This window comes from Shinella sp. R2-11, assembly GCF_055330205.1.
The window spans coordinates 1-109,873 of the sequence record NZ_JBVAPC010000006.1 but is presented as its reverse complement, the minus strand read 5'-3'; the positions used below and the strand labels follow the sequence as shown (position 1 = coordinate 109,873).

Sequence of the window (109,873 nt, the reverse complement as noted above, 5' to 3'; positions counted from 1 at the left end):
CTTCAATGTCGTCGTGTCGCTCATGGCGTCCTCCTGTCGAGCCATAGATAAGACGGCGATTGTGGCAAGACAATTGGCGCGCGTGGTTGAAATTCACCGCGTTTCCTCCTATCCTCCATATTATTAATGATGGAGGAAATTATGCCTCTCAATATCAAGGACAACGAGGCGCACAGCCTCGCTCGCCAGCTCGCCGCGGCGACCGGCGAGAGCCTGACGCAGGCTGTCAAGATTTCCATCGAGGAGCGCTTGGCGCGTGTGCGCCATGCCCATGCGCCCCGGCTTGCCGACCAGCTCGACCGCATCGCTCTCGATTGCGCGAGCCTGCCGGTGCTGGATCCACGCACGCCCGACGAGATTCTCGGCTACGATGAAAGCGGCTTGCCGCGATGATCGTGCTCGACACCTCCGCACTCTTCGCCATCCTGACGGACGAACCGGAGCGACGGGTTTTCAACGAGGCGATCGAGCGCGCTCCCGCGCGCCTCCTCAGCGCGGCGACGCTGCTGGAAACGAAGATGGTGCTCTTCGCCCGCTACGGCGCGCCGGGCGTCAATGCGCTCGATGCGTTCCTGCTGCGGGCGGGCATTCGCGTCGCGCCGGTGACGGCCGAACAGGCCGAGATCGCCTTCGACGCCTTCCGGCGCTTCGGGCGCGGCACGGGACATGCGGCGCATCTGAACTATGGAGACTGCTTCTCCTATGCATTGGCGCGTGAAAACGCCGCGCCCTTGCTGTTCAAGGGTGGCGATTTCATTCATACCGACGTAGAAACGGCACTCTGATGCTTTGAGGGATAACGACGGGCGAAGCCCGCGGATGGGGAGAGGGATGACGCCGGACACGATGGGCCTGACTCTCGCTGCCTTCTGTCTGCCGTTTCTCGGCGCGCTGATCGCGCCCGCCCTCACGCGGCTTCTCGGCCACAATGCCGCCTGGCCGCTGGCGCTCGTCCCGCTCGCCGTCTTCCTGCATTTCCTCGGCTTCAACGCGGAGGTCTCGCATGGCGAGGTCATCACCGGCGGCTATGCCTGGGTGCCGTCCTACAATGTCAGCTTCTCCTGGCTGATCGACGGCCTGTCGCTTGCCTTCCTGCTCCTGATCTCCGGCATCGGCACGCTGATCGTGCTCTATGCCGGCGGCTACCTGAAGGGGCATCCGCACCAGGGGCGGTTCTTCTCCTTCATCCTGATGTTCATGGGCTCGATGCTCGGGCTCGTCGCCTCCGACAGCTTCCTGATGCTCTTCGTCTTCTGGGAGCTGACCTCGATCACCTCCTTCCTGCTGATCGGCTTCGACCATACGCGCGCGGCCGCGCGCCGCGCGGCGCTGCAGGCGCTGGTCGTCACCGGCGGGGGCGGGCTCTTCCTGCTCGCCGGCCTGCTGTTGCTCTGGGACGTCACCGACGTCACGCAGCTCTCGCTGCTGATGTCCTTCGGCGATGAGGTGCGGGCGAGCCCCTTCTATCTGCCGCTGTTCTTCCTCATTCTCGGCGGCGCCTTCACCAAGTCGGCGCAGTTCCCGTTCCATTTCTGGCTGCCGAACGCCATGGAGGCGCCGACGCCGGTTTCCGCCTACCTGCATTCGGCGACCATGGTGAAGGCCGGCATCTATCTCCTGATGCGGCTCAACCCGGTGCTCGGCGACACGCTGGCCTGGGAGACGATCCTGCCGGCCTTCGGCGGCCTGACGCTGCTCGTCGGCAGCGTGCTCGCCATCCGCCAGAGCGACCTCAAACTGATGCTCGCCTATACGACGGTCGCCTCGCTCGGCCTCCTCGTGCTGCTGACCGGCTTCGGCTCGGAATATGCGGCGGCGGCCGCAGCCCTCTATCTCGTCGCCCATTCGCTCTTCAAGGGCGCGCTCTTCATGGTCGCCGGCATCGTCGATCACGAGACCGGCACGCGCGACATCACGAAACTGCGCGGGCTCGCCCGCGCCATGCCCGTCACCTATCTCGCCGCGCTCATCGCCGCGCTCTCCATGGGCGGCTTGCCGCCCTTTTTCGGCTTCCTCGCCAAGGAGGAGATCTATGTCGCGCTTTCCGGCGGGAGCCTCCGCGCCATCGCCTTCACGCTGGCGGCCATTATCGGCAACGGCCTGATGTTCGCCGTCGCCTTCGCCGTGGCGCTGAAACCCTTCCTCGGCGCGCCCGTCGAAACGCCGAAGAAGCCGCATGAAGGCCCCTTGCTGCTCTGGGCCGGCCCGATGTTGCTGGCGATCAAGGGGCTGACCATCGGCGTCTTCTCCGCCACCGCCCATGCGCTGCTGACCTCGCCGCTCACCTCTGCCATCGCCGGCAAGCCGGAGGTCGTCACGATCTCGGCCGTGCCGCATTTCGGCATGCCGCTTCTCCTCTCCGCCGTCACGGTCGCCTTCGGCGTCGTCGTCTTCCTGTCGCTCGACAAGGCCCGCGCCGCCGCGGACCGGCTGGTCGAGGATATCGGCTGGGGGCCGGACAGGGGCTTCGACCAGGTGATGGCCGGGCTGGTGCGCGGCGCGTCACTCGTCACGCGCCTCACCCAGCCGGGCCGGATGGAAATCTACATGACCGCGACCTTCGCGGCGGTCGCGCTGGCGCTCCTCGTGCCGCCCGCCGTCTATGGCGAATGGCCGCGCCTGCCGGTCTGGCCGGCCGGCATGCCGTTCCACGAGCTTGCGGTCGTCGTGCTCGCCGTCGTCGGCATCGGCGCGGTGCTGACGGCGAAGAGCCGGCTTACCGCCATCGTCGCGCTCGGCATCCAGGGTTTCTGCGTCGCGCTGCTCTTCCTGCTCTTCGGCGCGCCGGACCTTGCCTTCACCCAGTTCATGATCGAGACGCTCTCCGTCGTCATCCTCGCCCTCGTCATGACGCGCCTGCACCTGACGCCGCGCGACCACCGGCCGCTGAGGGAAAAGATCCCGGACGCCGCCATCGCCATCGCCTGCGGCCTCGGCTTCGCGCTCTATCTCCTCAAGGTCACGCAGGGCCGCTTCGACACGGCGCTCACCGATTTCTTCAACCTCTATTCGAAAACCATCGCCCACGGCGCCAATGTGGTGAACGTCATCATCGTCGATTTCCGCGGCACGGACACGCTCGGCGAGATCGCCGTCGTCATGGTGACGGGCCTTGCGATCCTGTCGATCATCCGCATCCGCAAGGGCGGCAGGGCGAGGGGGGACGTATGATGGTGCGTCTGCACGTTCCAATGGCCCCCCGGTCATCTTCCCTGCAAAGCGGGGAGAAGGGGCTGGGCGCGGAGTTTTCCGTTCCCGGGCGACGCTCCTGTCTGGGCGGGAAGGCGTTCGGGCACGCCGCCCCCGGAGGCGTCCGCCCATGAACACCCTCATCTTCCGCACCGTCGCGCCATTCCTCACCGCCCTCATGGTGCTCTTCTCGATCTTCGTGTTGCTGCGCGGCCACAACGAGCCGGGCGGCGGCTTCATCGGCGGGCTGATCGCGGTGTCGGCGTTGGCGATCTTCGGCATCGCCAACGGCATTGCGGCCGTGCGCAGCGCGCTGTGGTTCCATCCGATGGCGATCTCGGCTTTCGGCCTCTTCATCGCCTGCATCGCCGGCCTGATGTCCATCCTCTTTGCCGTGCCCTTCATGACGGGGCTGTGGATCTATCCCTCGGTGCTCGGCGTCGAGATCCCGCTGTCCAGCGTCATGCTGTTCGATACCGGCGTCTATCTCGTGGTGGTAGGGTCGATCACCTCCATCGCGCTGGCGCTCGAGGCGGAGGACGACGTCTGATGGAAGTGCCCTTCATCCTCCTCGTCGGCCTGTTCTTCGCCGCCGCCGTCTACCTGATGCTGTCGAAGTTCCTGGTGCGCGTGCTGCTCGGCGTCGTGCTGCTCGGCAATGCGGTGAACCTCCTGCTCTTCACCAATGGCCGCATCCTGCGCGAGGTACCGCCGATCATCCCGGCCGGGCGCGACGTGCCGGCGACGCTCACCGCCAATCCGCTGCCGCAGGCGCTCATCCTGACGGCCATCGTCATCTCCTTCTCCTTCTTCGCCTTCCTGCTGGTGCTCGTCTACCGCGCCTACCAGGACCTCGGCACCGACAACGGCAACGAGATGCGCCTGGCGGAGCCGGAGGACGAGCCCCTCCCGCCGACCGGCTACTGACAGGAACCGACCCGCCAATGGCCGTGAACCCGCAAGACCTTTCCGTAGCCCTCGTCACGACGCCGGTCGCGACCGCCGACTGGCTGGTCGTGCTGCCGCCCGCCTGGTGCATCCTTATCGGCGCGGTGCTGCTGATGCTGCGCAAGTCGCTGCATGTGCAGGGCTGGATCGCCGTGCCGGCGCTCGCCGTGCTCGTCGCGCTCGATGGGCTGCTGCTCGCCCATGTCGCGGCGAACGGGCCGGTCACCATGGTCATGGGCCGCTGGCTGCCGCCCTTCGGCATCGCCTTCACGGCGGACCTGACGGGCGTGCTCTTCGCGCTTTCCGGCGCGGTGGTGGCGCTGGCGGGCGGCGTCCATGCGCTCGCCGATATCGACGGCAGCGGCCGGCGCTACGGCTTCTACCCGTTCCTGCTGCTCCTGATGGCCGGCGTTTCCGGCGCCTTCCTGACGGGCGACATCTTCAACCTCTATGTCTGGTTCGAGGTGCTGCTGATCTCGTCCTTCGGCCTCATCACGCTCGGCTCCGAGCCGCGCCAGATCGACGGCGCGATCAAATATGCCTTCCTCAACCTCATCGCGACGACGCTCTTCCTCATCGCCACCGGCTATCTCTACGGCGTCTTCGGCACGCTCAACATGGCCGACATCGCCGCCAAGGCGGCGGCCGGGCGTGAAAACCTGCCGCTGATGACGCTCGCCACGCTCTACCTCCTCGCCTTCGCCATGAAGGCGGCGGCCTTCCCGGTGAATTTCTGGCTGCCGGCCTCCTACCACACGCCGAAGGTCGTCGTCTCCGCGCTCTTCGCCGGCCTTCTCACCAAGGTCGGCATCTATGCGCTGCTGCGCACGCTGGTCATGCTCTTTCCCGTCGAGCGCGAGGCGCTGAGCTTCGTCATCGCGCTTGCCGGCGTCGCCACCATGCTCGTCGGGGCGCTCGGCGCGCTCGGGCAGAGCGATATCCGCCGGCTGCTTGGCTATGTCGTCATTTCCGGCATCGGCGTCATGCTGGCGGGCCTGTCGCTCGGCAGCCCCGGCGGCATCGGCGGGGCGATCTTCTATGCGCTGCATTCCATGGTGGTCATGACCGCGCTCTACATGGCGGCGGGGCTGGCGGGACGGCTCGCCGGCTCGTTCGACCTCAACCGGCTCGGCGGGCTTTATACCCGTTCGGCGCTCTTTTCCGCCCTGTCGCTGGTGCTGTTCTTCGCCGTCTCCGGCCTGCCGCCGTTCTCCGGCTTCTGGCCCAAGGTCATGGTGGCAAAGGCCGCCATCGACATCGGCGCCTGGTGGCTGACGGCGGCCGTCTTCCTCACCGGCTTCCTGACCACCATCGCGCTCGGCCGCGTCTTCCTCCTCGCCTACTGGCGCCCCGCCGGGGAGGCCCTGCCGGCCGAAGCGATCCCTATAAGCGCGCTCCTGCCGCTGGCAGCGCTGACGGCGCTCACCGTCGTCTTCGGCCTCTTCCCGGAGGCGCTGCTCTCGACCGTCCAGCACGCCGCCGAGGGGCTTTCCGATCCGCGGGCCTATCTCGGCTCGGTCTTTCCGGGGGTGAACTGACCATGCGGCCGACCGTCACCATCGCGCTCTTCGCCCTCGTCTGGCTCGCCGTCTCCGGCAGCTTCACCGTGCCGAACCTCCTGCTCGGCATCGCCGCCGGCGCCCTGTCGCTGGCGCTGATCCGCGGCCACATCCAGCGGGACGGCCGACGCCTGCGGCCGCTGAAGATCCTCTCGCTGCTGGCGCTCTTCATCAAGGAACTGGCGCTCTCGGCCTTCAAGGTCGCGGTGCTGGTGGCGAGCCCGAAAATGGCGCTGAAGCCCGGCATCTTCGCCTTCCCGCTGACGGTCGACCGGGATTTCGAGATCACGCTGCTCGCCAACCTCATCACGCTGACGCCGGGTACGCTCTCCGTCGACGTCTCGGCGGATCGCATGGTGCTCTACGTGCATGCCATCGACTGCTCCGACCCGGCCGGCGCGCGGCGCGACATCGCGAACGGCTTCGAGAGGAAGATCCTGGAGGCTTTCCGCTGATGGACGCGCAAACGATCATCTCCGCCGCTGCCGCGATCGCACTTCTCCTGATGTGCGCGGCCTTCTTCCTGACGGCCTTCCGCGTCGTCCGGGGGCCGACGCTGCCGGACCGCATCGTCGCGCTCGACATGCTGGTCGCCATCGCCATCGGCTTCATCGCGCTCGTGGCGATCCGCACGGGCTTCAACCTCTATATCGATATCGCCATCGCGCTCGGCCTCGTCGGCTTCCTGGCGACCGTCGCCTTCGCGCGCTTCGTCATGCGGCAGGGCATGGAGGCGGGCGAGGAGAGCGAGGCACTTGCGGAAGGGCGCAAGCGGGAAAAGGCGGGCAAGCGGAGGAAACGCCGATGACGGAGATGATCCTGGCGCTCGTCGTCGCCGTCATGCTGGTGGCGGGCGGCATCTTCACCTTCCTCGCCGCCGTCGGCCTCGTGCGCCTGCCGGACGTCTATACGCGCATGCACGCGGCCTCCAAGGCCGGCACCGTGGGCTCGGGCCTGATGCTGCTTGCGGCAGGCATCCACGCCTTCGACATCGCGATCCTCACCCGGGCGCTCGCCGGCTTCGTCTTCTTCGTGCTGACGGCGCCGGTCGCCGCCCACCTCGTCGCCAAGGCCGCCCATGGCGCGGGCTATCGCCTCGCGCGCGCGACCGTGATGGACGATATGCGCGAGGCAGAGAAGCGCAACGCCAAGAAGCGTTGACATTTGGTTTATAGATCATGGCCGGAATTTGAGTATCCACTGAATTTCAGCGGATAGATTGAAGGCGTGAAAGCTCTTTCTGTGCTTTGTCAAAATAATACTGGACAATCAAACCGGGAATGATATTTCAGGCGAAGTAAAGCATTCCGGTTGATTTAGCGCCTGCATCGATTTCCTGTCTAAGTTGAGTTCCTGCCGTAGTCGCGCGAATGCGGTATTGATGACGGCAAGAGAATCGCTGAAAACAGCGGCCGCTGTAGTGAAAAGTTATATTGGCGTAAAATGCCGCTGTTTCGAACGTCATCGTTCGCGCGAGCATCGTTTTGCCACATAATCAGCTCGAAGTAAGGCTTTATCCGGAATTCAGGAACGCGGTCGTCAGCAGCGCTTTCGACTACAACGATATCCGACAGGAGAAAGAAATGACAGAAACAACCCTTGGCGCCGGCTCCAATCTTCTCGTCGAGCTTACTGCCGATATCGTTGCGGCCTATGTCGGCAACCATGTCGTGCCGGTCTCGGAGCTGCCGGGCCTGATCGCCGACGTGCATGCGGCGCTCAACAACACCACGCAGCCCGTCGCCACCGTCGAGGCGCCCGTCGCCGCCGAGAAGCCGAAGCCGCCGGTGCCGGTGAAGAAGTCCGTGCAGAACGACTACATCATCTGCCTCGAGGACGGCCAGAAGTTCAAGTCGCTGAAGCGCCACCTCATGACCCACTACGGCATGACCCCGGAAGAATACCGCGAGAAGTGGGACCTGCCGGCCGATTACCCGATGGTCGCTCCCGCCTATGCCGAGGCCCGCTCGCGCCTCGCCAAGGAAATGGGCCTTGGCCAGCGCCGCAAGGCCGGCAAGTAATCCAGCGCGACCTGCTGCCAATTTAAAGGCCGGTGCCGTGAGGCGCCGGCCTGATGCTGCCAGCAAAGTCCCGAAACCTCTCCCTGGTCATGCTCGGGCTTGACCCGAGCATCCACAAGCCTCGGGACCAGCGACGGGAACGAGGGTGCCGATAATCCAAGGCCGGAGCCGCAAGGCTCCGGCCTTTTGCGTTGCGGAGAAGCCGGCAAGGCCGTGTCTTTCGCGCAAAGCTCTGCAAGGGAAAAGGAATATAAGCCTATATCGGGGACGCCTGTCACAAATATATGAAGAAATTCAACGGATGATTGCGCCAGGGTGCTTCATTCATCCTCGCCCATCCTCTAGGGTGTATGAATAAATTCCTATCAACGGAGTGGCCAGTCATGCACCAGTTCATCGTTTCCCAGAGACGGTCGTCCCGAGCGGTTCCACCTTGCGCCGGCCCCGCGCCGGAAGTCAAGGGCGCCGGATCTGGCATGGAGCCGGGCGAGGGGACGCGTGCCGCCCGCCGGACGATGGCCGTGCAGGAGCCGCCGACGGTGCCGGCGCCCGTCGCCTGCCGCATCGTGCGCCAGCTCGTTCTGGAGATGACGGCCCTTGCGGGCGAGCGCCCGCTCTGGCGCCGCGACAGCCGCCGCACCACCTGCCATGTGCGCCAGATCGCCATGTATGTCTGCCATGTCGTGCTGCGGCTCTCGCTGTCGGAGATCGGCATGGCCTTCGGCCGCGACCGCACCACGGTCGGCCATGCCTGTAACGTGGTGGAGGATCGCCGCGACGATGCCGCCTTCGACGCCTTCGTCTCGGCCATCGAGCGCGTCGTCCTTTCGGTGTTCGGCCCGGCGGGGATCGGCAGCCATGAGTGACGCGACCGCACGGAAGAATGCCGCCGACCTTGCGAAACTCCTGCGCTTCCTGCTGGCGGCCGGCGAAGCGCGCCTTGAGGGCGAGGGCACGCTCGCCGCCCCCGGCGGCAGGGCGCAGTCCGTCTCCCCCGAGATCCTCGGGGAGGCCCTCAGCCTCGGCCTCGTCCGCCGCGACGGGAACCTGCTGGCGGCGACGCCGGAGGCGCGCGCGCATCTGCGCCGCCGGCTCTGCGAGGCGGAAACACCCTTCGCCGGCCAGCACCGGGATGTCGGGGAGGTCGTCGTGCTGCGTGACGGCGTGCGCGAAAAGGCGCTCGCCAACCGCCTCGAATCGCCGCTGGCCGGCCTTTCACGGTTGAAGGAGAAGTCGGGCGACGCCTATCTTCCGGAAAGCGCGCTCGCCGCCGGTGAGCGGCTGCACGCCGATTTCACCCGCGGCGGCCTCCAGCCGCGCATGACCATGTCCTGGGAGCCGCGCATCGCCGGCCGCCAGAAGGGCGAGGCCGGCGCGTCGCGCGACCTTACCGACACGGCGCTCGCCGCGCGCCTGCGCGTCGCCCGCGCCATCGAGGCGATGGGCCCGGAACTCTCCGGCGTCGCCCTCGACGTCTGCTGCTTCATGAAGGGGCTGGAAACCGTGGAACGCGAACGCCAATGGCCCGCCCGCTCCGCAAAACTCCTCCTGCGCGCCTCCCTGATGGCGCTCGCCCGACACTACGCCCCGTGCGAGCACCGGAGGAATCGGATGAGCGCATGGAAAGGGGAGGATTAAGAAAATTGGATTCGTAGCTTTTTGTGCTTGGGTGGGAAATGAAGTTTGTTTCTTCTTATAAGAAAAATTTGGGCCCTTCAGTATTGAATTGTAATATAAATTAACTTGGCACGAATGGCGGGCATCTGCAATTAATGCTGGAGTTTTCTGATGCCGTAATCTATGGGAGGTTGTTGTAATCGGCATCAAGAACGGAGTTCGGTGTGGGGTGGCGTTGGGTCACGCACGGGGTCTTGCCCCTTGCGATAATTTTCTTCTTGGTGGCTTGGCGAGAATACACCTTCGGCGGCTTCTTGGCCGTATTTTTCATGCTATGTACCGTTGCACTGCCATTGATGGCGTTAACGGGGCGGATCATCACCGCCTCTTCGGTCATGGGTAGCGCCCTCGTAATGCTGGACATTGCCGACCGAATTAAGCACAAGCAATTGCGGCAGCATTTACATCATCAGGATATCAATATAATCCTGCAGTTCGTGCACGACGGGAATATCGGATTTTTCGTTCAATATTTTTCCATTGCCGTTCCAGTGTTTATTGTCATTTCTTTTTCAATTTTCTTCATAATATTTTTCTGGCGTTACGAGTGTAGGAATTCGGAGAGGGTGGAATTCCCTTACATTTATACTATTATTCTGGCGGCCGGATCTGTTTTTTCCATGAATGCATTCATGAATAGTAATTACATGGCGGCCGTCCGGCAGCAATCGCCTCCCCGTGTAATGGCCGACAGGTCCGCAGTTCGGGCCTCCGGGCTGCTTGCCGCGTGGTCGGAGAGCCGTGCGCTCTCAAGGACCCTCAATGCGGATCGCGCGGCATTCGTGGGAAGGGAGGCGAAGGAAGAGAAACGTTTCTGCGAAAACTGTCCCGATATTGTTATCATTCATCTGGAGTCCGTGTACGATCCAAAGGTCGAGAAGGCCTATGAGGACGTTCCACCGCTTCTCGACCTTGTTGGCGACAAAATTGAAAAATGGGGAACGTCGATCAGGGTGAACACGTGGGGCGGAAATAGTGTCGTTACCGAATTCGAAGTGGTCTGTTCGATCAATCACGAGCTGTTTTCTTGGGGCGGGCTTCAGCCGCACATAAATGTATCTCCCTTCTTCAAGGGGTGTCTCGGAAACGAACTGAAGAGGTTGGGATATAAGAGCAGTGTGCTCTATTCGTTGAACGGCAGCTTTTCCAACGTACGTGCTGCCTTCTCTCGATATGGATTTGACGATTTTCGCGATTTTGAAGCGCTGGGGTTGCCAGAAAAATGGAGCGAGCTCCGTGATCGCCTAGTCTATGAGCGGCTTATGAGTGATCTGGGCAAGGCGAGGAAGTTCCCGCGTGCATATTTCGTATCGACCAACTGGAATCACGGGCCGCACGGATTTCAAAATCTGCCGGAGAAGCTTGCCGGGTCGAAGGAAAGGTTTGCCGGGCCCTATGATCCCGCACAAGCGGATTCGCCCGCGCTGGCCGACTATGTCAACCGCCTGAATGACAGTGTAACCGCCCTCAACGCTCTTCTCGTTTATGTGCAGTCAGCGCCATTTCCAATCGTTGTCATGGCCTATGGAGACCATCATCCGTCGTTCGACAAGAATTACTCGGCGCAGAGCCTCAGGGTGCTGAACGATCCGGATTACTACACACCATTGATGATGTTTCGTAATTTCCGGGCAGAGATGCCGGAGGCGATGGTGACTCTTCCTGTAGAGGAGAGCGCCTATCAACTCGCGCGGTTTGCCGGCATAGCACCGCTCTCAAGCCTGGAACTGATCCACCAGATTCAGTCGAGATGTGAGAACGACCAGAGAAAATGCTCAGAGGCGGATAAAAGCAGGTTGCGGGCGATTCATCTGGAGAAATAGGCAGAAGTGGGCTGTTCGGATGCCCGCTCGAGCACGATGCTTGTAGCGAGCTTGCGGTTTGTCAGGGTCAGCCTGTTTATGGGATCGCCTTCTCCAGCAACCGCATAGGCCCGTTTCTGGCCATTAGTGGTGAAAGTTCCGCAATTTACACCACAGATGCCGTCTCCAATAATACCGTCAATTCTGCCCCTGCCGGTTTTCAGATAGCCACTCCCATCAATGCTGACCGGTGTACCTTTGCGCATACTGAAGCGGGCAAGTTCGTTATCCTTGCTTGAAACATCGACAACCACCCACTCCCCTTTCAGGGAATGAACGGCCTCATTGGAGAAATGCCAGACTCCCAACGTGGCCAGAAGACCCGCTGAAAGAGCGCCGAGGTTCCATCCCGCATATTTTTTCGAAACAGCCATGTTGTTTTCGTTGATCTTGAATTGCCGTCGTTCGGCAACCATTTGGCCGCCTGCCATCTAGGCGTTCATGGCGGTTGCAAGATCAACTGTCAATTGGCGTTGTCATGGAATTGTCAAAAGGCAATGCACCCTGCGAACACTTCTTGTTCTTTCGCTCGCCGTATGAAGGTGTGTATCGACGCCTCCTACGCCGCCACCCGCATCGCCGCTTCCTCGCGGATGCGGCGCACCATCGAGCGCAGGCCATTGGCGCGCTGGGAGGAGAGGTGTTCGACGAGGCCGATCGTGTTGAAGGTGTCGATGGCGTCGAGGGCGGCGATGTCGGAGGCGTGCCTGCCGGAATAGATGGCGAGCACGATGGCGACGAGGCCGCGCACGATATGGGCGTCCGAATCGCCCTCGAAGGTCATCACCGGGTCGGCGCCGCCCGCGCTGTGGCTGACGAGCCAGACCTGGCTGGCGCAACCCTGCACCTTGTTGGCCGCGGTGCGCTGGTCTTCCGGCAGGTCCGGCAGCGCCTTGCCGAGCTCGATGACATAGCGGTAGCGGTCCTCCCATTCGTCGAGGAAGGCGAAGTCGTCGATGATCTCTTGCAGCGTGGCCATGTTCCGTTCCGTCCGGGCTATCGCTTTCATATAGGCGAGCCGGCCGGCCATTTGAACCGGAAACCGCCGCGCGCAAAAAGAAACGCCGCAGGGAACGGGTCCATGCGGCGGTTGCTAGGCAACGAGTGAGGCAGGCAGAAACTTGGATGGCAATGCCGCAGAGGCTGCGGGATCGCGTCTTGGAAGAAGGGCGGCGTCAGCCCTTGTGGTCGGGGCGGCGGGTCGGCACGGCGATGGTGCCGGTGATGACCTCGTCGTCGGCGTCGATCCCGGCGACGGCCGGAAGCGGCTGGTTCAGCGCTTCCTTCTTTGCCGGCTCGGCCGTGGCGACATCCTCGTCGGCGAACTGCGTGTCGAGGAACTGGTAGGCGATGCGGGCGCCTTCACGGGCCCGGTGACCGAGGGCGACGAAGGTCTCGCTGCCCTTCTGGCAGACATCCGGCTTTTCGGCGCACATGCCGGTCACATAGTTGAGCGCCTCGCTGGCGGCGCTGAACGTGTCGCCGATCTCGACGGTCGGCCCCCTGTTCAGCTTGTCGGAGGATTCCGGGTCCAGGAAGGGGAGCAGGACCAGAACCAGTGAGAACCAGAACGTTCCCTTGATCAGAAACCACATCGCTTGCCATCCTCGTTGGTGCCCCGGCTCTTTGCGGCCGTCGGCTCGTTTGGTCCTTGGCGAACCGTTGATGCGAGAATAGGGGCCGGAAGGAAATTCCCCTTTGCTGGAAAAGCTCGGGTTTTGCCCAGTTTTGATTAAAATGCGATCTATTTCGCACTTTACCGGCATTTGCGGCAGATTTTAGCGATCCGCGTTAAGGATGATGGCGCGCCATCGGGGCCCAAGCTGCCGGAATGCCGGGAAGGGGGCTGGAGGCCCCTTGCCCCAAAAGTTAATATGAACAGAAAAATGCCGCAAAATGAGGCGCTTACGCCCCGTTAACCACGCCGGACGAATGGCCGTTGGATTGCCCCGAAATGGGACCTTTGGGCCTTTTTCGCCCGCTTCCGGCCCCTGCCGTTTATCCTTTCCTTAAGTCGCCGATGCGATTTTGGCCTCACAGAAAAGAACATGAACGGCAGGGTTTTGCGTTGCGCCAATTGACCATCATCGCGGACAGAATGGCAGCCCGTCTGGGCGCCGTTGCTGGCGTTGCTGGCGCGGGCGCCGCCGATGCGCGCCCCTCCGCCTCGCTGCGTGCGACGACGCTGGCGCTGCTTGCCGCCGTGCCCGGTCTGCCGCTGGCGCTCTCCGCCGTCCTGCCCGCTTCCGCCGCGCTCCCGGCAGGCGTCGCGCTTGCCGGCGCCGGCGCGCTGCTTTCGGCCGCCGTCACCTCGGTGCGCCGCCCGAAGCCGCTCCCGCACAAGAGCTTTACCGAGACGATGGCGGAAGCCGCGCCGAGCGACGTCTCGCCCTACGATCTTTTCGCCGGCCTCGTCACGCTGCACGATGCGCGCGGCTTCGTCACCGCCGTGCACGGCCGCGACCGCGCCGACATGCTCTCCTGGATGCGCGATCCGGCAGGCCGCGGCTATCTCGACCAGATCCATGTTTCCGACCGCATCGCCTTCCTCGCCGCCATCGACCGGCTGCGCCAGGGCGGCGCCCGCGAGACGGTGGATATCCGCATCGACCGCCCGCGCATCGAGGCCGATGCCGAGCAGTTCATGCACATGCGCGTGGAGATGACGGCGCTTGCCGGCCCCGACGGCGCGCTCGCCGCCGTCGTCGCCCAGTCGCGCGACATGTCCGACGAGGCGCGGCTGCGCAACGAGAATGCGCGCAAGGCCGAGGAGGCCGAATCGGCCAACGACGCCAAGACGCGCTTCCTCGCCGCCGTCAGCCACGAGCTGCGCACGCCGCTCAACGCCATCCTCGGCTTTTCCGACATTCTCGCCGGCGAGTATTTCGGCCGGCTGGAGAACGATCGCCAGCGCGAATACGTCGCGCTGATCCACCAGTCGGGCTCCCATCTCCTGTCGGTGGTCAACACCATGCTGGACGTCTCGAAGATCGAGGCGGGCCGCTACGAGCTTCTGACGGAGCCTTTCCTCGTCGCCGACAGCGTCAAGGCCTGCGAGCAGATGCTCGGCCTCCAGGCGCGCGAGAAGGGCATCAAACTGACGAGCCGCGTGCCGCGCGCCATCGGCGAGGCCGTCGCCGACCAGCGGGCGATCCAGCAGATCCTCATCAACCTTGTCGGCAACGCCATCAAGTTCACCGACCGCGGCGGCATCGTCACCATCGATGCGGCGCGGGAAGGCCGCGACCTCTTGCTGACGGTCAGCGACACTGGCATCGGCATTCCCACCGACAAGCTGGCGTCGATCGGCCAGCCCTTCATGCAGGTGCAGAACGAATATACCCGCAAATACGAGGGCACCGGCCTCGGCCTGTCGCTGGTCAAGGGCCTCGTCGCGCTGCATGGCGGCAGCTTCGTCGTCGAGAGCCGGCCGGGCGAGGGCACCGTCATCACCATCCGCATTCCGGCGGACGGGTCGGGCGTGGCGCGCGAGGGGGACCCTCGTCCCGCGGCGGCGTCCACCGTCGATTTCCCGCCGCGCCTTGCAGCGGGGGCCGAGACCGTTTACCAGCCGTCGGACGATGGCAAGGACACGCAAGATGAACGCGCACGTCAGAAGACAGCCTGAGCGGCGGCCCCAGGGTCAGGCCCGCAAGGGCGGGTCTCGCGGGCGCAGCCAGCCGCAACGCCGGCCGAATATCGTGATCGCCGGGCTTTCCGCCCTCGGCGGGCTCGCCGCGCGCCATCCGGGCGTGATCGGCGGCGTCTCGGCCTTCGTCGTCGTCTTCTCATTCGTGGCGGCCAATGCGCTCTGGTACCAGCCGGGCGGCCACCCGTCTCCGTTCCTGAAGACCCGCTCGGCCGACAATTCCCTCGGCTTCACCGCCACCCGGCCGGAGCCGCACGACCAGACGACCTTCGTCATCGAGCGACTGGAGGAGGGCGAGGCTCTGCCGGAAGTGACCGATGTGACCCCCGCCGAGCGCCCCTTCGACGAGGTGGCGAGCCTCATCGAGAAGCAGCCTGCGGCAGCGGGCACGCAGGCGAGCGCCAAGGACGAGGCGGACCCTGTCGCCGCTGCCATCCTGCGCGCCGAGGCCGATCCCGGCGTCACCTCGGCAGTCGCAAGGCCCGTGCCGAGCGAACTGGTGATGCAGATCCAGAAGGGCCTCAGCAACATCGCCTATACGGACATCGCCGTCGACGGCCTGATCGGCGAGAAGACGCGCACCGCGATCCGCCATTTCGAGAAGCATTACCGCCTTCCGGTCACCGGCGAGCCGAACGAGCAGGTCCTCGCCAAGCTCAAGGACATCGGCGCGCTGTAGCGCCCGCCGCGTGGGGCCCCGGACATGCGCCTTCGCACCGATATCTTCGTCTCCGCCCTGATGCGCCGGGTCTTCGCTCGCGGCGATTTCGCCGCCGTGGAGGCCAAGGGCGCGGAGGAGGCGGGGGCGGTCTTCGTGCGCCAGGTCTTCCGCGACGGCGCGGAAAGCCTCCACGCACCCGCCCCGCAAAGCTTTTTCGACGAGGACGACAGCGGCACGCGGCTCTTCGAGACGCGGCTCGCCCGGGTGGAGGCGGCCACGGTCACTGAAGCCGTGGCGCGCGAACGCCGCTTCGACGGCGATCTCTGGGTGGTCTCCATCGAGACGGACGATCTCGGCGATCTCATCGCGTTTGCCGGGGCGGAGCCGAAGGACGACGGGTTCTTCCGGCGATAGACGGGAGCGCCTCATCCGGTATTGGCGAAGCGCCCCGCATCCCGCTGCCGCGACCTTCTCCCCGCAGGCGGGGAGAAGGGGTTGTGCCGCGCCGTTTTCCCCAACCAAGGAGCTGTCGTGGGGCATGTCCTCTCTGCCTGCGGCAGGGCCATCGCACTTGAAGGAAACCGTTCCTCCATCTCCCTCCTTCCCAGCGGGGAGAAGGGAGACGCCGCACTGTTTTTCCGATCTCCGGCACTGCGTGGGCACGTCCTTTTTCCCGGCTTGTGGGGAGAGGATTAGGGTGAGGTAGCGGCACCGCCGAGGCGATCTCATCGATCTCGCTGGGATCAAGCCGAAGGGCGATGGATTTTTCAGGTTAAAGGAAAGCCCTCATCCGGCATTGGCGATGCGCCCCTCATCCGGCCTGCCGGCCACCTTCTCCCCGCAGGCGGGGAGAAGGGGATATGCCGAACCGGCTTCCCAAATAACTACCGCGCGTGGGGCACGTCTGCTCTCCCCGCTTGCGGGGAGAGGGTTAGGGTGAGGGGCAGGCCTCCGCATGACGCCCTGTTCCGCCGGGAACAGCAGCCCACCTCCGGTCATGGCAAAAGGAAGACACACAGGCAGCGGCCTGTGCGAACCCCTGGAGAGACCCATGCTGATCGTGCTGCCTGCCCTCGCTCTGCTGATTTCAGGAATGTTCGTGCTGACGACGCTGGCCGCGCTTTCGGCCTCACAGGACGAGGGCTCGGTCCGCGCGCCGGTGCGGCGCAGGGTGTTTTGAGAGTGCGTCAGCCGGCGGCGCTTTGCCGGCCGGGTCCTGGGAATGCGTCCCGATGCGCCTGCGCCCTGGCCGGGGCATCGTCGCCATTGGCGGCCTTCGGCAGGCCGTCGCCGTTGGTGTAGCGGTCCGCCCTCTGCCAGCTCTCGACCCGGCGGGTCGCCTCGGCGGGATCGAGCGAGGCGACGAGCGTCTCGGCCCCGCCTTCGGCCAGATGCGGATAGATCGTCCGTAGCACGAAGAGGCCGTCGGCCTCCGCCACGCCGAGCGCCAGCAGCGTCTCGCCGAGCTGCCGGCCCGAGACATCGAGAAGGATGCGTTCGGAAAGCCACTGGCTGGACGCGAGCGCATCGGCGAGCGTCACCGCGATCATGCCGACATCGCCCGAGCGCGCGAAGCGCACGAACAGCGCCTGATGGATCTCGCTCGCCGGCACCAGCCGGACGGGCGCCTCGGCGGCGGGCGTCGCCGCGCGCACGAGCGCGCGCAATTCCGCACGGATCTCCTCTTCCCGCTCCAGCCGCGCGGCCTCGCGAAGGGCCTGCGCGCGGTCCTCGCCGGTCCTGCGGCTGGCATGGTCCTGATGGGTGCCGACCAGCGCCTCGATGACGGCGGGGGAAAGATCGTCGCGCCGGCCGATGGCGCGGGCGTGGTCCGGGCCGGTGGCGCGCAGGATGTCGAGCAGCGTGCCGTCGGTTATCGCCTTCGAGCCCATCAGGAAGATGGCGGCGATGCCGATCGGCTGGCGCGCGATGAACAAGGCGGTCTCCTGCGGCACCTGCGGGCAGCGCGAAAGGGCGGCGACGGCCTGCCGGCGCGCTTCATCGCTGGAAGCGGCATAGAGCTGCTCGAAAAGTTCGCCGAACTGGGCGAGATCCGACCGCGACGGAAAACGCAGGCTCTCGAAGCTGGAGACCGTGGCCATCAATACGATGTCCTTCGGCCGCCCGGCTTGCGGTCTCTCCAGTTCGCGAAACCTGTCCGCCACGAAACACCTGTCATCCCCGGACCGGCAGCCCCCTGCCGATCCCCATGTCACTCATGAAAAGTAGAGGAAAATCCTTAGCGAGCCGTTAACCTTGCCTGTTCGTAAACGATAGCGAATACAAGGAACTATACTGTCCGGTTCCGGGATTTTCCCTGTGTGGCGGCAGGTTGCGGCGGCCTTGCCCAGGGCGCCGTTCGTCGTTGCCATGCTTCATGCTAGAGTGGCGAAACGACGTTGCCGTGCGTGCTGTGGTTTCCGGGGAAAACGGGGATATTCACGGCTTTCACGTATTTTAGGCCACACTAATGCCCAACTTGCCCGTTTTTTCCCGGTCTTGCGCGCACCGCTTTGTCCCGCGTTTTACCCACGGCCGTTTTCCGTGCGGTATCGGAGTAGCGCTTGAAGAAAGGCCGGCCTTTGCCGGTCCCCTTTCCACCGGGCGCGCATTCAGCGCTACATCTTAACGGGAATTTTAGGAATGTCTGATAGACGTCTCGTAAACGGAGACACTCTCATGAAGCCGATCGCCAGCACTGTCCGCATCGTTTCCATCGCCCTCGTCGCGCTTGCGACGACGGCTGCCACGGCGATGGCCGTGTCGGGGACGGGGGCCTTCTACACGGTCGGCAACGATCATGGCGGCATGATCGTCGATTACGCACTCAAGGCGGCACAGCTCGAGCAGACGGGACAGCCGGTGAAATTCAGCGGCCGCTGCGATTCCGCCTGCACCATCTATCTCGGCCTTGCCGAGGATCAGCTCTGCGTCACGCCCGCCGCGCGCTTCGGCTTCCACCTGCCGTTCGGAAGCTCCTCGCAGGGCAACAGGGTCGCCGCGACCTATCTGCTGAAGAAATATCCGCGCTGGGTTCTCGGCTGGCTGAGGGACAATGGCGGGCTGAACCGCAATCTCAAGGTCATGCCCTACGAATATGTCAGCCAGCATATCAGGCCCTGCGAAACGCAGGTCACGGATTTGTAAAACGGTTGATGCCCGGGTGCGAGAACACTCTAGACCGGGCGGTTGACATGGAACGAACAATATAAAGAGGCCAAGGGAACGCGTGTCCCCTTGGCCTTTTTCGTTGCGATGTTCAGGCAGTGACCGCTGCTGCGGTTCCTTGCTTAGTGATGGCCGCCGCTGCCGCCACCGCCGCCGCCGCCACCGCTGCCGCCACCGCCGCCGTTGCCACCATTGCCGCCGCTACCGCCGTTGCCGCCGTTACCGCCGCCCTGGTTGCCACCGTTGCCGCCGCCGCCACCGCCGCCGCCGCCGCCGCCGCCGTTGCCGTTACCGCCATTGCCGCCGCCGCCGCCATTGCCGCCGTTGCCGCCGCCCTGGTTGCCACCATTGCCGCCGCCGCCGCCATTGCCGCCGTTACCGCCGCCCTGGTTGCCACCATTGCCGCCGCCGCCGCCATTGCCGCCGTTACCGCCACCCTGGTTGCCGCCATTGCCGCCGCCGCCGCCATTGCCGCCGTTACCGCCGCCCTGGTTGCCACCATTGCCGCCACCGCCGCCATTGCCGCCGTTGCCGCCGTGGTTGTTGCCACCATTGCCGCCGCCGCCGCCATTGCCGCCGTTGCCGCCATGGTTGTTGCCACCATTGCCACCGCCGCCGCCATTGCCGCCGTCACCGCCATGGTTGTTGCCACCATTGCCGCCGCCGCCGCCATTGCCGCCGTTGCCGCCATGGTTGTTGCCACCATTGCCGCCGCCGCCGCCATTGCCGCCGTTGCCGCCATGGTTGTTGCCACCATTGCCGCCGCCGCCGCCATTGCCGCCGTTGCCGCCATGGTGGTTTCCACCATTGCCGCCACCGCCGCCGTTGCCGCCGTCACCGCCGCCGCCACCACCGTGGCCATGACCGTGCCCATGTCCATGACCGTGGCCATGCCCATGACCGTGCCCATGTCCGCGACCGGGGCGCCAATCGTCGTAATCACCATTTCCGCCGCGGTCGGCGACGCGTACGAAGCCGCTGCCGCTCGTGTCGGTTCCGGGAGAAAGGACGACAGCGGTCGATGCAAGAGCCGTGCAGGCAGTCAGCTCGTTCTTGAAGCGCCGTTGTACATCCTTGAGCGCAGCCATGTCGCCGGAGGCGAGGGCTGCTTCGCAGGCGCTTTCCGCGCGAGCTTGTCGGGATGTTTGTGCGTCAGCATATGTAGCAAAAAAGCCAACGCAGGCCGCAACTGTAGTTGCGGAGAATAGGATTCTACGCGAAAACATGACTAATCCTCTCAGTGTTGCTTAGTAATGAAGAACGCCACCTTCTATTTCGTGTGGCGTTAACGATACATTAGCCACCTTTGATGGAAATTTCAATTTCTTAATCAGGGGTTGCTAAAAAGGAAATGGAATTTTTACTTCAAAAATACTCCTAAATATATCCCGGATTATCTTTTTTACTATTAATATTAGAGATCGCTTTTTTGTGTCTATTTTTGCGCCCGGCATGCATTATTCCACGTATTTTCTCACAATATATTAAATTAGAAATATATAATATGCGACAATGTTAAGCGATGGAAGGCCGATCCGGCCCGTCCGCTCCCGAAAAGCTGCGAAGGGCTTCCCATCAATGTATATCTAAATTAGTTTATTGTAATATTTTGGGATGGAGGACCGGATGCAGATGGAAGCCGTGCGGGAGTCTCAAGCGAAGGAGGGCGGCTTTCCCGACTCACTTGCGGCCTCGGGCGGGGCCGGGAAGAGGGGCCCTGGCGGGGTCCTGTTCCCTGCGAAACAGCGCGAAGATGCGTTCCTGCTTATTCTTAACAGGCTGTTAACCCGATCACCGTTATTTCTGGGGACATGGATCGGCTCGTCACTCTTGAAAGACGTGCTATGATTCGACCAGGAAGCGGGGTCCGCCCTCGGGCGCGCCGCTTCGGCAGGGAAAGGTGCGATGTTCCGGATACCGGACGGCCGCCAGACACATTCCCGTGAAAGGGAAACTTCTGGTCCCGTATCGCCGTTTTCCACCCGTATGCGACAGGGATGACGATGCGCTCCTGCCGCGTCCGGGTGACGGAACCGGAGGCACCGGCCCGTTCGAGCGGGCAGGGTGAGATTTGTAGGGGTACTTCATCCGTCTCGATTCTTCTCTTGGAGGCGAGAATGGCAGACGTGGTACGAATGAGCGAATGGCGCACGCGAATGCCGCGGCGCGAGGCCGGCCGCCCGGAGGCGCCGGCGAAGATCCTTCTCTTTACCGGCGTGCGCTACGAGCGCCTGACGCCGGCCATGATCGCGCCCCGCGGCAAGACGGCAAAGCGCGGCGCCCAGGATACGGCCCGCCGGCCCTGAAGCGGCCTTGGCTGTCGACCCTTGCCCGCGCCTACTGGTCGGGCGTGAAGGGCTCGCAGCTTGCGTCCGCAAGAAAGCCGTCGGCGGCTTTCCGCCGGCTCTCCGTCGGCACGAAGGTGCGCAGCACCGCATAGCCTTCCTCTCCCCGCATCTCCACGAGGATCGACTGCTCCAGTTCCGGCGGCACCGCCTTGCGGATGCCGATGAGTTGGATGGGCGTTGCGATCAGCGTGTCGAGTGCGCCCGAGACCGACGTGCGGTCGTTCATGCTGAAGACCTCGTTGGAGGCCTCGTCATAGACGGCGAGCGACCAGAAGGGCACGTCGCCTTCCGCATAGAGGCGGATCGGGCCGTTCTCGACCGAGAAGGTGCAGACGGAGGTCTCCATCGCCGGGTCGTCGTTGATCGGCGCCAGCGTGTCGCCGGGCTTTTCCGCCAGCTTGTAGAAGCGGTTCGCCTCGCCGAGGCTCTGCACGCGTGTATAGGCGTCGCGGCCGGTGAAGCTCGGCAGGGAAAGGATGATGACGATATGCAGCAGCGCCGCGCCGATCAGGCCGATGGCGATGGCGTAGAGGAAGCTACGCATCGGCGCAGTCCAGCCGCTTGATGCCGGGCATGGCAAGGTCGATGACGCCGGAGCTGCCGGCCGTCGGCGTGTCGAGGAGCGTCATGACGAGCAGGAACGAGGCCCGGCCCTCCGGCACGGCGAGCCAGTTGCCCGGCATGGCGGAGGAGGCGATGTCGATCGAGAAGTCGCCGTCGGCGCCGCGCAGCACCGACCAGGCGTTGATGCCCGTCGGCAGGTCCGGCCGCGCGCCGGCGAGCGGATTGCCGCGTGCGTCCGTCGCATGCAGCGTCCACAGGCGGGCCGGCGGGGTGATGCCGGTAATCTCGTAGCGGCAGTTCTCGACCAGCGTGCGGCGATCGCTGTCCGTCGCGGCGGTGAAGACGAGGCCTTCCGCCCCGCCGAGCAGCAGCTTTCCATCGCGCGCGCGGTGCGCCTTGGCATAGGGGTCGGCATCCACGGTCTGCGCTGCCGGGAAGGCCGTCCACGGCCCAAGCGTGATGGCGCCGAAGCCGACTGTCGCCCTCAAGGCATAGATCGAGCTCAGGATGCCGAGGCCGAAGGCGACGGCGAGCGCTGTGGCGATGACGAGGGGCGTGCGGAACAAGACGATCGGACCGTTGGAATCAGCTGGAGTTTGTCAGGGAAAGTGGACCCCGGTTTTCCCGACAAGACAAACGAAAACAAAAAGCAATTCCGGCAGAAGTGCGAAGCGGTCTTGCGTCCGGAACTGCGTCGAAACGAAGAGATAGAGCGTTTTTGCGATTCGGAGAAACGCGGAAACGCTCTATCCGTCACTCTGTCCGCTTCACGGAAGCCCCGTCAAGCGCGGCCACGCGGCCATCGGCCTTCAGGGGCGTTGCCTCGCCGAGCTGCCGGGCGATGTCCTTCAGGAGCCGGGTGACCTCGGAGGAGAGCGAACGGGGACGAACGAGCGCGGGCAGCGGATTGTCGTCGCTCGGCGCCTTGGCGGTCTCGGTGGCCTTCTTGCCGTCCGGCAGCGGGTTCTCGATGCCGGGGATGGGGCGAAGCTCGATGCCCTGGTGGGCATAGTCCATCAGCCGCTTGAAGGTCATGGCCGGCAGCGAGCCGCCCGTCATGTTGTTGGTCGAGGTATAGTCGTCGTTGCCGAACCAGACGGCGGCCGTGTAGTTGCCGGTGAAGCCGACATACCAGGCATCGCGATAGGCCTGCGTCGTGCCCGTCTTGCCGCCCGAGACGATGCCGCGGTCGAGCGCGCCGCGCCGCGCCGTGCCGTTGACCGGGATGGTGACGAAGATGCGGTTCATCGAGCTGTTCGCCTCCTCGGAGAGCACCCGCCTTGCCGGCGGCGCGTCGCGGCCGAAATCGTAGAGGATCTTGCCGTCGTAGTTGAGGATCTGGCTGATGCCGTGGCGGCGCGACTGCATGCCGTCGGCGGGAAAGACGCCATAGGCCGTCGCCTGGTCGAGCACGGTCAGCTCCGAGGTACCGAGCGGCATGGTCTTGTCGGTGCGCAGCGGCGTTTCCACGCCCATTTCCTTGGCCATCTCCGCGATGCGCTTGGTGCCGAGCTTGTCCTTGGCGAGGCGCACCGGCACGGTGTTGATGGACTTCGCCATGGCGGTCATCAGCGTGATGCGGCCGGCATAGCTGCGGCCGTAGTTCTGCGGCGACCAGCCGCCCCAGCTGATCGGCGCGTCGACGATGGTCGTCTCCGGCTTCATGCCGGATTCCATGGCGGCGGCATAGGTATAGGCCTTGAAGGAGGAGCCCGGCTGGCGCAGCGCCCGGGTGGCGCGGTTGAACTGGCTTTCGCCATAGTCGCGCCCGCCGACCATGGCGCGCACCGCCCCGCCGTTCTCCATCATCACCAGCGCGCCCTGCTTGACGCGGTAGCTCTCGCCATACTGGCGAAGGCCGCTCTCGACGGCCTCCTCGGCGGCGGCCTGAAGGCCCATGTCGATGGTCGTGCGCACGATGAGCGAATGCTGCGCGAAGGGCCTTGCGATGCGCTGCACCTCGTCGAAGGCCCAGTCGAGGAAGAAGTCCGGCGCGGTCTTCTCGTTGCGGTCGATGACGCTCGCCGGGTTGCGCCGCGCGGCGATCACCTGGCCCTCGGTCATCAGGCCGCCCTGCACGAGGTTGCTCAGCACCTCGTTGGCGCGGGCGCGCGCCGCCGGCAGGTTGACATGCGGGGCATAGCGGGCGGGCGCCTTGAAGAGGCCGGCCAGCATGGCGGATTCGGCAAGGTTCACATCCGTCACGTTCTTGCCGAAATAGAACTGCGCCGCCGCCGCCACCCCGAAGGTGCCGCCGCCCATATAGGCGCGGTCGAGATAGAGCCGCAGGATCTCCTTCTTGGAAAGGTTCGCCTCCAGCCACAGCGCCAGGAACGCCTCCTTGATCTTGCGCTCGATGGTGCGCTCGTTGGAGAGGAACAGGTTCTTGGCGAGCTGCTGGGTAAGCGTGGAGCCGCCCTGCACGACGCCGCCGGCGCGCGCGTTCTCGTTCATGGCGCGGGCAAGGCCGAGGAAGTCGATGCCGAAATGGGTGAAGAAGCGGCGGTCCTCCGTCGCCAGCACCGCCTTGATCAGGTGGTCCGGCAATTCGTCGATGGGAACGGAATCCTCGTGGATGATGCCGCGATGGCCGATCTCGTTGCCGTAGCGGTCGAGGAAGGTGACGGCGAAGTCGCTCTGGTTGCGCCAGTCGCCCTTGGTCTCCTCGAAGGCGGGCAGCGCCAGCGCCAGAAGCAGCACGAAGCCGGCGCTGCCGAGGTTCATGCCCTCGCCGGCGACCTCGAAGGCGGCCTTCTTCCAGCCTTTGACGTGGAAGCGCCGGGAGAAGATGGTGATCTCCTCCCAGATCTCCGCCGCGCGGAAGCCGGCGTTCCAGACCGTGGAGTCGATCCAGGAATCGATGCGCAGGAAGATATGCCGCTTGCGGCGGCGGGGTTTTTCGGGCTTCTGGCTGTCGTCTTCCACGATCGCATACCTTGTGACGGGATGGGTGACGGGACGGCCCGCAGCCTGCCCGGGTCTGGTTAACGTCCTGTCACCAGCGGTTTATTCGGCCACGATATCAGCCTTTTGAAGACAACAGAACGGATTTTGCGGGGAAGGGCGCGGGGGCAAGGGCCTTGACCTTTGGCCGCAAGGGGTTCAGGGGTCGGGCATGACGACCAATACTGCGCAAAAGCCCGGCGACCTGCCGTTCTGGAAGACCAAGACGCTTGCCGAGATGAACGACGCGGAGTGGGAGAGCCTGTGCGACGGCTGCGGGCTCTGTTGCCTCAACAAGCTGGAGGACTGGGACACCGGCGAGATCGCCTGGACCTCCATCCGCTGCGTGCTGCTCGACGGGGAAAGCTGTCGCTGCTCGGACTACGAGAACCGGCAGGCAACCGTGCCCGACTGTATCCGCCTGACGGTGGAGAGCGTCGCCGAAATTTCCTGGCTGCCGCCGACCTGCGGCTACCGCCTCGTCCGTGACGGCCACGACCTCTACTGGTGGCACCCGCTCGTCTCGGGCGATCCCGACACCGTACACCAGGCCGGCATCTCCGCGCGCGGGCGCACCGTCAGCGAGGAGGGCCTCGATATCGACGACTACGAGGATTACCTCGTGACGTGGCCGCTGGAAGTGGGCGAGGGCAAGTAGCGCCCCAAGAGCGTTTTCGCTTTTCTCCGGATCGCGAAAGTCGCTCCATCTCCTTGTTTCCACGCAATTGCGGACGCAAGCCGCCGCGCACTTTTGCCTAGTGAAGGCTGGCGGCGGCGAGCTTCTTCGGCGCGACATTGCGCCAGGCGGTGCCGATCAGCGCGCGCACCCGCTCGCCGTCCGCATCGTCGAAATAGAGCGAGGTCCAGCCCTTCTGTCCCCAGCCGCCGGGCACCGGCGCGCAGAGGCCGGGATCGGTCTCCAGCACCAGCGATTGCTGGTCCCGCGTGAACTTCAGGACCGCGCGGCCGGGCTCGGGCAGGGTCATGAACACCTTCTCGCCCACCCGGAAGTCCCGCTTCCCGAAATGGGCGCTTTCCCGCGCTCCCGGCATGCCGAGCGCCATCGTGATGAGGTCGTCGGATATCATGGCCGAAGGATAGCACCGAACGGCCCCTTGGAAAAGTTTTCGGCCAAAATAGGAAAATAGTCCTTGACGGCGTCACGGTCGTTTGCTAGGGTTATGTCATGGTCGGAAAGGTGCGGGCGGCGGGTTCGCCGGGCTTTCCGGAGGCTGAAGGTTCGGCGATGGCCGCCCGCGGCCGGCCAGGGCAGTTCCGCCACGGCGCGTCGCGCTTCTGGAATTGTACAGAAACCCTGGTGATGAGGCATGTCCGCTTTCGGAGAGAGGCGGGGGTGCCCGGATGAGATTTTGGCAGGCGCTCGTTCCTTTCGGACCGGGCGCCTTTTCATTTTCGGGCCTTGCGATGGAAACGGATATGACGATCGAACTCGACCTCTACGGCATCCTGCCGGAATGGGCGGTCTATGACGGGCTTTCGGCAAAGGGCGCGGGCTTCGAGAGCGGCGCGGCGCCGGTGCTGGACACCAAGTCGGAAGCGCCGGGCGATGCCTTCCTCGACATGCAGGCCATGCTTCTCGAAATGACCAAGGAGCTGCGCGAGCGCTTCCAGCGCTTCCAGAGCCAGAAGGTGCTGGCCGAGCGCGATGCGGACGATGCCGGCGACGAGGCCGCGCGCAAGCTGGCCCAGACCGACGCCAAGGCGGCTATCGAGGCCGTCTCGCTGATCGTGCGCACATTGGAGAAGATCGACAGCCTGCAGCGCACGCTGATCGCCGGTCGCACCGAGGCGGAAGCCGGCGGAGAGGACGACGAGGCGGCGCTGATGGCGGAATTCGACCGGCTGGTGGAAGAGCGCGTGAAGGAGCGGATGCATGCCGCGAAAGAGGAATGGATGCGGGAAGCCGGGGCTGGCGGCGATGCTGCCGCGGCCATGGAAGGCGGGCCGTAGGGAGCGGCTGGCCTGCCGGGCGGCGCGCAAGAAATTGGACAGGACTGTGAAGGCGGCGGCCGCGGGCTTGAGGATGATCGAGGAACGACGGGCGGCACTGGCGGAAGCGGGCGATGCGCTGGAGGCGGGGCTAGGGCGGCGAGGTGCGGTCGGTGAAGACTGCCCCTCATCCCCCTGCCGGGACCTTCTCCCCGCAAGCGGGGAGAAGGGGATCGGGGACATGCCTCATCCTCCGGCAACGACCGATGGGAAGGAAACCCTGGCATCCCACCCTTCTTCCCGCCTGCGGGGAGAAGGTCCCGGCAGGGGGACGAGGGGCTCGCTCGACGCGCCCTCCTACGAAATCGCGTCTGATGGAGCGCAAACCCCAGCATCCCTCCCTTCTCCCCGCTCGCGGGGAGAAGGTCGCGGCAGCGGGATGAGGGGCTCGCCCGATGTGCCTTCGTCTTCAAACGAACAGCTTGTCCCCCACTCCCTCCACCAGCTCCGCGGCTGGCACTTCACCTGCCGCACCGCACAGACACCCCCGCCGGGCGACTGGCGGGTCTGGCTGCTGATGGGCGGGCGCGGCTCGGGCAAGACGCGGGCGGGCGTCGAATGGGTGCATGCGCTGGCGCTGGCGCGGCCGGAAAGCCGCATCGCGCTGGTGGCCGAGACGCTGGGCGACGCGCGCGAGGTGATGATCGACGGCGTGTCGGGCATCTGCCGCATCGCGCGGCGCTTGCGGCCGGACTTCGAGGCCTCGCGCCGCCGGCTCGTCTGGCCGAACGGGTCCATCGGGCAGATCTTCTCGTCGGAGGATCCGGAAAGCCTGCGCGGGCCGCAGTTCCATTTCGGCTGGTGCGACGAGCTCGGCAAGTGGAAGCACGCGCAGGAGACCTGGGACATGCTGCAATTCGGCCTGCGCCTCGGCGACGATCCGCGCGTGCTGGTGACGACGACGCCACGCCCGGTGCCGCTGCTGCGGGCGCTCGCCGCCGATCCGGCGACGGCGGTGCGGCGCATCGCGACCGCCGACAATGCGAAGAACCTTTCGCCGGGCTTCCTTTCCGCCATGGCCGACCGCTACGGCGGCACGCGGCTCGGGCGGCAGGAGCTCGACGGCGAGCTGATCGCCGACCGCGAGGACGCGCTGTGGACGAGGGCGCGGCTGGAGGCGATCCGCCTGCGCCAGCCGGGGCCGCTGTCGCGCATCGTCGTGGCGGTCGATCCGCCGGCGACGGCGTCCGCGGCTTCGGTCTGCGGCATCGTCGTCGCGGGACTGGATGGCAGCGGACGCGCGGTGGTGCTGGCGGATGGATCGGTGACGGGCGCGAGCCCGGCGGGCTGGGCGGGTGCGGTGGTGCGCGCCTTTCGGCGTTTCGACGCCGACCGGGTGGTGGCCGAGGTGAACCAGGGCGGCGACATGGTGACGGCGATGCTGAAGAGCGTCGACGCCAACCTGCCGGTTGCGACGGTGCGGGCGACGCGCGGGAAATTCCTGCGCGCCGAGCCGGTGGCGGCGCTCTACGAGCAGGGGCGCGTCGCCCATGCCGGCGCCTTCGCCGAGCTGGAGGACCAGATGTGCGATTTCGGCCCGGACGGACTTTCCGCCGGCCGCTCGCCGGACCGGCTCGACGCGCTCGTCTGGGCGCTGACGGCGCTGGTGATCGACCGGCTGGGCGAACCGCGGGTACGAGGGATCTGACGATGGATATCGACCGCAAGGTCTTCTTCGATGCCCTGCGCGGGACGCTCTACGGCGGGCGCCTGGCGCGCGGGCAGGTGGGCGGCATGACGGCGCTCCTCGACCGCTTCGAGCGGGGCGGCGAGACGGACGACCGCCGCTTCCTCGCCTATATGCTGGCGACGGCCCATCACGAGACGGGCGGGCGCATGCAGCCGGTGCGCGAGACCTTCGCCGCGAGCGACGCGGCGGCCATCGCGCATCTCGACCGGGCCTTTTCCGAGGGGCGGCTGCCGCAGGTCTCCGCGCCCTATTGGCGGCGGGACGCGGACGGCAAGAGCTGGCTCGGGCGCGGGCTGGTGCAGATCACCCACCGGCGCAACTACGAGCGGCTTTCGGCGCTGACGGGAGTCGACCTCGTCGCGCGGCCGGGGCGGGCGATGGAGCTGGCGGTGTCGGTGGAAATCCTGTTTGCGGGCATGCTGCAGGGCGCTTTCACGGGGCGGCGGCTGGCGGATCATTTTCCCGGCAGCGGTTCGGACTGGGTGGGCGCGCGGCGGATCGTCAACGGGCTGGACCGGGCGGAACGGGTTGCCGGGTACGGGCGGGCGTTTTTGGCGGCGCTGGGCGGGGAGGAGGGCAAGACCCCTCCCTAAATCCCTCCCCACAAGGGGGAGGGACTTAACCTGCCGCACCCTTTGCATTCCATTTCGAACGACGAGCAAGCCTCCTTCTTCTCCCCCTTGTGGGGGAGATGCCGGCGGGCAGAGGGGGCGGCCCCGCGCAGCCGGGGCATTGCCCGCCGCATTCCATTTTGCACGGTGAGCAAGCTCCCCGCCTTCTCCCTGCTTGGGGGCAGATACCGGCAATCACGAACCGAGACGATCGAGGACATCATGAAACTGCCATCCTTCCTCAAGCGCCGCCGCCAGGTGGCGGAAACCAAGGCGTCGGGCTTCTTCACGCTGACGGCGGAGGGCCGGGCGCACTGGTCGAGCCGGTCCTATGCCTCGCTGTCGCGCGAGGGCTTCATGAAGAACCCGGTGGCGCACCGGGCGGTGCGCATGATCGCCGAGTCGGCGGCCTCGGTGCCGTGGCTCGCTTATCAGGGCGAGGCGGAGCGGCCGGAGGATTTTCGCCTGGCGCTGCTTTCCCGGCCGAACGGGCGCATGGCGGGGACGGATTTCTTCGAGACGCTTTATGGGCACCTCCTGCTCTCCGGCAACGCCTTCGTCGAGGGCGTGCAGGTGGGCGAGGAACTGCGCGAGCTGCATCTGCTCCGGCCTGACAGGATGCGCATCGTCGAGGGGCGAGACGGCTGGCCGGAGGCCTATGAGTATCGCACCGGCAACCATGTGCGCCGGCATGCTGCGGGCGAGGGGCAGGCGATCCTGCATCTGAGGCTCTTCCATCCGCTCGACGACCAGCTCGGCTTCGCCCCGCTGGAGGCGGCCTCCATGGCGCTCGACCTCTCCAATGCGGCGGCGATCTGGAACAAGGCGCTGCTCGACAATTCGGCGCGGCCTTCCGGCGCGCTGGTCTACCAGCCGAAGGAGGGCGGCAACCTTTCGCCCGACCAGTACGACCGGCTGAAGAGCGAGCTGGAGGAGGGCTATTCCGGCGCGGCGCGCGCCGGGCGGCCGATGCTGCTGGAAGGCGGGCTCGACTGGAAGGCGATGGGGCTCTCGCCGCGCGAGATGGATTTCGTGGAGGCGAAGAACGGGGCGGCGCGCGACATCGCGCTCGCCTTCGGCGTGCCGCCCATGCTGATCGGCATTCCGGGCGATGCGACCTATGCCAATTACCAGGAGGCCAACCGCGCCTTCTGGCGGCTGACCGTGCTGCCGCTCGTCAGCCGCACGGCGGCGTCCTTCGCGGCGTGGTTTTCCGAGGAGGGGGACGGGCTGCGACTGGTGCCGGACCTCGATCAGGTGAGCGGGCTCGTGGCGGAGCGCTCCGAGCTCTGGGCGCGGGTGGGCACGGCGGGGTTTTTGACCGACGAGGAGAAGCGGCGGGCGGTGGGGTATTGAGGGGAGCGTTCGCCCCTCATCCGGCCTGCCGGCCACCTTCTCCTTGGCTGCGAGGAGAAGGGGATATGCCGCGCCGGTTTCCCCATTCTTCAACGTTGCGTAGGGCACGTCCCCTCTCCCCGCTTGCGGGGAGAGGGTTAGGGTGAGGGGCAGCGACGATTCTCGTGCGAAATCAGACGTATAAACGGGAAGCGTAAATCGCTTTGCCGATCTCCGGATTCAACCTCTGAAGGCGTTGAATCGGATTTCGAGCAAAACACCGCAAGGTCTTCAAAAGACTCGAAGGATCATCCTCGCCGGCCCCTTCGCGTCGGCGATTGCGGCCGCCTTTGGCCGAACCTTCTGGATTTCCATAATAATCTGAGAGGCTTAACAATGGCTGACATCGGAAACGACGGCGGGCTGTGGACGGCCCGGCTCATAGGCGCGTCCGCGGGCGCGGCCGTCTCGCTCATCTATCTCCTGCCGAGAAGCCGCCGCGAGGCGGGGTGCCGCTTCCTGACCGGGCTTGCCTGCGGGCTCGTCTTCGGCGGGCCGGCGGGGCTGTGGATCGCGGTCCGGCTCGGCATCGCGGGCTATCTCGGGCCGGCGGAGGTGCTGCTGACCGGCTCGGCGGCCGCCAGCCTTTCGGCCTGGTGGGGGCTCGGCGTGCTGGCGCGGCTGGCGGAGCGAATGAGGCAGTAGCCAATAGGCAATAGGCAGTAGGGGGGCGGCTTTGTCGGGAACCCTACTGCCGACTGCCTAACCCCTAATTCCTTCCAGGAGAGACCAATGACAACCGACGACCTGCCGGTCTGGCGGACGAAGAAATATGCCGATCTGACGCTTGCGGGCGTTTCCGGCGATGGGGTGTTTTCCGGCTATGCCAGCCTCTTCGGGGAGGTGGACCTCGGCAAGGATGCGATTGCGCCCGGCGCCTTCGTGCAGTCGTTGCGAAAGCGCGGCGCCTCGGGCGTGCGCATGCTGTTCCAGCACGATCCGGCCGAGCCTATCGGCCGCTGGCGCACCATCCGCGAGGACGAGCGCGGGCTTTATGTCGAGGGCGTGCTGTCGCCCGGTGTCGCCCGGGCGCGCGAGGTGCTGCAGCTCATGAAATCGGGCGCGCTCGACGGGCTGTCCATCGGCTTCCAGACGGTGCGCTCCAGGACCGACCGGGGCAGCGGCGTGCGCCGCATCCTGGAGGCGGACCTCTGGGAGATATCGATCGTCACCTTTCCCATGCTGCCCTCGGCGCGGGTGTCGAACGTGAAGAATGCGCGGTGGTTCCGCGACCGGGAAACGGAGCTCGTGCGCACCATGCGCCGGGCGGCCCGGATGATAAAACGCTAACAGGAGAGACCAGGCATGACGCAGACGACGAAGACCGCGCCGGAAATCAAGGCCGTGCCGGAAACGATGACCGCCGCCTTCGACGACTTCATGGAGGCCTTCGAGGCCTTCAAGGAGACGAACGACCGCCGGCTCGGCGAGATCGAGCAGAAGCTGACCGCCGACGTGGTGACGCGCGACAAGGTGGACCGCATCAACCGCGCCATGGACGAGCACAAGCGCGTGCTCGACGGGCTCGCGCTCAAGAAGGCTCGCCCGGCGCTCGGCGGGTCTGGCGAGGGCTCGCCCGAGGCGGCCGAGCACAAGGCGGCCTTCTCCGCCTATATGCGCCGGGGCGACGAAAGCGCGCTTCGGGCACTGGAGGGCAAGGCCATGTCGGTCGGCTCGGCGGCGGACGGCGGCTATCTCGTGCCGCCGGAAACCGATACGGAGATCGGCCGGAGGCTTTCCGCCGCTTCGCCGATCCGGGCGCTGGCGACGGTGCGGCAGGTCTCCGGCGCGGTGCTGAAGAAGCCCTTCGCGACCTCCGGCATGGCCTGCGGCTGGGTAGCGGAGACGGCCTCGCGGCCGCAGACCAATGCCGCACAGCTTGCCGAGCTATCCTTCCCGACCATGGAGCTTTACGCCATGCCGGCGGCGACGGCGGCGCTGCTCGACGATGCGGCGGTGGATGTCGAAAGCTGGATCGCCTCGGAGGTCGACATCGTCTTCGGCGAGCAGGAGGGCACGGCCTTCGTCTCCGGCGACGGCACCAACAAGCCGAAGGGGTTCCTCAGCTATACCAATGTCGCCGACAGCGGCTGGAGCTGGGGCAATATCGGCTATATCGCCACGGGCGCGGCCGGTGCCTTCAAGGCGAACGGGCCGTCCGACACGCTGATCGACACGATCTATGCGCTGAAGGCGGGGCACCGGCAGAGCGCCAGCTTCGTCATGAACCGCAAGACGCAGAGCACCATCCGCAAGTTCAAGGATGCGGACGGCAACTACCTCTGGCGCCCGCCGGCAACGCCCGGCCAAGCGGCCTCGCTGATGGGCTTCGCCATCGCCGAGGCCGAGGACATGCCGGACGTGGCGGCCGACAGCGTCTCCATCGCCTTCGGCGATTTCCGCGCCGGCTACCTCGTCGTCGACCGCACGGGCGTTCGCGTACTGCGCGATCCCTATTCGGCCAAGCCCTATGTGCTGTTCTACACCACCAAGCGCGTCGGCGGCGGGGTGCAGAATTTCGAGGCGATCAAGCTGGTGAAGTTCGCGGCGAGCTGAGGGCAAGACCCCTCCCCAACCCCTCCCCACAAGGGGGAGGGGCTTACCGTGCCACGCACTCTGCATTCCATTTCGAACGATGAGCAAGCCTCCCCTTTCTCCCCCCTTGTGGGGGAGATGCCGGCAGGCAGAGGGGGTGGCCCCGCGAAGCAGGGGCGTTACACGGGAAGACCCCTCCCTAAATCCCTCCCCACAAGGGGGAGGGACTTAACGTGCAGCACCCTTGGTATTCCATTTCGAACGGTGAGCAAGCCTCCATCTTTCTCCCCCCTTGTGGGGGAGATGCCGGCAGGCAGAGGGGGACTTTCTTCTGTTTCTTTTTCTCTCGCCCCGGCGGGCGTTCCCTGCCGCCGGTGCCGCGGGCGCGGTTTTCCTCCCGGCCGCGCCCGCATTTCCTCCATCAGACAGGATTGCCATGACCATTGCCGAACTCATGCCGCCGGCCGTGGAGCCGGTCACGCTCGCCGAGGTGAAGGCGCATCTGCGCCTCGACACGGACGACGAGGATGCGCTTCTGGCGGCGCTGGTCCGCACGGCGCGCCAATATATGGAGGCCGAGACGGGGCTTTGCCTGATCGTGCGGCTGCTGCGCCTCTATCTCGACGACTGGCCGGAGGGCAGGGTGATTCAGATTGCCAGCGGGCCGGTGCAAGCCATTGAAATGCTGACGGTCTACGACGATTTCGGTGCGCCGGTCGACGTGAGTACCGCCGGCTATGTCCTCGACGGCGCGGCGCGGCCGGCCCGGCTCATCCTGCCCGAACGTCCGGCGACGGCGCGGGCGATGAACGGCATCGAGATCGATTTCACCGCCGGCTTCGGCGAGAGCGGCGCGGAGGTGCCGGATACGCTGAAGCGGGCGCTGCTGCTGCATGTCGCCGTGATGTTCGAACTGCGCGGCGTGCTCGCCGTCGAGGACCAGCCGGGGGCGGTGCCCGAGGGCTACGACCGGCTCGTCGCGCCCTGGCGTCTGCGGAGGCTGTGATGGGTGCGCTCATCGATCCCGGCCGGCTGAATGCCCGCCTCGTGCTGGAGCGGCCGGAGGAAGTGCCGGATGGGCAGGGCGGCGTGACGGTGGGCTTTGCCACTGTTGCGGCGCTCTGGGCAGCCATCGAACCGGTGGGGGCGAAATCCACCGAGGCGGCGGGAGCGCTGCCCGTGACGGTGACGCACCGCATCCGGCTGCGCCGGTGCGATGACCTTGCCGGCGGCATGCGGCTGCGCAAGGGCGCGCGGCTTTTCGCCATCCGCGCCTTCCGCGACCCGGACGAGACGGGGCGCTACACGCTCTGCGACTGCGAGGAGATCAAGCCATGAGCGCGGCTTCCGTCCTGCAGAAGGCCATTTTCGCCCGTCTCTCGGGCGATGCGGCGCTGGTGTCGCTGGTTGGCGCGGCGGGCATCACCGACAGGCGGCTTGCCGAACCGGCCGCGCCGCTGCTGGTGATCGCCGGTATCGACAGCACGGACCATTCGACCGCCACGGAGGCGGGCGAGGACCATGTCGTGACGCTGGAGGCCTGGTCGGAGGCGGCGGGGCATCGGCAGGCGCAGGCGATCGCGGCCGCCGTCCGCGCGGCGCTGCACGACGCGCCACTGGTTCTGGCCGGCCATCACCTCGTGCTGCTCTTCCATCTCGACACGCGCCTGCGGCGTGACGGCAAGTCCCGCTTCCACCGCGCGGAAATGCGCTTCCGCGCGGTGACGGAGCCGGATGCCTGACATTTCTTTCACGGAAAGGACCTAGCCATGGTGGCACAGAAGGGGCGGGACCTCCTGCTCAAGATCGATGACGGGGCGGGCTTTGCGACGGTCGCGGGGCTGCGCTCGAAGCGCTTGTCCTTCAACGCCGCGCTCGTCGACGTGACGGATGCGGAATCGGCGGGGCGCTGGCGCGAACTGCTCGGCGGGGCGGGCGTGCAGCGCGCGGCGCTTTCCGGCAGCGGCATTTTCAAGGACCAGGCGTCCGATGCGCTGGTGCGTTCGCTGTTCTTCGCCGGCACCATTGCCGGCTGGCAGATCGTCATTCCGGATTTCGGCACGGTCGCGGGGCCGTTCCAGATCGCATCGCTCGAATATTCCGGCGCGCATGACGGCGAGGTGCTGTTCGAGATCGCGCTGGAATCGGCCGGTGCGCTAACCTTCGGGGCGCTCTGATGGGCGCGCGGGCGAACCGGCATCGCGGCGAGATCGAGGCCTGCCTCGACGGCGAGACGCGCGTGCTGTGCCTCACGCTCGGCGCGCTGGCGGAGCTGGAGACGGCCTTCGCCGTCGACAGCCTGACGGGGCTGGCCGAGCGATTTTCCAGTGGCCGGTTGAAGGCGGAGGACCTCATTCGCATCATCGGCGCCGGCCTTCGCGGCGGCGGCAACCTCTTCAGCGACGAGGACGTGGCGGCGATGGCGGTGGCGGAAGGGCTGGCGGGTTTCGCCCGCATCGCCGCCGAATTGTTGCAGGCGACGTTCGGCGGCGGCGGGGCGGGGCAAAACCCTCCGCCGCCGCATCCGGCCTGAGCGGCGAGACGCCAGCCTTCCCCTGGGAGGCGGTGCTTCATGCCGGGCTCTGCCGGATGCGGCTTCCCGCAAGGGATTTCTGGGCGATGACGCCGCGCGAACTCGGCTTCGCGCTCGGCCTGCTGCGGCCCTCGGCGGGCACGCCCGGCCGGGCAGGGCTTGCGGCGCTGATGCGGGCCTTTCCCGACAAGAAGGAGTGAACCATGGCCGACAGGAACGACACCCCGCTTTCCGCCACGCGGGCGGAGGCGGAGGCCCTTTCGAGCGTCTTCGACGACCTGGAGGCGCGCTCGCGCTCCTTCGGCTTCGCGCTCACCAATGCGCTGAAGGGTGCGGTGGTGGACGGCAAGGGGCTGGAAAGCGTGCTGCGCGGGCTGGCGCTGCGCATGAGCGATATCGCGCTTTCGGTGGGCATGAAGCCGCTGGAAGGGCTGCTGAGCTCCGGCATTTCCAGTTTGCTCGGCGGCGTCACGCCGTTCGCCAAGGGGGGCGTCGTGTCCTCGCCGACCTATTTCGGCAGCGGCGGCGGGCTCGGGCTGATGGGCGAGGCGGGGGCGGAAGCGATCCTGCCGCTCCGGCGCGGGCCGGACGGGGCGCTGGGCGTTGCGGCGGATGGCGGTGGCGGCGGGTCGCGCATCGTCTTCAACGTCACGACGCCGGACGCGGCGAGCTTCCGCAAGTCCGAGGGACAGATCGCCGCCATGCTGACCCGCGCGGTGGGGCGGGGGCAGCGGAGTTTGTGAGTGGGGAAGACCCCTCCCCAACCCCTCCCCACAAGGGGGAGGGGCTTACCGTGCCGCTCCCTTAGCATTCTATTTTGAGTGGTGAGCAAGCCTCACGCTTTCTCCCCCCTTGTGGGGGAGATGCCGGCAGGCAGAGGGGGCGGCCCCGCGCAGCAGGGGCGCTACACGGGAAGACCCCTCCCTAAATCCCTCCCCACAAGGGGGAGGGACTTAACGGGCCGCACCCTCTGCATTTCATTTTGAACGGTGAGCCAGCCTCCTCCTTCTCCCCCCTTGTGGGGCAAATGCCGGCAGGCAGACGGGACTTTCGGAGATATCCACATGGCAGGATTTCATGAGGTGCGGTTTCCGCTGCGGGTGGCGCTCGGCACCAGCGGCGGGCCGGTACGGCGGACGGATATCGTCAGCCTTTCCAACGGGCGGGAGAACCGCAACCGCCGCTGGCAGGATGCGCGGCGGCGTTACGATGCGGGCTCGGGCGTGCGCTCGGTCGATGACCTTTACGCCGTTCTCGCCTTCTTCGAGGCGCGAGCGGGGCAGTTCTACGGGTTCCGCTTCCGCGATCCGGTGGACCACAAGTCCTGCGAGCCGGGCGCGGCCGTCAGCGCCATGGACCAGTTCCTCGGCACCGCGGACGGGACGACGGCGACGTTTGAGCTCGTCAAGCGCTATGCGGATGCGGGCGGCGAGACGGTGCGCCGGATCGACAAGCCGGCGACCGGCACTGTGACGGTCGCGGTGGCGGGCAGTCCGGTGCCGGTGGCGGATTATACGGTGGACTACACGGCCGGGACGATCACTTTCAAGCCGGGCAAGGTGCCGCTGTCGGGCACGGTGCGGGCGGGCTTCGAATTCGACGTGCCGGTGCGCTTCGACACCGACCGGATCGACATCGACCTCGGGCAGTTCGACGCGGGGCGCATTCCCTCCATCCCGCTTGTGGAGATCAAGCCATGAGGGAGATACCGGCAGGGCTCCAGGCCCATCTCGACGGCGAGGCGACGACGCTCTGCAACGCCTGGCGCGTCACCCGGCGCGACGGCGTGGTGATGGGCTTCACCGACCACGACCGCGACTTTTCCTTCGACGGGCTCGCCTATCTGGCCGCCAGCGGCTTCGAGGCGAGCGAGACGGAGGACGGCAACGGGCTTTCGGCCGAGGGCGGCGACGTCTCGGGCGGCTTTTCCGCCGACGCCATCCGCGCCGAGGACCTTTCGGCGGGGCGCTATGACGGCGCGAAGGTGGAGGTCTTCACGGTCAACTGGCAGGACCCGTCGCAGCGGCTGCTGCTGAGGACGGCCGAGCTCGGCGAGGTGCGGCGCGAGGGCGGGCTTTTCCGCGTGGAGCTTCGGCGGCTGACGCACCGGCTCGACCAGATGCGCGGGCGCATCTATGCGCGCCAGTGCGATGCCATGTTCGGCGATGCGCGCTGCGGCATGGACCTTGCGGCCTACAGGGCGGTGGCGACGGTGACGGCGGTGCGCGACGACATGCATGTCGAGGTGAGCGGGCTTTCCGGTTTTGCGGAGCGCTTCTTCCGCTACGGCGTGCTGTCCTTCATCAGCGGCGCGGCGAAGGGGCTTTCGGCCGATGTCGAGGATCATCGCCGGCTGGAGGGCGCGGACGAACTGACGCTGTGGCTGCCGATGGCGGCGGAGATCGCCGTCGGCGACACGCTGGAGGTGACGACGGGCTGCGACAAGCGCTTTTCCACCTGCAAGGCGAAATTCGGCAACGACCTCAATTTCCAGGGTTTCCCGCATATTCCCGGCAGCGATTTCAGCTACGGCTATGCCGACGGCGAGACCGTGCATGACGGGAGCCCGCTCTATGACTGAGGCCTTCCGGGAACGGATCGTCGCCGTTGCGCGCGGCTTCATCGGCACGCCCTACCGGCACCAGGGGTCGCTGAAGGGCGTCGGCTGCGATTGCCTCGGGCTGATCCGCGGCGTCTGGCGCGAGCTTTACGGCGCGGAGCCGGAAGTGCCCGCGCCCTATGCGCCCGATTGGGCGGAGCGGACGGGCAGGGAGCGGCTGCTGGAGGCGGCCGCGCGCCATTGCGGGGCGGCGCTGCCTCTGGCGGACCTGCGCCCCGGCGACCTCCTCGTCTTCCGCTGGCAGGACGGCATGGCGGCAAAGCATGCCGGCATCGCCACGCCGGCGGATCGCTTCATCCATGCCTACGAGCAGGCGGCGGTGCTGGAATCGCCGCTCATTCCCGCCTGGCGCCGGCGCATCGCCGGCGTCTTCCGTTTTCCGGAGACCTTCTGATCCATGGCGACACTTCTTCTGCAAGCCGCGGGCGCGGCGCTCGGCAGCGTGTTCGGTCCCGTCGGCGCCATCGTCGGCCGGGCCGTCGGGGCGCTGGCCGGCTCTGTGGTCGACCGCTCGCTGATGGGCGGCGGGCGGACCCTTTCCGGCCCGCGCCTTGCCGATGCGCGCGTGCCGGGCGCCGAAGAGGGCACGGCGATCAGCCGCGTCTACGGCACGGCGCGCGTCGGCGGCACGTTGATCTGGGCGACGCGCTTCGAGGAGCAGGTGATCGTCCAGCGCCAGGGCGGCAAGGCGAGCGGCCCGCGCACGCAGACCTACCGCTACTTCGCCAATTTCGCGGTCGGCATCTGCGAGGGGCCAATCGCCTCCATCCGCCGCATCTGGGCGGACGGGCGCGAGGTCGACCTTTCGGCGCTCTCGGTGCGCGTTTATATCGGCACGCCCGACCAGCCGCCCGATCCGCTGATCGAGGCCAAGCAGGGGGCGGGGAATGCCCCAGCCTATCGCGGGCTTGCCTATGTCGTGCTGGAGCGCTTTCCGCTCGACGTCTACGGCAACCGCATTCCCATCCTGCATTTCGAAGTGGTCAAGCCCGTCGGCACGCTGGAGAAGAAGATCCGCGCCGTGACGGTCATCCCCGGCGCGACGGAGCACGGCTACGACCCGCAGCTTGTCACCGAACGCTTCGCCGCCGGCTCGGCCCGCCACCTCAACCGCAACATGGTGCTCGCCGCGACCGACTGGCACGCCGCGATGAACGACCTGCAGAGCCTCTGCCCGAACCTCGAACGTGTCGCGCTCGTCGTCTCCTGGTTCGGCACGGACCTTCGGGCGGGCCAGTGCAAGATGGTGCCGGGCGTCGAGGTGCGCACGCGCGGCACGGAGACGCGGGCCTGGCGCGTCGCGGGCGTTTCGCGCGCGGGCGCCTATCTCGTCAGCCGCAACGGCGGGGCGGCGGCCTATGGTGGCACGCCCTCGGATGCGAGCGTCATCGCGGCGATCCGCGACCTCAAGGCGCGCGGGCTGGAGGTCTATCTCTATCCCTTCCTGATGATGGACATACCGGAAGGCAACGCCCTGCCGGACCCCTATGGCGGAACCGGGCAGGCGGCCTATCCCTGGCGCGGACGCATCACCTGCCATCCGCCCTCGGCCGACCGCACGGGCGCGGCGCGCACGCAGGTCGCCGCCTTCCTCGGCAATGCGCAGCGGGCGCATTTTTCCGTTTCTGGCGAGACCATCGTCGCGCCCTCGGGCGACCAGGGCTTCCGGCGGATGATCCTGCATCATGCGCTGCTGGCGGAAGCGGCGGGCGGCGTCGACGGCTTCCTCATCGGCACGGAGATGCGCGGCCTCACGTGCCTGCGCGATGTAGAAGGGCGCTTTCCCTTCGTCGAGGGGCTCTGCACCCTTGCGGGCGACGTGCGCACGATCCTGCGCGCCGGCACGAAGATCACCTATGCGGCGGACTGGAGCGAATATTTCGGCTACCAGCCGGCCGACGGCAGCGGCGAGGTGCACTATCATCTCGACGCGCTCTGGGCGCATCCGGCCATCGACGCCGTGGGCATCGACAACTACATGCCGCTTGCCGACTGGCAGGACGGCGACACGCTCGCCGGCAACCCGGACGGTTTCCGCCACGGCGAGGACATGGCGGGCATGGCCGGCATGATCGCCGGAGGCGAGGGCTTCGACTGGTATTATGCGGACGATGCCGACCGCAAGGCGCGCATCCGCCGGCCGATCAGCGACGGGGCGGCGGGAAAGCCCTGGACCTTCCGCTACAAGGATATCGCGGGCTGGTGGGCGAACCTGCATTACGAGCGCGGGCCGGGCGGGGCGGAACTGCCGACGCCGACCGCCTGGGTGCCGCGCGGCAAGCCCGTCTGGTTCACCGAGCTCGGCTGCCCGGCCATCGACAAGGGCGCCAACCAGCCGCAGACCTTCCTCGACCCGAAGAGCATCGAGAACACGCTGCCGCACCATTCGGGCGGGGCGCGCAGCGATTCCATGCAGCGCCGCTTCCTCGACGCCCATCACGACTGGTGGCAGGGCGCGGGGCCGGAGGCGGGCATGGTCGATCCCGGCCGCATGTTCCTGTGGACCTGGGATGCGCGGCCCTATCCGGCCTTCCCGGAAAACACCGCGCTCTGGGCGGACGGCATCAACTGGCAGCGCGGGCACTGGCTGAACGGCCGGCTCGGCGCGGGCACCGTCGCCGACGTCATCGCCGCCATCCTGACCGACAACGGCTTTGCCGATTTCGACGTTTCGGGCGTGGTGGGCGACCTGCCGGGCCTCGTGCAGGGCGAGCAGGCCTCGGCGCGCGGGCTGATCGAGCCGCTGATGGAGGCCTTCCAGATCGACGCGCTGGAGGCGAACGGTAGGCTCACCTTCCGCTCGCGGCTGAAATCCGCCCTGCCGGCGACCCGGCTCGACGTGCTCGCCGAACGGCCGGACGAGGCGCTTTTCGAGGAGACGCGCGGCCATATCAGCGATCTGGCCGGCGAGGCGATCCTCGACCATTTCGACGAGACGAGCGCCCATCCGCGCGTCACCACGCGCTCCCGGCGCATGGCGGGCGACACGGACCGGGTGCTGCGCATCTCGCTGCCGGCCGTGCTGCATGCGGGTGCGGCGACGACGAGCGTCGAGACCGCGCTGCGCGACCATCGCTCCGGCCAGCGCCGCGTCACCTTCCGCCTGCCGCCGACGGCGCTCGGCTTCACGCCCGGCGATGTGGTGCGGCTCGCCGAGGGGCCTTCCGGGCGCTTCCTCATCACCGGCATCACCGACGGCCTCGTGCGCGAGGTGGAGGCGCGGGGACTGGCGGCGGGCGAGAGCGCCGCGCCTCTGGTGGTCGGCGGCGGCAGCAAGCCGGTCAACGGGGCGGGACCAGCGGATGCCTTCTCGCCGGTCATCGCCTTTCTCGACCTGCCGGTCCTCGGCTCGGGCGAGGCGCAGGATTTCGCCTCGATCGCCGCTTATGCGCGGCCGTGGCGCTCCATGGTCGTCTCCAGCTCGGAAACCAGCGAGGGCTACCGCATCCGCGTCCGCCTCGACCGGCCGGCGCGGATCGGTGAACTGGCCGAGCCGCTGGCGGCGGGCGTCGTCGGGCGCTTCGACCCGGACCGGGCGATCCTTCTCGACCTGCCCACGGGCGGGCTCTCCTCCGTGGATACGGTGAGCGTGCTGAACGGCGGCAACCGCCTTGCCGTTGAGGGCGCAAACGGCGCGTGGGAGATCGTCGCCTTCCGCACGGCGAGCGAGATCGCGCCGGGGCGCTGGCGGCTGACGGGGCTGTTGCGCGCGCTTTGCGGCACGGAGGACGCCATGGTGTCCGGCCATGCCGAAGGGGCGCAGGTCGTGGTGCTCGACGATGCCGTGCGCCCGCTCGGCCTCGACGTGGAGGAGATCGGGCGGCTTTCCAACTGGATCGTCGATGCTGTCGGCGTTTCCGAAGGGCAGGTGGGACCGTTCGCCTTTGCCGGCGGGCAGCGGGCCTTGACGCCGCTCTCGCCCGTGCACCTTCGCGGCCGGCGCGGGCTCGACGGCGTGGCGCGCTTCTCGTGGATACGGCGCGGGCGGATCGATTCGGATAGTTGGCTCGCCGCCGAAATCCCGCTCGACGAGCCGGCGGAAACCTATCGCCTCGATATCCTTGCGGGCGGAACGGTGCTGCGCAGCGTCGAGACCCCGGTCCCCGCCTACACCTATCCGGCCGCCGACGAGCTGGCCGATTTCGGCGCGCCGCAAGGCTCGCTCTCTATCCGCGTGCGCCAGCTCGGCCGCGCGGTGCCGCTCGGCCTGCCGGCCGAGGCGACACTCATCCTCTAGGAAAGGAAAAGCCATGAACGACGTGAAAGCCTGGTACCGGTCGCGCACCGTCTGGGGCGCGCTTGTCGCGATTCTCGCCTCGCTTGCCCATGCCGCCGGGGTCGAAGTGACGGCCGGCGACGAGGCCGAGCTAGCCGATCTTCTCGTCGCGGCGGTGGGCGTGGTCGGCGGCCTCGTGGCGCTGATCGGCCGGATTTCGGCGAGCCGGCGCGTGCGCTAGGCGGCATTTCCGACCCCGGCCTGCATTCATTTGCCATTCAGCGTGGATCGTTTATTGCTTGCATCACACTGATCCGCATCTGAAAGTATGTTCATGGCCTCGCCACTTCTCATATCCGCGCTTGCGGCCAGCCTGATGCTCCCGGCGCCCGTCGAAACGGGCGCGCGGCGGGATGTCGTCGCGGTGGGCGGCGATTGCAGCAGCGCGGCCGCGCAGGTGGTGGCCCAGACCGGTGGCGAGCTTCTGTCCGCCAAGCCGGATGGCAATAGCTGCGTGGTGACCGTGCTGGTGCCCGGCAATGGCAATGCCCGCCCGCGCAAGGTGACGGTGCGCGTGCCGATGTAAGGGCCGCCGGGCTATCTTGCCCGGCGATGGAGTGGAGACGGGGACGACGCGATGCGCATTCTGGTGGTCGAGGACGACGTCAATCTGAGCCGGCAGCTCAGCGAGGCGCTGAAGGAGGCGGGCTACGTGGTGGACCAGGCCTTCGACGGCGAGGAAGGCCACTATCTCGGCGACACCGAGCCCTATGACGCCATCATCCTCGATATCGGCCTGCCGGAGATGGACGGCATTACCGTCCTCGAGAAATGGCGCGCCGACGGCAAGGCGATGCCGGTCCTGCTGCTGACTGCCCGCGACCGCTGGAGCGACAAGGTCGCCGGCATCGATGCCGGCGCCGACGACTATGTGGCAAAGCCCTTCCATGTCGAGGAGGTGCTGGCGCGCATCCGCGCCCTCATCCGCCGCGCGGCCGGCCATGCCAGCCCCGACATCGTCTGCGGCCCCGTCCGGCTCGACACCAAGGGCTCCAAGGCGACCGTCAACGGCGAGACGCTCAAGCTCACCTCGCACGAATATCGACTGCTCTCCTATCTCATGCATCATATGGGCGAGGTCGTCTCGCGCACCGAGCTGGTCGAACACATGTACGACCAGGATTTCGACCGCGATTCCAACACGATCGAAGTGTTCGTCGGGCGCCTGCGCAAGAAGATCGGCGTCGACCTGATCGAGACCGTGCGCGGCCTCGGCTACCGGATGCAAGCCCCCGCCAATGGCAAATAACGCCAGGCGCTCCCGCTCGCTCACCTTCCGCGTCCTCTTCCTCGCCTCCCTCTGGGCCGCGGTGGCGCTCGTCGTCATCGCCGTGGTCATCTCCACGCTTTACAGGCAGAGCGCGGAGAAAAGTTTCCGCGATCTCCTGCGCGCCCAGCTCTACAACGTCATCAACTCGGTCTCGGCGGGCGAGAACACCCGGCTTGCCGGCACGCCGCAGCTCGGGGACCTGCGCTTCTTCCAGCCGCAATCCGGCTGGTACTGGATCGTCGAGCCGATCGGCGGGGCGCTGGAGGGCGAGGCGCTGACCTCCTCCTCGCTCGGCACCGGCAGCATCCCGATTCCCGATACCGACAGCATCCCCTTCGACACGCGCTACGAGCGCTTCTACACCACGGTCGATTCCTTCGGGAACGAGGTGGAGGTGGGCGAGACGGAAGTGGTGCTCGACGACGAGGGGCGCACGGCGCGCTTCCGCGTCGTCGGCAACCGCGACGTGCTGGAAGAGGACATCAACGATTTCTCCGGCAGCCTCTATCTGGCGCTCGCCGGCTTCGGCGTCGGCAGCCTTCTCCTCAACGCGGCGGCAATCCTCATCGGCCTAAAACCGCTCGACCGCGCCCGCAAGGCGCTGGAAAAGATCCGGGCCGGCGAGAGCGAGCAACTCGACGGCGATTTCCCGAGAGAAATCCTGCCTTTGGCGAGCGAGGTGAACGCGCTGATCGACAGCAACCGGCGCATCGTCGAGCGCGCCCGCATGCAGGTCGGCAACCTTGCCCATTCGCTGAAGACGCCGATCGCCGTGCTGCTCAACGAATCGCGCCTCCTCGCCGCGCCGCAAGGCGACCTCGTGAAGACGCAGGCCGAGGCCATGCAGGGACAGGTGCAATCCTACCTCAACCGCGCCCGCATCGCCGCCCAGCGCGAATCGGTGCTGGCCCGCACGGAGGCGCTTCCGGTGCTCGAACGGCTGGTGCGCGTGATGCGGCGGCTGAATGCCGAGATCCAGTTTCCGCTGGCGGTCGATCCGCCCGGCCTCGTCCTGGCGATGGAGCAGCAGGACGTCGAGGAGACGGTCGGCAATCTCCTCGAGAATGCGGCGCGCTATGCCCGCACGGCGGTCGCCGTCCGCGTCACCCCGGCACCGGCCGACATGCGCGGCAACGACGACGGGCGCAAGAGCTGGATCGTGATCGAGGTGGAGGACGACGGTCCGGGTCTTGAGTCCGACCAGATCCGCGAGGCGATGAAGCGGGGAAAGCGGCTCGACGAAAGCAAGCCGGGCACCGGCCTTGGCCTTTCCATCGTCAGCGAGATCGCCTCGGAATACCAGGGGACCTTCGGGCTTTCGCGCGGGGCCGGCGGCGGGCTGCTGGCGCGGCTCGTTCTGCCGGCGGTCACAAAGGATGTTGCCTGAGGCGGCGGACAATGCAACAAGGAAAGGGCTCGCGACGATGAGGATCGCGGACGTGGATGGTTATGGCGCGGCTTGCCGCCCCTTGCGTGTAGAGAGACGGTCCCAGCGGATGAAGACGGGTTTGCGCGGCGCCTTTTTCCCTTTGCTTCTGGCAACAGCGACGGTTTCGGGATGCACCACCACATCGGGCGGCAAGAGCATGGCCGGCGGCGTGCTGCCTTCCGGCTCGCAGGGCGCCGCCGTCTATATCTCCGCGCTCCAGGGCGGTCTCGTGAGCCGCAATGCGGCGACGCAGCTTTCCAAGGCCGACATGCAGCGGGCGCTTGAGGCGGAATACCGCGCGCTCGAGGCGGCCCCCGGCGGCCAGCCGGTCGTCTGGCAGGGCAAGGGCGTCAGCGGCTCGGTCGTCGCGGCCGCGCCCTATCAGGTCGGCTCGCAGAACTGCCGCCAGTACCGCCATACGCTGACGGTCGAGGGCCGCGACACCACGACCCGCGGTGCCGCCTGCCGCAATGCCGACGGCGCCTGGACGCCGCTTTCCTGAACGCCCGGGCCTGAACAGGCGCGAACTTGCGGCGAAACGCCTCAATTTCGCGTCATCGCGCCGGGGGGAATTGGAAACGCCCCGGTGTTCCAGTATTTGAACGGTCATGTTCTTCTGGATTCTCGTCGCCATCCTGACGGCCGCCGTCGCTGTCGTCCTGCTCCTGCCGCTGCTGCGCCATCCCGCGGAGGCGGCGGACGATGCCGGCTATGACGTCGAGGTCTATCGCGACCAGCTCGAGGAATTGAAGCGCGACGAGGCGACGGGTCTCATCGGCGCAGGCGAGGCCGAGCTTGCCCGCGCGGAGGTCGCGCGCCGGCTGATCGCCGCCCGCAAGGCCGGGGCGAGGGCGCGGACGGGCTTGGCGAGCCGCCGCAACCGGCTGGCGCAGCTCTGCGTGATCGTGCTCCTGCCCGCCGTCGGGCTCTGTCTTTACATCGCGACCGGCCGGCCGGATCTTCCGGCCCAGCCGCTCGCCGAACGCCTCGCCAATCCCGGCAACGATATCGGCATCCTCGTCGCCAAGGCGGAGAACCATCTGGCCCGCAATCCCGAGGACGGGGAGGGCTGGGACCTGCTTGCACCGATCTATTACCGCAGCGGCCGGATGGAGGATGCGGCGAACGCCTTCTCCGAGGCGATCCGCCTGCTCGGCGAGACGCCAGACCGGCTCGACGGCTATGCGGAGACGCTGATCGCCCTTGCGAACGGCATCGTCACCGCGGATGCGCGCAAGCACCTCGAAGCATCGCTGAAGCTCAATGCCGACAATCCCCGCGCCCGCTACTATCTCGCGCTGGCGCTGGAGCAGGAAGGCAAGCGCGAGGAGGCCCGCGCGGCCTTCGAGGCGATGGCGAAGCAAGCGCCGGCCGATGCGCCCTGGCTGCCGCTCGTCAACAAGCATATCACCGCGACGGGTGAGGACGGCGGCACGGCCGGCCAGCCCGGCAATCCGACGGCAGAGGACGTTGCCGCCGCCGAGGACATGTCGGCGGGCGACCGTCGGCAGATGATCGGCGGCATGGTCGAGGGCCTCGCGGCGAAGCTCCAGGAAAATCCCGACAATTTCGAAGGGTGGATGCGCATCATCCGTTCCTATGTTGTGCTGGATCAAAGGCCGAAGGCCGAGGCGGCGCTAATGACGGCGCTGAAAACCTTCCCGGCGGACAGCGAGAACGGAAGACAGCTTCTCGCGCTGGCGCGGGAACTGTCGATTTCGGTTGAGGGCAGCGGACAATGACACGCAAACAGAAACGTCTGGCGGTGATCGGTGGCGGCGTCGCCTTCCTCGTCGCGGCAGTGCTGCTGGTCATGTTCGCCTTCAGCCAGTCGATCGCCTATTTCTACGTGCCGGGCGACCTCGCCAAGGCGAACCTCGCGCCGGGCACCCGCATCCGTCTCGGCGGTTTGGTGGAGGCCGGCACGGTCAAGCGCGGCGAGGGCTCCACGATAACCTTCACGGTGACCGACACGCTCGCCAACGTGCCGGTGACCTATACCGGCATCCTGCCGGACCTCTTCCGCGAGGGGCAGGGGGTCGTCGCCGAGGGCGCCTTCGGCACGGATGGACTTTTCGTCGCCGACACGGTTCTCGCCAAGCATGACGAGACCTATATGCCCAAGGATGTGGCCGACCGCCTGAAGGCGCAGGGCGTCGAGCTTTCCGGCAAGGAAACGATCAAATGATCATCGAGCTTGGACATTATGCCCTCGTGCTGGCGCTGGCGACGGTCGTCGTCCAGTTCGTCCTGCCGCTGGTCGGCACGATCCGGAACGACCGCTCGCTGATGGCCGTGGCCCCCGCCGCGGCCCTTGCCGGCTTCATGCTCGTGCTCTTCTCCTTCTCGGTGCTGACCTTTGCCTATGTCGTCTCCGACTTCTCGGTCGCCAATGTCTTCGAGAACTCGCATTCGCTGAAGCCGATGATCTACAAGATCTCCGGCGTCTGGGGGAACCATGAGGGCTCGATGATGCTCTGGCTCCTCATCCTCGCCTTCTTCAGCGCGCTGGTCGCGACCTTCGGCGCCAACCTGCCGGAGCGGCTGCGCGCCAACGTGCTGGCGGTGCAGGGGCTGATCTCGGTGGCCTTCGCCCTCTTCATCCTGCTGACCTCCAATCCGTTCCTGCGCCTCTCGCCGGCGCCGCCCGAGGGGCGGGACCTCAATCCGGTGCTGCAGGACATCGGCCTCGCCATCCATCCGCCGCTGCTCTATCTCGGCTATGTCGGCTTTTCCGTCTGCTTCTCCTTCGCCATCGCGGCGCTGATCGACGGTCGCATCGATGCGGCCTGGGCGCGGTGGGTGCGGCCCTGGGCGCTCGCCGCCTGGTCCTTCCTCACGGCGGGCATCGCCATGGGCTCATACTGGGCCTATTACGAGCTCGGCTGGGGCGGCTGGTGGTTCTGGGATCCGGTGGAGAACGCCTCCTTCATTCCGTGGCTCGCCGGCACGGCGCTGCTGCATTCCGCGCTCGTCATGGAAAAGCGCGAGGCGCTGAAGATCTGGACCGTGCTGCTCGCGATCCTCACCTTCTCCATGTCGCTGCTCGGCACCTTCCTCGTGCGCTCGGGCGTGCTGACCTCGGTACATGCCTTCGCGACCGATCCGACGCGCGGCGTCTTCATCCTCGGCATCCTGGTCTTCTTCATCGGCGGGGCGCTGTCGCTCTTCGCCTTCCGCGCGGCGACGCTCAAGGCCGGCGGCCTCTTCGCGCCGATCTCGCGCGAGGGCGCGCTCGTCCTCAACAACCTCATCCTGACGACGGCGGCGGCGACTGTGCTGACCGGCACGCTCTATCCGCTGGTGCTGGAGGCCTTGACGGGCGAGAAGATCTCCGTCGGCCCGCCCTTCTTCAACCTTACCTTCGGCCTTCTGATGCTGCCGCTGCTGCTGGCCGTGCCCTTCGGGCCGCTGCTCGCCTGGAAGCGGGGCGATATCCTTGCCGCCGGCCAGCGCCTCTTCGCGGCGGTCGGCATCGGCCTCGTCGTGGCGGCGGCGGTCGTCTATGCGCATGACGGCGGCCCGGTGCTTGCCTATTTCGGCCTCGCCATCGGCTTCTACATGATCGCGGGCGCGATCACCGATCTCTGGCTGCGCGCCGGCATCGGCAAGGTGGCCGGCAATGTCGCCTTCCGCCGCTTCATCGGCCTGCCGGGCTCGGCCTTCGGTACGGCGCTCGCCCATATCGGCATCGGCGTCACGGTCGTCGGCATCATCGCGGTCACCGCCTTTGAGACCGAGCACGTGGTGGAGATGAAGCCCGGCGCGCAGGTCGAGTCCGGCGGCTATACCCTGACCTTCGACGGCATGCGCCGCGGGCAGGGGCCGAACTATACGGAGGAAGCCGGCCACTTCACCGTGGCGCGCGGCGGCGTGATCGTCACCGAGATCTGGTCGTCGAAGCGCCTCTACATGGCGCGCCGCATGCCGACGACGGAAGCGGGCATCCGCACCTTCGGCCTCAGCCAGCTCTATGTCTCGCTCGGCGACGCCATGGCCGACGGCGGCATCGTCGTGCGCGTCTGGTGGAAGCCGATGATCCTGTGCATCTGGATCGGCGCGCTGATCATGATGGCGGGCGGCGCGGTCTCGCTCTGCGACCGGCGCCTGCGCGTCGGCGCGCCGCAGAAGGCGCGCAGGGCAAGGCCCGCGCTGGAGGCGGCGGAATGATGCGCCGCCTGCTGCTCGCCGCCTTTTTCCTGCTTTCGGCCTTCCCGGCCTTTGCCGTCAATCCGGACGAGGTCCTCTCCGATCCGGCGCTGGAGGCGCGCGCCCGGGCCCTTTCGGCCGAGCTGCGCTGCATGGTCTGCCAGAACCAGTCGATCGACGATTCCAATGCGGAACTTGCCCGCGACCTCCGCCTCCTCGTGCGCGAGCGGCTGAAGAACGGCGACAGCGACGAGGCGGTGATCGACTACGTGGTCTCCCGCTACGGCGAATTCGTGCTGCTCAATCCGCGTGTGCGCGGCGAGACGCTGCTGCTGTGGGGTGCGCCGCTGGTGCTCTTCCTCGCCGGCGCGACCGCGATGGTCCTCTTCGTGCGCCGGCGCGGCGGCCAGCCGACGGGCACGCCGCTTTCCGAAGCGGAAAAGGCCGAGCTGGAACGCGCCCTGAAAAACGACTAGCCTAATCCCCAACATTACGAAAAATTCATGCGGCGGATAGTGCCATGTAATGTGCGCCGGCCTATCTCTTTTCCATCGGCTGCCGGGCGCAGCCATGAGAGAAGAGAAAAAAGGTGCAAAGAATGTCCAAGATCTCCGCATTCCGTCCTGGCCTCAAGACCGTGCTGCAGACGACCACCGTCGCCGGGCTTGCGGCCGTCATGCTTGCGACCGGCATTCCCGCGCGCGTCACCGAAAGCCATGCCGAAGCCGTCACCGTCCAGGCCCCCCAGGTCGCGAGCTTCGCGGATGTCGTTTCGGCCGTTTCCCCCGCAGTGGTTTCCGTCCGCGTCCAGTCCGATGCCAAGCCGGCAAACGACGAGAGCAACTTCAGCTTCAACTTCGGCGGCCGCGGCTTCGACGACCTTCCCGACGATCACCCGCTGAAGCGCTTCTTCCGTGAATTCGGCGGCCAGGACCAGTTCCGCGGCGACCGCGGTCCGGATCGCCGCTTCGGCGACCGTCGCGGCCCGAACCGCAAGCCGCATCTGCGCCCGACCGCGCAGGGTTCCGGCTTCTTCATCTCCGAAGACGGCTACATCGTCACCAACAACCACGTCGTCAGCGACGGCTCGGCCTTCACGGTCGTCATGAACGACGGCACCGAGCTCAACGCGACGCTGGTCGGCAAGGACAGCCGCACCGACCTCGCCGTGCTGAAGGTCGCCGAGAAGGACAAGCGCAAGTTCACCTATGTCAGCTTCGCCGATGACAGCCAGATCCGCGTCGGCGACTGGGTCGTCGCCGTCGGCAATCCGTTCGGCCTCGGCGGCACGGTGACGGCCGGCATCATCTCGGCCCGCGGCCGCGATATCGGCTCCGGCCCCTATGACGACTACCTCCAGGTGGACGCCGCCGTGAACCGCGGCAATTCGGGTGGCCCGACCTTCAACCTCAACGGTCAGGTCGTCGGCATCAACACCGCGATCTTCTCGCCGTCGGGCGGCAATGTCGGCATCGCCTTCGCAATCCCGGCTTCCGTCGCCAAGGGTGTCGTCGCCGACCTGATGAAGGACGGCAAGGTCGACCGCGGCTGGCTCGGCGTGCAGATCCAGCCGGTAAGCCGCGACATCGCCGATTCGCTCGGCCTTGCGGATGCCGCAGGCGCGCTGGTCGTCGAGCCGCAGGCCGACTCCCCCGGCGCCAAGGCCGGCATCAAGAAGGGCGACGTGATCACCGCGCTCGACGGCGAACCCGTTAAGGATCCGCGCGACCTTGCCCGCCGCGTCGCCGACATCGCGCCCGGCAAGAAGGTCGACGTTTCGGTCTGGCGCGATGGCAAGTCGCAGAACGTGTCGGTCGAGATCGGCACGCTGGCCGGCGAGCAGATCCAGGCCGCGGCGACCCCCGACGAAGCAGCTCCTGCCGAGGAGAACAGCGAGCAGGCGCTCGCCGATCTCGGCATCTCGGTGACGCCGGGCGATGACGGCTTGACGGTCTCCACCGTCGATCCGGACTCCGACGCCAGCGACCGGGGCCTGAAGGAAGGCGACCGCATCACCTCCGTCAACAACCAGGCCGTCAAGTCGGCCGACGACGTGATGAAGGTGATCGACGGCGCCCGCAAGGACGGTCGCACCAAGGCGCTGTTCCAGATCGAGACCAAGGACGGCAGCCGCTTCCTGGCGCTGCCGATCGATCAGGGCTGACCGGCTCCGTTGTTCCCTGCTCACGGCGCCGCGAGATCGAAAGGTTTCGCGGCGCTGCCGTATAAGGCGGCCCATCATCCGGCCTGCTGGCGCGCCCAGCGCTCCTCGCCCCGTTTACGGGGAGAGGATGCCGGCAGGCAGGTGAGGGGCGGTCCGCGCCACACGAAAATCGCGAGATGCCGTTCCGACTCGCGGGACCATGCGCTAGGGTTGAAGCCATGAAGATATTGATTGTTGAAGACGATCTGGAGGCGGCGGCCTATCTCTCGAAGGCCTTTCGCGAGGCGGGCATCGTGCTCGATCATGCCAGCGACGGCGAAAGCGGACTCTTCCTTGCCACCGAGAACACCTATGACGTCCTCGTCATCGACCGCATGCTGCCGCGCCGCGACGGCCTGTCGCTGATCTCGGAGCTGCGCCGCCGCAATATCCATACGCCCGTGCTCATCCTCTCGGCCCTCGGCCAGGTCGACGACCGCGTGACGGGCCTTCGCGCCGGCGGCGACGATTACCTGCCCAAGCCCTATGCCTTCAGCGAGCTTCTGGCGCGCATCGAGGTGCTCGGCCGCCGCAAGGGCACGCCCGAGCAGGACATGGTCTACCGCGTCGGCGATCTCGAGCTCGACCGGCTCTCCCACACCGTCAAGCGCGCCGGCAGGGAAATCCTCCTCCAGCCGCGCGAATTCCGCCTGCTCGAATACCTCATGAAGAATGCCGGACAGGTGGTAACGCGCACCATGCTGCTCGAAAACGTCTGGGACTATCATTTCGACCCGCAGACCAACGTTATCGACGTCCATGTCTCGCGGCTGCGCTCGAAGATCGAGAAGGACTTCGACCAGCCGCTGCTGCGCACGGTGCGCGGCGCCGGATACATGATGAAGGACGAGGCGGCGGGCTGACCCCATGAACCGGATGCTCGGCAGGCTGACCGCCCTCTACCGCACGACGGCCGTGCGCCTCTCCGCCGTCTACCTGCTGCTCTTCGCCGCCTGCGCGGCCTTCCTCGTCTTCTACGTCTCCTCCATGTCGGAAGGCCTGCTCCAGCAGCAGATGCGCGAGGCGGTGGCGCAGGAGGCCGACCAGATCGAGCGCATCTTCGACAACAACGGCATGAACGGCCTCTTGCGCACGCTGGAGCGCCGCTCCCGCCAGCCCGGCGCAAACCTCTACATCATCGCCAGCCCCACCGGCGAGGTGCTGGCCGGCAACGTCGCCTCCCTCCAGCCGGGCGTGCTCGACACGGAGGGGTGGACAGAGACGCCGTTCCGCTACCAGCGCTACCAGGAGGAGGCGCGCGGCAACAGCCGGCCGATGGCCTATGCGCAGGTGATCGTGCTCTCCAACGGCCTTCGCGTGCTGGTCGGCCGCGATCTTGGCGAGCCGGAGAATTTCCGTGTGCTGGTGCGCCAGGCGCTGATGGTGGCGCTCGGCGTCATGGGTGTCGGCGCGCTCGCCATCTGGTATCTCATCGGCCGCAATGCGCTGAAGCGCATGGACCGCATGTCGGACGCCAGCCAGCGCATCATGGCCGGCGACCTATCGCAACGCCTGCCGACCAGCGGCTCCGGCGACGAATTCGACCGCCTGTCGGAATCATTGAACACGATGCTGGGGCGCATTGAGAAGCTGAACGAGGGCCTGAAGCAGGTCTCCGACAACATCGCGCATGACCTCAAGACCCCGCTGACGCGCCTGCGCAACAAGGCCGAGGCGGCGCTTGCCGGCGGCGCGGCGGCCGATCACCGCACGGCGCTCGAGGAGATGATCGGCGAATCCGACCAGCTCATCCGCACCTTCAACGCACTCCTGATGATCTCCCGCGTCGAAGCCGGGCAGGCGCCCGCCGAGATGAGCGCCGTCGACATCAGCGAGATCGCCCATGACAGCGCCGAGCTCTACGAGCCCGTGGCGGAGGATTGCGGCCTGCGGCTCGTCACCGAGATTGCCGACGGCATCGAGATCAAGGGCAATCGTGAGCTGATCGGCCAGGCGCTCGGCAACCTCATCGACAATGCCGTCAAATATGTCGAGGGCAGCGAGGGCGAGCCGGAGATCCGCGTCTCGCTGGCGCGGCGCGAGGCCGACGTCGTCCTTGCCGTCGCCGACAGCGGCCCCGGCGTGCCGGACGACAAGCGCGACGACGTGGTGCGGCGTTTCGTGCGCCTCGATGCGAGCCGCACCAAACCGGGAACCGGCCTCGGCCTCTCGCTCGTCGGCGCCGTCATGGAGATGCACCATGGCCGGCTGGAGCTCGACGCGACCCATCCGGAGCGGGAAAACAATCGGGGGCTGACCGTCAGGATGGTTTTCCCCATCCTCCCGGACTGATACACCTCGTCGAAACGGCGAGGAGACATCATGAGCGTGACGGAAGCGACGCGGTTTTCCGATCTTTCGGCATCCCCCATCCGGCCCTTGAGCCAGACGGAAGTCAAATCGGTCCTGTCCGACCTCAAGGACTGGGGCAGGGAACACGCCGGCATTGCGAAGCTTCTTGCCGAGGACGGTCCGCTCAAGGATTTCATCGTCGCGGCCTTCACGCTCTCGCCCTATCTGCGCGATACCGCCCGCATCGATCCGGCCCTTCTCGTCCGCGCGTTGGAGGAGCCGATCCTTCCCGCCATCGAGGCCGCCGTCGCCCGCACCCGCAAGGCCTGGGAGCCGGGGGAGGGCGGCGAGGTGACGGAAGCGATGCTGATGACGCGCCTGCGCGTCGCCAAGCGCGAGGTCGCCTTCCTGACGGCGCTCGCCGACCTTGCCCGCATCTTCGACGCCCGCAAGACCACGGCGCTCCTGACCGGGCTTGCGGAAGCGGCGACATCGGCGGCCATCGACCATCTCCTTCTTTCGGCGCATGCGAGCGGCAAGCTGAAGCTGCCCGATCCCGCCCGCCCGAGCGAGAAGTCCGGCCTCATCGTGCTCGGCATGGGCAAGCTCGGCGCGGCCGAGCTCAACTATTCGTCCGATATCGACCTCGTCGTCTTCTTCGATCCGATGGCGGATGTGGCGGTCGATCCGAGCGAGGCGGTCGAGACCTTCTCGCGCCTCGTGCGCCGGCTGATCCGCATCATGCAGGAGCGCACGGCCGACGGCTACGTCTTCCGCACGGACCTGCGCCTCAGGCCCGATCCCGGCGCGACGCCGCTCGCCATCTCCTTCGATTCCGCCATGCTCTATTATGAGGGGCGCGGCCAGAACTGGGAGCGCGCCGCCTTCATCAAGGCCAAGCCCATCGCCGGCGACCTCAAGGCCGGTGAAGCCTTCCTCAAGGGGCTGGTGCCCTTCGTCTTCCGCAAATATCTCGACTATGCGGCGATCGCCGACATCCATTCGATCAAGCGGCAGATCCATGTGCACAAGGGTCATGGCGAGATCGCCGTGAAGGGCCACAACGTCAAGCTCGGCCGCGGCGGCATCCGCGAGATCGAGTTCTTCGTGCAGACCCAGCAGCTCATCGCGGGCGGCCGCGTGCCGGCGCTGCGCCTGCGCGCCACCGAGCCCATGCTGGCCGAGCTTGCGAAAGCCAGCTGGATCGACGAGGCGACGGCGCGCGAGCTGACGGACGCCTACTGGTTCCTCCGCGACGTCGAGCACCGGGTGCAGATGGTGCGCGACGAGCAGAGCCATACCCTGCCCGAAACAGAAGCCGAGCTGAAGCGCATCGCCTTCATGCTCGGTTTTGCCGACACCGCCGCCTTCTCCGCAAAGCTGGTCGAAGTGCTGAAGACCGTCGAGCGGCGCTATGCGGCGCTCTTCGAGCAGGAGGCGAAGCTCTCCTCGGAGACCGGCAACCTCGTCTTCACCGGCCAGAAGGACGATCCCGATACGCTGGAGACCCTGAAGCGCCTCGGCTTCGAGCGCCCGGCGGACATTTCCCGCACCATCCGCACCTGGCATTACGGCCGCTACCGCGCCACGCAATCCGTCGAGGCGCGCGAGCGGCTGACGGAGCTGACGCCGCAGCTCCTGCGCGTCTTCGGCGAGAGCAAGCGGGCGGACGAGGCGCTGCTTCGCTTCGACAACTTCATCTCCGGCCTGCCGGCTGGCATCCAGCTCTTCTCGCTGCTCGGCAACAATCCGGCGCTGCTATCGCTCATCGTCAACATCATGTCGTCCGCGCCGAAGCTGGCTGAGGTGATCGCGGCCAAGCCCCACGTCTTCGACGGCATGCTGGATCCCGGCCTCCTCGCCGAACTCCCGACCCGCGCCTACCTATCCGAACGCATCGAGGGTTTCGTCTCCGGCGCGCGGCACTATGAGGAAATTCTCGACCGGCTGCGCATCATCGCCGCCGAGCAGCGCTTCCTCATCGGCATCCGCCTGCTGACCGGCGCGATCACCGGCAAACAGGCCGCCCGCGCCTTCACCTATGTCGCCGACCTCATCGTCGCGGCGGCGTTGAAGGCGGTGCTCGACGAGATCGAGGCGGCGCACGGCAAGTTCCCCGGCGGGCGTGTGGCGCTGGTCGGCATGGGCAAGCTCGGCAGCTTCGAGCTGACCGCCGGCTCCGACATCGACCTGATCCTTCTCTACGACCACGAGAGCGACGCCTTCGAATCGGACGGCGCAAAACCCCTCGACAACGTAAAATACTTCACCCGCATCACCCAGCGGCTGATCGCGGCGCTCTCCGCGCCGACGGCCGAGGGCGTGCTCTATGAGGTGGACATGCGCCTGCGCCCCTCCGGTAACAAGGGGCCGGTGGCAACCCGCATCACCTCCTTCGCCAAGTACCAGGCCGAGGAGGCCTGGACCTGGGAGCACATGGCGCTCACCCGCGCCCGCGTGCTCTGCGGCGACGAGAGCCTGATGACGGAGGCGGAAGGCATCTTCCGCACCGTGCTCGCCCGCAAGCGCGACACGGTGAAGATCGCCAGGGACGTCGCCGAGATGCGCGACCTCATCGACCAGGAAAAGCCGCCGAAGGACATCTGGGACCTGAAGCTCATCGCGGGCGGGCTGATCGACATCGAGTTCATCGCCCAGTTCCTGGCGCTGGTCGCGCCGGCCCGCGGCGCCCCGCAGCCGGAAGAGGTCATGCCGACCGCCGATGCGCTGGCCGTTGTCGGCGCCGGCATGATGGACCCCAACGATCTCGATGTGGTGCAGAAGGCGCTGTCTCTCTATACGGAGATCTCGCAGATCGTCCGCCTCTGCGTGGACGGCGGCTTCGACCCCAAGGAAGCCCCCGCCGGCCTCATCGACCTCGTCTGCCGGGCCGGCGATTGCCCGGACCTGCGCACGCTGGAGGCGGAAATCCGCCGGATATCGAAGGCTGTGCGGAAGATTTTCCAGGGGGTGGTGAAGGGGTGAGGCGTCTTCCTTGCCATCATGTTCGGGACTGGGATGGCATCGGGTGTAAGCGTGATTGGCCGCAAGGTTGCTTGCCCCTCACCCTAACCCTCTCCCCGCAGGCGGGGAGAGGGGACGTGCCCCACATGAACGCTGATGGTTTGGGAAAGCGGTCCGGCATCTCGCCTTCTCCCCGCTTGCGGGGAGAAGGTGGCCGGCAGGCCGGATGAGGGGCGGGCCACGGCGGGGATCGATCGCCTCAAGCCGCCGCCAGGTGCAGCGCCGCCAGCCGTTCCCGGTCGGGGATGCGCACCGAGATGATCGTGCCCTTGCCCTCGACGGAATAGATACGCATGCCGCCGCCGTGGAGGTGGGCGAGGGAGCGTGAGATGGCGAGGCCGAGGCCCGAGCCGCCCTTGCTCTTGGCGTACTGGCTCTGCACCTGCTCGAAGGGCTGGCCGATCTTCTGGAGAGCGGATTTCGGGATGCCGATACCGGTGTCGGCGATGGTCAGCGTGATCGCGCCGTGGACCTTGCGCGCCCTCACCTCCACCTTGCCGCCCGCATTGGTGAACTTCATGGCGTTCGAGAGCAGGTTCAGCAGGATCTGCTTCATGGCGCGGCGGTCCGCGACGGCAAGGAGATTGTCGGGGCAGGTCTGCCGCACGGCGATATTCTTCTTTTCCGCCTGTAGCATGGTAAGCCGCATGGTCTCCTCGATCAGCGGCGTAAGATCGACCGTCTCGCAGCTTATGCGCATGTGGCCGGCCTCGATCTTCGACATGTCGAGGATGTCGCTGATGACGTTGAGCAGGTGCTTGCCGCTCTCGTGGATGTCGCGGGAATATTCGCGGTACTTGTCGGAGCCGATCGGGCCGAACATCTGGTTCTGAAGGATTTCCGAGAAGCCGAGGATGGCGTTGAGCGGCGTGCGCAGCTCATGCGACATGTTGGCGAGGAATTCCGACTTGGCGCGGTTGGCCGCCTCGGCGCGCTCCTTCTCCGCCTGGTAGTTGGCATTGGCCAGCGAAAGCTCCGTCTTCTGCCGCTCCAGCGTGGCGCGGGAGGCCGAGAGGTCGCCGATGGTCGCCATCAGCCGGCGTTCGGATTCGCGCAGACGCACCTGATGCCGCTTCATCATGGTGATGTCGGTGCCGACGGAGACGCAGCCGCCGTCGCGGGTGCGCCGCTCGTTGATCTGCAGCCAGCGCTCGTCGGCAAGCTGCACCTCGCTGGTCTGCGAGATGCCGGTGCCGTCCGCATCCGCGATGCGCCGCTCGATGACCGGGCGGGCCGCCGCGGCATGCACTGTCGCGCGCTCCGTACCGGGCACCAGCACCTCGTCGGGAAGGCCGTAGGCCTGCTGGTAATGCGCGTTGCACATGACGAGCCGGTCGTGCTTGTCCCAGAGGACGAAGGCCTCGGAGGTGCTTTCGATGGCGTCGGCAAGGCGCTGGTCGGCCTCCTGGTAGCGCTGCGCGAGCCGATGCTGCTCGGTCACGTCCATGGCGATGCCGATCATGTGCATGCGGCCGGAGGCCATGCGGATGAGCTGGGCACGGGCGCGCAGCCAGACGTAATGCCCCTCGGCATGGCGCATGCGGAAGACCTGGTCGACCTGCTTGGCCTCGCTGCGCGCGACCGCGCGCGCGACCTGGTAGATGCCGTCGTCGTCGGGATGCATCAGGCGCGCGGCATCGCCGAAGGAGAGCACGCTGTCGCGCGCCGGCATGCCGAGCATCTCGTACATGGAGCGCGACCAGAAGAGCCGGCGGTTGGTGAGGTCGAAGTCCCACAGGCCGCAGCGGCCGCGGGCGAGCGCCGTCTCCACGCGCAGGTTGGATTCCGCGAAGATCGCATCGGCATCGCGCGCGCGCTTGGCCTGGATGTAATAGGCATAGAGGATGACGAGCAGGATCGCCGAGATGCCGGCGAAGAGCGTGACGTTCAGCGCCACCTCGTCGCGCCAGAAGAGGGCGAGGTGCCCGAGCGGATTGGCGACGACGATGAAACCGCCCTTCTTCGGCATCTGCACCAGCGAGGCATAATATTCCTCGCCGCCGATGCGGGTATGGAAGACGCCACCCGCCTCGCCGAAATACTGTGCGGCGGCAAGCTCGGAGGAAAAGCGCGCCAGCGACTGGCCGACGAAGCGCGCGGCCGCCAGCGAGGCGCCGAAGACGCGGCCCTCCTCCTCGACGAAGAGCACGATGCCGCCCGGCTGCATGCGGTCCTGCGGCAGGTTGAGCGAGAGCGCGGCCTCGACGGCCATGCGGTCGGAATTCGCCAGGCTTTCGGCCAGCGTGCCGGAGAAGACCGCGCCGACGGCCATCGCCGTCAGCGAGGTCGTGTCGCGCACGCTCGCATCCATCCGGTCATGCTCGGCAATGATGCCGACCATGCGCGAAATGCCGACCACGAAGAGGAAGGCGATGATCAGGATCGGTATAGACCGTTTCAGCACGGGCTCAGCCCGCGTCAGACGCCGTGCGGCGGGCCCGGCGAAGATCTTCGCCTGTCCCGTCGCCTCGTCTTCCCAGGCCGCCATTCCCGGGAATCTGAGACGAGTCCATCCGCCGGCTGCGCGTCCTCGTTGCGCGTCCGCCATCGTCATAAACCTTGTAACCCTCTCGTGATTCGGCGCGCCGCTCGCCCGAATCTGCCCTAATGAATCAATTGTGATTCGGCTTGTCCATAGAAAAAGGTAAAAGTTTTTTAACCATTTCTCATGGTTGGGAAATTGCACTTGCCGGGCAGGGCTTTACGCCTGGCTCGCCCGTCGCGGTCCCGCATCCGTCTCGCGCCATTCCTTCAGCATCGCGGCGCGCCGGCGGGGAAAGCGCTCCTCCAGAAGCGCGATCGCCGCCATGCGCTCCGTGCGGAAATGCCGGTAGCCCTGCCGCCATTCGCACCAGGCGACCAGCATGCGCGTCTCCTCGAAATAGCCGAGCGCGACCGGCCAGACCACGCGCTCGCTGCGCACGCCCGCCGCGTCGCAATAGGATAGCCGGAGCTTGCGCTCCCGGCGGATCGCCGCGCGGATCACGGCAAGATCGACGATCTCGCCGTCGACGATCCTGCGCGGCCCGACCAGCAGCGCCGTGTTCTCCAGCTCCGCCGCAAGCTCGGCCGGCAGCACGGCGGAAATCTTGGCGAGCGCGTCCGTCGCGGCCTTGGTCACGGGCGCATCGGCGAATTTCTGCACCCAGCGAAAGCCGAGCACCAGCGCCTCCAGTTCCCCTTGCGAGAACATGAGCGGCGGCAGCATGAAGCCGGGGCGCAGCACATAGCCGACGCCCGGCTCGCCCTCGATATCGGCGCCCTGTGCCTGCAGCGTGGCGATGTCGCGGTAGAGCGTGCGGATGCTGACGTCGAGCTCGCCGGCAAGCATGGCGCCGCTCACCGGATGGCGGTGGCGGTGGAGAAGCTGGAGGAGGGCGAGCAGTCGTTCGGAGCGGGTCATGTGACGATACTGCCATTTTCTGGCAGTGGTGTCGCCTAGGATCGTCCCGTCAAAGCAACGAAAGGACGATCCCCATGATCTCTCCCAATCTCCTGATCCTCTATGTCGAGAACCCGGCGGTAAGCGGCCGCTTCTACGAGCAGCTTTTCGGCCGCGCGCCGGTGGCCCAGTCGCCCGGCTTCGTCGCCTTCCGGTTCGAGAACGGCCTCGGTCTCGGCCTGTGGTCGACCAGCTCGCCGGAATTCGTCTCGTCTGGCACCGGCCATCGTTCCGAGATCGCCATCGTCGTGGATGACGACGCGGCGATCGACGCGCTGCACGAAACGTGGAAGGCGGCCGGCGTCGCCATCGAGCAGCCGCCGTTCACGGCCGTCTTCGGCCGCACCTTCGTCGCGCTGGACCCGGATGGCCACCGGATCCGCGTCTGCCCGCCGGACAAGTGAGCGAGGCTCAGCCCTTCAGCATGCGCTCCACGATGTCGGAGACGTCGGAGGAGAGCTTTTCGCCCGCGGCGATGGTGCGCAGCGCGTTGCGGGCGTGGTCGGAGCGCACCTCCTCCAGCGCCCGCCAGGAGCGCATGGAAGTGAGGATGCGCGCGGCGAGCTGCGGGTTCTTCGGGTCGATCTCCAGGATCTGCTCGGCAAGGAACCGGTAGCCCGCGCCGTCCGCCCGGTTGAAGCCGGTCGGGTTGGAGAAGGCGAAGGTGCCGACGAGCGCGCGCACGCGGTTCGGGTTCGCCTTGTTGAAATGCGGGCTCGTCATCAGCGCCTTGACGCGTTCCAGCGCGCCGTCGCCCGGAATGGTCGACTGGATGGAGAACCACTTGTCGATGACCAGCGCGTTGTCGGCGAAGCGCGCGCGGAAGGTCTCCAGCGCGGCCGCCGTTTCCGGCGCATCGGGGAAGCGGTGGGCGAGTACCGTCAGCGCCGCGCTGAGATCCGTCATGTTGTCGGCGCTTGCGAAGGCCTGTGCCGCGCGGGCGGGCGCGCCGTCGGACACGGCGAGATAGGCGAGCGCCGCGTTGCGCAGCGCGCGCTGGCCGGCGCTTGCCGCATCCGGCGTGAAGGCGCCTTCGGTGCGGTTGGCGTCGAACAGCCTTGCGAAGGCCGCGGGGTCGCGCTTCGCGACGAAGGCGAGCACGGCCTCGCGGCCGGCGCGGATGGCGTCCGGGTCGTTGTTGCTGCCAAGTTCGCGGGCGATGTCGGATTCGGAGGGCAGGGCCAGCGCCTGCGCGCGGAAGGCCGGCTCCAGCGCCTCGTCGCCGGCAATGGCGATCAAGGTATCGACAAGAACCGCATTGGTTTCCACCGGCTCGCCCGCCCGCGCCTTGCGCGCCGCCTCGACGAGGTTGGGCAGGGCAAGATCGTTCAGCGCCTGCCAGCGGGAGAAGAGGTCGCTATCGTGGCGGGCGATCTGGGCGAGGTCGGCCGGAGCCTGCTCGAAATGCAGGTTGATCGGCGCGGAGAAGCTGCGGTTGAGCGAGACGACCGGGCGCGAGGCGATGCCGGAGAAGGTGACGGTCTGGCGGCGCTCCTTGAGGTGCAGCACGTCGCCGGTCACATCCGCGCCGCTGACGGCGCTCGGCGTGGCTTCCGAGCCGTTAGCCAGCAGCAGGCCGAAGCGCAGCGGAATGTGCATCGGCTCTTTCGTCGCCTGGCCGGGTGTCGGCGGGATCATCTGTTCCAGCGATAGCGTGAATTCGCCCTTCGCCTGGTCGTAGCTGCACGAGACGCTGACGAGCGGCGTGCCGGCCTGGTGATACCAGAGCGAGAACTGCGAAAGGTCGACGCCGTTCGCGTCCTCGAAGCATTTGACGAAATCCTCGATCGTCGCGGCATCGCCGTCGTGCCGCTCGAAATAGAGGTCCATGCCCTTCTTGAAGCCGTCGGTCCCGACGATGGTCGCGATCATGCGCGTCACCTCGGAGCCCTTCTCGTAGACGGTCGTCGTATAGAAGTTGTTGATCTCGCGGTATTTCGTCGGGCGCACCGGATGGGCGAGGGGGCCTGCATCCTCCGGGAACTGCTCCGACTTCAGGTGCCGCACCTCGGCGATGCGCTTGACCGCGCGCGAGCGCTGGTCGGCGGAGAATTCATGGTCGCGATAGACCGTCAGGCCTTCCTTCAGGCAGAGCTGGAACCAGTCGCGGCAGGTCACGCGGTTGCCGGTCCAGTTGTGGAAATATTCGTGGGCGATGATCGCCTCGATATTCGCATAGTCCTGGTCGGTCGCGGTTTCCGGGTCGGCGAGGACGTATTTGTCGTTGAAGACGTTGAGCCCCTTGTTCTCCATGGCGCCCATGTTGAAGTCGGAGACGGCGACGATCATGAAGATGTCGAGGTCGTATTCGCGGCCGAACACCGCCTCGTCCCATTTCATCGAGCGCTTCAGCGCGTCCATCGCATAGGCCGCGCGCGGCTCCTTGCCGTGCTCGACATAGATCTTCAGCGTCACCTCGCGGCCGGACATGGTCGTGAACGTGTCGTCGACCACGCCGAGGTCGCCGGCGACGAGCGCAAAGAGATAGGAGGGTTTCGGATGCGGGTCGAACCAGGCGGCGAAATGCTTGCCCTCGCCGTAGCCCGCGCCGCCGAGGAAGTTGCCGTTGGACAGCAGCAGCGGGCAGCTCGCCTTGTCGGCGATGATGTTGACCGTGTAGACGGCGAGCACGTCCGGCCGGTCGGGGAAATAGGTGATGCGGCGGAAGCCCTCGGCCTCGCACTGGGTGCAGTAGACGCCGTTCGTGCGGTAGAGGCCCATGAGCTGGGTATTGGCCTCGGGATTGATCATCGTGGTGATCGTGATCTCGAAGGGCTCGCTCGCCGGCAGGTCGCGGATCGTCAGGCTGTCGGGCTTGGCGTCGTAGCGGGCGGCGTCCATCTCCATCTGGTCGAAGAGGAGGCCGGTCATGACCAGCTCGTCGCCGTCGAGGACGAGCGGAGCGGCCGGATCGGCGCCCTCGCGGCGGTGGAAGATCAGCCGCGCCTCGACCTTGGTTTCCGTCGGGTCCAGTTCGAAGGTCAGATCGACGCGCTCGAGAACGAAGTCAGTCTGGCGATAGTCCGCCAGGTGGATGATCTGGCCGTTCTCTGTCCGCATGGATATGTCCTGCTCTATGCCGCCCGGCCCCTCGTGCCTGTGCATGGCGGAAGGAGCGCCGGGACGGTCTGCCCCCAAGTTCAACGAATTGATAGGACGATTGGCTTAACATCTCATTTCCAAGGGAAAGCTGAAATCACAAAATCGTGCCGTCCCGGCACAGCATTTCTTTGGTCCGGTCCGATCAAAATTATCCGCGATGCATCACGAGAATTCATCGTACCCGGCCCGCAATGCGGCTAGACTTGCGATTGTCTGAATCGGTTCTCCGATCATCCCCAGTTCCCGAAGCCATGGCCGGCCCGCCGTGACGAGTTCCCGCATGGACGTCCAGTCTCCCGATCCCATGAAGGGGATTTGCCTGAAGGTCGCCTCGGTGGTGACGTTCCTGTGCATGTCGACGCTCATCAAGGCGGCCGGCAAGGATATTCCGGCGGGCCAGATCACCTTCCTGCGCTCCGCCTTCGCCATGGTGCCGATCCTCGTCTTCCTCGGCCTGCACGGGCAGTTACGCGACGCCTTCCGCACGAAGGACATTTTCGGGCATTTCAAGCGCGGCTTCGTCGGCATCCTCTCCATGGGCTTCGGCTTCTACGGGCTCGTGCATCTGCCCCTGCCGGAATCCATCGCGCTCGGCTATGCGCTGCCGCTCTTCACCGTCATGATCGCCGCCGTCTTCCTCAAGGAGCGGGTCGGCCTCTATCGCTGGACGGCCGTTCTCGTCGGCCTCGTCGGCGTCGCGATCATCAGCTGGCCGCGCCTCACGCTTTTCCGCAGCGGCGGTATGGGCTCTTCGGAGGCGATGGGCGTGCTCGCCATGCTTGCCTTCGGCGTGCTCGGCTCTTGCGCCATGGTGCTGGTGCGCAAGCTGGTGCAGACGGAGCGCACGCCGACCATCGTGATCTATTTCTCGCTCTTCGCCTCGCTCTTCTCGCTCGGCACGCTGCCCTTCGGCTGGATTGCGCTCGGCTGGCAATCGCTCGTCCTGATGGCGCTCGCCGGCTTCTGCGGCGGCATCGCCCAGTTGCTGCTGACGTCGAGCTACCGCTATGCCGACGTCTCCACCATCGCGCCCTTCGAATATACGTCCATCGTGCTCGGCCTGGTCATCGGCTACGTCCTGTTCGACGACGTGCCGACGGGCGCCATGCTCCTCGGCACCGCCATCGTCGTCAGTGCCGGCATCTTCGTGATCTTCCGCGAGCATCGACTCGACCTGAAGCGCCGCGCCGAATTGCGGCACAAGCTTCCTCAGGGCTGACGCCATTCCGGCGTCGTCGTGTCCTCCACCAGTTCCTCGGGTACCGCATCCGGCTGGAGCGCCGCCGCCGCGGCATCGGCGCCGAGCGGCTGCGCCGCCATGGCCTGGAAATCCGTCTTGGCGACGAGGCCGTCGTTTTCCTCGCGCCGGCTGATGCGCCAGGCGGCATAGGCGCCGTAGAGCAGGAAATAGACGGCGAGCACCGCAAAGAGCGAACCGGGGCCGAAGCGGTCCATGATGGGACCGACCATGATGGGGCCGGAGATCGTCCCGACGCCGTAGACGATCATCATGCCGGAGGAGACCTCGACATATTCGTCCGGCTGCGCCCGGTCGTTGGCATGGGCGACATTCAACGCATAGATCGGGAAGATCACCGAGCCGACGCAGGCGGCGACGACATAGAGCAGGACCGGCGGCCCGCCGGCCACAAGCGCCATGACGAGGCAGGAGACCGTTCCGACCGCGCCGCAGGCGACCATGACGAGGCGGCGGTCCATCCGGTCGGAGGCCCGGCCGATCGGGATCTGCGAGAGGGAGCTGCCGATGAGAACGGAGGCGAGCAGCGTCGCGCCCTCGGCGGTCGTCAGCCCGCTGCGCTGCGTGAAGACGCCGCCAAGATTGAGCCAGGCACCGGAGAGCGCGCCGGCGAGGAACGCCCCGACCACGGCGACGGGCGAGCGGTGATAGAGCGTCGGAACGTTGAAGCGCACCTGCGTCGGCGCCGCCGGCAGCGGCGAGGAGGTGAGGGCGGTCGGCAGCAGCGCGACGGAGAAGATGATGCCGCAGAGGATGAAGAGCGTCGTGTTGGACGGATCGCCGAGCGGCACGAGATATTGCCCGCCGATCGTGCCGACCATGGTCGTGATCAGGTAGATGGAGAAGACCGAGCCGCGATTGTCGTTGGTCACCTTCTCGTTCAGCCAGCTTTCGATGATGAGATAGCTGCCGGAAATGGCGAAGCCCGATATGGCGCGGAACAGCATCCAGGCCGGCCAGTCCACGACGAGCGCGCAGAGCAGGATGGCGATGGCAAGCAGCGTGATCAGCGCGACGAACACCCGCACATGGCCGACGAGCAGCACGAATTTCGGCGTGACGATGCAGGAGAGCGTGAAGCCGATCGTGTAGCCCGTCGCGATCATCGAGATCGTCTGCGTCGACCAGCCTTCCGCGACCGCGCGCACCGGCACGACATAGCTCTGGAGGCCGAAGGCCACCATCATCAGGAAGGTGGACAGCATCAGGCTGAGAATCGGCACGAGGCTCGCCAGCATGGGGGCTCCGGAAAAGGCGGGATGCGTTCGTCTTGCGACTGTCGCTCTATTGCGCCGCCCGCGCGCTGTCCACTGCGACAACGGCTGGCGTAAAGAGATTGTCATGAAACGGAGAGGTCGCAGCTTCCCGGAAGGGTCGTGCTGAAGGAAGCGTCGGGCGAATGCCCGGCAAAAGAAAGGAGGTGAGACGTTTGAAAATCCGGCTTACGCCGCTCATCAGGTTCAGGACTTGGCGCTTCACCCTGACGATCAGCCAAGAAACGGGAACCGGGCTTCGACCCGGTCTCCACCGGAGGAAAGGCGTCTCACCTCCTCACGATGGCGATCATATCGCGGCCCGGGGGCCGCTTTCAAAGCGGCCTCAGTTGGGCAGGAAGGCCTTGAGCGGATCGCGGCGCTGCACGGCGTCGCGCGGCAGGCAGGCGAGCATCGAATATTCCCGCGCGGCGTTCACGGCGGCGCGGATATCGGCGATATCGGACATCAGCTTGCGAATCGTGGCCATGGCTTGCTCCTGCGGTCGTCTGGAGAGGGCGCGGAAGCGCCCTCGCATTCGCTCAGCGCGTGATGAACTCGGAGAAGAGCTGGGCGGGGCGGTTGATACGGGCAAAGCCGGCGGCCGTGAGCTGCTCGTTGGCCGGGGCAGCGATGCCGCCGAAGCCGCGGCCGGCGCGAAGACCGGAATGGCGGAGCGTCTCGAAGCTCGAATGAATGGGCCGAAAACGGGCGGTCATGGGTCGATTCCTTAAATCCTGTCCTCCCGTGTCTTCATATTGCACCGCAGCATTGATTTCGCAATGCGACATTCTGCCCGGCAGATATGTGCAATTCGCATGGCTGCTGAAATATTTTGTTCATGCTTGAGGCAGATTCGCGGCAAGGCGCTTGAAGGTTGGCAGGACGTTGCGGCCAAGTCCTTGAAAAGACTGGTTGGCTTTGCTGGTGTCAGCCTTTGAGCCCTGCGCGGAAGGCAAGGAGGTCCTGCCAGGCCAGCCGCTTGCTGATCGGCGCCGTCACGAGATCCTGTGGATGGAGCGTCGCGAAGGCGGGGACCGTGCGGCCGGCAACCTCGATGTCGCGCCATTCCCCGCGCAACTGGTGAATCGTGTCGTTGGAGCGCAGGAGGAAGCGCGCGGCGAAATTGCCGAGGATCAGCAGGTGATTCGGCTCGGCAAGCGCGATCTGCCGTTCGATGAAGGGCCGGCAGATATCGGCCTCGCGCTGCGACGGCGGCCGGTTGCCCGGCGGTCGCCACGGCACGACATTGGTTAGGAGCAGGTCGGCGCGGGCAAGCCCGATGCCGGCGAGCATGCGATCGAGCATCGCACCCTGCCGGCCGGAGAAGGGCTGGCCGTCGCGGTCGTCCTCGGCATTCGGCATGGCGCCGATCACCATGACGGAGGGTTTCGCATTGCCCTCGGCAAAGACGAGGCAGCGCGCACTGGTCTTGAGGTTGCAGCCGTTGAAGCCTTCCATCGCGGTGCGCAATTCGTCCAGCGAACGGGCGCTGGCGGCGGCGAATTCGGCCTCGGATACGGCCTGGCTGTCCGGGATCGAGACATTCGGCATCGGGGCAGGGGTGGCGGGCCGGGCCTGCTCCTGCCGCGCGGGGGCCTGCCGGGCCGGTGCTTGAACGGGAGGCGCGGCCTCCTGCCGGGGCTGTGCGCCCCGCGCCGCGCGCATCGCCTCGAATTCGGCGATGCGGTCGACCGCCTCTTCCTCTAGCAGCCATTCCACGCCCGCATCCGCATAGAAATGCAGAAGCGAACGGAGCTGTTCGGGATGAAGGTCTCTGGCGGCGTTCATGCGGCGCACCTTAGCGAAGCGACGGGCGGGAGGAAAGCGCTCGCGTCACGCCGCCCACTGCGCGACGTCCTCGCTTTCGCCGATCAGCGCAAGGCCGTGGGCGATGGAGAGGAGTTCGCCGCCCGTCTCGATCTTGTCCGCATCGAAGCGGCGGGTGAAGATGTTCCGCACGGCCGGCACGAAGGACGTGCCGCCGGTGAGGAACACCTTGTCGACCTCCGCCGGCGCCGTATGGGTCTTTTCCAGCACCTCGTCGAGTGCGCCCTCGATGCGGGCGAGGTCCGGCGCGATCCAGCCTTCGAAATCGGCGCGCTTCACCATCTTGCGGCCGGCGGCGCCGAGCGGGGCGAAATCGAATTCCGCCTCGTCGGAAGAAGAGAGCGCCATCTTGGTCGCCGAGATCGCCTGGTAGAGCGGATAGCCTTCGTCATGCTCGACGAGGTCGATGAAGAGCTCCAGCTTTTCCGGCTCCAGCGCCGAGCGCACCAGCGACTTGAGATCGGTGAATTCCCGCGTCGTCTTGAAGATCGACAGCTGGTTCCAGCGCGCGAAATTGGCGTAGTAGCCGCTCGGCACCTCCAGCACCTTATCGAAGCTCCTGAAATGCGTGCCCTTGCCGATTTCCGGCGCCACGAGATGGTCGATCATGCGCGCGTCGAAATGGTCGCCCGCGATGCCGACGCCGGAATGGCCGATGGGCCTTGCCGCCAGCCGGCCTGCCTGCCGCTCGAAGCGGATCAGCGAATAGTCCGTCGTGCCCCCGCCGAAATCGGCGACCAGCACCGTCGCATCGCTCTTCAGCGTCTGCGCGAAATAATAGGCGGCCGCGACCGGCTCGAAGACATAGTGGATCTCCGGAAAGCCGAGCCGCGTCAGGGCGGCATTGTAGCGTTCCAGCGCAAGGCCCGGGTCCGGGCTCGCCCCGGCGAACTGCACCGGCCGGCCTGCGATCACCCGCGAGACATCCGCCGGCCATTCGTCGCCGGCATAGGCCTTGAGGCGCCGCAGGAAGATTTCCATCAGGTCGTCGAAGGCGTGCCGGCGGGCGAAGATCAGCGTGCCCTGGAAGAGAGAACTTGCAGCAAAGGTCTTGATCGATTGCAGGAAGCGGCAGTCGCCGGGATTGTCGATGAACTGGCGGATCGCCGCCTGCCCGGCCTCGACCTTCAGCGCCTGCGCGCCGACCACCGGATCCTTCATGAAGGAAAGCGCCGTGCGCATCGTGTCGGTGACGCCGACGCTGCTTTCGAAATGCATCGACTGCGTCTCGCTGCCGCCCGTCGCAAGCGCCAGAACCGTGTTGGTCGTGCCGAAATCGAGCCCGAGTGCCCGTGCCATCGCCGTGCCCCTTTGTCCACTGGTATGGGTTGAACCGGAGCAAAGGCTCCGCGCGCGAAAGGGCGCGTCAGGCGCGCCCCGCAATTTGAGAGCGCGCCAGATGGCACAGGGCGCGGCGAATGGCAAGGGGAAGCCCGGTCTCCTCAGACCGAGCGTGCCGCCCCGCCGTCGCAGCGGATGAGGCTGCCGGTCACGTAGCTTGCCGGCGTGCTGCAGAGGAAGGCGGCGGTCGCGGCGAATTCCTCGACGGTGCCGTAGCGGCGGGCGGGGATCGCCTGTTCCGAGGCCGCGCGCACGTCTTCGACGCTCCTGCCGCTACGCTCGGCCGCCGCAGCGTCGAGGCTCTTCAGCCGGTCGGTCATGATGCTTCCCGGCAGCAGCAGGTTGCTGGTGATGCCGTATTGCGCGACCTCGCTCGCCAGCGTCTTCGACCAGCCGGCCAGCGCCGGCCGCAGCGTGTTGGAAAGCGCTAGGCCGGGGATCGGCTCGATCACCCCGGAGGAGGCGACGGTGAGGATGCGGCCCCAGCGGCGCTCCTTCATGCCCGGCAGCAGGCGGTTGGTGAGCGTGATGATGCGCAGCACCATGGAATTGAAATAGGCGGCGAGCTTTTCCTCGCTCATGTCCTCGGTCGTGCCGGGCGTCGGCCCGCCGGAATTGTTGACGAGGATATCGACGCCGCCGAGCTTTTCCGAAACCGCCTGCACCAGCGTCTCGACGAAGCTCTCGTCGCCAAGATCGGCCTGGACCCAGTCCGCCCGGCCGGGGCCTTCCGCGTTGATGGCCTTGCAATTGGCCTCCAGCACCTCGGCGCTGCGGCCGCACAGGAGCACATGCGCGCCCTCGCGGGCGAGCGCGACGGCAATCCCCTTGCCAAGGCCGCGGGAGGAGGCGAGGACGAGGGCGCGTTTGCCCGCGATGGCGAGATCCATGGTGAGGTCCTTCCTTTCGGGTTCAATCGGCGCGGTAGGGCACCTTGCCGGGATTGAACAGGTTCTTCGGGTCGAGCGCGGCCTTGATCGCCTGCGCCAAGGCGCGGCGGGCCGGATTGCCGTAGGTGAGATAGGCGCGGCGCTTCTCCGTTCCCACCCCATGCTCAGCGGAAAAGCTGCCGCCGGCTTCCGTGACGCCGGTATAGACGGAATCCTCGATGGCGTCTTTCACAGCCGGGGCCGCCGCGCCCTCGCCGATGACGGAAAGATGCAGGTTGCCATCGGCGACATGGCCGTAGACATAGGCGTCGAAACCCGGATGCACCGCCTTCAGCCGGGCGCCGAGGTCCGCGACATAGGCGTCCAGCGCGCCGGGCGGCAGCGAGACGTCAAAGGAGGGCGCGGCGGGATGCAGGCGGTAGATGAAATCGCTCTCCTCCCGGAGCGCCCAGAAGCGCCGCGCCTGGTCGAGCGAGGCGGCGACGATGCCGCTCGTCAGCCCGTGCTGCTCCCAGAGGTCGGCAAGGCCCTCCTCCAGCGCGGTGCGGGCATCCTCTTCGCTGGCGGCGGAAACCTCCATCAGCAGGACCGCGGCCGTGCCGTCCTCCAGCCAGTCGAGGTCGAAGCCGCGCTCTCCCGCGCTGTCGAGGAAATAGCGCCGCCACATCAGCTCGGCCCCTTCGAGCTGCAAGGCGGGCAGGGCGCGGAAATGGCCGATGAGGGCAAGCGCGGTGGCCGCGTCCCTGACGCCGACGAAGGCGGTGGCGCGCATCGGGTTGAAGCTTTCCAGCCTCAGCACCGCGCGGGTGACGAAGCCATAGGCTCCTTCCGAGCCGATGAGCAGCTGCTTGATGTCCGGCCCGGCGCTGACCTTGAGCACGCGCGTCAGGTCTCTGAAAAGGCTGCCGTCCGGCATCACGGCCTCGATGCCGAGCACCTGATGGCGCATCACGCCGTTGCGGAAGGCGAGGATTCCGCCGGCATTGGTGGCGATCATGCCGCCGATGGTGGCGCTGCCGCGCGCGGCAAGGTCGATGCCGGGGGTGAGGCCGAACGCGGCGGTCGCCTCCTGCAGCGCCTGCAGCGTGACGCCGGCGCCGACCGTCACCGTGCGGGCGAGGGGATCGATGTCCTCGATGCGGTCGAGCCGCGCCGTCGAGAGGATGAGCTCGCCCGGCCGGCTGATGCCGCCGCCGACGAGCCCCGAGCGCCCGCCCTGGGGCACGATGGGCACGCCATTCTCCGCGCACCAGCGCACGACCGCTGCTGCCGCCCCCGGCGTCGCCGGCATCGCCATGGCGCCGGCGCCGAGATTGTCGGGATGCTCGCCGGGATGACGGCCGGCGAGCGTGTCGGCTCCGATAAGGTGGAGGTCTCCGCCGAATTCGTTCAAGTCGCGCTGGAGGGATCGGATAATCTCGGACATGGCGCTTCCTCTCGGGCAGGCATTCGGGCTGGCCGAATGCGTAGTCCCGGGGACAAGCGGAATCAAGCGAGCAGCCATCGGCGGGGCCGACAATCGATTGACGTTTACGTTAAAGTCAACAATACTTCGGCCCGTGTCATGAGGTCATGCGCAAATGCGGGGAAAGACTGTCGCAGAACGGCTCGACAAGATTTGCCGTATTTGTCATGACAGGCCGATACGAGGGACTTTCCGCGGCTTTTGAGGGGGCGCGGGTGGAGAGAAAAATGAGCGAAGAAATGGAACTCCCCGAACGCGAGAGCATGGAATTCGACGTTGTGATCGTTGGTGCGGGTCCTGCGGGCCTTTCGGCGGCGATCCGGCTGAAGCAGGTCAATCCCGACCTGACGGTCGTCGTGCTGGAGAAGGGCGCGGAAGTCGGCGCCCATATCCTGTCGGGCGCCGTCGTCGATCCCATCGGCATCGACCGCCTCCTGCCCGACTGGCGCGAGGATGAAAGCCATCCCTTCAAGACAGAGGTGACGGACGACCACTTCCTCTTCCTCGGCCCGGCCGGCTCCGTCCGCCTGCCCAACGCCTTCATGCCGCCGCTGATGAACAACCACGGCAACTACATCGTCTCGCTCGGCAATGTCTGTCGCTGGCTCGCCACCAAGGCGGAAGAGCTTGGCGTCGAGATCTATCCGGGCTTTGCCGCGACCGAAGTGCTTTATAACGACGAGGGCGCGGTGATCGGCGTCGCCACCGGCGACATGGGCATCGAGCGCAATGGCGAGCCCGGCCCGAACTACACCCGCGGCATGGCGCTACTCGGCAAGTACACGCTGATCTCCGAGGGCGTGCGCGGCTCGCTCGCCAAGCAGCTTATCGCGAAGTTCGATCTTTCGAAGGATCGTGAGCCCCAGAAATTCGGCATCGGCCTCAAGGAACTCTGGCAGGTCAAGCCCGAGAACCACAAGCCCGGCCTCGTGCAGCACTCCTTCGGCTGGCCGCTCGGCATGAAGACTGGCGGCGGCTCCTTCCTCTATCACCTCGAAGACAACATGGTGGCCGTCGGCTTCGTGGTGCACCTCAACTACAAGAACCCCTATCTCTATCCCTTCGAGGAATTCCAGCGCTTCAAGACGCATCCGGCGATCCGCGGCACCTTCGAGGGCGGCAAGCGGCTCTCCTATGGCGCGCGCGCCATCACGGAAGGCGGCTACCAGTCGGTGCCGAAGCTGTCCTTCCCCGGCGGTGCGCTGATCGGCTGCTCGGCCGGCTTCGTCAACGTGCCGCGCATCAAGGGCAGCCACAATGCGGTTCTGTCGGGCATGCTGGCGGCGGAGAAGCTGGCGGATGCGATTGCGGGCGGCCGCGCCAATGACGAGCCGATCGAGATCGAGCAGGGCTGGCGCGACAGCGCCATCGGCTCGGACCTCAGGAAGGTGCGCAACGTCAAGCCGCTCTGGTCGAAGTTCGGCACGGCGGTGGGCGTGGCGCTCGGCGGGCTCGACATGTGGACGAACACGCTGTTCGGCTTCTCCTTCTTCGGCACGCTCAAGCACGGCAAGACCGACGCACAGAGCCTGGAACCTGCGGCAAAGCACAACCGCATCGACTATCCGAAGCCCGATGGCGTGCTCACCTTCGACCGCCTGTCCTCGGTGTTCCTGTCGAACACCAACCACGAGGAGGACCAGCCGATCCATCTCCAGCTGAAGAACCCGGAGCTGCAGAAGACCTCGGAACTCGATGTCTATGCCGGTCCTTCGACCCGCTACTGTCCTGCCGGCGTCTACGAATGGGTGGAGAAGGACGGCAAGGACGTCTACGTCATCAACGCGCAGAACTGCGTGCACTGCAAGACCTGCGACATCAAGGACCCCAACCAGAACATCAACTGGGTGCCCCCGCAGGGCGGCGAAGGACCGGTCTATCCCAATATGTGATGCCGGAGCGGCAGCAGATAAAAAAGGCCGGTGGAGCGATCCACCGGCCTTTCCCTTTCTAGAGCAGCGTCCCGCTGAGGATCACCAGCGCGACGCTGAAATAGATCACCAGCCCGCTGACATCGACCAGCGTGGCGACGAAGGGCGCTGAGGCGCTGGCGGGGTCGAAGCGCAGCCGCTGCAGCAGGAAGGGCAGCATGGAGCCCGCCATCGAGCCGAAGGCGACGATGCCGATCAGCGCGGCGAAGACCGTCAGGCCGATGAGAACCCAGTGCGGCCCGTAGTCGTAGAGGCCGATCTGCTGCCAGAGCGTGATGCGGGCGAAGCCGACGAGGCCGAGCATGGCGCCGAGCGCGATGCCCGTCGGAAGCTCGCGCAGCGCGACCCTCCACCAGTCGGAAAGCTTCAATTCACCGAGCGCCAGCGCGCGGATGATCAGCGAGGTCGCCTGCGAGCCCGAATTGCCACCCGAGCTCATGATCAGCGGCACGAACAGGGTCAGCACGATGGCCTTTTCCAGCTCCGCCTCGAAATGCTGCATGGCGCTCGCCGTCAGCATCTCGCCGAGGAACAACGCGGCGAGCCAGCCGGCGCGCTTGCGGATCATCCCGCCGAGGCCGATCTGCATGTAGGGCTTGCCGAGCGCCTCCATGCCGCCGAACTTGTGCGCGTCCTCCGTCGTGTCGGCGATCATCGTGTCGATCACGTCATCGACGGTGACGATGCCGAGGACGTGGCGCTTGTCGTCGAGCACGGGGATGGCCAGCAGGTTGTGGCTGCGGATCTGCCGGGCCACCTCTTCCTGTGGCGTCAGCGGGGTGACGCTGACGACGCCGGCCTGCCGGGCGACGCTCATGATGCTGGCGGCGGGATCGCCCATGATCAGGCGGCGCAGGGTGACGACGCCGCTCAGCGCGCGGCTTTCCGGCTCCAGAACGTAGATGGCGTAGATGGTCTCGCTCGCCTTTTCCACGGCGCGCACATGGTCCAGCGCCTCGGCGACCGTGACGTCCTCGAGCACGCTGACGAATTCCGGGGTCATCATGGCGCCGGCGGTGCGCTGCGGATAGGCCATGAGATGGGAGACGGCCTGCGCCGTCGCCGGATCGAGCCGGGCGAAGATGGCGGAGCGCCGTGCGCCGTCCTCCATGGCCTGGAAGAGGTCGGCGACCCGGTCGTAGGCCGTGTCCTTGAGGAGCCGCGCGGCATGGTCCGTCGGCAGGGCCGCGACGATGTCGGCCGCCTGGTGCAGCTCCGGCCGGGAGATGACGGCGAGAGCCTTCCCCTCCGGCAGCGTGGCGAGCTGGCGTGCGGCTTCCCGCACGTCGAGCCGGTTCAGCTGCTCGATGTGTTCGGTAATGGTAGGGGCCTTGCGGCCGGTGTTCAGAAGGTCGCGTGCGGCGCGGCCGGCGGTTGCGGGGAAACGCTGGATGTTCATGTTGCTCGCCTTTCCGTCGATCGGCCCTTGCGGCCGACCGGGCGAGCTGACGGAAACGTCAGTGCACGATATGCCGCTCGGGCGTCCTCGATCGACTGCTACTGTCGCTTGGCATCGTGATGATGGCTCCGTTGAAATCCGCGCGGGAGGAATGAAATCCCGCACGTTTGCTTGTGATGTGCCCGTTTCCCGCGAATGTCAAGATGGAGATGGCTGCGGGCGCTGCGGCCTTTCGTCCGTTAACCGGCCATTAACCATACCTCCATAAATCTTTGTGGAATGGCAAATGGTTAGGGGGCCTCATGTCGATCTCACGCCGCGGATTCCTCATCGGCGCGTCTGCATTGCTGGCAGGCTGCGCGACGAACGGCACCAGCGACCGCGCCAATTACGGCGACCGCCTGGACGAGAAGTATCCGCTCCGGGCGATGCCGCTCGACAAGATCAAGCCCGAGCTGCGCCGCCAGGAAGTCGCCTACGACACGCCGCACGCCGCCGGCACCATCGTCGTCGATACGCCGGCGCGCCGTCTCTATTACGTGCTCGGCAACGGCCGGGCGATGCGCTACGGCATCGGCGTCGGCCGGCAGGGCTATTCGCTGGCGGGCAGCGCCTATATCGGCCGCAAGGCCGAATGGCCGAGCTGGACGCCGACGCCGAACATGATCCGCCGCGATCCGAAGAAGAATCTGAAATATGCCGGCGGCGTGCCCGGCGGCGTAAACAACCCGCTCGGCGCCCGCGCCATCTATCTCTACCAGAACGGCGGCGACACCATGTTCCGCATCCACGGTACCAACCAGCCGTGGTCCATCGGCCAGGCCATGTCGAGCGGCTGCGTGCGCATGCTCAACCATGACGTGATCGATCTTTACGAGCGCGTTCAGGTGAGCGGCCGCGTCTTCGTCATCCAGGGCCGCCGCGAAGCCTGATTGCAGGCGCTTTCGGGACCATGTCGCATTGGAACAAGGCCGGCTTCGTGCCGGCCTTTCGTTTGCGGGTTGAAAAAGCTGAATTGTATCATACCATTGCCGCCGGAGCCCCACGCGCGGACAATGTGGGGACGGTTCTGCGAATTTGATGTCGCCATGACGCATCGGGGTCAATTCCAGACGCATTCGTACCGGCATTCGACTTTGTAGCTGCAAAAGTCGAGGATGCGGTATCGCGGATCCAGGGGGAGGCTGCCAGTCTCTTCGGGAACGATCCGCGCAGGATTACGGGCCTGGCGGCGGCGGTGCAGCGGGGCTCGGACAGACACAACGACACCGCCGCTAAATAAGGGAACGGATATGAAACATCTTCTTGCTTCCACCTGCCTCCTCGCCGGCCTCATGGCCATGACGGGCGCTGCACGCGCCGAGTGTGGCGACCTGACCATCGCCAGCATGAACTGGCAGAGCGCCGAGGTTCTCGCCGCACTCGACAAGTTCATCCTGAACGAAGGCTATGGCTGCAATGCCGAGGTCATCGTCGGCGACACGGTCCCGACCATCACCTCGATGATCGAGAAGGGCGAGCCGGATCTTGCGCCCGAAGGCTGGGTGGACCTCCTGCCGGACGTCGTCAAGCGCGGCATCGACGAGGGCAAGCTGGTCGGCGCGGCGGTCGCGCTCTCCGACGGCGCCGTCCAGGGCTGGTGGATCCCGAAATACATTGCCGATGCCAACCCGGACATCAAGACGATCGACGACGCGCTGAAGCACCCGGAACTGTTCCCGGATCCGGAAGACAAGAGCAAGGGCGCCGTGCACAACGGCCCGCAGGGCTGGGGCGGCACGGTCGTGACCGGTCAGCTCTACAAGGCCTATGGCGGGGAAGCTGCGAACTTCACGCTCGTCGACACCGGCTCGGCGGCCGGCCTCGACGGTTCCATCGCCAAGGCCTACGAGCGCAAGGAAGGCTGGGTCGGCTACTACTGGGCCCCGACCGCGCTTCTCGGCAAGTACGATATGGTCAAGCTCGAGCACGGCGTTCCCTATGACGAGGCCGAGTGGAAGCGCTGCAACACGGTTGCCGATTGCCCGGACCCGAAGAAGAACGACTGGCCGAAGGACACCGTCCAGACGCTCGTGACCAAGCCGTTCTCCGAACGCGCCGGCGAAGACGTCATGGCCTATCTGAACAAGCGCGCCTGGACGAACGACACGGTCAACAAGCTGATGGCCTGGATGACCGACAACCAGGCGAGCGGCGACGACGGCGCCAAGCACTTCCTGGAGGAGAACGAAGCCCTCTGGAAGGACTGGGTCTCGCCGGAAGCGGCCGAAAAGATCAAGGCCGCGCTCTGAGCGGCTGAAAGGAAAGGGCGGCGTGTCGCAGGGCGCGCCGCCCTCTTCTTCTTCGTTTTAGCGCATGTCGTTGGCGCAAATCGCCCTGCAATTTCCCGCGGCATGCTTCAGGGTTTGGTTCGCAAGCCGGCACAAGACCGGACGGAACCGGAAGGGGATCGACATGGACTGGTTTACGAAATTTCCGACGATGGACTCCAACTCGCTGCGCGACCTCAAGAAGGCGATCGACGAGGGTTTCCGCGCCTTCACGCGCGCCTATGGCGACAGCATCGAGAGCGTCTTCGAGCCGCTGCAGCACTTTCTCATCTGGTCCGAGCGTTTCATGACGAGGACGCCCTGGCCGATCATCCTCCTGCTCATCGCGCTTGTCGCCTGGTTCGCCAGCCGCAACTGGAAGATCGTCGCCGGCAGCGTCTTCACCCTGCTCATGATCGGCTATTTCGACATGTGGGACGACACGATGAAGACGGTCTCGATGATCTTCGTCTGTACCGTGCTCTCCATCGTCATCGGCATACCGATCGGCATCCTCATGTCGCGGTCGGACCGGGTGCAGAACGCCATCAACCCGATCCTCGACGTCATGCAGACCATGCCGAGCTTCGTCTACCTCATCCCGGTGGTCATGCTGCTCGGCATCGGCAAGGTTCCGGGCCTCATCGCGGTGGTCATCTACGCCATCCCGCCGATGATCCGCCTCACCAATCTCGGCATCCGCCTCGTCGACAAGGACGTGCTGGAGGCCGCCGACGCCTTCGGCTCGTCGAGCTGGCAGAAGCTGAAGAACGTGCAGATGCCACTGGCGCTGCCCACCATCATGGCCGGTATCAACCAGACGATCATGATGGCGCTCGCCATGGTGGTCATCGCCTCGATGATCGGCGTGCAGGGCCTCGGCCAGCCGGTGCTGAAGGCGATCTCCAACCAGTACTTCACGCTCGGCATCTTCAACGGCCTCGCCATCGTCGGCATCGCGATCATCTTCGACCGCGTCAGCCAGGCTTTTGGCGCACGGCTGCAGAAGCACCGCGAGATCATCCACGGCTGATCCGGGCAGGAAGCAAAGAAAAGGGCGTCCCGGCGAAAGCCGCGGGCGCCCTTTTCGTTTCCGCGTTCGGCGATTACTCCGCCGGGCAGACCGGCGTCGCGGCGCGATCCATCTTTTCCAGTGTCAGCGAGAGCAGGAAGACGCCGAAGCCGACGACGGCGGTGGAGGCGCCGACGAAGCCCATCGACGCGTAGCCATAGCCGGCGCTGATCGACAGGCCGCCGAAGAACGCGCCGAGCGCATTGGCGACGTTGAAGGCCGAGTGGTTGAGCGCGGCGGCCAGCGTCTGGGCATTGCCGGCGACGTCCATCAGGCGCGTCTGGAGGGCGGGGCCGACGACGAAGCTGCAGCCGATCAGGAAGCAGCAGAGGCCGAGCAGCACCGGATTGTGCGCCGTCAGCGACAGGCTGACGAGCACGAAGAAATAGAGCACTAGCGACCAGCCGATCGTGCGCATCAGCGACAGGTCGGCAAGCTTGGCGCCGAAGATGTTGCCGACGATCATGCCGCCGCCGAAGATCGCCATGAAGACCGGCACCATGCCGACATTGAGCCCGGCCACGTCCGTGACGATCGGCGAGATATAGGTGAAGACGGCGAACATGCCGCAGAAGCCGGCCGCCGCGATGCCGAGCGTCAGCCAGACCTGCTTGCGCCCGAGGGCGCCGAGTTCCGTCAGCGCGTTGATGCCCTTCGGCGCCTTGTCGCGCGGCAGGAAGACGGCGATCAGCGCGACCGTCAGAAGCCCGGTGATGCCGACGGCGATGAACATGAACTGCCAGTCGAACACCTGGCCGAAGAAGGCGGCGAGCGGCGTGCCGATCAGGGTGGCGACCGTAAGCCCGAGCATGACCTTGCCGACCGCCTGCGTGCGCTTGTTGACCGGCACCATCGACGCGGCGACGAGTGCGGCGACGCCGAAATAGGCCCCGTGCGGCAGGCCGGAGAGGAAGCGGAACAGCATGAAGCTCTCGAAACTCGGCGCGGCGGCGCTGGCAAGGTTGCCGGCGGCGAAGACGCCCATCAGCACCAGCAGCAGGTCGCGGCGGCGGTAGCGCGCGCCGATGACGGCGATGACCGGCGCGCCGACCACCACGCCGAGCGCATAGGCGCTGATCACGTAGCCGGCCTGGGCGGTCGTCACGCCGAAGGTGCCGGCGACGTCCGGCAAGAGGCCCATGATGGCGAATTCGCCGGTGCCGATGCCGAAGCTGCCGACGGCGAGCGCCAGGATGATGAGGGTGACGGTGAGCGCGGGTAGCGGCGGCTGCCCGGAGGAGAGGGCGGCGTTCGGCAGGGGATGTTCGGACACGGGGAGGCTCCGCAGGTATGGCCCACACGGCAAACCGGCGACGAACCCTCACAAGGGCGGCCACTCCTCCTGGCTGCGAATGCGATCTGGTCCGGCCGGAATGGCCAGGATGGGAAAGGGTAAGAATCGGCCGGCCGGCGTACTCCCGACGCCAGGCGACCGACTTGTACTATATCAAATTGCCGCGCGCTGCCTACTGCCAATTCTGGCCGAAAATGCATTTGCCGGAGCCGCCGCTTTTCACGAATTGTTGCACTGCCTTTCATCCCCGCCTGTGAATCGCCGCTTTCTCCGTTATCTAATGGAGGGGATAGACGTTCAGGCGTTCTCGGCCATAAGCGGAGCATGCGAATGAGAGTACAGGCGATTTTCAACAGGGACGGGGGGACGTTCCGCACCACCGACATGGAGGCCTATGCGCGTCATGCGGAGCGGGTCTTCGCAGCGGCAGGGCATCACCTCGACTGTGATATCGTCGAAGGGACCGATATCGAGATGGCGCTGCACCGATGCGCCGATCGCACCGACCTCGACGCGATGCTGGCGGGCGGCGGCGACGGCACGGTGTCGGCGGCGGCCGGCCTTGCCTGGCAGAGCGGAATGCCGCTCGGCATCGTTCCGGCCGGCACGATGAACCTCTTCGCCCGCTCGCTGAAGATCCCGCTCGACATCTGGCAGGCGATCGAGGCGCTGGCCGATGGCGACATAGCCGCCGCCGATATCGGCACGGCGGACGACCGGGCCTTCGTGCACCAGTTCTCCGCCGGCCTGCATGCCCGCATGGTGCGGCTGCGCAACGGGATGACCTACCGCTCCCGGCTCGGCAAGATCGCCGCCAATACCCGCGCGGCCGTCGGCGTCATCCTCGATCCGCCGGAATTCGAGGTGGAGTTCAATGTCGACGGCGTCGAGGAGCACCGCAAGGTCTCGGCCATCAACGTCTCCAACAACCGCTTCGGGGAAAACGGCCTGCTCTATGCCGACGACCTGACCGGCGGCCATCTCGGCTTCTACACCACCAATCCCCTGAAGCCCGCCGGTGTGGCGAAGCTCGCCTTCGACATCCTGCGCGGCAAGCTGCGCGAGAACGCCGACGTCACGGAAATGACCGGCACCGAGGTGGAGCTGCACTTCCCCAATGTCGAGCGGACGATCAACTGCGTGATCGACGGCGAGCTCCTGCCGATGGACCGCGACGTCTCCATCCGCCTCCATCCGGGCGAGCTGAAGGTCATGGTGCCGAAGGTGCAGGCGGAGAACATGGCGACCACCGAGCCGGCAGCCGCCTGAGGCGGTGCGGAGGCTTGCCCCTCACCCCTAGCCCTCTCCCCGCAAGCGGGGAGAGGGGACGTGTCACACGCACGGTTATTGGTTGGGGAAGCCGTCTCGGCATATCTCCTTCGCCCCGCTTGCGGGGAGAGGGTGGCCAGCAGGCCGGATGAGGGGCACCGCCCCGGGGGCGTCAAATCCGCGGCAGATAGGTCTGGTAGTCGAAATCCGACACCGTGCGCAGGAAGGTGATCGCCTCCTTGCGCTTGGTATCGCCGTAGAGCTTCTGGTAGGCTGCACCGAAGGCATCGGCGATGAAGGGCGAGGCGGAGAATTCCTCCACGGCCGTCAGGAAGTCGTGCGTCAGGCGCTTGGCATCCGGTGCATCCTTGCCCGGCTCCGTCACCGGGCCCGGATCGAGGTCGTTTTCGAGGCCGAGCAGGATGCCGCCGAGGATCGCCGTCAGCAGCAGGTAGGGATTGACGTCTGCGCCCGCCACGCGATGCTCGACGCGCGCCGCCGGGCCGTCCTTGTCCGGGATGCGGATGGCGGTGCCGCGGTGGCCGAAGCCCCAGGTGAGGTCGACCGGCGCGAAGGAGCCGGGCTGGAAGCGGCGGTAGGAATTGGCGAAGGGCGCGAAGACGAGCTGCGCGTCGCGCATGGTCTGCAGCATGCCTGCGGTGATCGATTTCAGCTTCGTCGGCTCGCCGCCTCTGGCGTCGAGGATGTTGCGGCCGTCCCTGTCGACGATGCTGCAATGGACATGCAGGCCCGAGCCCGCATGCTCGGCATAGGGCTTGGCCATGCAGGTGGATTTCAGGCCGAAGCGGGGCGCGGCCAGTTCGGCGATGCGCTTGAGGTAGATGCAGTCGTCGGCGGCCGCCATGGCGTCCGGCCGGTGCAGCAGGTTGATCTCGAGCTGGCCGGGGCCGAATTCGGCGGTCGTCGCATCGGCGGGAAGGTCCATCGCCTTCGCCCAGCTCCGCACGGTCTGGAGATAGCCGTCGAGCGCATCCGTCGCGCGCATGTCGTAGAGCTGGAAGCCGTTCGGCTCGCCACGATACATCAGGGCTGCCGGCGGGCGCGGCTTGCCGGTCTCGCGCCAGTCGTCCTCGACCACGTAGAATTCGAGCTCGGTCGCCACGACCGGTGTCAAACCCTTGTCTTCGAAACGCTTCAGCATGCGGCCGAGAATGGCACGCGGATCCATGAAGGAGGCGCTGCCGTCGAATTCGTGCATGGTGGCGAGCACCTGGCGCGAGCCTTCCGGCGCCCAGGGCATGGCCGCCAGCGAGCGGCGGTCGGGAATGCACAGGCCGTCGGGATCGCCGACGGAAATGGAAAGGCCGGTGATGTCGTCATTGTCGTCGCCCCAGATGTCGAGCGACTGGGTGGAGGAGGGCAGGCGCACGGAACCGTCCCAGATCTTCTTCTCGCCTTCCAGCGGAACCTGCTTGCCGCGCAGGTCCCCGTTCATGCCGACGAGGAGGATTTCGATACGGGCCGGGGCATCGATAGGGGCGTTGGCGCGCGGCGAACCGGCTGCCGTCTTGTCGTTTGTCATGGTGCCTGCTTTTGGTTTGGCGGGAAGCAAGGACAGGAAATTTTGCGTGCGCTCGATCTCTTGCCAAATGCCTGTTGTATGGGCATTTTCGTAGCTCATTCTGTCCCGCCGTTCAATAAGGCGGGACCTACCCCCAAGGATGTAGTCAAATGTCGAACAGCAGTGCAGCAGCCGCTTCCAACCTCGGTGCCCTCGATGCCGCTCATCATCTTCATCCCTTCTCGGACATGAAGAAGCTGAACGCGACGGGCACGCGCATCATCGAGCGGGGCGAGGGCTCCTATATCTTCGACAATCACGGCAAGCGCTATCTCGACGGCTTCGCGGGCCTGTGGTGCGTCAATATCGGCTATGGCCGCAGGGAGATCGCCGACGCGGTCGTGCGCCAGATGAACGAGCTGCCCTATTACAACACCTTCTTCGGCACCACGACGCCGCCGGCCGTGCTGCTCGCCCAGAAGATCACCTCGCATGCCGGCCCGAACATCAACCGCGTCTTCTTCACCGGCTCGGGCTCCGAGGCCAACGACACATGGTTCCGCATGGCCCGCGTCTACTGGGGCGCCATGGGCAAGCCGACCAAGAAGGCGGTCATCGCCCGCAAGAATGGCTATCACGGCTCCACCGTCGCGGGCGCCTCGCTCGGCGGCATGAAGTGGATGCACGAGCAGGGGGATCTGCCGATCGCCGGCGTCCACCATATCGACCAGCCCTTCTGGTACGGCGAGGGCGGCGATCTTTCGTCGGACGAATTCGGCCTGAAGATGGCCCGCCAGCTCGAAGAGAAGATCGACGAGCTCGGCGAGGACAATGTCGCCGCCTTCGTCGCCGAGCCGATCCAGGGCGCGGGCGGCGTCATCGTGCCGCCTGCCACCTACTGGCCGGAGATCGCCCGCATCTGCAAGGCGCGCAACATCCTGCTGGTGACGGATGAAGTGATCTGCGGCTTCGGCCGCACCGGCCACTGGTTCGGCCACCAGCATTTCGGCGTCGAGCCGGACCTCGCGCCCATCGCCAAGGGCCTCTCCTCCGGCTACCTGCCAATCGGCGGCGTCATGGTCTCCGACCGCGTCGGCAATGTGCTGGTCGAGGAGGTCGGCGACTTCAACCACGGCTTCACCTATTCCGGCCACCCGGTCTGCGCGGCCGCGGCGCTGGAGAACCTGCGCATCATCGAGGACGAGAAGCTGGTCGAGCGCGTCCACGACGACATCGGCCCCTATCTCGCCGCCGGCCTCAAGTCGCTGGAGGATCTGCCGATCGTCGGCGAGGTCCAGCAGGTCGGCCTGATGGCCGCCGTCCAGCTCGCCGAGGACAAGGCGACCCGCAAGCGCTTCGAGGACAAGGAAAAGGCCGGCGTCACCGTCCGCAACCATTGCCTGGAAAACGGCCTGGTCCTGCGCGCCACCGGTGACCGCATGCTCTTCTCCCCGCCGCTCGTCATCACCCATGCCGAGGTCGACCAGATGATCGACATCACGCGCAAGGGCCTGGAGCATGCGTGGAAGGTGCTGGCGGGCTGAGGAGCAGGGCTTCAGGGCTGGCGGTAAAGGATTTCCGCTTCCACCGAGCGGCTTTGCGGCGCATGACCGGGGCATTGGCTTCGGTCATCGGCACGCCCCGGATGCACCATCACCAGGGCATCGTCCGCCCGTGCGCGCAAGAACCGTGGCAGCCAGCGTGCGACGGCTTCCGGCCTGTCCAGTGGCAGAAAACCGGAAAAATCCGTGTTCGTCGACCAACCCGCCTTGCGGAAGGTCCTTCCGGCGAGAAGTGCCAGCGTCATGATCAAGGCCACTTTCGGGCCACCTGAACGCAGGTTGAGTATAATCCCACCGATTGTTCGGGGCAGGGGAACGCGTATCCAGGTGCCGCTTTCTCGCGGCAGGGCTGCGGCGAGCCGGCTCAGGCCGGGAAAACAGTGGCAGTGCTGGTGGCCGTCATAATAATCGGGAAGAAAGCCGAAGACGTCGTAGAACGCTTCCGCCTGCCTGCGGAACTCTCTTTTCGCCTGTTGCGGAAGACGGCCTGTCAGGCAAAGCCCGAGCAGTTCACCGATCGACCGATGAAAATTCCGCCCGGAAAAGCCATGCGTAAGATTGAGGTGAAGCCCAACGGCCGCCCCTGCCTCCCGCGCATGGCGCAGGCGCTGCATGGCTTGCGGATCGATGTCGCCGTCGATCATGACCGAGGTCCCGTCGATCCGCCGCTTTTCGAGGAGATCGAGGATGACATTGTCATGCCCGCGGCCAAGGCCGAAGTCGTCCGCGATCAGCATTCGAGCCCGCCCTTGCTGTCACTCGGGCCAGACATAGACCACTGCCGTTTCGAACGGCACCTCGCGGGGGAAGCGCAAGCCGAAGCGCTTGATCGTGAAGGTGGCGTCTTCAGATTGCAGGCCGTTGGCGGACGCCCAGGCGTGTGCTGCGTGCACGCACTCCGCGTCGCCTTCGCCGGGAGCATGCAAGGGGCAGGCGATCATGCCGGCTTCGGCCTTCCAGTTCTCGCGCGGCGGATAGTAGGACGGCAGGGCGTCCGGCAGCGCCGGCAAGGCCTCGATCGGCGTGGGTGAGAAGAAGGAGATCATCGCGGCGCGGTTGCCGCTGGCTGCCCAGGCAAGGGGTATGTCATGGCGAGCCTGCCAGTGCTCGATGGCCGCGGCTGCCTGCTCCTGGTCCGGCTTGTAGTAGTTCGCATTGGCCTTGTAGCCGTCAATGGCTGCCGCAGCGAGGCCGCCGACGAGCATGAGGGGCCAGATGAAGCGGAATGCAGCGATGAGCTTCGGACCGTTCTCCTCCAGACGGGTCGGTTCGGCATTGGCGGTGATGTAGAGCATGAAGGCAAAGCCGATCGGGATCGCCCACGGCGTGGACAGTTCGGCAAGGCCGACGACGGCGAAGAAGAGCGTCACCAGCCAGGGGCCGAGCGCCAGAACGCCTAAGATGGGACGGTCCTTGGGCCATTGCAGCAGGTGCGCATAACGGGACGCAATGGAACCGCTGACAAGAAGAAGCCCGGCCAACACCAGCGGGATCGGCCAGTAGAAGAGCGGCGCGATCACGAATTTCGCGATATAGTAGACGGCATTGCCCAAATCGTCGCCCGCGCCCTGCTCGCTCGCATAGGCGAGGGCGTCCCGATGGTCGAGCAGCCAGAGAAGATGCGGCGTGGTCACGGCGAGAAACACGACGATCGCGGTCCAAGGCGCCGCCGTCCGCCAGAGCCAGCGCTGGCTCGGCAGGAAGGTGAAGGCGAAGAGCGGCAATATGAGCACGATCGAATAGTATTTGCTGAGCATGGAGAGCCCGGCAAACAGGCCGAAGAGCGCTGCATGAAGCAGCCGCTTTCCGTCCCGCTCAGTCGTCGACTTTACGAAAGCCCAGGCCGTCCACGGCCAGGTGGAAAGGCAGATCGCGTTCATGTTGAGCTTGTCGGCAAGGGTCAGATACGGGAAGGCCAGCGCCCCGAGCGCGAGCGCGACGAGCACCTGCATGTCGCTGAGCCTGAGCGCGCGGCCGAGCGCCAGGATGCCGAGCATGGCGACGGCGAGATTGATGGCGGAAAGCAGATAGAACGAGGCGACGCTCTTCGGGGCGACCATAAACCAGATCTTGGCCATCCACGGCAGGAACTGCGGATGCTTGCTCGAACCGGCCAGCCAGTGTTGCGACCAAGCGTAGACTTCGACCATGTCGCCGTAGCGGTCGAGGCTCGGCTTGGCGATGAGGACCATCGCCCACCACACGAGGCAGTGGATCAGGACGAACAGGGTCGGCTTGGAGGAGAGGGTCTTGAACATTCAGGAAGAGGCCTCGGTTTGTGTGGACGCCAGGGTGTCTGCGGCTGGCGATACCACGCGCCTCTCGGCCAGTATATATGGCGGGCGGCGCTTCGCCTCGAGCACGGTCTTGCCGATATATTCTCCGAGCAGGCCGAGGAAGATCATCTGGATGCCGCCGAAGAACGCGATTAGCGCCAGAACGGAGGCAAGGCCAATACCGTTGGAGGTGAAGAAAAGCCGTTCCACGACGATGTAGATGCCGTACAGCGCGCTGACGCAGGCGATGAAGAGACCGGCCAGCGCCATCAGGCGCAGGGGCGCCGTGGTGAAGCTGGTCATCGCGTCGAAGGACATGGCGAGCAGCCGTGCGCCGTTGAAGCTGGAGACGCCGCGCTCGCGAGGCGGCGGGGTGAGCGGCAGGCCGCGCTGGGCAAAACCGACCCAGCCGTAAAGCCCTTTCATGAAGCGCTGGCTTTCCGGCAGCAGGCGCAGGGCATTGGCATAGCGCCGGCTGATCAGCCGGAAGTCACCCGCATTCTCGGTGATGGAAAAGCGCGCGCCCCGGTTCATGATCCAGTAGAAACCACTCGTCAGCTTGGCCTTGAGGAAACCTTCCGACGCCCGGCGATCTTCCTTGTAGGTAAAGACGCTGTCGACCTCCTCCGTCTTCCAGACACGCACAAGATCGAGAAGAAGTTCGGGAGGGTGCTGGAGATCGGCATCCATCATGATGATGGCATCGGCCTCAGTGGCCGCATCGATGCCGGCCGAAAGGGCAGCCTCCTTGCCAAAATTCCGGGAGAACTGCAGGAGTGTAGCGGTGTGCCCGGCATAGTCGAGCTCGCCGAGAATGCCGAAGCTTCCGTCGGAGCTACCGTCGTCGATGAAGACATAATGGACGGCGGTGAGTCCATATTCGAGGCGGATGCGCTCGGAGACCGTGTTCAGCCTGTCGACAAGATGCGGAAGGTTCTCCGCCTCGTTGAAGATCGGAACGACGATGGAGAGGCTCTGGCCGGCGGTCATTTGCTTCCTTTCATGAAGACGAGCATCGACGAGGCTGCAAAATTGGCGACGGAAACGATCCCGATGGCCATCGCGACGGCGATGAAGACGGGAAGCCCTGCGGCGATGAACAATTCCAGAACCGCGACCCGGAGGGCAAGGACAATCGCCGTCAGCATCATGAACTTGACATAGCGTTTCACCCATCCGGCGCCGGACGTGCGGAAGGTGATCCTGTCATGATAGAGGAATACGATCGATCCACTCACCACCATGGAGACCGCCAGCGCCAGGGACGGCGGCGTTCCGAAAAAGCCGTTGGCGCCGAGCGTGACAACGTAATCGATGATCGCGCCGATAAGCGACCCGCCGCTAAAGATCAGGAAGTTCTTCAGGATGGAAAGGAGCTTCGGAAGGTTGGGCATGGCGGACGGATAGCTCGGCAAAAGCGTGCGGAAGGGCGCGGCGGCTCGGATTCCCTAGGCAAAAACGTGCCGGGATGTCAGAAAACATTCCGGCATGTTCAAGCTCCGGGGTGACTAGACCTTATCGGTCGGCCTGTCCACCTTCGCCTTTACTGGAACGCCGTCTCGAAGAAGCTCCTGAGCTTGCGGGAATGCAGCTTTTCCGTCGGCATGCCGGCGAGTTTTTCCAGCGCCCGGATGCCGATCCTCAAATGCTGGTTGACCTGGGTGCGGTAGAAGGCCGTCGCCATGCCGGGCAGTTTCAGCTCGCCGTGCAGCGGCTTGTCGGAAACGCACAGCAGCGTGCCGTAGGGCACGCGGAAGCGGAAGCCGTTGGCGGCGATGGTGGCCGATTCCATGTCGAGCGCGATGGCGCGCGACTGGGAAAGCCGCTTCACCGGCCCGCGCTGGTCGCGCAGTTCCCAGTTGCGGTTGTCGATCGTCGCGACGGTGCCGGTGCGCATGATGCGCTTGAGATCGTAGCCTTCGAGACCCGTCACCTCCTCCACCGCGCTTTCCAGCGCCACCTGCACCTCGGCGAGCGCCGGGATCGGCACCCAGACCGGCAGGTCGTCGTCGAGCACGTGGTCCTCGCGCACATAGGCATGGGCGAGCACATAGTCGCCGAGCGTCTGGCTGTTGCGCAGACCCGCGCAATGGCCGAGCATCAGCCAGGCATGCGGGCGCAGCACGGCGACATGGTCGGTGATCGTCTTGGCGTTGGAGGGGCCGACGCCGATATTGACGAGCGTGATGCCGCCATGGCCTTTCTTCTTGAGGTGATAGGCCGGCATCTGCGGCAGGCGGCCGGGGGTGATGTCTGGCTCCGGCCTGTCGGAGCCGGCCGGCGTGACGATGTTGCCGGGCTCGACGAAGGCCGTGTAGCCGTTGCCGCCCTCCGCCATCTGCTGGCGCGCCCATTCGCAGAACTCGTCGACATAGAACTGGTAGTTCGTGAAGAGCACGAAATTCTGGAAATGGTTGGCCCTGGTCGCCGTGTAGTGGCTGAGGCGGGCAAGCGAATAATCGATGCGCTGCGCGGTGAAGGGTCCAAGCGGCGAGGGCTCGCCCGGGCCGGGCTCGTAGGCGCCGTTGGCGATCTCGTCGTCGGTATTGGTCAGGTCCGGTGCGTCGAAGAGGTCGCGCAGCGGAAGCTCGATGCCTTCGGTGACTTCCGCCTCAACATGGGCGCCCTCGCCGAAGGCGAAATGCAGCGGGATCGGCGTCGTCGATTCCGAGACGATGACGCGCACCCCGTGATTGCGCATCAGGAGGCCGAGCTGTTCCTTGAGGTAATGCCGGAAGAGCTTTGGCCGGGTGATCGTCGTCGTATAGACGCCGGGCGAAGCGACATAGCCGTAGGACAGGCGGGAATCGACATGGCCGAAGCTCGTCGTCTCGATGCTGACCTGCGGATAGCAGGCGCGGAAGCGGGTTTCCGGCGTGCCGGTCCGGCCGAGCGAGACGAAGGCGTCGGTGAGGAATTTCGTATTGCGCTCGTAGAGCGCCTCGAGGGCATCGACGGCGGCGACCGGATCGTCGAAGGACTGCGGCTCGTAGGGCTCGGGCGTGGCGAAGGAAAGGGGTCTCGGCGAGAAGGTTCGTTTGCTCATGAATCACTATAGTTGTTGTTATTTGACAAGCAAACGACAAGTTCCGCGCGCCCGCAAGCCCCGGGGCGGGGTCATTGCGGCGCCATGCCCATAGCGGCGTGAAAACAGGAGGATAGGAGGGCCGGCACGCCTATCGCGGGGCGGCGAGAACGATGCCCGCGCCGACCAGCGCGAGCGTCGCGCCGGCAAGGTCGAAGCGGTCGGGGCGCATGCCCTCGGCAAGCCAGAGCCAGAGCAGCGAGGCGGCGATATAGACGCCGCCATAGGCGGCATAGGCGCGGCCGGCAAAGGCGCTGTCGACCTGCGCCAGCAGCCAGCCGAAGAGGGCGAGCGAGGCCATGCCGGGGATGAGCCACAGGATGGACTTGTCGAGCCGCCACCAGGCCCAGAAGGCGAAGCAGCCGGCGATCTCGGCAAGGGCGGCGGCGGAAAAGACGAGAAGGGATTTCATTCGATGCTCCGGGCTGGCGGCAAGAGGCCGGCCCGGTTTAGCACGGAACGGGAAAAGACGAAGCCTGCCTCAGCTCATCGACTGGCGCTGGAGGGTGACGAAAAGCACGAGGCCAGCGCCCTGCTTGGTGATGCCGAGGCCGCCCGCATTGCTCCAGGCGAGCGCCCCGACCGGGGCGATCATCATCGCGCAAAGCGTCAGGATGCGCAGCAGCATGGTCGAGGCGTGGGCGAGGGCGGCGATCATCGGGTTTCATCCGGCAGGCGAGGCTGGATCAGAGCGCGGCGCGGCACATGCTCGGCGTGGAGCAGGCGACGATCTTGCCGGTGCCGTTATGCGTGCTGCGGCGGTAATCCGTCTCGACGGCGGCGGCCAGCATGATGGCGAAGACGGCCATCAGCAGGGTGATGATCGTGAGGCGGCGTGCGAGGATGTCCATGGTGATGTCCCTCATCCAGATGTTTCGGTGTAGCCGTTTTCGCACCTCAGGACTGAACGGTCCCTGAGAGGCCGGTTCATCTCCCGTTCAGGAAAGCTGTGATTCGGTTTTTCAGGAGGGATGGGACGTCGATGAAGCCTTGAAATCAGCGGCTTGAGCGAGGACGAGCGGCTGAAATGGACAAGCCGGCGCGGGGCGCCGGCTTTAACATGGAGCTTCGAAATTGTGCTTCGACGGTCGCGGCCTACCCGTTCACAGCCGCGTCCATGTCTGCGACTTGCAGAGAACGGCGAGGACGCAGCCCTTCATGCGCAGGGAATTGCCGTTGACGGCGCCGGAGCCGCTATAGGTCTTGTCCGTCTCCGGGTCGGTGATTGAGCCGCTATAGTCGGCGCCCGTGCCGTCGAGCTTGCCGATGCGCTTTCCGGCATGCTTGCCCGTCTTCAGCGTGATGCAGTAGCTGCCGCCGCATTTGGCGATGGCGGCGGTGGCGCCGCTCGCCGTCTTCCAGTTGCCCTCGATCTGTTCGGCGGCCAGCGCGATGCCCGGCGCCGCCAGAAGCGCGGCGGCGATCCATGTCCTCAGTTTCATTCTCTTCCTCCTCCTCCTCCGGAATGACGGCCGAAAGATATCTTACGGGCACGTAAAGGTAAATATGCTCTCGACGCGGATTTTCGGCGTCTTGAAGGGGGATAGACCGGCGAGAAATCGCGAGGGTGAAGGATGTGGTCGTTTGCCGTGGTTAGCGAAGGGTTGAAATCGGCGGTTGAACAATCGGTAAATTTTTATGCGAATGCCGCCGTTTCCAGGGGATGCGATGTTTAACGAAAATCCAATTTTACCAAGCATTTGGATTTTGTTCGTCTCAAATTAAGCATGCATTTTAAGCGCATTTTGAAAGGCCTGCGGCATAGTGGAGCCATAAGACGAGCACGGAAAACCGGGCCGCAAAACTCCGAGGGAAGACCGAGCCGCAGAAGACGGCAGGCGCCCGAGGAGGCCCGAAAAGGGCAACAAAACAGGGCAATACGGCAGTAAACCAAAGAAGACAGGGACAATCGAAATGGCACGCTTTGACTTTCAGACCATCGAAACGGCCGCCACGATGGGCGGCGAGAACCGCGCCGAAATCTTCTGCGACATGGGCCTCATGTATGCGACGGGCCGGGGCTGCGACATCGACCTCGTCCAGGCACACAAGTGGCTGAACATCGCCGCCATCAAGGGTTGCGACCGTGCCGCCGAGCTGCGCGCCGACCTTGCGGCGACGATGACGAAAAATGACCTCGCCCAGGCGCTGCGCGCCGCCCGCGAATGGATGACGGTGCATTGAGGGGCGAATAGCGAATAGGGAAGAAAAGACCGCCGAAGCGGCAATCCCTATTCGCTATTTGCTATTCGCTCCAGAACCCGCGGCAACGCCGCCTCCAGCAACGCCATGTCCTCCTGCGTCCCGACGCTGATGCGGACGCATCGGTTGAGGGGGGCGATGCCGGGCATGCGGATGAAGACGCCGTGCTCCATCAGCCCATCGACGATGGCCTTGGCGCGGGTGCCGTCCCGGCCGCAATCGACGGTGACGAAATTGGTGGCGGAGGCAAGCGGCAGAAGCCCGTTGGCCCGGGCGATCCCCGCGATGCGCTCGCGGGATGCCGCGATGCGGGCGATGACGTCCGCCAGATAGGCCTGGTCCTTGAGGGCGGCGAGCGCGCCCTGCACCGAGATCCGCGCCATGCCGAAATGATTGCGGATCTTGTCGAAGGCCTGCGCATTGCCGAGCGTGCCGATCGCATAGCCGATGCGCGCGCCGGCAAGGCCGTAGGCCTTGGAGAAGGTGCGCATGCGCAGCACGTTCGGCTGGCCGATCAGCGCGCCGATGGGCGGGATGGTCCCGGCCGGCGCGGTTTCCCCGTAGGCTTCGTCGAGGATGAGCAGCGTCGTTTCCGGCAGCGCCCGCGCGAAGGAAACGACGCTGTCGGCATCCCACCAGCTTCCCATCGGATTGTCGGGATTGGCGAAATAGACGAGCGGCGCGTCTTCGCGGCGCACCGCTTCGAGAAGGCCGTTGAGGTCCTCCCGGTCGCCGGCATAGGGTACGGTGACGAGCCGACCGCCGAAACCGTTCACATGATAGTTGAAGGTCGGATAGCCGCCGAGCGAGGTGACGACCGGCGTGCCCGGCTCGATGACGAGCCTTGCGATCTCGCCGAGCAGGCCGTCGATGCCGCCGCCGACGGCGATGTTGTCGCGCGAGATGCCATGGGAAAGGGCCAGCGCCTCGCGTAGCTCGAAATTCTCCGGATCGCTGTACATCCACGTGGTTTCAGCCGCTGCGCGCATCGCCTCCAGCACGGAAGGGGTGGGGCCGAAGCCGCTTTCGTTCGCCCCGATGCGCGCCTTCACGGCAAGGCCGCGATTGCGCTCGATGGCCTCCGGCCCGACGAAGGGAACGGTGGCGGGAAGGGACTGGGCGAGGGCGGTGAAACGGGAAAATGCGGACATGAATGAAGGCGCCTGGTATCGATGAACGGGGGAACCGGCTGCCGGACGGAGAAATGCCCGCCGGAATCGGTCTTCCGCGGGCACCCTATCCAATAATGGCCGAAGGTGAAACGCTCAGGTGACGGCCGAGCCGAGGCCGGCTCTTTCCACGCCCGCCATGTAGCGGCGCTCTTCCTTCTTCGGGCGGGTGCCGTTGACGCCGCCGGTGAAGTAATCCGAGCGAACGATGGTGTGGAGCAGCTCCTCGTCGATTTCCTTGATGAACTGCACGCCGATGCGGCTGTCGTTGCGGTAGACCTCGGCGCAGCCGATGCGCGAGGCGACGCCGACCACGGAGAGGTAGTAATGCAACGGAAGGCCGATCGTCGTGGTGACGATGAAGCTCGCGCCGCCCTGCGAGATGTCGATGAGCTTGCAGCTGCGCAGCTTCGGCGCGGCGAGATCGAAGCCGACCGTCATCAGCATGCCCTGCCGGTTCACGGCAAAGCGCTCCCACTTGCGCTCGTAAAGTCCCGCGCTGGAGCGCGGATCGGCACCCAAACTCATTGCCATACTCCCGGTAGGGGGACATCATGTCCTGAAGATGGGCGGAGTGTCGCAGGGGACCGTTTTGTTTCGCTGAAACAAATGCTTAAAAATTTACCGGCCCGGATTTTTGCTGAAGGCCGGTTCAGTCGTCCTGCGGGGGGACCGTCCGGCCGAGCACGAGATTGAGGAAATCCGTGTCGAGGAACATGTTGAAGCGCACGGTCATCTCCTCGCCTTCGCGCTTGAATTCCGTGCAGGGGATGCCGTCGCGGATGCCCATGATTTCCAGGTAGAAATTCTCGGGCAGCTCCAGCGCCTTGTTGATCGAGATCGCCGCGCCGGCGCTCGAAATGCTGCGCACCAGGCAGGTATAGCGCTGCGCCGTGCTGAGGTGATGGCCGATCGGGGTGATGAAGCCGGGCTTGTCGAGGCGATACTGGACGAAGCTGCGCTTGGGATGGCGCAGGCGAAGCTGCTCGTGGACGGTTTCGAGGGGCATGGTTCCCTCCCGCTTCTGTTGCCGGGTTTCGACTGTATCGAAACGGGATGGATAAAAGATGAAAACGGCCGCCCGCATTTTAGCGGGCAGCCGCTGGAAACCGTAAAGGCGGAAAGGCTTACTGGAACGCCTGAAGACCCGTCTGCGCGCGGCCGAGGATCAGCGCGTGGATGTCGTGCGTGCCCTCGTAGGTGTTGACGGCTTCGAGGTTCATGACGTGGCGGATCACGCCGTATTCGTCCGAGACGCCGTTGCCGCCGTGCATGTCGCGGGAAACGCGGGCGATGTCGAGCGCCTTGCCGCAATTGTTGCGCTTCATCAGCGAGATGAGCTCGGCCGGGGCGCGGTGCTCGTCGAAGAGACGGCCGAGGCGCAGCGCGCCCTGAAGGCCGAGCGCGATCTCGGTCTCCATGTCGGCCAGCTTCTTCTGGATGAGCTGGGTGGCGGCGAGCGGCTTGCCGAACTGCTTGCGGTCGAGCGTGTACTGGCGGGCGGCGTGCCAGCAGAACTCGGCGGCGCCCATCGCGCCCCAGGCGATGCCGTAGCGGGCGCGGTTGAGGCAGCCGAACGGGCCGGCGAGACCGGCGACTTCCGGCAGCAGGTTCTCATCGGGAACGAAGACGTCCTGCATCATGATCATGCCGGTGACGGAGGCGCGCAGCGAGAACTTGCCCTCGATCTTCGGCGTCTCGAAGCCCTTCATGCCGCGTTCCAGCACGAAGCCCTTGATCTTGCCGTCATGCGCGTCGGACTTGGCCCAGACGACCGCGACATCGGCGATCGGCGAATTGGTGATCCAGTTCTTGGCGCCCGAGACGAGATAGCCGCCGTCGACCTTCTTGGCGCGGGTGATCATCGAGGAGGGGTCCGAGCCATGGTCAGGCTCGGTGAGGCCGAAGCAGCCGACCCATTCGCCGGAGGCGAGCTTGGGGAGATACTTCCTGCGCGTCTCTTCCGTGCCGTAGGCGAAGATCGGGTGCATGACGAGGGAGGACTGCACGGACATGGCCGAGCGGTAGCCGGAATCGACGCGCTCGACTTCGCGGGCGACGAGGCCGTAGGAAACGTAGTTGGCGCCGACGCCACCGTATTCCTCGGGGATCGTCGGGCCGAGCAGGCCGAGTTCGCCCATCTCGCTCATGATCTCGCGGTGGAAGATCTCGTGGCGGTTCGCCTCGGTGACGCGCGAGGCCAGCTTGTCCTGGCAATAGGCGCGGGCCGTGTCGCGGATCATGCGCTCTTCGTCGGTCAGCTGGTCCTCGAGGAGGAAGGGGTCGGCCCAGTCGAAGGGCGCCATCTTGGCGCGGGCCTGTTCCGGAGTGACGCCGTGGTGCTCGCTCATTGCTTCCATCCTGTCGCGGTTTTGTCGTTGCAGAAGTGCTACATCAGCTTGCCTTCATCCGAAAGGGCGGGAACGAAAGCGAGGGGCAAACGCTTTGGCTATTTATGAATGCCCTCATGAGTTCGCAGAATGAGCCATCCCCCGTAAATTCGCCCCTTCTGCCTTGATCCTGTCCTTCACGAGGCGCATGTAGCCTGACGATGAGCAATTCCACGAAAGAGAGGCCGGGCATGCGAGACCGCTTCAAGAGGTCGGTCGAGCGGCTGGTGCCGACCGAGGCGCGGCTGGGCGACCTGCTCTGGCCCTTCCACCGCACACCCGAGCGCAAGACGCCCGCCACCCGCCGCCGTCCGGCAGGCGGCTCTCCGCTTGTCGAGGTCACGGATTTCGGCAGCAATCCCGGCTGTCTGCGCATGTTCGCGCATATTCCAGAAGGCCTGCCCGCCGGGCGGCCGCTCGTTCTGGTGCTGCACGGTTGCCAGCAGGATGCCGAGAGCTACGACCGTGCCGCCGGCTGGGCGTCGCTCGCCGACGAGCGCGGCTTTGCCGTCGTCTACGCGCAGCAGCGCGATGCGAACAATCCGCGGCTCTGCTTCACCTGGTTCCGCCCGAGCGAGGTCACGCGCGACCGCGGCGAGATGATGTCTATCCGCCAGATGGTGGCGCATGCAGCCGAACAGGCGGGCAGCGACCCGCAGCGCATCTTCATATCAGGCCTTTCCGCCGGCGGGGCGATGGCGGCCGCGATGCTGGCGAACTATCCCGAGCTTTTCGCCGGCGGCGCGATCATCGCGGGCCTTCCCTTCGGCGCGGCGCGTGACGCCACCCGCGCCTTCGATGCCATGAAGGAGGCTCCCGAGCGCACCGCCCGCGAATGGTCCGACCTCGTCCGCAACGTCGCGCCGACCATTCCCCGCAAGCCGGCCATCTCGATCTGGCACGGCACGGCCGACGATACCGTCTCCCTCTCCAACGGCCTCGCCCTCATCGAGCAATGGCGCGACCTCTATCGCCTGCCGAAGGACGCCTTCGTGGAAAAGCGCATGAAGGGCCGCCGCACGCGCATCTGGCCCGACAAGGACGGCAAGCCCCTCGTCACCTTCCACGAGATCGACGGCATGGGCCACGGCACGCCGGTAATGACCGGCGAGGGCGGCGGCCATGCGGTGTCCGCCGAGCCGTTCATGCTGGAGGCGGGGTTTTCGTCGACGCTGGAGATTGCGAGGGCATGGGGTTTGACGCGGAAGTGGAAGCGGTAGGCGGCGCTGCGCCATTCTTTTCCGTTCGCCCCTCACCCTAACCCTCTCCCCGCAAGCGGGGAGAGGGGACTTGCCCCACGCAGGGTCATTGATCGAGGAAAAGGGCGCGGCATATCCCTTCTCCCCGCCTGCGGGGAGAAGGTGCCGGCAGGCGGATGAGGGGCATCCGGCACCGGCGGCGTGATGTGTCGAATATCGGGCCGCCCTGTTCGAAGGGACGCGGTCAGGCAACGGCCTCGCGAGGGCTCACCCCAGCAGCCACTCATGCTCCCTGGCATTGTGGAACTTCCACACCCGCTTCGGCCCCGCCATCACGTTGAGATAGTAGAGGTCGTAGCCGTGGATGGTGGCGCAGGGGTGGTAGCCCTTCGGCACCAGCGTCACGTCGCCGTCCTCCACCGCCATGGCTTCATCGAGCGAGCGGTCGTCCGTGTAGACGCGCTGGAAGGCGAAGCCCTGCGGCGGGTTGATGCGGTGGTAGTAGGTCTCTTCCAACAGGCTTTCGTTCGGCAGGTCGTCCCGGTCATGCTTGTGCGAAGGATAGGACGAGGTGTTGCCGCTCGGGGTGATGACCTCGACCACGAGCAGCGAATGGGCCGAATTATCGTCTTCCGGCATGATGTTGTAGACGTGGCGGACATTCGAGCCCTTGCCGCGCGAAAGCTTCGGATGGGTGCCCGGCGGAATGGCCTTCGCCTCATGGTCGCCGCCGCCCGGTGCCGAGCAGACGGCAAGCTCCAGGTCGGTCTCCGCCGTCACCGACCAGTTGGAATCGGCGGGGATGTAGAGCGCATGCGGCGCACCCTCGAAGGGGTTCATGCGCTCGCCGAGGACGCCGAAATCCTTGCCGCCGGCCGTCGCCTTGCCCTTGCCGGAAATCCAGACGAGGCAGACCTCGCGGCTTCCCGTTTCCGCCGCGACGATCTCGCCCGGCTTCATGCGGTGCAGGTCGAAGCCGACATAGGTCCAGCCGGCGCTTTCGGGTGTTACATGGCTGACGCGGCCATGGGTGCCGTTCGGTTTTACGAGGAGGTTCGGCATGGGCATGTTCCTTTCATTCGGCGTCCGGGACGGTCAGCCCTTGGGGAAACCTTCCGTCTCCACGGTATAACCCGCGGCGGTCATGACGCGCATCAGTTCTGCGTGGCCGATCTCGGCCATTTTCTGCGGCGGCGCCTTGCGCGGGTCCTGCTCGGCTTCCACCACGAACCAGCCTTCATAGCCGTAATCGGCCAGCTTCTGCACGATGGCGCCGAAATCGAGCGAGCCGTCGCCCGGCACGGTGAAGGCGCCGAGCGCCACCGCGTCGAGGAAGGACTGCCGGCTGCGGTCGAGGCCGTCGACCACGGACCGGCGGATATCCTTCACATGGACATGGTTGATGCGGGCATGGTGGTTGTCGATGGCGCGCAAAACGTCGCCGCCGGCAAAGGCGAGGTGCCCGGCGTCGAGCAGCAGCGGGATGCCTTCGCCGGACGCCTTCATGAAGGCGTCGAGTTCCGGCTCGGTCTCCACGACGGCGGCCATGTGGTGATGGTAGGAGAGCGGCATGCCCTGTTCCGCGCACCATTCGCCGAATTCCGTGAGCTTGCGGCCATAGGCCTTCATCTCGTCGTCGGAAAGGCGCGGCTTGGTGGCGAGCGGCTTCGAGCGGTCGCCCTGGATGGAACGGCCGACCTCGCCATAGACGATGCAGGGCGCATTGACGGCCTTGAAGAGCTCGATCATCGGCGCGATCCGGTCCTTGTTGGCGGCAAGCTCCTCGTTCACCAGCGTGCCGGAGAACCAGCCGCCGCACAGCGTCACGTCGGCCGCGCGCAGGATCGGCAGCATCTCCTCGGGCGTGCCGGGGAAGCGGCGGCCCTGCTCCATGCCGGTAAAGCCGGCGCTGCGCGACTGGCGAAGGCACTCCTCAAGCGAGACGTCGTCGCTGAGTTCAGGAAGGTCGTCGTTCCACCAGGCGATGGGCGACATGCCGAGTTTGGCTTTCATCTGGATCTCCTTGGGGAAGGCAAACGGCCTTCCGATATCATTATCTCTCTGCCTTTCCTCCGTTATCCTCGGGCTTGATCCGAGGATGACGGAGAGGAGGAGAGGGGCTTTGTTCGTGTCCTAACCGAGGCTCTGCGCCGCGCGGGCCTTCACATAGGCCTCGCGCGCCTTGTTGACCTCGGCCCGCGGGCTCACCTCCGGCACGGCGACGTCCCACCAGTGCCCGCCTTCCTGCGTGGTCACAAGCGGGTCGGTGTCGATGACGATGACCGAGGTGCGCTCGTTCGCCTTGCTCTCCTCAATGGCCGTTTCGAGGTCGGCGATGGAGGAGACCTTGACGGCGACGGCTCCCATGCTTTCGGCATGGGCGCGGAAGTCGATATCCGGCATGGTCTCGATCATCGCGTCCTTGAGAAGGTTGTTGAAGTTCGCGCCGCCGGTGCCCATCTGCAGGCGGTTGATGCAGCCGTAGCCGCGGTTGTCGAGCACGACGACGGTCAATTTTTTGCCGAGCATGATCGAGGTGGAAAGCTCGGAATTCATCATCATGTAGGAGCCGTCGCCGACCATGACGACGACATCCGCCTCCGGCCGCGCCAGCTTGACGCCGAGCGCCCCGGCAATCTCGTAGCCCATGCAGGAAAAGCCGTATTCCATGTGGTAGCCGCCGGGCTTTACCGCCTGCCAGAGCTTGTGCAGCTCGCCCGGAAGCCCGCCGGCCGCGCAGACGAGCACGGAATTCTCCCCGCCGATGCTGCGCTGCACCGCGCCGATGACCTGCGCGTCGGAGGGAAGGTCGGCATTGGTCGGCGCGGTCGCCCGGTTCGCCGCCGCCATCCATTCGTCCTTGCGGGCCTTGGCCGAGGCTTCCACCGAGGCCGGGGCCTTCCAGCCGCCGAGCGCTTCGGAAAGCAGCGTCAGGCCCTCGCGGGCGTCGGAAACAAGTGGCTGGCTGTCATGCTTGGTAGCATCGAAGGCGACGGTATTGAGGCCGATCATCTTCAGCTTCTCATTCTTGAAGAGCGCCCAGGAACCGGTCGTGAAGTCCTGCATGCGCGTGCCGACGGCGAGGATGACGTCCGCCTCCTCGGCAAAGGCATTGGCGGCGGAGGTGCCGGTGACGCCGATGGAGCCCATGCACAGCGGATGGTCGTCCGGGATCGCCGACTTGCCCGCCTGGGTGACAGCGACCGGGATGCCGTGCATGCCGGCAAAGGCCTTGAGCTCGGCGGTCGCCTGCGAATAGAGCACGCCGCCACCGGCAAGGATCAGCGGCTTTTCCGCCTTGCGCAGCGTCTCGATGGCGGCGGCAAGCTCGTCGCTGTCCGGGCGCGGGCGGCGATGCGTCCAGACCTTCTCTTCGAAGAGGCTCGCCGGATAATCATAGGCCTCGGCTTGCACGTCCTGGCAGAGCGAGAGCGTCACCGGGCCGCAATCGATGGGGTCGGTCAGCACCTGCATGGTGCGCTTCAGCGCCGGGATGATCTGTTCGGGGCGGGTGATGCGGTCGAAATAGCGCGAGACGCAGCGGAAGGCGTCGTTGACGGAGACGGTGCCGTCGCCGAAATCCTCGATCTGCTGGAGAACCGGGTCGGGAATGCGGTTGGCGAAGACGTCGCCGGGCAGGAACAGGACGGGCAGGCGGTTGACATGCGCGACGCCGGCGGCCGTCACCATGTTGAGCGCGCCGGGGCCGATGGAGGTCGTGCAGGCCATGAAGCGCTGGCGGAAGCTCGCCTTGGCGAAGGCGACGGCGGCATGCGCCATGCCCTGTTCGTTATGGGCGCGCAGCGTCGGCAGTTCCTCGCGCACCTGGTAGAGCGCCTCGCCCATGCCCGCGACGTTGCCATGGCCGAAAATGGCCCAGACACCGGCGAAGATCGGCACCTTCCTGCCGTCCACGACGGTCATCTGCGCCTTCAGGAAATGCGCGACGGCCTGCGCCATCGTCAGCCGGATCGTCTTTGCCATGGTATTCCTCCCGCTCGTCTCGTCCATGTCGTTTTCCCCTCCCCAACCCTTCCCCACAAGGGGGAGGGGCTAACCTGCCGAACCGCTTTCCAGAACACACCATTGCTTCAAGCAGCAGCGGGGCATGGAAATGAAGGTGGCGCGGCATCGCAAGCCCCTCCCCCTTGTGGGGAGGGGTTGGGGAGGGGACTTCCTATTTCAATCCGCGCGTCCCGAGCCACGCATCGGTCAGCGCACGGAACCGGCCGGCCATGTCGGCGATGGCCGCCTCGTCGCCCATCCTGCCGGCCATCCAGGCGCGGGCGGCATCGGCGAAGATCGTGCGGCCGACGGCAAAGCCCTTGACGGCTGGTGCCACCTTCGTTGCCTCGAAGGCCTTGATGAGGTCCTCCGTCGGCGCCTCCAGCCCGAGCAGCACGATACCACGGCAATAAGCATCGTTCCGGGCGATCACCGCCTCGATGTTCCGCCATGCCTCCGGGGAGGCCTGCGGCTCAAGCTTCCACCAGTCCGGCTTGATGCCGAGATCGTAGAGTTCCTGCAGCGCCGTGGAGATCGTATCGTCCCTGAGCGGCCCGTTCTTGCCAGCGATGATCTCGACCAGCAGCTCGCGCCCGACGCGGCGCGCCGCCTCGAAGAGCGTGCGCAGCTTCTCCTGCTGCTCCTGCTTGAGCGCGGCCGGATCGTCCGGATGGTAGAAGCACAGGCACTTGATGCAATGGTCGAGCGGCCATTCCACGAGCTGCGAGCCGATGTCCTGGCTGAATTCGAAGCGCAGCGGCTTGGAGCCCGGCAGTTCGACCGGCCGGCCGAGCCAGGAGAAATCCTTGGTGGCGGCGTCGAAGAAGGCGTCGCGCCCGAAGCGTTCGTCGATCAGCATGCCGTAGCCCGGCCGCCCCCCGGCGACCCGCGCGGCGGCTTCCACGGTGAGGCGCTTGAATTCGGAGATCTTCTCGTGCGGCATGCCGAGTTCGTCGGCGACGTCGACGAGCTGCATGCGGTGGTCGCAGGCGAGCGCCATGAGAAGCGGAATGTCGCCCTGCTTGCGGTTCGTCGCCCAGTGGATGTGGTTGATCGCCTCGTCCTTGCGCAGCGCCCGATGCTTGCTGCCGCTCTCAAGGAAGAATTCCAGCTCCTCCCAGCTCGGATATTCCGGGGAGCAGAGCAGGCGCGAGACGGCGAAGGCGCCGCAGGCATTGGCCCAGGTCGCGCAGGTCGCGTGGTCCTCGCCCTTCAGCCAGCCGCGCAGGAAGCCGGACATGAAGGCATCGCCCGCGCCGAGCACGTTATAGACCTCGATGGGAAAGCCCTGGCCGACCACGCCGTCTTCCAGGTCGTCGGAGATCGGGCCGTCATAGACGATGCATCCCATCGCGCCGCGCTTCAGGACGATGGTGGCGGCGGAGACCGCGCGGATCGCCTTCAGCGAGGAGAGCACGTCGTCCGCGCCCGAGGCGATCATGATCTCTTCTTCCGTGCCGACGATGAGGTCGCAATCCGGCAGCACGGATTTCATGATGGCCGAGACGCGGTCGGACTTCACATAGCGCTCGAAACCCTCGGCGTGGCCGGCAAGGCCCCAGAGGTTCGGACGGTAGTCGATGTCGAAGACGACCTTGCCGCCGCTCTCCTTGGCGATGCGGATCGCCTTGCGCTGCGCGGCCTCTGTATTGGGGCGGGAGAAATGCGTGCCGGAAACCAGCACGGCGCGCGAGGAGCGCACGAAGGCCTCGTCCACGTCGCCCTCGTCGAGCGCCATGTCGGCGCAGTCGGTGCGCACGAAGATCATCGGCGAAACGCCCTCGGATTCGATGGCAAGCAGCACCAGCGCCGTCAGCCGCTCCTTGTCGGTCCTGATGCCCTCGACATTGACGCCTTCGCGGGCGGATTGCTCGCGGATGAAGCGGCCCATCTGCTCGTCGCCGACGCGGGTGATGAGCGCGGACTTGAGGCCGAGGCGGGCGGTGCCGATGGCGATATTGGCGGGGCAGCCGCCGACCGATTTCGCGAAGGAGGCCGTGTCTTCCAGGCGCGTGCCGAGCTGCTGGCCATAAAGATCGACGGACGAGCGGCCGATCGTGATGACGTCGAGCGTCTTCGTCTGGTCCGTATGGGGCATGTCTTCCTCCCGGTCTTGCGGCGCCGTCGTGGATGCGCGGCGGACGTCGGGAAAATGAAACATGAATTCCATTATTCTGTCAATTCGGAATATACATTCCGTTTCTATTCCACAGCATTCCCTTTGGGCGAGCGCTTGAGGCTGCGCCGCCGCTCCGCGATGGCGACCGGCAGCGCCATGGCGAGCGCGATGGAGGCGGAAAGCGAGCGGAAGCCGGCATAATCGGCCTCCGACACTTCGAACCAGTGGGTGGCGGAGGCGGCGAGGGGGGAGAAGACGGAATCGGTGATGGCGACGATGGGCACGCCCCGGGCGGCGAGTTCCTGCGCCTGCGTCAGGCTCTCGGCGGCATAGGGCGCGAAGCTTGCGGCGATCACGGCGTCCCGGGTCGTCGCGAACTGCGTCATTTCGGGGTCGATGCCGTTCGGCGAGGCGATGATCTGATGGCGGATGCCGAGCTTGCCGAAGGCATAGGCGATATGCGCCGTCAGTGGATAGGAGCGCCGCTTGGCGACGAGATAGATGGTTTCCGCCCGGGCGAGCAGGTCGACGGCCTTGGAGAAGGTCTCGCCGTCGATGGTGCCGGCAAGCCGCGCCACCGACTGGCTCGCCGCCGTCAGGAAGCCGGAGAGCAGTTCCGCATCGCTGTTGGCCGCCGGCCCCGCCTCCAGCGAGAGCATGCGCTCCTCGTAGGAAAGCGTGCGGTCGCGCAGTCGCGCGCGAAAGACGTTCTGGAGGTCGGAAAAACCCTCGTAGCCGAGGTGATGGGCAAGGCGCACCAGCGTCGAAGGCTGCACGTCGGCCGCCGTCGCGATGCTCGCCGCCGTGCCGAAGGCCATGTCGTCCGGGTTGGAGAGCGCATAGGCCGCCACCTGCGCCAGCCGCTTCGGCATGGTCGCCTTGCGCTCGATGATGACGCTGCGCAGGCTGTCGAAATCGCGGGGCACGCGCGTGAGGGCCGCTTCGCTGCTGTTCATGGGATCTGTCCTCCTCGTGCGGCCATTCTGCGACAAATGAAATAAATATTCCATATCGTCGGAAAAGATAGTTTTCGTTCCAAATCTTTCCCGCTATGGATGGCGCAAGGCGCGCCCTCAGCGCGAGGTATATCAACTCTTGCGAAACTGCGTAGCGGTTTTGCGAGGGCCGGAGACGATGGAGGATTGTCATGAAGGCCTTGGGTATCGGACTGATCGGCACCGGTTACATGGGCAAGTGCCACGCGCTCGCCTGGAACAATGTCAGCACCGTCTTCGGCGATGTCGAGCGCCCGCGCCTCGTGCACCTCGCCGAGGCCAATGCCGACCTTGCGGCAAGCCGCGCCCGCGAATTCGGCTTCGCAAGATTCACCGCCGACTGGCGCGACCTCCTGTCCGATCCCGAGATCGACGTCATTTCCGTCACCACGCCGAACCAGTTCCACGCCGAGATGGCCATCGCCGCGCTCGAGGCCGGCAAGCATGTCTGGTGCGAGAAGCCGATGGCGCCCGCTTTCGCCGACGCCGAGCGCATGCTCGCCGCCCAGCGCGCGTCGGGCAAGGTGGCCGTCATGGGCTACAATTACATCCAGAACCCTGTCATGCGGCACATCCGCCTGCTGCTCGACGAGGGGCGCATCGGCACGGTCAACCATGTCCGCATCGAGATGGACGAGGACTTCATGGCCGATCCGGACGCACCCTTCTACTGGAAGAGCGAGGCATCCTCCGGCTACGGCGCGCTCGACGACTTCGCCGTGCACCCGCTTTCGCTGCTCTGGAGTCTCTTCGGCCATGTCGAGGCCGTCATCGCCTCGCTGGCCAAACCCTATGCCGAGCGCCCGCTGAAGGAAGGCGGCCGCCGCGCCGTCGAGAACCACGATATCGCCAGCGTCCTGATGCGCCTTCCCGGCGGCATTTCCGGCGTGCTGATGGCCAACCGCTCCGCCTGGGGCCGCAAGGGCCGCATCGCCCTGCAGATCTACGGCTCGAAGGGCTCGATCCTCTACGACCAGGAGCGCATGAACGAGTTCCAGCTCTACACGACCGAAGGCCGTGCCACCGAGCAGGGCTTTTCCACAGTCCTGACCGCGCCGCACCACAAGCCCTATGACCGCTTCATCCCGGCGCCCGGCCACGGCCTCGGCTTCAACGACCTCAAGGTCATCGAATGCCGCGAGCTGATCGCCGCAATCGCCGGCATGGCCTCGCATTCCATTGATTTCAATCACGGTCTGCGCATCGAGCAATCCGTGCACGCCATGGCGCGGTCGTTCCGCGAGGGACGCTGGGTGGAGATCGCCTCCGCATGAGTTTTCGGCGGCCGGGTCCAAAAAAATCCGGCCGGCCACGCATTGAAACGGCCAATCCCATACGTAATACTCTCGGCAATAATGCCGGAGGGATGGGCATGTTCAAGCGACTACCGAAACGCTGGGCGCCGGTTTTCCTTGTCTCGATTGCTGTCGTTGTGTTCAACGCGGGCGCCGCAGAGGCCAAACGCGTGGCGCTGCTGATAGGCAATCAGAAATACGAGGAAACCGCACCGCTCAACAATCCTGCGAACGACGTGGAGCTGATGCGCGCCTCGTTCCAGGAAGCGGGCTTTGATTCCGTGAAGACCGTCTTCGATCTCGACCGGGCCGCCATGGTCAAGGCGCTGCGCGATTTCGAGGACGAATCCATCGATGCGGAAATGGCTGTGGTCTACTATTCCGGCCACGCGATGGAGATGAACGGGGTCAATTACCTGATCCCCGTCGACGCGGCGCTGAGGAGCGACCGCGACGTCGAGGACGAGAGCGTCGCCATCGACCGCGTCCAGCGTTCGCTGGAAGGCGCCAAGAAGCTGAAGCTCTTCATTCTCGACGCCTGCCGCAACAATCCCTTCGCCGCCTCCATGACGCGGTCCATCGGCACGCGCGCCGTCAGCCGCGGCCTTGCCCGCGTCGAGCCCGAATCGGCCGACACGCTGATCGCCTTCGCCTCCAAGGCCGGCACGGTGGCGCTGGACGGGGAGGGCAGAAACAGCCCCTTCGCCACGGCGCTCGCCAAATACCTCACCGAGCCGGGCCTCGACGTGCGCATCGCACTCGGCAAGGTGCGCGACGAGGTGGTGCAGGCGACCAACCGCGAGCAGGAACCCTTCGTCTACGGTTCGCTCGGCGGCGCGCAGATCTTCCTGAACATCAAGGAAGTGAACATCAACATCACCAACAGCGGCAACACGCAGGAAGTCTCGCCGAACGGCCAGTCGGAAGCGGCCGCCGACTGGCAGAACATCCGCGACCTTGCCGACGAGGACCTGATCAACGCCTTCATCGCCAAGCACGGCAAGGACCCCGTCTACAAGATGCTGGCGGAAAAGAAGCTCGCCAGCCTCAAGGAGGCCACCCAGAACGAAGGCCAGGACGCGGCAAGCATCGCCTGGGAGGCGCTGAAGGAATCGACCGACGCGGCCGCCCTGCAGCGCTTCATCGAGCGCTATCCGGACAGCCAGCACCGCGGCGATGCCGAACATCTCATCGCCGCGCTGGAGCCGAAGAAGGGCCTCAGCGTCAACCTCGCCGCCAAGGAAACGGCCGCCTCGCGCGATTGCTTCCTCTTGGCCGGCGAGCCGCAGTCGCTGCCCGGCTTCATGGGTGTCAACTTCCTGAAGATCGACGCCAAGCGGGCGCTCACCGCCTGCGCGCAGGCCGTCAACGAGAATCCCTCCGACGGCATGCTGGTGAACCTGCTCGGCCGCTCGCACGACGCCGACCGCAACTATGTCGAGGCGCGGCGCAACTACGAGAAGGCCATCGAGCTCGGCAACATGTACGCGCTCACCAACCTCGCCTGGTTCTCGATCTACGGCACGGACGGACCGGTCGACGTGGCCAAGGGCCTCTCGATGTTCGAGAAGGCGGCGATCGCCGGCAATTCCTATGCGCAGGCCTCGCTCGGCTGGCTCTACCGCGAAGGCTATGGCGGCACCCGCCAGGACTATAACGAGGCCTTGAAGTGGTACCAGCAGTCCGCCAACCAGGGCTATGCCAATGCCATGGCGACCATGGGCTGGTTCTATCGCGAGGGCCTCGGCGTCTCGCAGGATTATGTCCAGTCGCTCACTTGGTACCGCAAGGCAGCCGATGCGGGCGATGCCAATGCCATGTCCTCGCTCGGCTGGGCCTACCAGAACGGCCTCGGCACGTCGCAGAACTACGGCGAGGCGAAGGTCTGGTACGAAAAGGCCGCCAATATCGGCGACGCCTATTCGATGGCCTCGCTCGCCTGGCTCTATGACGTCGGCAACGGCGTGAAGCAGGACTATGTGGAAGCCCGCTACTGGTACGAGAAGGCGGCCAATGCCGGCAGCTCCTATGCCATGGGCAACCTTTCGCGCCTCTACGACCAGGGCCTCGGCACGCCGTCGGATGCGAAGGAGGCCGTCCGCTGGGCCGCCGCCAGCATCGAGAGCGGCGATGCCACCAAGCTGAAGGAGCTGAAGGAGAATCCCGGCAACTTCACCGTTGCCTTCCGCCGGGAAATGCAGGATCTCCTGAAGGAGCGCGGCTATTACAGCGGCGCGTCCGACGGCGAATTCGGCCCGGCCACCATGGCCGCGATCGACAAGCTGGCGACCGGCCGCAACGACAGCACGCTGTCGAGCGCCGGCACCTCGACCGTCACGACGGCGGGCCAGTCGACCGTCGCCCTCAGCGGCTCGGAGGCCGAGCAGTGCTATGAGCTGGCGGGCGAGCCGAATGTCCGTCCGGGCTTCGTCGGCAAGCTCTTCGCGCAGATCGACTACGGCCGGGCTATATCGGTCTGCGAGGCGGCGCTGAGCGCCAACCCCTCGGACAACTCGATCCGCAACATGCTCGGCCGCGCCCATGATGCCGCGCGCAACTATCCGCAGGCGCGAGAGAACTACCAGAAGGCGGCCGATGCGGGGAACCTCTACGCGTTGACCAACCTTGCCTGGTATTCGATCTACGGCACGGACGGCGCGGTCGACATGGGCAAGGGCACGCGCATGTTCGAGCAGGCCGCCAATGCCGGCAATGCCTATGCCCAGGCCTCCCTCGGCTGGCTTTACCGCGAAGGCTACAACGGCACGCGCAAGGATTATGACGAGGCGATCAAGTGGTACCGCAAGGCCGCCGAACAGGGCTATGCCAATGCGCAGGCCACGATGGGCTGGTTCTACCGCGAAGGCCTCGGCACGCCGCGCGACTACAATATCTCGCTCGACTGGTACAAGAAGGGCGCGGAGGGCGGCGACATCAACGCCATGTCGTCGGTCGGCTATGCCTACCAGTCCGGCCTCGGCGTTGCGGTCGACTATGCCGAAGCGCGCAAGTGGTACGAGAAGGCCGCGGCCTTCAACGACTACTATTCCATGGCTTCGCTCGGCTGGCTCTATGATGCCGGCAACGGCGTGAAGCAGGACTATGTCGAAGCCCTGAACTGGTACGAGAAGGCGGCCAACGGCGGCAATACCTACGCCATGGGCAACCTCTCGCGCCTCTACGACCAGGGTCTCGGCACCCGCGCCAATGCCAAGGAGGCTGCCCGCTGGGCCGCCGCCAGCGTGGAGGGCGGCGACCAGGGCAAGCTGCAGGAACTCAAGGGCTCGCCGGCGAACTTCACGCCGCAGTTCCGCAAGGAATTCCAGCAGATCCTGCGCGACCGCGGCTACTACAACGGCCCCATCGACGGCGATTTCGGCGCTTCGACGCAGAACGCCATCGACCGCCTCGCCGCCCGCACCTGAGCTGCGCCGGGCACACAGAGCGAAGCCGCCGGAAACCACCCGTTTCCGGCGGCTTTTTCATGTCGCACGGCAACTGTGCAGCGGCCTGCGAGAGCACGCGGCAGCGGACGCTTGGGATGTGAAACGCAGGAAAGGGTAGGGGAAACTGGCGGAGAAGAAGGGATTCGAACCCTCGATACCGTTTCCGGTATACTCCCTTAGCAGGGGAGCGCCTTCGACCACTCGGCCACCTCTCCGCTCGCGGTTTCACTATGCGGCATGGACTGAGATTGCAAGGCTTTTTTCGGTTCTTGCGACAATATTCTGAATTTCAACAGCGGAGAACGAAGCGGCGGAAAAGCCGGCGCAAACCATTGTTCTCCGGCCCGTTTCCGCAAGCTTTCCGCAATGCTTGTTTCCATCCGTGCCCTTCCCGGGACGCTGACAGAACAACTGGAAAAGGGGTCGGCTTAAAGACGCAGGATGCTTGCCGCAGCTTGTCGTTTCAGCTGATTCTCGTGGAGCAATACGTCATTGCTGGCGCCGAATACAATCCGGCGCCGATGGGAACATGGCCGGCCCGTCAGGCCGTCTTCGCGCGGGCGGCGCGTTCGAGGATCGGCACGCAGATATCGAGATCGCCCGAAGCCAGATGCGCATAGCGCATGGTCATCTGCAGCGTCTGGTGGCCGAGCCAGGTCTGGACGCGGCGGATATCGATGCCGCCCTGGACCAGCCGCGACGCACAGGTATGGCGCAGGATATGCGGCACGACGTCCGGCTCCGAACCGAGCCCCACCTCCTGCTTCGCCTCGTTCCAGGCGGCCCGGAACTTCGCCTGGACGATGTTGGTGAACGGCCCCCGCCGCGACCGCTCCGAAGCCTGTATGGCCGCCGCCGCCCGCTCGGTGAGGGGAACGGAGCGGCTCCTGCCGCTTTTCGTCAGCCAGAAGGTCGCGCGGTCGCGGTTGAGATCCTGCCAGCGCAGCCCGATGCCTTCGCCGAGCCGCGCGCCGGTATCGATCAGGAAGATGCAGAAGCGGCCATAGAGGTCCGACTTTTCGGAAATGGCCTCGAAGAGCCTTGTTTCCTCCTCCGGCTCCAGAAAACGGATACGCCCCGCCTTCTCCTTCAAGCGCCTGAATTCCGGCAGGCTCTGGATGTCACCCATCTTATGGGCTTTGCGCAAAAGCTTGCTCAACGCCGCCATCTTCCGGTTGATCGTGGCGTTGCTGTTGCCCCGCTGGCGAAGCGCAGAGATCAGGGTGTCCAGCATCTCGTCGGTGAATTCCGAAAACTCCGCCCCGAACAGGATTTCGTCGAGTTCACCGATGAAGGACGATACATTATATCTGTGCGAGCCCGGCTCCCAAAGGATATCGACATAGCGACCGAGCAAAATTCGAAGGCTGTTACGCCGGGTTGTTCGGCCTTTTATATCACCGAGCTGGTAATCCAATTTATAGAGACTGTTCATTTGGGTGTTTTGCAACATCCTGCTCCCCCAGCACGACTTCTGATCGCCCATTGGTTGCACCATATGGTTAGCAAATTCTGTTGAAAAGCCCAAAACAACAGAAACAGGGGACCACCCGGCCTTTTGAGCCGGATGATCCCCTTTCTTTTCGGCTAAGTCAGATCGACTTAGAAGTCGCGCTGCAGGCGCAGGAAGCCGCGGGTGAAGTTTTCGTGGCCGCCATCAGCCACACCAGCTGCGTCAACAGTGTCAACGCGGTTGTAGTCAGCCGTTGCGAGAATGTTCAGACCGCTGACGACTTCGTAACCGACCGTCAGGCCGACGCGCCAAGCGTCCGGCGAGCCGCCAAGATCGAAGTTGGTATCAGCGAAGTACTGAGCGCCGGGGGTGATCGTCAGCTTTTCCGTTGCCTTGAAGGCGTAGGAAGCGGCAACGGTCCACTCGGAAGCATTCCAGTAGTCATTTGCACCGGAAGCCCAGATGCCGGCAAGCTGGAAGGTGCCCGGGCCAAGGTCAGCCGACAGGATGGCGCGGACTGCGCCTTCTTCAGCCCAGTTGTCGTAACCGCCGAGGACGTCGAGGTTTACGCCACCGAGGGAGAAGCCAACCGTGGCAGCAACGCCGATATCGTGATGGGTGCCATCCTCAGGGGTAATAACACCAGCAGCAGACACGGTTTCCCACTTACCCTG

107 protein-coding genes and 1 tRNA gene (1 of these 108 cut by a window edge) are annotated in these 109,873 nt (G+C 65.9%); 64 read left to right on the top strand and 44 right to left on the bottom strand.

Annotation, left to right across the window (positions count from 1 at the left end):
* A protein-coding gene (msrB, locus tag ACZ1A1_RS16390; RefSeq protein ID WP_313194106.1) for a peptide-methionine (R)-S-oxide reductase MsrB crosses the window boundary here: on the bottom strand, nucleotides 1–24 show its 5' portion. Its footprint begins 384 nt before the window's first position; the window shows 24 of its 408 coding nt (coding positions 1–24); its start codon is at nucleotides 22–24; its stop codon lies beyond the left edge, outside the window.
* 117 nt (nucleotides 25–141) lie between these two features.
* Here msrB and ACZ1A1_RS16385 point away from each other — a divergent pair, with 117 nt between their 5' ends.
* The 12 genes from ACZ1A1_RS16385 (at nucleotide 142) to ACZ1A1_RS16330 (ending at nucleotide 9,355) form a co-directional block, all read left to right on the top strand.
* On the top strand, nucleotides 142–393 hold the full coding sequence (locus ACZ1A1_RS16385; RefSeq protein ID WP_463620720.1) for a type II toxin-antitoxin system VapB family antitoxin: 252 nt from the start codon (nucleotides 142–144) through the stop codon (nucleotides 391–393).
* The gene (locus ACZ1A1_RS16380) at nucleotides 390–785 is read left to right on the top strand and encodes a type II toxin-antitoxin system VapC family toxin (protein ID WP_463620719.1); all 396 of its coding nucleotides are present in this window, start codon (nucleotides 390–392) and stop codon (nucleotides 783–785) included. Before ACZ1A1_RS16385 ends, ACZ1A1_RS16380 begins: the two co-directional genes overlap by 4 nt.
* A gap of 46 nt (nucleotides 786–831) precedes the next feature.
* Entirely contained in the window at nucleotides 832–3,171 is a 2,340-nt protein-coding gene (locus ACZ1A1_RS16375; protein ID WP_463620718.1) for a putative monovalent cation/H+ antiporter subunit A, read from the top strand.
* A gap of 148 nt (nucleotides 3,172–3,319) precedes the next feature.
* Complete coding sequence (locus tag ACZ1A1_RS16370; RefSeq protein WP_463620717.1) at nucleotides 3,320–3,739, top strand: Na(+)/H(+) antiporter subunit B; 420 nt, start codon at nucleotides 3,320–3,322, stop codon at nucleotides 3,737–3,739.
* The gene (locus ACZ1A1_RS16365; RefSeq protein ID WP_460929673.1) at nucleotides 3,739–4,116 is read left to right on the top strand and encodes a Na+/H+ antiporter subunit C; all 378 of its coding nucleotides are present in this window, start codon (nucleotides 3,739–3,741) and stop codon (nucleotides 4,114–4,116) included. Before ACZ1A1_RS16370 ends, ACZ1A1_RS16365 begins: the two co-directional genes overlap by 1 nt.
* A gap of 17 nt (nucleotides 4,117–4,133) precedes the next feature.
* Nucleotides 4,134–5,675: a Na+/H+ antiporter subunit D gene (locus ACZ1A1_RS16360; RefSeq protein ID WP_463620716.1), complete on the top strand. Its 1,542-nt coding sequence runs from the start codon at nucleotides 4,134–4,136 to the stop codon at nucleotides 5,673–5,675.
* A 2-nt stretch (nucleotides 5,676–5,677) separates the two neighbouring features.
* Nucleotides 5,678–6,151, top strand: coding sequence for a Na+/H+ antiporter subunit E (locus tag ACZ1A1_RS16355; protein WP_463620715.1), 474 nt, complete (start codon nucleotides 5,678–5,680; stop codon nucleotides 6,149–6,151).
* Nucleotides 6,151–6,504, top strand: a complete 354-nt coding sequence (locus ACZ1A1_RS16350; RefSeq protein WP_463620714.1) for a cation:proton antiporter — start codon at nucleotides 6,151–6,153, stop codon at nucleotides 6,502–6,504. The genes ACZ1A1_RS16355 and ACZ1A1_RS16350 overlap by 1 nt, the downstream gene beginning before the upstream one ends.
* Nucleotides 6,501–6,857, top strand: a complete 357-nt coding sequence (gene mnhG / locus ACZ1A1_RS16345) for a monovalent cation/H(+) antiporter subunit G (protein WP_454635508.1) — start codon at nucleotides 6,501–6,503, stop codon at nucleotides 6,855–6,857. The genes ACZ1A1_RS16350 and mnhG overlap by 4 nt, the downstream gene beginning before the upstream one ends.
* A gap of 422 nt (nucleotides 6,858–7,279) precedes the next feature.
* On the top strand, nucleotides 7,280–7,717 hold the full coding sequence (locus ACZ1A1_RS16340; RefSeq protein WP_119258210.1) for a Ros/MucR family transcriptional regulator: 438 nt from the start codon (nucleotides 7,280–7,282) through the stop codon (nucleotides 7,715–7,717).
* A gap of 515 nt (nucleotides 7,718–8,232) precedes the next feature.
* Entirely contained in the window at nucleotides 8,233–8,583 is a 351-nt protein-coding gene (locus ACZ1A1_RS16335; RefSeq protein WP_463620889.1) for a helix-turn-helix domain-containing protein, read from the top strand.
* Nucleotides 8,576–9,355 carry a DUF6456 domain-containing protein gene (locus tag ACZ1A1_RS16330; protein ID WP_463620712.1) on the top strand — a complete coding sequence of 260 codons (780 nt, stop codon included), beginning with the start codon at nucleotides 8,576–8,578 and terminating at the stop codon, nucleotides 9,353–9,355. The genes ACZ1A1_RS16335 and ACZ1A1_RS16330 overlap by 8 nt, the downstream gene beginning before the upstream one ends.
* Nucleotides 9,356–9,515: 160 nt before the next feature.
* Here ACZ1A1_RS16330 and ACZ1A1_RS16325 read toward each other — a convergent pair whose 3' ends face one another.
* Nucleotides 9,516–9,731 (bottom strand): hypothetical protein, encoded by a 216-nt coding sequence (locus tag ACZ1A1_RS16325; RefSeq protein ID WP_463620711.1) that lies wholly within the window; start codon nucleotides 9,729–9,731, stop codon nucleotides 9,516–9,518.
* A 16-nt stretch (nucleotides 9,732–9,747) separates the two neighbouring features.
* Between ACZ1A1_RS16325 and ACZ1A1_RS16320 the strand changes: the two genes are divergently transcribed.
* Nucleotides 9,748–11,217: a sulfatase-like hydrolase/transferase gene (locus tag ACZ1A1_RS16320; RefSeq protein WP_463620710.1), complete on the top strand. Its 1,470-nt coding sequence runs from the start codon at nucleotides 9,748–9,750 to the stop codon at nucleotides 11,215–11,217.
* Here the strand turns inward: ACZ1A1_RS16320 and ACZ1A1_RS16315 are convergent.
* The 3 genes from ACZ1A1_RS16315 to ACZ1A1_RS16305 form a co-directional block, all read right to left on the bottom strand.
* On the bottom strand, nucleotides 11,202–11,687 hold the full coding sequence (locus ACZ1A1_RS16315) for a hypothetical protein (protein ID WP_463620709.1): 486 nt from the start codon (nucleotides 11,685–11,687) through the stop codon (nucleotides 11,202–11,204). The two genes, ACZ1A1_RS16320 and ACZ1A1_RS16315, sit on opposite strands and share 16 nt — an antisense overlap.
* Before the next feature lie 128 nt (nucleotides 11,688–11,815).
* The gene (locus ACZ1A1_RS16310) at nucleotides 11,816–12,235 is read right to left on the bottom strand and encodes a SufE family protein (protein WP_463620708.1); all 420 of its coding nucleotides are present in this window, start codon (nucleotides 12,233–12,235) and stop codon (nucleotides 11,816–11,818) included.
* Nucleotides 12,236–12,431: 196 nt separating this feature from the next.
* A complete protein-coding gene (locus ACZ1A1_RS16305) occupies nucleotides 12,432–12,851 on the bottom strand; it encodes a DUF5330 domain-containing protein (protein WP_415216163.1) in 420 nt (139 codons plus the stop codon).
* A 503-nt stretch (nucleotides 12,852–13,354) separates the two neighbouring features.
* Between ACZ1A1_RS16305 and ACZ1A1_RS16300 the strand changes: the two genes are divergently transcribed.
* The 4 genes from ACZ1A1_RS16300 (at nucleotide 13,355) to ACZ1A1_RS16285 (ending at nucleotide 16,746) form a co-directional block, all read left to right on the top strand.
* Nucleotides 13,355–14,884, top strand: coding sequence for a sensor histidine kinase (locus ACZ1A1_RS16300; protein ID WP_463620707.1), 1,530 nt, complete (start codon nucleotides 13,355–13,357; stop codon nucleotides 14,882–14,884).
* Nucleotides 14,856–15,584 carry a peptidoglycan-binding domain-containing protein gene (locus ACZ1A1_RS16295; protein ID WP_313194119.1) on the top strand — a complete coding sequence of 243 codons (729 nt, stop codon included), beginning with the start codon at nucleotides 14,856–14,858 and terminating at the stop codon, nucleotides 15,582–15,584. The genes ACZ1A1_RS16300 and ACZ1A1_RS16295 overlap by 29 nt, the downstream gene beginning before the upstream one ends.
* Before the next feature lie 24 nt (nucleotides 15,585–15,608).
* Nucleotides 15,609–15,980: a DUF1491 family protein gene (locus ACZ1A1_RS16290; protein WP_463620706.1), complete on the top strand. Its 372-nt coding sequence runs from the start codon at nucleotides 15,609–15,611 to the stop codon at nucleotides 15,978–15,980.
* A gap of 637 nt (nucleotides 15,981–16,617) precedes the next feature.
* A complete protein-coding gene (locus tag ACZ1A1_RS16285; RefSeq protein ID WP_415212381.1) occupies nucleotides 16,618–16,746 on the top strand; it encodes a hypothetical protein in 129 nt (42 codons plus the stop codon).
* Nucleotides 16,747–16,753: 7 nt separating this feature from the next.
* Here ACZ1A1_RS16285 and ACZ1A1_RS16280 read toward each other — a convergent pair whose 3' ends face one another.
* Nucleotides 16,754–17,731, bottom strand: coding sequence for a DUF2336 domain-containing protein (locus tag ACZ1A1_RS16280; protein ID WP_463620705.1), 978 nt, complete (start codon nucleotides 17,729–17,731; stop codon nucleotides 16,754–16,756).
* A 514-nt stretch (nucleotides 17,732–18,245) separates the two neighbouring features.
* On the opposite strand from ACZ1A1_RS16280, the gene ACZ1A1_RS16275 reads away from it, so the two are divergent.
* From ACZ1A1_RS16275 to ACZ1A1_RS16265, 3 genes are all read left to right on the top strand, one after another.
* The gene (locus ACZ1A1_RS16275) at nucleotides 18,246–18,713 is read left to right on the top strand and encodes a hypothetical protein (protein WP_313194123.1); all 468 of its coding nucleotides are present in this window, start codon (nucleotides 18,246–18,248) and stop codon (nucleotides 18,711–18,713) included.
* Nucleotides 18,714–18,862: 149 nt separating this feature from the next.
* Entirely contained in the window at nucleotides 18,863–19,942 is a 1,080-nt protein-coding gene (locus ACZ1A1_RS16270; RefSeq protein ID WP_463620704.1) for a hypothetical protein, read from the top strand.
* 909 nt (nucleotides 19,943–20,851) lie between these two features.
* Nucleotides 20,852–21,040, top strand: coding sequence for a hypothetical protein (locus tag ACZ1A1_RS16265; RefSeq protein WP_313196635.1), 189 nt, complete (start codon nucleotides 20,852–20,854; stop codon nucleotides 21,038–21,040).
* Between the two features lie 31 nt (nucleotides 21,041–21,071).
* On the opposite strand, the gene ACZ1A1_RS16260 is transcribed toward ACZ1A1_RS16265, so the two are convergent.
* The 3 genes from ACZ1A1_RS16260 to ACZ1A1_RS16250 all read right to left on the bottom strand — a co-directional run bounded on the left by ACZ1A1_RS16260 (nucleotide 21,072) and on the right by ACZ1A1_RS16250 (nucleotide 24,574).
* Nucleotides 21,072–21,626 carry a DUF1254 domain-containing protein gene (locus ACZ1A1_RS16260; protein ID WP_313196634.1) on the bottom strand — a complete coding sequence of 185 codons (555 nt, stop codon included), beginning with the start codon at nucleotides 21,624–21,626 and terminating at the stop codon, nucleotides 21,072–21,074.
* Nucleotides 21,619–22,212 carry a DUF1214 domain-containing protein gene (locus tag ACZ1A1_RS16255; protein ID WP_119258915.1) on the bottom strand — a complete coding sequence of 198 codons (594 nt, stop codon included), beginning with the start codon at nucleotides 22,210–22,212 and terminating at the stop codon, nucleotides 21,619–21,621. Before ACZ1A1_RS16255 ends, ACZ1A1_RS16260 begins: the two co-directional genes overlap by 8 nt.
* Before the next feature lie 187 nt (nucleotides 22,213–22,399).
* Entirely contained in the window at nucleotides 22,400–24,574 is a 2,175-nt protein-coding gene (locus ACZ1A1_RS16250; RefSeq protein ID WP_463620888.1) for a transglycosylase domain-containing protein, read from the bottom strand.
* Nucleotides 24,575–24,761: 187 nt separating this feature from the next.
* On the opposite strand from ACZ1A1_RS16250, the gene ACZ1A1_RS16245 reads away from it, so the two are divergent.
* A complete protein-coding gene (locus tag ACZ1A1_RS16245; RefSeq protein ID WP_463620703.1) occupies nucleotides 24,762–25,247 on the top strand; it encodes a YcgN family cysteine cluster protein in 486 nt (161 codons plus the stop codon).
* Nucleotides 25,248–25,344: 97 nt separating this feature from the next.
* On the opposite strand, the gene ACZ1A1_RS16240 is transcribed toward ACZ1A1_RS16245, so the two are convergent.
* Nucleotides 25,345–25,677, bottom strand: a complete 333-nt coding sequence (locus tag ACZ1A1_RS16240) for an MmcQ/YjbR family DNA-binding protein (protein WP_203318265.1) — start codon at nucleotides 25,675–25,677, stop codon at nucleotides 25,345–25,347.
* Nucleotides 25,678–26,026: 349 nt separating this feature from the next.
* On the opposite strand from ACZ1A1_RS16240, the gene ACZ1A1_RS16235 reads away from it, so the two are divergent.
* The 31 genes from ACZ1A1_RS16235 (at nucleotide 26,027) to ACZ1A1_RS16085 (ending at nucleotide 56,587) form a co-directional block, all read left to right on the top strand.
* Complete coding sequence (locus tag ACZ1A1_RS16235; RefSeq protein WP_463620702.1) at nucleotides 26,027–26,560, top strand: hypothetical protein; 534 nt, start codon at nucleotides 26,027–26,029, stop codon at nucleotides 26,558–26,560.
* A 418-nt stretch (nucleotides 26,561–26,978) separates the two neighbouring features.
* Nucleotides 26,979–28,247, top strand: coding sequence for a DNA-packaging protein (locus ACZ1A1_RS16230; RefSeq protein WP_463620701.1), 1,269 nt, complete (start codon nucleotides 26,979–26,981; stop codon nucleotides 28,245–28,247).
* A 2-nt stretch (nucleotides 28,248–28,249) separates the two neighbouring features.
* Nucleotides 28,250–28,882: a glycoside hydrolase family 19 protein gene (locus ACZ1A1_RS16225; RefSeq protein WP_463620700.1), complete on the top strand. Its 633-nt coding sequence runs from the start codon at nucleotides 28,250–28,252 to the stop codon at nucleotides 28,880–28,882.
* A gap of 240 nt (nucleotides 28,883–29,122) precedes the next feature.
* Nucleotides 29,123–30,256, top strand: a complete 1,134-nt coding sequence (locus ACZ1A1_RS16220) for a phage portal protein (protein ID WP_463620698.1) — start codon at nucleotides 29,123–29,125, stop codon at nucleotides 30,254–30,256.
* A 375-nt stretch (nucleotides 30,257–30,631) separates the two neighbouring features.
* A complete protein-coding gene (locus ACZ1A1_RS16215) occupies nucleotides 30,632–30,940 on the top strand; it encodes a DUF6107 family protein (protein WP_203318269.1) in 309 nt (102 codons plus the stop codon).
* A gap of 87 nt (nucleotides 30,941–31,027) precedes the next feature.
* The gene (locus ACZ1A1_RS16210) at nucleotides 31,028–31,585 is read left to right on the top strand and encodes an HK97 family phage prohead protease (protein ID WP_463620697.1); all 558 of its coding nucleotides are present in this window, start codon (nucleotides 31,028–31,030) and stop codon (nucleotides 31,583–31,585) included.
* 15 nt (nucleotides 31,586–31,600) lie between these two features.
* Nucleotides 31,601–32,851, top strand: coding sequence for a phage major capsid protein (locus ACZ1A1_RS16205; protein ID WP_463620696.1), 1,251 nt, complete (start codon nucleotides 31,601–31,603; stop codon nucleotides 32,849–32,851).
* 415 nt (nucleotides 32,852–33,266) lie between these two features.
* Nucleotides 33,267–33,836: a head-tail connector protein gene (locus ACZ1A1_RS16200; RefSeq protein ID WP_463620695.1), complete on the top strand. Its 570-nt coding sequence runs from the start codon at nucleotides 33,267–33,269 to the stop codon at nucleotides 33,834–33,836.
* Nucleotides 33,836–34,168: a phage head closure protein gene (locus tag ACZ1A1_RS16195; protein ID WP_463620694.1), complete on the top strand. Its 333-nt coding sequence runs from the start codon at nucleotides 33,836–33,838 to the stop codon at nucleotides 34,166–34,168. Before ACZ1A1_RS16200 ends, ACZ1A1_RS16195 begins: the two co-directional genes overlap by 1 nt.
* Nucleotides 34,165–34,572 carry a DUF3168 domain-containing protein gene (locus tag ACZ1A1_RS16190; RefSeq protein WP_463620693.1) on the top strand — a complete coding sequence of 136 codons (408 nt, stop codon included), beginning with the start codon at nucleotides 34,165–34,167 and terminating at the stop codon, nucleotides 34,570–34,572. The genes ACZ1A1_RS16195 and ACZ1A1_RS16190 overlap by 4 nt, the downstream gene beginning before the upstream one ends.
* A 27-nt stretch (nucleotides 34,573–34,599) precedes the next feature.
* Entirely contained in the window at nucleotides 34,600–35,007 is a 408-nt protein-coding gene (locus ACZ1A1_RS16185; protein WP_234188668.1) for a phage major tail protein, TP901-1 family, read from the top strand.
* Nucleotides 35,007–35,363, top strand: a complete 357-nt coding sequence (locus tag ACZ1A1_RS16180; protein ID WP_463620692.1) for a gene transfer agent family protein — start codon at nucleotides 35,007–35,009, stop codon at nucleotides 35,361–35,363. The genes ACZ1A1_RS16185 and ACZ1A1_RS16180 overlap by 1 nt, the downstream gene beginning before the upstream one ends.
* A complete protein-coding gene (locus ACZ1A1_RS16175) occupies nucleotides 35,297–35,563 on the top strand; it encodes a rcc01693 family protein (RefSeq protein ID WP_463620887.1) in 267 nt (88 codons plus the stop codon). Before ACZ1A1_RS16180 ends, ACZ1A1_RS16175 begins: the two co-directional genes overlap by 67 nt.
* Nucleotides 35,564–35,566: 3 nt before the next feature.
* Nucleotides 35,567–36,106, top strand: a complete 540-nt coding sequence (locus tag ACZ1A1_RS16170; RefSeq protein ID WP_463620691.1) for a phage tail tape measure protein — start codon at nucleotides 35,567–35,569, stop codon at nucleotides 36,104–36,106.
* Nucleotides 36,107–36,427: 321 nt separating this feature from the next.
* A complete protein-coding gene (locus ACZ1A1_RS16165) occupies nucleotides 36,428–37,063 on the top strand; it encodes a phage distal tail protein, Rcc01695 family (RefSeq protein ID WP_463620690.1) in 636 nt (211 codons plus the stop codon).
* Complete coding sequence (locus ACZ1A1_RS16160) at nucleotides 37,060–37,944, top strand: DUF2163 domain-containing protein (RefSeq protein WP_463620689.1); 885 nt, start codon at nucleotides 37,060–37,062, stop codon at nucleotides 37,942–37,944. Before ACZ1A1_RS16165 ends, ACZ1A1_RS16160 begins: the two co-directional genes overlap by 4 nt.
* Nucleotides 37,937–38,377 (top strand): NlpC/P60 family protein, encoded by a 441-nt coding sequence (locus ACZ1A1_RS16155; RefSeq protein ID WP_463620687.1) that lies wholly within the window; start codon nucleotides 37,937–37,939, stop codon nucleotides 38,375–38,377. Before ACZ1A1_RS16160 ends, ACZ1A1_RS16155 begins: the two co-directional genes overlap by 8 nt.
* Nucleotides 38,378–38,380: 3 nt before the next feature.
* Entirely contained in the window at nucleotides 38,381–42,220 is a 3,840-nt protein-coding gene (locus ACZ1A1_RS16150) for a baseplate multidomain protein megatron (protein ID WP_463620686.1), read from the top strand.
* Between the two features lie 13 nt (nucleotides 42,221–42,233).
* Nucleotides 42,234–42,440 carry a hypothetical protein gene (locus tag ACZ1A1_RS16145; RefSeq protein ID WP_313196616.1) on the top strand — a complete coding sequence of 69 codons (207 nt, stop codon included), beginning with the start codon at nucleotides 42,234–42,236 and terminating at the stop codon, nucleotides 42,438–42,440.
* Nucleotides 42,441–42,533: 93 nt separating this feature from the next.
* Nucleotides 42,534–42,785 (top strand): hypothetical protein, encoded by a 252-nt coding sequence (locus ACZ1A1_RS16140; RefSeq protein ID WP_119258930.1) that lies wholly within the window; start codon nucleotides 42,534–42,536, stop codon nucleotides 42,783–42,785.
* 51 nt (nucleotides 42,786–42,836) lie between these two features.
* On the top strand, nucleotides 42,837–43,508 hold the full coding sequence (locus ACZ1A1_RS16135) for a response regulator transcription factor (RefSeq protein WP_119258894.1): 672 nt from the start codon (nucleotides 42,837–42,839) through the stop codon (nucleotides 43,506–43,508).
* Nucleotides 43,498–44,916: an ATP-binding protein gene (locus ACZ1A1_RS16130; protein ID WP_463620685.1), complete on the top strand. Its 1,419-nt coding sequence runs from the start codon at nucleotides 43,498–43,500 to the stop codon at nucleotides 44,914–44,916. Before ACZ1A1_RS16135 ends, ACZ1A1_RS16130 begins: the two co-directional genes overlap by 11 nt.
* A gap of 109 nt (nucleotides 44,917–45,025) precedes the next feature.
* Nucleotides 45,026–45,460, top strand: a complete 435-nt coding sequence (locus ACZ1A1_RS16125; protein WP_463620684.1) for a hypothetical protein — start codon at nucleotides 45,026–45,028, stop codon at nucleotides 45,458–45,460.
* A 106-nt stretch (nucleotides 45,461–45,566) separates the two neighbouring features.
* Complete coding sequence (ccmI, locus tag ACZ1A1_RS16120; protein ID WP_463620683.1) at nucleotides 45,567–46,700, top strand: c-type cytochrome biogenesis protein CcmI; 1,134 nt, start codon at nucleotides 45,567–45,569, stop codon at nucleotides 46,698–46,700.
* On the top strand, nucleotides 46,697–47,146 hold the full coding sequence (ccmE, locus tag ACZ1A1_RS16115; RefSeq protein ID WP_119258890.1) for a cytochrome c maturation protein CcmE: 450 nt from the start codon (nucleotides 46,697–46,699) through the stop codon (nucleotides 47,144–47,146). The genes ccmI and ccmE overlap by 4 nt, the downstream gene beginning before the upstream one ends.
* Entirely contained in the window at nucleotides 47,143–49,128 is a 1,986-nt protein-coding gene (locus ACZ1A1_RS16110; protein ID WP_463620682.1) for a heme lyase CcmF/NrfE family subunit, read from the top strand. The genes ccmE and ACZ1A1_RS16110 overlap by 4 nt, the downstream gene beginning before the upstream one ends.
* Entirely contained in the window at nucleotides 49,125–49,583 is a 459-nt protein-coding gene (locus ACZ1A1_RS16105; RefSeq protein ID WP_463620681.1) for a cytochrome c-type biogenesis protein, read from the top strand. The genes ACZ1A1_RS16110 and ACZ1A1_RS16105 overlap by 4 nt, the downstream gene beginning before the upstream one ends.
* A gap of 122 nt (nucleotides 49,584–49,705) precedes the next feature.
* Nucleotides 49,706–51,271 (top strand): Do family serine endopeptidase, encoded by a 1,566-nt coding sequence (locus tag ACZ1A1_RS16100; protein WP_463620680.1) that lies wholly within the window; start codon nucleotides 49,706–49,708, stop codon nucleotides 51,269–51,271.
* Nucleotides 51,272–51,447: 176 nt separating this feature from the next.
* Complete coding sequence (locus ACZ1A1_RS16095; RefSeq protein ID WP_463620679.1) at nucleotides 51,448–52,173, top strand: response regulator transcription factor; 726 nt, start codon at nucleotides 51,448–51,450, stop codon at nucleotides 52,171–52,173.
* Between the two features lie 13 nt (nucleotides 52,174–52,186).
* Nucleotides 52,187–53,602 (top strand): sensor histidine kinase, encoded by a 1,416-nt coding sequence (locus ACZ1A1_RS16090; protein ID WP_463620886.1) that lies wholly within the window; start codon nucleotides 52,187–52,189, stop codon nucleotides 53,600–53,602.
* Nucleotides 53,603–53,632: 30 nt separating this feature from the next.
* A complete protein-coding gene (locus ACZ1A1_RS16085; protein ID WP_463620677.1) occupies nucleotides 53,633–56,587 on the top strand; it encodes a bifunctional [glutamine synthetase] adenylyltransferase/[glutamine synthetase]-adenylyl-L-tyrosine phosphorylase in 2,955 nt (984 codons plus the stop codon).
* Between the two features lie 238 nt (nucleotides 56,588–56,825).
* Here ACZ1A1_RS16085 and ACZ1A1_RS16080 read toward each other — a convergent pair whose 3' ends face one another.
* A complete protein-coding gene (locus ACZ1A1_RS16080; protein ID WP_313196607.1) occupies nucleotides 56,826–59,174 on the bottom strand; it encodes a PAS domain-containing sensor histidine kinase in 2,349 nt (782 codons plus the stop codon).
* Between the two features lie 153 nt (nucleotides 59,175–59,327).
* Nucleotides 59,328–60,029 (bottom strand): helix-turn-helix transcriptional regulator, encoded by a 702-nt coding sequence (locus ACZ1A1_RS16075; RefSeq protein WP_463620676.1) that lies wholly within the window; start codon nucleotides 60,027–60,029, stop codon nucleotides 59,328–59,330.
* 74 nt (nucleotides 60,030–60,103) lie between these two features.
* Between ACZ1A1_RS16075 and ACZ1A1_RS16070 the strand changes: the two genes are divergently transcribed.
* A complete protein-coding gene (locus ACZ1A1_RS16070; protein WP_415213759.1) occupies nucleotides 60,104–60,472 on the top strand; it encodes a VOC family protein in 369 nt (122 codons plus the stop codon).
* A gap of 7 nt (nucleotides 60,473–60,479) precedes the next feature.
* Here ACZ1A1_RS16070 and pepN read toward each other — a convergent pair whose 3' ends face one another.
* Nucleotides 60,480–63,128 carry an aminopeptidase N gene (gene pepN / locus ACZ1A1_RS16065; protein WP_463620675.1) on the bottom strand — a complete coding sequence of 883 codons (2,649 nt, stop codon included), beginning with the start codon at nucleotides 63,126–63,128 and terminating at the stop codon, nucleotides 60,480–60,482.
* A gap of 322 nt (nucleotides 63,129–63,450) precedes the next feature.
* Between pepN and ACZ1A1_RS16060 the strand changes: the two genes are divergently transcribed.
* Entirely contained in the window at nucleotides 63,451–64,389 is a 939-nt protein-coding gene (locus ACZ1A1_RS16060) for a DMT family transporter (protein WP_463620674.1), read from the top strand.
* Here the strand turns inward: ACZ1A1_RS16060 and ACZ1A1_RS16055 are convergent.
* From ACZ1A1_RS16055 to ACZ1A1_RS16025, 7 genes are all read right to left on the bottom strand, one after another.
* Entirely contained in the window at nucleotides 64,380–65,666 is a 1,287-nt protein-coding gene (locus ACZ1A1_RS16055) for an MFS transporter (RefSeq protein WP_463620673.1), read from the bottom strand. The genes ACZ1A1_RS16060 and ACZ1A1_RS16055 overlap by 10 nt on opposite strands.
* Nucleotides 65,667–66,027: 361 nt before the next feature.
* Nucleotides 66,028–66,171, bottom strand: a complete 144-nt coding sequence (locus ACZ1A1_RS16050) for a hypothetical protein (protein ID WP_463620672.1) — start codon at nucleotides 66,169–66,171, stop codon at nucleotides 66,028–66,030.
* A 52-nt stretch (nucleotides 66,172–66,223) separates the two neighbouring features.
* A complete protein-coding gene (locus ACZ1A1_RS16045) occupies nucleotides 66,224–66,400 on the bottom strand; it encodes a hypothetical protein (protein ID WP_162911529.1) in 177 nt (58 codons plus the stop codon).
* A gap of 211 nt (nucleotides 66,401–66,611) precedes the next feature.
* Nucleotides 66,612–67,472 (bottom strand): uracil-DNA glycosylase family protein, encoded by an 861-nt coding sequence (locus tag ACZ1A1_RS16040; protein WP_463620671.1) that lies wholly within the window; start codon nucleotides 67,470–67,472, stop codon nucleotides 66,612–66,614.
* A gap of 45 nt (nucleotides 67,473–67,517) precedes the next feature.
* Nucleotides 67,518–68,810 (bottom strand): Hsp70 family protein, encoded by a 1,293-nt coding sequence (locus ACZ1A1_RS16035; protein WP_463620670.1) that lies wholly within the window; start codon nucleotides 68,808–68,810, stop codon nucleotides 67,518–67,520.
* A 143-nt stretch (nucleotides 68,811–68,953) separates the two neighbouring features.
* The gene (locus ACZ1A1_RS16030) at nucleotides 68,954–69,742 is read right to left on the bottom strand and encodes an SDR family oxidoreductase (protein WP_463620669.1); all 789 of its coding nucleotides are present in this window, start codon (nucleotides 69,740–69,742) and stop codon (nucleotides 68,954–68,956) included.
* 22 nt (nucleotides 69,743–69,764) lie between these two features.
* Nucleotides 69,765–71,168, bottom strand: coding sequence for an FAD-binding oxidoreductase (locus tag ACZ1A1_RS16025; RefSeq protein WP_463620668.1), 1,404 nt, complete (start codon nucleotides 71,166–71,168; stop codon nucleotides 69,765–69,767).
* A gap of 266 nt (nucleotides 71,169–71,434) precedes the next feature.
* Here ACZ1A1_RS16025 and ACZ1A1_RS16020 point away from each other — a divergent pair, with 266 nt between their 5' ends.
* The gene (locus ACZ1A1_RS16020) at nucleotides 71,435–73,099 is read left to right on the top strand and encodes an electron transfer flavoprotein-ubiquinone oxidoreductase (RefSeq protein WP_463620667.1); all 1,665 of its coding nucleotides are present in this window, start codon (nucleotides 71,435–71,437) and stop codon (nucleotides 73,097–73,099) included.
* Between the two features lie 58 nt (nucleotides 73,100–73,157).
* On the opposite strand, the gene mgtE is transcribed toward ACZ1A1_RS16020, so the two are convergent.
* Nucleotides 73,158–74,537, bottom strand: a complete 1,380-nt coding sequence (mgtE, locus tag ACZ1A1_RS16015; RefSeq protein ID WP_463620666.1) for a magnesium transporter — start codon at nucleotides 74,535–74,537, stop codon at nucleotides 73,158–73,160.
* 302 nt (nucleotides 74,538–74,839) lie between these two features.
* Here mgtE and ACZ1A1_RS16010 point away from each other — a divergent pair, with 302 nt between their 5' ends.
* From ACZ1A1_RS16010 to ACZ1A1_RS16000, 3 genes are all read left to right on the top strand, one after another.
* Nucleotides 74,840–75,469, top strand: a complete 630-nt coding sequence (locus ACZ1A1_RS16010) for a L,D-transpeptidase family protein (RefSeq protein WP_463620665.1) — start codon at nucleotides 74,840–74,842, stop codon at nucleotides 75,467–75,469.
* A gap of 360 nt (nucleotides 75,470–75,829) precedes the next feature.
* On the top strand, nucleotides 75,830–76,828 hold the full coding sequence (locus ACZ1A1_RS16005) for an ABC transporter substrate-binding protein (protein ID WP_463620664.1): 999 nt from the start codon (nucleotides 75,830–75,832) through the stop codon (nucleotides 76,826–76,828).
* Between the two features lie 163 nt (nucleotides 76,829–76,991).
* Nucleotides 76,992–77,879, top strand: coding sequence for an ABC transporter permease (locus ACZ1A1_RS16000; RefSeq protein WP_313196551.1), 888 nt, complete (start codon nucleotides 76,992–76,994; stop codon nucleotides 77,877–77,879).
* Nucleotides 77,880–77,952: 73 nt separating this feature from the next.
* Here ACZ1A1_RS16000 and ACZ1A1_RS15995 read toward each other — a convergent pair whose 3' ends face one another.
* Complete coding sequence (locus ACZ1A1_RS15995) at nucleotides 77,953–79,191, bottom strand: MFS transporter (RefSeq protein WP_463620663.1); 1,239 nt, start codon at nucleotides 79,189–79,191, stop codon at nucleotides 77,953–77,955.
* A gap of 351 nt (nucleotides 79,192–79,542) precedes the next feature.
* Here ACZ1A1_RS15995 and ACZ1A1_RS15990 point away from each other — a divergent pair, with 351 nt between their 5' ends.
* Nucleotides 79,543–80,481, top strand: coding sequence for a diacylglycerol/lipid kinase family protein (locus tag ACZ1A1_RS15990; RefSeq protein ID WP_463620662.1), 939 nt, complete (start codon nucleotides 79,543–79,545; stop codon nucleotides 80,479–80,481).
* 172 nt (nucleotides 80,482–80,653) lie between these two features.
* On the opposite strand, the gene ACZ1A1_RS15985 is transcribed toward ACZ1A1_RS15990, so the two are convergent.
* A complete protein-coding gene (locus tag ACZ1A1_RS15985; protein ID WP_463620661.1) occupies nucleotides 80,654–82,024 on the bottom strand; it encodes a glutamine synthetase family protein in 1,371 nt (456 codons plus the stop codon).
* Between the two features lie 149 nt (nucleotides 82,025–82,173).
* Between ACZ1A1_RS15985 and ACZ1A1_RS15980 the strand changes: the two genes are divergently transcribed.
* Nucleotides 82,174–83,547, top strand: coding sequence for an aspartate aminotransferase family protein (locus ACZ1A1_RS15980; protein ID WP_463620660.1), 1,374 nt, complete (start codon nucleotides 82,174–82,176; stop codon nucleotides 83,545–83,547).
* Nucleotides 83,548–83,558: 11 nt separating this feature from the next.
* Here the strand turns inward: ACZ1A1_RS15980 and ACZ1A1_RS15975 are convergent, their stop codons facing one another.
* From ACZ1A1_RS15975 to ACZ1A1_RS15935, 9 genes are all read right to left on the bottom strand, one after another.
* The gene (locus ACZ1A1_RS15975; RefSeq protein ID WP_463620659.1) at nucleotides 83,559–84,302 is read right to left on the bottom strand and encodes a ChbG/HpnK family deacetylase; all 744 of its coding nucleotides are present in this window, start codon (nucleotides 84,300–84,302) and stop codon (nucleotides 83,559–83,561) included.
* Nucleotides 84,303–84,320: 18 nt separating this feature from the next.
* Entirely contained in the window at nucleotides 84,321–85,823 is a 1,503-nt protein-coding gene (locus tag ACZ1A1_RS15970) for a glycosyltransferase family 39 protein (RefSeq protein WP_463620658.1), read from the bottom strand.
* Complete coding sequence (locus tag ACZ1A1_RS15965) at nucleotides 85,824–86,831, bottom strand: glycosyltransferase family 2 protein (RefSeq protein ID WP_463620657.1); 1,008 nt, start codon at nucleotides 86,829–86,831, stop codon at nucleotides 85,824–85,826. It abuts the gene before it with no gap.
* Nucleotides 86,828–87,235, bottom strand: a complete 408-nt coding sequence (locus tag ACZ1A1_RS15960) for a GtrA family protein (protein ID WP_463620656.1) — start codon at nucleotides 87,233–87,235, stop codon at nucleotides 86,828–86,830. Before ACZ1A1_RS15960 ends, ACZ1A1_RS15965 begins: the two co-directional genes overlap by 4 nt.
* Before the next feature lie 149 nt (nucleotides 87,236–87,384).
* Nucleotides 87,385–88,887, bottom strand: coding sequence for an AMP nucleosidase (locus ACZ1A1_RS15955; protein WP_463620655.1), 1,503 nt, complete (start codon nucleotides 88,885–88,887; stop codon nucleotides 87,385–87,387).
* 130 nt (nucleotides 88,888–89,017) lie between these two features.
* The gene (locus ACZ1A1_RS15950) at nucleotides 89,018–89,338 is read right to left on the bottom strand and encodes a YnfA family protein (RefSeq protein WP_119258864.1); all 321 of its coding nucleotides are present in this window, start codon (nucleotides 89,336–89,338) and stop codon (nucleotides 89,018–89,020) included.
* Between the two features lie 69 nt (nucleotides 89,339–89,407).
* Nucleotides 89,408–89,584 (bottom strand): hypothetical protein, encoded by a 177-nt coding sequence (locus tag ACZ1A1_RS15945; RefSeq protein ID WP_313196561.1) that lies wholly within the window; start codon nucleotides 89,582–89,584, stop codon nucleotides 89,408–89,410.
* 28 nt (nucleotides 89,585–89,612) lie between these two features.
* Nucleotides 89,613–89,777, bottom strand: a complete 165-nt coding sequence (locus tag ACZ1A1_RS15940) for a hypothetical protein (protein WP_463620654.1) — start codon at nucleotides 89,775–89,777, stop codon at nucleotides 89,613–89,615.
* Nucleotides 89,778–90,029: 252 nt separating this feature from the next.
* Complete coding sequence (locus tag ACZ1A1_RS15935; RefSeq protein WP_463620653.1) at nucleotides 90,030–90,368, bottom strand: DUF2147 domain-containing protein; 339 nt, start codon at nucleotides 90,366–90,368, stop codon at nucleotides 90,030–90,032.
* 472 nt (nucleotides 90,369–90,840) lie between these two features.
* On the opposite strand from ACZ1A1_RS15935, the gene ACZ1A1_RS15930 reads away from it, so the two are divergent.
* Entirely contained in the window at nucleotides 90,841–91,110 is a 270-nt protein-coding gene (locus tag ACZ1A1_RS15930) for an SEL1-like repeat protein (RefSeq protein WP_463620652.1), read from the top strand.
* A gap of 47 nt (nucleotides 91,111–91,157) precedes the next feature.
* Here ACZ1A1_RS15930 and ACZ1A1_RS15925 read toward each other — a convergent pair whose 3' ends face one another.
* The 4 genes from ACZ1A1_RS15925 to ACZ1A1_RS15910 all read right to left on the bottom strand — a co-directional run bounded on the left by ACZ1A1_RS15925 (nucleotide 91,158) and on the right by ACZ1A1_RS15910 (nucleotide 94,648).
* A complete protein-coding gene (locus tag ACZ1A1_RS15925) occupies nucleotides 91,158–92,279 on the bottom strand; it encodes a pyridoxal phosphate-dependent aminotransferase (protein ID WP_463620651.1) in 1,122 nt (373 codons plus the stop codon).
* Nucleotides 92,280–92,393: 114 nt separating this feature from the next.
* Nucleotides 92,394–92,825 carry a PilZ domain-containing protein gene (locus ACZ1A1_RS15920; RefSeq protein ID WP_313196566.1) on the bottom strand — a complete coding sequence of 144 codons (432 nt, stop codon included), beginning with the start codon at nucleotides 92,823–92,825 and terminating at the stop codon, nucleotides 92,394–92,396.
* A 124-nt stretch (nucleotides 92,826–92,949) separates the two neighbouring features.
* Nucleotides 92,950–93,306: a hypothetical protein gene (locus ACZ1A1_RS15915; RefSeq protein WP_463620650.1), complete on the bottom strand. Its 357-nt coding sequence runs from the start codon at nucleotides 93,304–93,306 to the stop codon at nucleotides 92,950–92,952.
* Between the two features lie 118 nt (nucleotides 93,307–93,424).
* Entirely contained in the window at nucleotides 93,425–94,648 is a 1,224-nt protein-coding gene (locus ACZ1A1_RS15910; protein ID WP_203318325.1) for an acyl-CoA dehydrogenase, read from the bottom strand.
* Between the two features lie 230 nt (nucleotides 94,649–94,878).
* On the opposite strand from ACZ1A1_RS15910, the gene ACZ1A1_RS15905 reads away from it, so the two are divergent.
* The gene (locus ACZ1A1_RS15905) at nucleotides 94,879–95,907 is read left to right on the top strand and encodes an extracellular catalytic domain type 1 short-chain-length polyhydroxyalkanoate depolymerase (RefSeq protein WP_463620649.1); all 1,029 of its coding nucleotides are present in this window, start codon (nucleotides 94,879–94,881) and stop codon (nucleotides 95,905–95,907) included.
* A 246-nt stretch (nucleotides 95,908–96,153) separates the two neighbouring features.
* Here the strand turns inward: ACZ1A1_RS15905 and iolB are convergent, their stop codons facing one another.
* The 5 genes from iolB to ACZ1A1_RS15880 form a co-directional block, all read right to left on the bottom strand.
* Nucleotides 96,154–96,948, bottom strand: coding sequence for a 5-deoxy-glucuronate isomerase (gene iolB, locus ACZ1A1_RS15900; RefSeq protein WP_337184446.1), 795 nt, complete (start codon nucleotides 96,946–96,948; stop codon nucleotides 96,154–96,156).
* A 33-nt stretch (nucleotides 96,949–96,981) separates the two neighbouring features.
* On the bottom strand, nucleotides 96,982–97,899 hold the full coding sequence (iolE, locus tag ACZ1A1_RS15895) for a myo-inosose-2 dehydratase (RefSeq protein WP_463620648.1): 918 nt from the start codon (nucleotides 97,897–97,899) through the stop codon (nucleotides 96,982–96,984).
* A 120-nt stretch (nucleotides 97,900–98,019) separates the two neighbouring features.
* Nucleotides 98,020–99,870 carry a 3D-(3,5/4)-trihydroxycyclohexane-1,2-dione acylhydrolase (decyclizing) gene (gene iolD / locus ACZ1A1_RS15890; protein WP_463620647.1) on the bottom strand — a complete coding sequence of 617 codons (1,851 nt, stop codon included), beginning with the start codon at nucleotides 99,868–99,870 and terminating at the stop codon, nucleotides 98,020–98,022.
* Between the two features lie 193 nt (nucleotides 99,871–100,063).
* Nucleotides 100,064–101,989 (bottom strand): bifunctional 5-dehydro-2-deoxygluconokinase/5-dehydro-2-deoxyphosphogluconate aldolase, encoded by a 1,926-nt coding sequence (locus ACZ1A1_RS15885; RefSeq protein WP_463620646.1) that lies wholly within the window; start codon nucleotides 101,987–101,989, stop codon nucleotides 100,064–100,066.
* Nucleotides 101,990–102,093: 104 nt separating this feature from the next.
* Nucleotides 102,094–102,966 carry a MurR/RpiR family transcriptional regulator gene (locus ACZ1A1_RS15880; protein ID WP_119258855.1) on the bottom strand — a complete coding sequence of 291 codons (873 nt, stop codon included), beginning with the start codon at nucleotides 102,964–102,966 and terminating at the stop codon, nucleotides 102,094–102,096.
* 191 nt (nucleotides 102,967–103,157) lie between these two features.
* On the opposite strand from ACZ1A1_RS15880, the gene ACZ1A1_RS15875 reads away from it, so the two are divergent.
* Together ACZ1A1_RS15875 and ACZ1A1_RS15870 are read left to right on the top strand one after the other, a co-directional pair.
* A complete protein-coding gene (locus ACZ1A1_RS15875) occupies nucleotides 103,158–104,279 on the top strand; it encodes a Gfo/Idh/MocA family protein (RefSeq protein ID WP_463620645.1) in 1,122 nt (373 codons plus the stop codon).
* Between the two features lie 191 nt (nucleotides 104,280–104,470).
* A complete protein-coding gene (locus ACZ1A1_RS15870) occupies nucleotides 104,471–107,725 on the top strand; it encodes a caspase family protein (protein WP_463620644.1) in 3,255 nt (1,084 codons plus the stop codon).
* 146 nt (nucleotides 107,726–107,871) lie between these two features.
* Here the strand turns inward: ACZ1A1_RS15870 and ACZ1A1_RS15865 are convergent.
* The 3 genes from ACZ1A1_RS15865 to ACZ1A1_RS15855 all read right to left on the bottom strand — a co-directional run.
* Nucleotides 107,872–107,961, bottom strand: a tRNA-Ser gene (locus ACZ1A1_RS15865).
* Nucleotides 107,962–108,287: 326 nt separating this feature from the next.
* Complete coding sequence (locus ACZ1A1_RS15860) at nucleotides 108,288–109,181, bottom strand: tyrosine-type recombinase/integrase (RefSeq protein WP_463620885.1); 894 nt, start codon at nucleotides 109,179–109,181, stop codon at nucleotides 108,288–108,290.
* 167 nt (nucleotides 109,182–109,348) lie between these two features.
* On the bottom strand, nucleotides 109,349–109,873 hold a 525-nt coding region (locus ACZ1A1_RS15855; RefSeq protein ID WP_463620643.1), incomplete at its 5' end, for a porin.

Excerpts from the sequence above, each read along its gene's own strand:
- iolD (WP_463620647.1), bottom strand. The coding sequence starts at position 99,870 with ATGGCAAAGACGATCCGGCTGACGATGGCGCAGGCCGTCGCGCATTTC.
- ACZ1A1_RS16045 (WP_162911529.1), bottom strand. The coding sequence starts at position 66,400 with ATGACCGCCCGTTTTCGGCCCATTCATTCGAGCTTCGAGACGCTCCGC.
- ACZ1A1_RS16150 (WP_463620686.1), top strand. The coding sequence starts at position 38,381 with ATGGCGACACTTCTTCTGCAAGCCGCGGGCGCGGCGCTCGGCAGCGTG.
- ACZ1A1_RS15985 (WP_463620661.1), bottom strand. The coding sequence starts at position 82,024 with ATGACAAACGACAAGACGGCAGCCGGTTCGCCGCGCGCCAACGCCCCT.
- ACZ1A1_RS16180 (WP_463620692.1), top strand. The coding sequence starts at position 35,007 with ATGGGCGCGCGGGCGAACCGGCATCGCGGCGAGATCGAGGCCTGCCTC.
- ACZ1A1_RS16340 (WP_119258210.1), top strand. The coding sequence starts at position 7,280 with ATGACAGAAACAACCCTTGGCGCCGGCTCCAATCTTCTCGTCGAGCTT.
- ACZ1A1_RS16125 (WP_463620684.1), top strand. The coding sequence starts at position 45,026 with ATGAAGACGGGTTTGCGCGGCGCCTTTTTCCCTTTGCTTCTGGCAACA.
- ACZ1A1_RS16000 (WP_313196551.1), top strand. The coding sequence starts at position 76,992 with ATGGACTGGTTTACGAAATTTCCGACGATGGACTCCAACTCGCTGCGC.
- ACZ1A1_RS15950 (WP_119258864.1), bottom strand. The coding sequence starts at position 89,338 with ATGAAATCCCTTCTCGTCTTTTCCGCCGCCGCCCTTGCCGAGATCGCC.
- ACZ1A1_RS15980 (WP_463620660.1), top strand. The coding sequence starts at position 82,174 with ATGTCGAACAGCAGTGCAGCAGCCGCTTCCAACCTCGGTGCCCTCGAT.
- ACZ1A1_RS16325 (WP_463620711.1), bottom strand. The coding sequence starts at position 9,731 with ATGACCGAAGAGGCGGTGATGATCCGCCCCGTTAACGCCATCAATGGC.
- ACZ1A1_RS15910 (WP_203318325.1), bottom strand. The coding sequence starts at position 94,648 with ATGAGCGAGCACCACGGCGTCACTCCGGAACAGGCCCGCGCCAAGATG.
- ACZ1A1_RS16260 (WP_313196634.1), bottom strand. The coding sequence starts at position 21,626 with ATGCGTAGCTTCCTCTACGCCATCGCCATCGGCCTGATCGGCGCGGCG.
- ACZ1A1_RS16040 (WP_463620671.1), bottom strand. The coding sequence starts at position 67,472 with ATGAACGCCGCCAGAGACCTTCATCCCGAACAGCTCCGTTCGCTTCTG.
- ACZ1A1_RS15990 (WP_463620662.1), top strand. The coding sequence starts at position 79,543 with ATGAGAGTACAGGCGATTTTCAACAGGGACGGGGGGACGTTCCGCACC.
- ACZ1A1_RS16190 (WP_463620693.1), top strand. The coding sequence starts at position 34,165 with ATGAGCGCGGCTTCCGTCCTGCAGAAGGCCATTTTCGCCCGTCTCTCG.
- ACZ1A1_RS15925 (WP_463620651.1), bottom strand. The coding sequence starts at position 92,279 with ATGTCCGCATTTTCCCGTTTCACCGCCCTCGCCCAGTCCCTTCCCGCC.
- pepN (WP_463620675.1), bottom strand. The coding sequence starts at position 63,128 with ATGCGGACAGAGAACGGCCAGATCATCCACCTGGCGGACTATCGCCAG.
- ACZ1A1_RS16010 (WP_463620665.1), top strand. The coding sequence starts at position 74,840 with ATGTCGATCTCACGCCGCGGATTCCTCATCGGCGCGTCTGCATTGCTG.
- ACZ1A1_RS16295 (WP_313194119.1), top strand. The coding sequence starts at position 14,856 with ATGAACGCGCACGTCAGAAGACAGCCTGAGCGGCGGCCCCAGGGTCAG.
- ACZ1A1_RS15915 (WP_463620650.1), bottom strand. The coding sequence starts at position 93,306 with ATGCCCCTCGAAACCGTCCACGAGCAGCTTCGCCTGCGCCATCCCAAG.
- ACZ1A1_RS16075 (WP_463620676.1), bottom strand. The coding sequence starts at position 60,029 with ATGACCCGCTCCGAACGACTGCTCGCCCTCCTCCAGCTTCTCCACCGC.
- ACZ1A1_RS15955 (WP_463620655.1), bottom strand. The coding sequence starts at position 88,887 with ATGAGCAAACGAACCTTCTCGCCGAGACCCCTTTCCTTCGCCACGCCC.
- ACZ1A1_RS15875 (WP_463620645.1), top strand. The coding sequence starts at position 103,158 with ATGAAGGCCTTGGGTATCGGACTGATCGGCACCGGTTACATGGGCAAG.
- ACZ1A1_RS16145 (WP_313196616.1), top strand. The coding sequence starts at position 42,234 with ATGAACGACGTGAAAGCCTGGTACCGGTCGCGCACCGTCTGGGGCGCG.
- ACZ1A1_RS15920 (WP_313196566.1), bottom strand. The coding sequence starts at position 92,825 with ATGAGTTTGGGTGCCGATCCGCGCTCCAGCGCGGGACTTTACGAGCGC.
- ACZ1A1_RS16090 (WP_463620886.1), top strand. The coding sequence starts at position 52,187 with ATGCTCGGCAGGCTGACCGCCCTCTACCGCACGACGGCCGTGCGCCTC.
- ACZ1A1_RS16165 (WP_463620690.1), top strand. The coding sequence starts at position 36,428 with ATGGCAGGATTTCATGAGGTGCGGTTTCCGCTGCGGGTGGCGCTCGGC.
- mnhG (WP_454635508.1), top strand. The coding sequence starts at position 6,501 with ATGACGGAGATGATCCTGGCGCTCGTCGTCGCCGTCATGCTGGTGGCG.
- ACZ1A1_RS16370 (WP_463620717.1), top strand. The coding sequence starts at position 3,320 with ATGAACACCCTCATCTTCCGCACCGTCGCGCCATTCCTCACCGCCCTC.
- ACZ1A1_RS15930 (WP_463620652.1), top strand. The coding sequence starts at position 90,841 with ATGGCACGCTTTGACTTTCAGACCATCGAAACGGCCGCCACGATGGGC.
- ACZ1A1_RS16285 (WP_415212381.1), top strand. The coding sequence starts at position 16,618 with ATGCTGATCGTGCTGCCTGCCCTCGCTCTGCTGATTTCAGGAATGTTC.
- ACZ1A1_RS16210 (WP_463620697.1), top strand. The coding sequence starts at position 31,028 with ATGACAACCGACGACCTGCCGGTCTGGCGGACGAAGAAATATGCCGAT.
- ACZ1A1_RS16360 (WP_463620716.1), top strand. The coding sequence starts at position 4,134 with ATGGCCGTGAACCCGCAAGACCTTTCCGTAGCCCTCGTCACGACGCCG.
- ACZ1A1_RS16365 (WP_460929673.1), top strand. The coding sequence starts at position 3,739 with ATGGAAGTGCCCTTCATCCTCCTCGTCGGCCTGTTCTTCGCCGCCGCC.
- ACZ1A1_RS16225 (WP_463620700.1), top strand. The coding sequence starts at position 28,250 with ATGGATATCGACCGCAAGGTCTTCTTCGATGCCCTGCGCGGGACGCTC.
- ACZ1A1_RS16170 (WP_463620691.1), top strand. The coding sequence starts at position 35,567 with ATGGCCGACAGGAACGACACCCCGCTTTCCGCCACGCGGGCGGAGGCG.
- ACZ1A1_RS16270 (WP_463620704.1), top strand. The coding sequence starts at position 18,863 with ATGGCCGCCGCTGCCGCCACCGCCGCCGCCGCCACCGCTGCCGCCACC.
- ACZ1A1_RS16265 (WP_313196635.1), top strand. The coding sequence starts at position 20,852 with ATGGCAGACGTGGTACGAATGAGCGAATGGCGCACGCGAATGCCGCGG.
- ACZ1A1_RS16185 (WP_234188668.1), top strand. The coding sequence starts at position 34,600 with ATGGTGGCACAGAAGGGGCGGGACCTCCTGCTCAAGATCGATGACGGG.
- ACZ1A1_RS16030 (WP_463620669.1), bottom strand. The coding sequence starts at position 69,742 with ATGGATCTCGCCATCGCGGGCAAACGCGCCCTCGTCCTCGCCTCCTCC.
- ACZ1A1_RS16305 (WP_415216163.1), bottom strand. The coding sequence starts at position 12,851 with ATGTGGTTTCTGATCAAGGGAACGTTCTGGTTCTCACTGGTTCTGGTC.
- ACZ1A1_RS16275 (WP_313194123.1), top strand. The coding sequence starts at position 18,246 with ATGAAGCCGATCGCCAGCACTGTCCGCATCGTTTCCATCGCCCTCGTC.
- ACZ1A1_RS16205 (WP_463620696.1), top strand. The coding sequence starts at position 31,601 with ATGACGCAGACGACGAAGACCGCGCCGGAAATCAAGGCCGTGCCGGAA.
- ACZ1A1_RS16290 (WP_463620706.1), top strand. The coding sequence starts at position 15,609 with ATGCGCCTTCGCACCGATATCTTCGTCTCCGCCCTGATGCGCCGGGTC.
- ACZ1A1_RS16245 (WP_463620703.1), top strand. The coding sequence starts at position 24,762 with ATGACGACCAATACTGCGCAAAAGCCCGGCGACCTGCCGTTCTGGAAG.
- ACZ1A1_RS16100 (WP_463620680.1), top strand. The coding sequence starts at position 49,706 with ATGTCCAAGATCTCCGCATTCCGTCCTGGCCTCAAGACCGTGCTGCAG.
- iolB (WP_337184446.1), bottom strand. The coding sequence starts at position 96,948 with ATGCCGAACCTCCTCGTAAAACCGAACGGCACCCATGGCCGCGTCAGC.
- ACZ1A1_RS16215 (WP_203318269.1), top strand. The coding sequence starts at position 30,632 with ATGGCTGACATCGGAAACGACGGCGGGCTGTGGACGGCCCGGCTCATA.
- iolE (WP_463620648.1), bottom strand. The coding sequence starts at position 97,899 with ATGAAAGCCAAACTCGGCATGTCGCCCATCGCCTGGTGGAACGACGAC.
- ACZ1A1_RS16135 (WP_119258894.1), top strand. The coding sequence starts at position 42,837 with ATGCGCATTCTGGTGGTCGAGGACGACGTCAATCTGAGCCGGCAGCTC.
- ACZ1A1_RS16055 (WP_463620673.1), bottom strand. The coding sequence starts at position 65,666 with ATGCTGGCGAGCCTCGTGCCGATTCTCAGCCTGATGCTGTCCACCTTC.
- ccmI (WP_463620683.1), top strand. The coding sequence starts at position 45,567 with ATGTTCTTCTGGATTCTCGTCGCCATCCTGACGGCCGCCGTCGCTGTC.
- ACZ1A1_RS16060 (WP_463620674.1), top strand. The coding sequence starts at position 63,451 with ATGGACGTCCAGTCTCCCGATCCCATGAAGGGGATTTGCCTGAAGGTC.
- ACZ1A1_RS16085 (WP_463620677.1), top strand. The coding sequence starts at position 53,633 with ATGAGCGTGACGGAAGCGACGCGGTTTTCCGATCTTTCGGCATCCCCC.
- ACZ1A1_RS16105 (WP_463620681.1), top strand. The coding sequence starts at position 49,125 with ATGATGCGCCGCCTGCTGCTCGCCGCCTTTTTCCTGCTTTCGGCCTTC.
- ACZ1A1_RS16025 (WP_463620668.1), bottom strand. The coding sequence starts at position 71,168 with ATGTCCGAGATTATCCGATCCCTCCAGCGCGACTTGAACGAATTCGGC.
- ACZ1A1_RS16300 (WP_463620707.1), top strand. The coding sequence starts at position 13,355 with ATGGCAGCCCGTCTGGGCGCCGTTGCTGGCGTTGCTGGCGCGGGCGCC.
- ACZ1A1_RS16335 (WP_463620889.1), top strand. The coding sequence starts at position 8,233 with ATGGCCGTGCAGGAGCCGCCGACGGTGCCGGCGCCCGTCGCCTGCCGC.
- ACZ1A1_RS16355 (WP_463620715.1), top strand. The coding sequence starts at position 5,678 with ATGCGGCCGACCGTCACCATCGCGCTCTTCGCCCTCGTCTGGCTCGCC.
- ACZ1A1_RS16200 (WP_463620695.1), top strand. The coding sequence starts at position 33,267 with ATGACCATTGCCGAACTCATGCCGCCGGCCGTGGAGCCGGTCACGCTC.
- ACZ1A1_RS15935 (WP_463620653.1), bottom strand. The coding sequence starts at position 90,368 with ATGAAACTGAGGACATGGATCGCCGCCGCGCTTCTGGCGGCGCCGGGC.
- ACZ1A1_RS16195 (WP_463620694.1), top strand. The coding sequence starts at position 33,836 with ATGGGTGCGCTCATCGATCCCGGCCGGCTGAATGCCCGCCTCGTGCTG.
- ccmE (WP_119258890.1), top strand. The coding sequence starts at position 46,697 with ATGACACGCAAACAGAAACGTCTGGCGGTGATCGGTGGCGGCGTCGCC.
- ACZ1A1_RS15960 (WP_463620656.1), bottom strand. The coding sequence starts at position 87,235 with ATGCCCAACCTTCCGAAGCTCCTTTCCATCCTGAAGAACTTCCTGATC.
- ACZ1A1_RS15965 (WP_463620657.1), bottom strand. The coding sequence starts at position 86,831 with ATGACCGCCGGCCAGAGCCTCTCCATCGTCGTTCCGATCTTCAACGAG.
- ACZ1A1_RS16315 (WP_463620709.1), bottom strand. The coding sequence starts at position 11,687 with ATGGCAGGCGGCCAAATGGTTGCCGAACGACGGCAATTCAAGATCAAC.
- ACZ1A1_RS16095 (WP_463620679.1), top strand. The coding sequence starts at position 51,448 with ATGCCGTTCCGACTCGCGGGACCATGCGCTAGGGTTGAAGCCATGAAG.
- ACZ1A1_RS16240 (WP_203318265.1), bottom strand. The coding sequence starts at position 25,677 with ATGATATCCGACGACCTCATCACGATGGCGCTCGGCATGCCGGGAGCG.
- ACZ1A1_RS16140 (WP_119258930.1), top strand. The coding sequence starts at position 42,534 with ATGGCCTCGCCACTTCTCATATCCGCGCTTGCGGCCAGCCTGATGCTC.
- ACZ1A1_RS16155 (WP_463620687.1), top strand. The coding sequence starts at position 37,937 with ATGACTGAGGCCTTCCGGGAACGGATCGTCGCCGTTGCGCGCGGCTTC.
- ACZ1A1_RS15970 (WP_463620658.1), bottom strand. The coding sequence starts at position 85,823 with ATGTTCAAGACCCTCTCCTCCAAGCCGACCCTGTTCGTCCTGATCCAC.
- ACZ1A1_RS16020 (WP_463620667.1), top strand. The coding sequence starts at position 71,435 with ATGAGCGAAGAAATGGAACTCCCCGAACGCGAGAGCATGGAATTCGAC.
- ACZ1A1_RS16385 (WP_463620720.1), top strand. The coding sequence starts at position 142 with ATGCCTCTCAATATCAAGGACAACGAGGCGCACAGCCTCGCTCGCCAG.
- ACZ1A1_RS16230 (WP_463620701.1), top strand. The coding sequence starts at position 26,979 with ATGAGGGGCTCGCCCGATGTGCCTTCGTCTTCAAACGAACAGCTTGTC.
- ACZ1A1_RS16375 (WP_463620718.1), top strand. The coding sequence starts at position 832 with ATGACGCCGGACACGATGGGCCTGACTCTCGCTGCCTTCTGTCTGCCG.
- ACZ1A1_RS16080 (WP_313196607.1), bottom strand. The coding sequence starts at position 59,174 with ATGGCGGACGCGCAACGAGGACGCGCAGCCGGCGGATGGACTCGTCTC.
- ACZ1A1_RS16220 (WP_463620698.1), top strand. The coding sequence starts at position 29,123 with ATGAAACTGCCATCCTTCCTCAAGCGCCGCCGCCAGGTGGCGGAAACC.
- ACZ1A1_RS16310 (WP_463620708.1), bottom strand. The coding sequence starts at position 12,235 with ATGGCCACGCTGCAAGAGATCATCGACGACTTCGCCTTCCTCGACGAA.
- ACZ1A1_RS16330 (WP_463620712.1), top strand. The coding sequence starts at position 8,576 with ATGAGTGACGCGACCGCACGGAAGAATGCCGCCGACCTTGCGAAACTC.
- ACZ1A1_RS15860 (WP_463620885.1), bottom strand. The coding sequence starts at position 109,181 with ATGAACAGTCTCTATAAATTGGATTACCAGCTCGGTGATATAAAAGGC.
- ACZ1A1_RS16235 (WP_463620702.1), top strand. The coding sequence starts at position 26,027 with ATGACGATCGAACTCGACCTCTACGGCATCCTGCCGGAATGGGCGGTC.
- ACZ1A1_RS16035 (WP_463620670.1), bottom strand. The coding sequence starts at position 68,810 with ATGGCACGGGCACTCGGGCTCGATTTCGGCACGACCAACACGGTTCTG.
- ACZ1A1_RS16350 (WP_463620714.1), top strand. The coding sequence starts at position 6,151 with ATGGACGCGCAAACGATCATCTCCGCCGCTGCCGCGATCGCACTTCTC.
- ACZ1A1_RS16070 (WP_415213759.1), top strand. The coding sequence starts at position 60,104 with ATGATCTCTCCCAATCTCCTGATCCTCTATGTCGAGAACCCGGCGGTA.
- ACZ1A1_RS15945 (WP_313196561.1), bottom strand. The coding sequence starts at position 89,584 with ATGATCGCCGCCCTCGCCCACGCCTCGACCATGCTGCTGCGCATCCTG.
- ACZ1A1_RS16380 (WP_463620719.1), top strand. The coding sequence starts at position 390 with ATGATCGTGCTCGACACCTCCGCACTCTTCGCCATCCTGACGGACGAA.
- ACZ1A1_RS16320 (WP_463620710.1), top strand. The coding sequence starts at position 9,748 with ATGCTGGACATTGCCGACCGAATTAAGCACAAGCAATTGCGGCAGCAT.
- ACZ1A1_RS16005 (WP_463620664.1), top strand. The coding sequence starts at position 75,830 with ATGAAACATCTTCTTGCTTCCACCTGCCTCCTCGCCGGCCTCATGGCC.
- ACZ1A1_RS15905 (WP_463620649.1), top strand. The coding sequence starts at position 94,879 with ATGCGAGACCGCTTCAAGAGGTCGGTCGAGCGGCTGGTGCCGACCGAG.
- ACZ1A1_RS16130 (WP_463620685.1), top strand. The coding sequence starts at position 43,498 with ATGGCAAATAACGCCAGGCGCTCCCGCTCGCTCACCTTCCGCGTCCTC.
- ACZ1A1_RS15880 (WP_119258855.1), bottom strand. The coding sequence starts at position 102,966 with ATGAACAGCAGCGAAGCGGCCCTCACGCGCGTGCCCCGCGATTTCGAC.
- ACZ1A1_RS15940 (WP_463620654.1), bottom strand. The coding sequence starts at position 89,777 with ATGGACATCCTCGCACGCCGCCTCACGATCATCACCCTGCTGATGGCC.
- ACZ1A1_RS15885 (WP_463620646.1), bottom strand. The coding sequence starts at position 101,989 with ATGCCCCATACGGACCAGACGAAGACGCTCGACGTCATCACGATCGGC.
- ACZ1A1_RS15975 (WP_463620659.1), bottom strand. The coding sequence starts at position 84,302 with ATGCTGATCGCGGACGACTTCGGCCTTGGCCGCGGGCATGACAATGTC.
- ACZ1A1_RS16110 (WP_463620682.1), top strand. The coding sequence starts at position 47,143 with ATGATCATCGAGCTTGGACATTATGCCCTCGTGCTGGCGCTGGCGACG.
- ACZ1A1_RS16050 (WP_463620672.1), bottom strand. The coding sequence starts at position 66,171 with ATGGCCACGATTCGCAAGCTGATGTCCGATATCGCCGATATCCGCGCC.
- mgtE (WP_463620666.1), bottom strand. The coding sequence starts at position 74,537 with ATGAACATCCAGCGTTTCCCCGCAACCGCCGGCCGCGCCGCACGCGAC.
- ACZ1A1_RS16160 (WP_463620689.1), top strand. The coding sequence starts at position 37,060 with ATGAGGGAGATACCGGCAGGGCTCCAGGCCCATCTCGACGGCGAGGCG.